Here is a 115,343-nt window from a genome sequence, read left to right as displayed (position 1 = left end):
GCAGGGCTTCCAGACGTCCTTGCGAGATTTCAGCCTGATAGGGCGTGTAGGCAGTGTACCATCCCGGGTTCTCCAGGATGTTACGCTGGATTACTGCAGGCAGAATTGTATTGTAATAGCCCGATCCGATATAAGACTGAAACAATTTATTTTTGCCCGCAGTGTTTCGCAAGTGTTTTTGATATTCATATTCTGAAAGTCCTGCCTCAATATTCAAGGGCCTTGCCAGACGGATGTCTGATGGCACTATTTTGTCAATTAATTCATCCAGCGAAGAAACACCTATGACATCCAGCATTTCTTTTAAGTCTTTTTTGTTTACGCCACTGTGGCGCGTTATAAATTGATCTGATTTCATGTTTTGAGATTTAAAATGTAGCTTCTGCTTCTTCCTGCTTTTTGTACTGTCCTGAATTTAGATTACCCCTGATTTGCTCAAATACAGCTATAGTTCTTTCAACATCCTCTAAGGTGTGCACTGCAGTGGGGATCAATCGCAGAATAATCATGCCTTTTGGCACAACAGGATATACTACTACGGAACAGAAAATCTGATGGTTTTCCCGCAGGTCCTTAACCAAAGCGGTTGCCTCACCAAGGGTCCCATTAAGGTAAACAGGAGTAACAGGAGAGTCGGTATTGCCGATATCAAAGCCTGCATCAGTTAGGCCATTTTGCAGGCTATGGGTAATTTCCCAAAGCTTTTCCCTGAGTTCAGGCCTGCTGCGCATTAATTCCAATCGTTTTAAGGCCCCAAAAACCATTGGCATTGGCAATGCTTTTGCAAATATCTGTGAGCGCATATTATATTTTAAGAATAATATTGCCTTTTTAGTACTGGCAACAAAAGCGCCAATACCGGCAAAAGATTTTGCAAATGTTCCAAAATAAAAATCAATACCTTCCTGAACACCTTGTTCCTCACCAGTTCCAGCGCCGGTTTTGCCCATAGTGCCAATCCCGTGGGCATCATCAACGAGGAGCGAAAAATTATATTTCTCCTTAAGGGCTACAATTTCTTTTAATTTGCCTTGATCACCACGCATACCAAACACACCCTCTGTTATGACCAGGATTGCACCATTTGTTTCTTTGACAATTTTTTTAGCGCGCTCGAGCTGTTTTTCACAATCTTCAATATTATTGTGCTTGAAAACAAAGCGTTTGCCTAAATGTAATCGCATTCCATCAAGGATACAGGCATGCGATTCTGCATCATAAACGATAACATCTTGTCGATCTACCAGGCTATCAATGATCGATACCATTCCCTGATAGCCATAGTTTAATAAGAAAGCATCTTCTTTTTGAACATAATCTGCAATTTTCTGCTCAAACTCTTCATGGAGTTTCGTGTTTCCGCTCATCATGCGGGCCCCCATCGGATAGGCAAGGCCATATAATATGGTTCCTTCATTATCGGCTTGTCTGACTTCGGGATGATTGGCTAGTCCCAAATAGTTGTTCAGACTCCATACTAATTTTTCCTTGCCGTTAAAAAGCATTGTATTGCTAATTTCGCCTTCTAATCTTGGATAGGCATAATATCCATGTGCATAATGAGCATGATCGCCCAGTGGACCCAGACGCGTGCTTATTTTATCCATTATATTCATATATTTTTTAGATTGAATTGTTATATTTTTATTTTTAAAAGATCTTGTTTATCTGTGATCTCCTTTTTTATAACCTAAAAAAGGATAATGGTATATTAAATAGAAATTTTTTTAAAGAGATTTAGACAGCAGTATTTCCCTGCTTTTGAAGATTGAAAGGTTTATTTCGTAATTCATTAAGATGTCTTCTGCCAAAAGAGCAATAAGCCTCCGCGGGCACCGTATTCTAATTCAAAACTATCGGGGATTTCCTGCCAATTACTCCAATAGGTAACCAATCGTGTACCGATTGGTGTTCTATCAAGCTGTTCTTTTACATAGTTGGAGTACAAATAAAATAACTCTCTTTCAGGAAGTATTGTTTTATCAATTGAACACGACAAATCAATATTTTCATAAAATGAATTATAAAAATAAAAGGCCTCATAGTCAGAAAAGTTAATTTTGTTGATGTTGGAATGGATAAATTCCACATTAGTTACATCGTATCGGTCTGCAATTTTTTTCGATAGCTTGACAAGCGATTCTCTTTGCTCCACACCGTAAAATTTTCCTTTGGTAGAGGCCGCTCCCACAAGGCAAAATTTGCCTACCCCGGAACCAATATCCAATACTTTTTTATGAGGCTTATCAACTAAATACTCAGCTGCGGCCTTGGCAACTGCAACAGGAGTCCAATGGCGGGCTGCCAGTCTTTTTATTCTGCTTGGATATAGCTCGTTAAAGGAGGTGTCCTCAACAGCTATATTTAATTTAAGGAATTTAAATATCATTGAATAAGTTCTGTATATTCTTCATTGGCTAATAATCCGTAAGTAGTTGTATTTGTCGAAACCCTTAACAGCCAATGATTGTATGGATCTCGATTGATACTTGAAGGGTTTTTATCGAAGGTGGTGTTTGTTGCCATAATTTTGCATTCAAAAGGGGCAACGAGAGAAAAAGTTTGATTAAGTCCATAGATATTGCCCCATACCCTTTCTTTTTCCATATACTCGTTGTTTAATTCCAGTTCAATTAAACTAATTTCACCGATTTCTTTTTGAATAAAGTCTGTTATACCTATAAAAAAATCGCACATTCCAATTTTTCTAAGCCACAGGTGATTTTTGGTATAATAAAGTCCTTTTGGAATAAACATATCTTTAGGAATTTGGATTTGAATAAAAAGGCGTTTTAACAATAATTGCCTTAACTGGTTTGTTTCTTATATTAATAAAAATCTCACTGCCAATAGTTGATTTTTCAAAAGTAACATATCCCATTCCAATAGCTTTTTTTAAAGTAGGGGACATGGTACCTGAGGTCACAATACCTATAAGCTGTTGGTTTTCATCCCAAATTTCGTAATCATGGCGGGGGATTCCTTTATCAGTTATTTCAAATCCGACTAATTTCCTTGTTACTCCATTCTCTTTTTGAATTTTGAGTAGATCACTCTGAACAAATTCTTTAGTAAATTTTGTAATCCAGCCCAAGCCGGCTTCTAACGGGGAGGTTGTATCATTGATGTCGTTTCCGTACAAGCAGTACCCCATTTCTAATCGCAGTGTGTCTCTGGCCGCCAGACCAACGGGTTCAATATTGTACTCTTTTCCTGCCTCGAAAATGGCATCCCATAACTGTTTGATATACTTGTTCTGCACATATATTTCAAATCCACCAGCCCCTGTGTATCCTGTAGCTGATATTATAGAATTTGGAATGCCGGCAAACTCTCCTATTTCAAAGGTATAATACTTCATATCGGCTAAATTGATGGTGGTCAATTTTTGCAGGGATTTTACAGCCAGTGGACCTTGAACAGCCAATTGGGAAATTATATCGGAAAGGTTTGTTATGGTAAGATCTAAATAATCAAGGGCTATACTATTTATCCAATCCCAGTCTTTTTGGATATTCGAAGCATTTACAACTAGTAAATAATCATTTTCACTCATCATATATATCAGCAGATCATCTACAATACCACCCGTATTGTTGGGCATACAGCTGTATTGCACTTTCCCTGGGGAAAGTGTTGAGGCATCGTTAGAACTTATTTTCTGAATTAATGGCAACGCATCTTTTCCTTGTATGAGAATCTCCCCCATATGGGAAACGTCAAAAACACCTACAGCATTTCGAACGACTTCATGTTCATGATTTACACCTGCATATTGGACAGGCATTTCATAACCGGCAAATGCTACCATTTTCCCGCCAAGGGTGTGATGCGTATCATTAAGGGCAGTTTTTTTGATATTTACTAATTCATTTTCCATATCATGAACCTATTAATAATGCATAAGCATCGGATTTTAGCAGTCCTTTAGTTTCTGCGTTATTTTCAATCTTTACTTTAATCATCCATCCGTCACCATAAGGGTCAGAGTTAACCAATTCAGGATTTGTTTCTAATTTTGGGTTTAACTCAAGAATCTCCCCATTAAGGGGCATAAAAAGATCAGATACCGTTTTTACAGCTTCCACTGTTCCAAATGTTTGGTTTTGATTTAGGTTTTCGCCAACTGTTTCTATTTCCACATATACAATATCTCCTAATTCATGCTGAGCAAAATCGGTAATTCCGATATAGGCTATAGCATTTTCAATTCTTATCCATTCGTGGTCATGGGTATACAAAAGATTTTCTGGGATTTTCATTTATTTGTTTATTTATTAAAATTTTCTTTTTGTTTTTCAGGGCACAATACGTTGCTATAAGTACAGTATATACAACACTCAGTGATGTCAGTTATTTCAAAAACCGCCTTGCAGAACACACATCTACTACTTAGGACTTTGCTTTTGAGAGCCATCCTTTCACTGTACTTGGAGGAACACTCCGGACATTGTAGTATGGCTTTAATAGTGATAATGCTATTCAATTTCTTTAGATTAATTATGGATTGTATTTAGCATAGGTGCACCATTTAGAATCTCTTGGTTGGCATAAGATTCAAAAGATTTAAAATTCTCTATAAATTGCTCCGCTAGATTTTGTGCTTTTTTATCATAATCCGATTTATCGTTCCAGGTATTTTTTGGATTTAAGATTTCAGAGGGAACACCGTCACATTTTGAAGGCATTTGCAATCCAAAAACAGGATGTTGTATATAGTCTGCGTGATCAAAACTGCCTTGAAGAACTGCTGTTATCATAGCCCGGGTATAGGAAAGTTTTATACGCTCCCCAACGCCATATGCACCACCTGACCAACCTGTGTTTATAAGCCAGACATTTACATTATTTTCTGTCAGTTTCCTTCCTAGTAATTCTGCATATTTTGTAGGATGAAGGGGTAAAAAAGGTTTGCCAAAGCAGGCAGAAAAAGTAGTTTGAGGTTCGGTTATCCCTGCTTCGGTGCCCGCCACCTTTGCCGTATATCCTGAGATAAAATGATACATTGCCTGGCCAACTGTTAGCTTGGAAATGGGAGGCAATACCCCAAAAGCATCACAAGTCAGAAAAAATATATTTTTAGGGATTTCACCAATAGATGGGTTAATTGCATTATCAATATAATGGATCGGATAAGCGGCTCTCGTATTTTCGGTTACTGAAATGTTATCGTAATCAACGATATTAGATCCTTCTAAGAATCGAACATTTTCAAGCAGGGTTCCAAATCGTACTGCGGAAAATATTTGAGGTTCTTTTTCCTCACTAAGGTTCACGCATTTAGCATAACAGCCACCTTCAAAATTAAATACATTTTCATTATCCCAACCATGCTCATCATCACCAATTAACCCGCGGGACGGATCTGCTGAAAGTGTAGTTTTCCCCGTTCCTGACAAGCCAAAAAATACGGCAGTGTCACCCTGCTTACCGATATTGGCAGAACAGTGCATGGAAAGTACATTTTTTTCATGGGGAAGTATATAATTAAGAACCGTAAAAATCCCCTTTTTTATTTCACCGGTATAAGCGCTGCCACCGATAAGGATTATTTTTTTAGTAAAGTTAATTATCGTAAAATTATGCTGGCGTGTTTTATCAATTAAAGGATCAGCTTTAAATTCGGGAGCAACAAGTATTAACCATTCATGTTCAAAAGTTTCCAGTTCTTTTTCAGATGGTCTTAAAAAAAGATTATGGGCAAATAAGCTCTGCCATGGGTTTTGAGTAATTACCCTTGCTTTTAATTGATATTCTTTTTTTGCACAGGCATATACATCCTTTACATATATTTCGTCATTTGAAAGAAAATCGGTGACACGATTGTATAGATTATCAAAATCCTGCGGAGCGAAAGGATGATTTATATCTCCCCACCAAATATAATCGGTTGTCTTTTCATCTTTTACAATATATTTATCTTTAGGTGAACGGCCTGTAAATTCGCCTGTGTCGCAGGCTAATGCTCCTGAACTTGTTAGAACTCCCTGTTCTCTATTTACGGTTTGTGTTACTAATATAAGTTCGGATAAATTCCAATGGATTTTTTTAGAGGTATTGATACCAATATTTTTCAGTTGTTCTATGTGTTTCATGATTCTCATTGAGATAAAATTTTATTTTCAATGGTACAAAAGTAGACAGATTTGAAATCGATTTAGTTGATTAAAATGGTGCATAAAACTTGATTTAAATCAAGTTTTAGAAAGACAAGGGAAAAATATCGTAACTTTGAAATTAGCTATGATTTCAAAATTCATCTTCAATAATCAGTATATTTTAAACGAGTTGCCTCAGTGTGATAAGGATTTGCTTGAAAAGGTGATGCAAAGTAAAAAATATGTTAAAAACCAGACAGTATTTACCGAAGGGACATTACCCACCGGTATTTTTTATATTGAAACTGGTAAAATAAAAAAATATAAAGTTGATAATGATGGGAGGGAACAAATCATCTATATCTACAATTCAGGAGAGTTTTTTGGTTATTCCGCTATACTGAGTGAGGAGGCATATGGGGATACTGCTGTGGTTATTGAAAATTCAGTTATTTCATTTATTTCTAAAGAGGACTTTTTCAATTTACTTAATAATTCTGTAGTATTTTCACGCTTACTTTTGAAAAGCTTAAGTCATGAGTTTAGTGTAATGGCAAATTTAATGGCTGTATTGTCGCAAAGAACTGTCAGAGAACGGGTTGCACTCAGCCTATTGATTTTACATGATAAGTATAGGGTTAGTGGTTCTGAAAAGAATGTTTCCATTATGCTTTCCCGAACAGATTTAGCGAACATGTCCGGAACTGTTACTGAAACATTAGCAAGAGTTCTTCATGATTTTAAGCACGAGGATCTTATTTGGACAGAAGGACGTAAAATCCAATTGCTGAATTTTCAGCGATTAACCCAGATTGCTAATTTTTATTAATGTAAGTATATATTTAAATCTGGATATAAATTTGTTTGTAAAAATATGGATATGCCTATTTCATAAAATTTCAAGGTATTTAAATTAAAATTATTTGGAAATAAGGGATTATGCACGTAAAAAAGGATTATCAAAAATGTTCAAACATCAAGGAAAAAAAAGAAACTTAAAACATAATTTAAAAATTGCTTCTCTTCTGTCTTTTGTTGCAGGAATGGTAAATGTGGCAGGATTTTTTTCCGTTCAAACCCTTACAACAAATGTCACGGGACATTTTGCATTTTTTGTGGATGAAATTTTCAAACTTGATTTCTTTACAGCAATTACGTATTTCTTATATATTTTTTCCTTTTTTATGGGGTCTTTTACTTCTAGTCTTCTAATGGAATTGGTAGTACGTAGAAGAGAAAATATTGTGCATGTTATTCCTGCTTCTATTGAGATTGCAATTTTATTTTTTATTGCCACCTTTGGAGATGACCTAATTGCTGGGTTTCCCCATTTAATTTCTTTTACATTGCTATTTGCAATGGGAATGCAAAATTCATTTGTTACAAGGATCTCAAATTCTATTGTCCGGACCACACATTTAACGGGACTTTTTACCGATTTGGGCATTGAGCTCTCACAACTTTTCTTTTACAGGGAACAAAAAGAGAAGGCTGAACTTTTTTCTTCAATTAAGTTACGCATTACAATCATTAGCTTTTTTTTTATTGGGGGTATTGCGGGAGGTATTTTTTATTCCAAAATAGGATTACAGGTCTTATTTCTTGGAGGTTTTGTATTACTAGGAGGACTAATTTATGATAATATAAAATTAAATTTGATCTTATTGAAACGTAAATTAAACAGTAGAAAGTAAAGGTTTCTCACCTTACTATTTTGGTAAATTTGAGCCGATTCCCTGTTTCCATTTACCAGATTATTCCGGACTAAGGTTTGCAATGCACTACTCAAGATCACATATGCTCTAAATCCAGCGAATACTTGTATAATTATTTATTCTGCAATTATTACTATTAATTATGTGATTGATTTTTGAGCGCATATAGCTTATTTCTAAGATTTACTCATATTAGAAGGATTGGAAGTTTAGCCATTTGTATTATTTAAAAAGATGACTTCTTTGACAGTCATCTTTTGATCAGTTCCTTGTTTATTAATGAGTTCTGATATTAACTTTGAAGTTTGCATGGGATGAATTAATTTTAACTTACTGAATAAAAAACTATTGTTGCCATGAAATAGGTAAAATAGGCACTTCTTTGTTGCTGGGAGTTTTCTCTACGACAGGATGCCATTCCCCAAGATTAGACAGAAGTAATATAACTAAAAAAGATTGATAATTTGGGTTTATCTCAAATTCTTTCTAGGTTTTTAATAGATTTATTTAAAACTATTAGCTATAAAATATAACTATTTTTTTTTGAAATTAAGTGCTTTATAAGCAAAATTATAGTAACACAGTATAAAAAGCCGGTTGTTCTCAACCAGCTTAATAATAAAAATTCTTTGCTTTCAAGACGTTAATACCTTAGCAGATATTCGCTGTTCAAGATTTCGCATGTCGTCGCTTAGTTTTTGCTCTACAACCTTAGCATAAATCTGTGTGGTACGGATACTGGTATGGCCGAGCATTTTTGAGACGCTTTCAATTGGTACTCCATTGCTCAATGTAACAGTAGTTGCAAAAGTATGACGTGCTATATGAAAAGTCAACCTCTTGGTTATCCCACAGATGTCAGCGACCTCTTTGAGGTAGCCATTCATTCGCTGATTTGAAATTACAGGGAAAACTGTACCGTTATTCAGAGCTCTCGGATCATCTCTATACTTCTCCATCAATTCTATTGCCTGTGGCAGCAGTGGTACACGTACTCCTGTATCTGTTTTTGCCCTGCTTGTAGATATCCACAATCCTCCGTCTATACCTGTGATAATATTGTTCGGAGTAAGTTCAGCGAGTTCGATATAGGAAAGACCTGTGTAGTAGCTATACAAAAACATATCCCGAACATGCCTTAGCCGCTCAATAGTAAACTCTTTATTTGCGAATGCTATTAGCTCTTTGCTGTTTAATGACTCCCGTTCCACTTTATCAAAATGCTTCTTGAAACTAGCGAAGGGATCTTTGAACAACCAATCCAACTTAACAGCCATATTTATCATTTTGCGCAGCCTTTCTATATGCTTCATGATTCCGTTATTGTTAAGCGGCTTTTGGTGGTCCTTAGGAACATAATTAAAAAGGTAGCGTTCAAAGTCCAGAATAAATTTATAAGTAAGTTGTGAAAGGATAATATCATTCCGGTAATATTTCTCCCTAAGAAATTTTTCTATATACCTCTGTGTTGTATAGTAGTTTTTCATGGTGGCAGGGCGACCTACCTATTCCTTAATTTGTTGATCTGATTGGTGTTTTAACGTGTTCACTCCAAAAGGGGTAGCCGAATAGGTCTCATATTTAATGAATTACCTTGTAGCGCTTTGTATACCTGATCAATTTAACGCAGTCAATCAATGTACTTTAATAAATTAAATGTATTAAAAATGATATTATAAATGCAATAATATATGTTTGATGTTCTTCCATCGGGGAATTATCATATTGATACCAACTTAAACGAAATTGTCATAGCAATTATGAGACGGACTTTAGTCCTTGTAAATTATTTCCAGGACTAATAGCAAATCCACATTGTGCATTTTGAGATAATTAGCGGTCTATATTACATAGATTTTGATATCTAAAGAATTAATGTGTCACGAAAATAATAGAATAATTATCCTGTGCCTCTTTGATAAATCTTCTTTCTAATTCTTGCAAACCATTTTCTTGAATGCCAAGAACAAGAATCTGCTCTATCGAAATAATATTGTGAACCCCATCAGAACAAATAATAAATATGTCACCTTCTAAGAATTGGATAGACTGATATCCTATACTTGATTCAGAAGGTTTTCCTGATATAGATCTAGTTACTATATGCTTATATCTCTCTAAAGATTTCTCTTCTTTTATACTTCTGGATTCTAACATACTATTCACTAATGTATGGCCTTTGCTTTGATACAATACTTTATCTTTTCTTGTTTTGTAAACCATTACGTCTCCAACCCAAAAAACATGGGAAATATCTTTATCTACAATAATTCCGCCTATAGTAGCACCAGATTTAATACTATTTTTTAAATTAAATTGTTTTATAGCCAAATTAGCTTTTTGAATAGCTTGTTGTATGCTTTGTTCATTTATACTTTCGACATAATTGAGAAATGTGAAAATATTTTCAGAAACAATCCTTGCCGCTTCATCTCCTTTTTCATAACCTCCCATACCATCGGCAATCAGAAAAAATGAAGCTCCAGATTTTAATCTGTCAATACAGACAAAATCCTGGTTTGTTTCCCTTTTTCCTTTTCCTGTTAACTGTTCTGTTTTCATTAGTTCCCTGTAGCTTTTTTGGTTGCGCCTCCGTGATTCGTAACCCTTGGTCTTGTAGTTATTTTTACTGGCTTTGTTGTTATGCTTTGTTCAGATGCTTTGGAAGCCCAGAGAAAGCCTTCACCAGGTTTTAAAACACTCATATCAGCAGCAGTTAAGCCATTCAACTGTGTTAAGGACTTTTGAATATGTTTTAGCCATTGAGGGGAGTTAAATTTATGAAGTAAAACAATACTGCTTAATTCTATAATTTCATTAGGTAAACTAGGTGGATCTTGACTGGCAATCATAATACTTACCCCTTTATGCCTCATTTCTCGTATTGCTGTAACTATATTATTTGTCAAATCTTTATTGTCCATGTATTTATGAGCTTCGTCGAAGACAATAAACTTGTTAAAGTGTTTATTATTAAATGTTTTTACTCCTGAAAAAATATTAAGCATAATAACGAACAATCCTAATGCTTCGTCTTTAACGATGAACTCATCTCGTAAATCTACAATGACTAGCCTCCCTGGTTTTAAAACTTCCTTAAGAAAGAAGCTATCGATAATGTACTCCTGGGCGAAACTAAGCTTCTGCCTAGCCAAAGATTTTTGACCGTTTGAAAGTAGCTCAGATGACTCAACACTTTCTCTTAGTCCTTCCAAAGTAATATTCCTACGCTGCTCTTTCATCATAAATTTCAACTGCTTAATATATGACGAGTCGTTTCCAACTGCCCCAAGTAGAAACATCCAGTCCTGAACATTCAGTTCTTTTGAGTTAAAGGCTATAGCTTCAACCTGTATAGATGGAAATTCTTCTCTACGTTCATCTAATTTATCTGCAGGAGTTAATATTATGACATCTTCAATAGTATCCGGTTCGGCGCCGTATAATTCTTTTAATTTCTTTAATTCTGTAATATTTGTATTAGCATCTGTCATTGATGTAAATTCCGGTTCATAGTCCATACTTTCACTATAGTGGAAAATTACTCCAGCCAAGGGAGAAGGAAGTTTATTAATATTTGAAAATTGTTTCAGGACCATTTCACTGATAGTACCAATGGTATAACTTTTTCCTCCACCCTGTACACCAAATAAACTTATAGTATTGGTTTCAGATAGGTCTATTGCAATCTTCTTATTGTGTATGGAAGTTCCAATAATTCCAAATTGGTCAGAAATACTGTTCTTTCCAACTATAATATCAAAATCAGGGACTTGATAATTTAAAGTATTACTTTCAGATTCAATCTCATAATTATTCTCATCATCCGATTCTATTTCATTATTAGTTTGTTCATTTACAATCTCATCGGAGAAATCTTTTATATCCTCTTCATATAAGTCGTGAACATCGCTCAGATTACTATCTTCTTTTTCTTCATCAGAAGATGTTTTAAGTTTTGATTTAAACTTGTGGATAAATGGTTTGAGTTTATTATTAGATTCAAAGGCTGAAATCAAGTCCTTGTCAAGCTCTGTATCTTCCAGTCGCTTGGTATTTAGATCGGACTGCTGATCTAGAATATCACCAATTAATTTATGTCCAAAGGTGAAAATGGTTGTGTTATGATCAAAATTTTGCTTTTGATGTTTTTGCTCAAAAGAAAAATCAAAAATAAATCCCAATCGGATAAACTTAATTTCAAATCCGTTATTTAGGGTTTGAATGAAATCAATATAACTATTGTAGGCATTTTCAGACATGTAGTTGTATCTGTATGCCCTCTCAATATAAAAACTGAATAATGATTTTAATTCCTTATTTTTTATTTCACGATCTAAACGATCATTGCTCTTGTAATCATTTGGATCAAAATGATGCTTAATTGCTGCAATTGTATTATCAATCTGCTCAATCATTTTTACTTTTAATTCTTCTCGTTCTGATGACCCTAAAGAACTTCTGCACTTTATTTCCAGTACAGCTATTTTTATTTCTCTTTTCTCCTTATTGATGGAAATAAACAAATTATCTGCCCGGCTTTTAGAATTTGTACTTAAACTCTCAAAAAGATTTTGGTGCAGGTCTATCGGGATGAGGAAAGCATTTTCCAACAATCCTTTTTTCTCTAAAACTCTTTTAGAAAAAGCTGTTCCTATAGCTTCAAATGCTTTATTTTTTGTAGAGTTTAGCTGTAATACCAGAGAACTGCTGATGGCTCTTAGATCTTCAAGAATAGTTTGAATTTTGTTTCTGCTCTCTGGACTATCGATATTCAATCCGAAAGATTCAAAATGAGGACTTAATAAACCTATGATTTCACTTGAAGGCTTAGTTGTCAGATATGAGGAAATACCGGAAACTTCTTCACCTGGGACATAGTCCAATAGAAATGGTATTTTTCCACTCCCAGAAGGCTGGTCAAATACTTGGGGACCCAAATTTTTATCAAAAGTAACTACCCAGTCAGAATATTCGTGTAAATAGGTTAGTAGTACCAGATCTCTGTCGGTCAAACTTAATTGTGCTGCAGGAACTGCATCTGTAGCATGAGCTGCCAAAGAACCTGAAGTGAATACCTGATAGGAAGTATATAGTTTGTTTATAAGATTTTCTTTTGGATTTTCTAGTTTAACATAATTAGTCCATGTTATTTTTTCAGACTCTTTATTGATCTCAACATCTGTTGCCGGATCAATAATTAAACTATTTAAATGAGTAGACTTGTATGTTCTGTAAGGTTTGTACAGGGTTATCTTTGATGCAAATGGATTTATTAAAAAACTAATGTGGGCATTAAAAACAATTGGATTTTTTACAAAATCTTTAATATTATTAATAGAAAATCTTAATTTTGGAAACAGTCTGTTTTTTGATGGCTGTGAAAATAATTCAGCCTCTTCACTTATATTTGTTTCTGGATTTAGTAATGCTTTTAAAGCTAATCCATGTTCAATCAATGACTCCTGACCAATAAAGATACGAACTTCAAATTTGGTGTCGTGATATTCTGATTGTTTACTTAAATCAACAAACGCATCTGCAAAAACCTCTGCATCCCCAACATTAAATAAATTTATAATTAAAGTATCAGTGTAAGGATGTTGTATTAAGAAGTTTTTTATATGTTTTACTACCAATGGTCTGCTAACGTCATTATTGATAACATTTCCTGTGTCAATATTTAGCAAATGCCTAAAATAGTACTTTAATTGGTGCGAAATAGGTACAAGCGAATCATTTGGAGTGGGTGTGGATGAATTTATATAAATTCCCCAACCAAAACTTAATTCCCCAAGATACTCATAGTTTATAAACTGATTAGGATCAACAAGTACCAGCGGGCTGCTACTTGGGTTCAATTCCGATAAAAATAAATTTTCCAGCTGCTGCCATTCGCGAATGTGGCTGTTGTATTGAAGTGTTTTATTAAACCATTCTTCAAATTGATCTAAAAGATTGATAAACCATACCAGCCTAAGCGGATGAAGCGGAGATAATAATAGAGCCGATACAGAACCTCCAGTGGGTAATTTTGTTTTGATCTTTACAGCATCAAGGAATTGAACTTCTGTGTAGAGAAGCTTAATGTTCTCTTTTTCTTCCTCTGAAACGTCGGATTTCTCAATCTTTTTGTTAAGGTTAACTAACCAGTTATTATAGTGTTCTAAATATGTTTTTAGATCCTCCTTTATTTTGTAGAGGTTAGTAGTTTCTAATACTCCATTCTGAGAATTGTTAGAGTTTTTTATCTTCTCAAAAACAGTTTTTCGTAATTCTAATAGCTTTTTTGGTGCTATATCGGTCAGGCTGCTCATTATGTATTCGATGTTTTGCAGTCCTAATGTTATATTGTTATCACTAATTAACACATTCACGAAACCAAAATGATTGCTATTGTTGAGAATTTCATTTTCAATCATCCTAAGTTTTGAGGACAAAATTATTTGGTAATTATGCTTATTAGAATAATTGATATGAAAAATAGATGATAATTTTATTTTATCATCGTTTAGCCATGTGTTTGACAAATCACTTGGTTCTGGACTGTCTAAAGCTATTTCTTGTCTTAGATTGTCAATATTATATTTAAAAAATGCCTGAAGAACATTGTTTAATTTATCTTTTCGTTTTGTTTCTTCCTTTTCAGAATTAATATCGATAAAATAATCAAAATCTTCAGAATCGCATTTTAATTTATATTTTAAATCCTTTTTACTTTCTGAAGAGCACTCATTTTGCTGCCATATCCTTTGAATATTATCTTCATCAAAATCGTCATTTATATTTAAGATGTTTCCGAGTTCATCTTCAGCTAAAACTTTAAAGAAATACGCACCCTCTTCGATATTGTTTGCATTCAATTCGATCCTAGCTTCTCTATAGGATTGTCTAGAGTTTGTGTTTTTCAACTTTCTGAGGGTTATTATTTCCTGTCCTGAAAATCCATCTACAGCCATCAGAACAACTCTAAAATATTTTAACTCTTCAATGTCCTTTGGCTCAGGTGTTGTTTTAAATCGTATTGTAACTTTTGCGTTTGATGCTCCATCTGATAAAAGTACTTTTTTACCTTCATCATTAGTAAAATCCGTTGATCGAATTTCAATAATTTCTAATTTGACTTCTTTAAAATTGAAACTTGGAATATCCCATTTGTCAAACCATAATTCAGAATATTTCTCTCCAACTATTTCTACAAGTTTATTTAGTGATGTAATACCGTCTTCATTCCTAAATAGCTGAATAAATTTTTTTTGCAGAGAATCTTTTTTTATTTGCAGTTCATCTACTCTATCGTAGATAGGTTTGTTAAATGAAGCAAGTATAGAACAACTTGTCATATTCAAGTTAAGTCGAGAACGAATCAATTTTTCATCATATACTAAGCTACAATCTGGCAACAAGCCTAAATAGGGCAGATTTCTACCAATACTTTCTTTTGTAAATGAGTCTTCTTCCAGCGCTATAAGATAACTTAATAAACTTGTTTGATTGAGGCTTTGTATATAGCTGATTATGGTGCGGACAAAAGGAGAAACCTCTGCCGGAATTTTTTCTTGTAAACTTTTGACTAAAATAGGTTCTATACGTTCTAAAGAAATTTCTTTGAAAGTAGCATTTCCGTATGAATCTTCTGCAGCAGTTCTACTATTAGAAGGTACAAGTATCAGTAAAGGTTTTTTCTGCTGATTTCGTAATTCAATAAGTTTAGTAGCTGATATATAATGTTTTCCTTGTTGAACTTCGTCAACAATAAATGTATTTAAATTTTTGAAATGTTCTGTTATAACTTCCCAAAGAGATAATAGCTGCTCGGTACCCAATCCTGTAATTTTCATACAATGACCAGGCTTTGAAGTTTCGAACTCTTCTTTATATGTCTCTACAATTAGTTCGATTATATATTGATAATAACGTGTTAAATTTTTTACGTTCATTATTTTTAAATTATGATAGTTCGTAACGAGGTCTAACTTTTTGCAGGATATAGGCATCACTTAAATCATTATAGAAACCGATCTGCCTTAATTTCATTTTAAAGGCCTCTACATTTTCTTTAAATGCAAGATGTGTGTGCAGGTCTATGCTCTGAAAACGTTCTTCATGCAGGCCATTTATAATTAATCCATATCGGTTTCGTAGATTATTCATTAGCTCTTCAACCGACAAGTTCTGAGTAATGAATTTATTTCCTTCCAGATGCAGCACCTGAATTTGAACTAGGGCTTCTAATAGTCTGGTTCCAAGGACATATCTTCTGGGATGTTTTTTACTTCTTCCTTGAGCTAAAAAACCTCTTTCGCTGTTCTTTTGTGACAAACTGTCCAGCAATTCTATATGAGATTTATGCTGGTACTTTCCTCTCACTTTTAGCAACAATTCAACATATCTATCAAAATAATTTGTTTCATATTTTACCATTTCACTTAATAGGTCTTTATATTCCTGATCCTGTTCTTGGTAAACGATATCCCAATAAGTTTCAAATTTTATTTCATATTTATTTATCTCGTTCTTGAGAATATCCATTGCTTTTTCAATACTGTCGGAATTTGATTCATCAAGTTTCAATTTCTGAATAACACTATTGATTTTAAAAGTAGCTTTAATATATTTATATAAAGAATTGTATGTCTTTTCCGCATCGGCTATTGCAATCGAAGAAATCTTACTTTCAAAATTATCTGTGGTATCTAACACAACGCTCCAATCATCAACAATTTCCTTAGTTCCAGCCTCGATCATTTTTGGCAGTAGATAAATCACTTTGTGTATGTATAAGGAAAGATGAAATGAGGTGATCGTTTTCAGGTAATCGATTAGAACATTTCGGGGAATTTTAGATTTGTACACCAGTAATCTTCGGACGTCATCACAAAATAATTCTGCTTGTTCGGTTAAAAGAGGTTTTATCTTATTAAGAGTCGTATTACTCTCTAAAAAGCCGGGACTGACATTTTTTATTAGATATAATATCCCCAAACTATCTACATCTAATTCCTTTGAATTCAGTAAATTGTTTGTTGTTTTATCCCATCCTTCAGCTAAAAAGTTTCGAAGGTCCTCTTTAACAACCGGATTCTGTCCCAACATTAGATAAATTTGGTCGGCAGTAAAATAATCTCTTGTATTTGGAACATTTCTTACTCTATAACTCTCAAGATGTATAGGTCTTAAAGATGATATTTTTTCTTTCTCAGAATTACCACGATTTACCATATTAACAAGGTTTGTGCGTAACCAAAGTTCTACCGCATCGGGGTTTTCATTAAAACCTTCCAATTCATTATTTTCTTCCAATTTCTGAAAGATACTTTTAAGCTTTTCTATTTCAATAAACACGTTATCTCCTCTACGTGTTCTTTGTTTGGGACGAATCCCCTCATGCTTTAACAGCATAAAAAGGTTAACCAGTGTATTATCAATCCTAATTGTCTTGGCATCAGCCGTAAAAAGGAGTTCATTTCTGAAAGTGCTTTCCTGTTTGTTTAGTTTGATTGCCATAGCTAATAAGTTAATTTTTTAATAGCGATTTTGTTGTTATTTTTTTTGATGGAATAAAAGAGGCGATTGTCTGGTGTCACCACAATCTCATTATAGTTGAGGTTCTCTAATAAATTTTTAAACACGATCAATTCAATAAATTTGCCTCTCAAGTCATTAAGTGACGGACTAAAACCTTTCTTTATAAAGTAAAGCATTTCATATAAATCCAATGAAATAGTTAACTCGATATGCTTAATTGTTTTATGTCTAAAAATTAAGCTGTCTGGCTCATATTCTAGATATTTGATTAAATGATCAGTCCGTTTTACTATCAACTCAAAATCTTCTAAAGGAAACATTTTAAAGGATTTACCACGCATATCCTTCACATCAGTCGATGCAAGAATTAGGTTCTCTTTGTCTAACGATTCATTATCACAACCTTCATTTAAAGAAACGGCACGTGAAATCACTTGTTTTGTTGTTTCATCGATGGTTGATTGCGATAAAATAGATACAAAATCAAAAATTGATTTATAGGGTAAACGTAATAAATAAGAGGGTTTTAGGTCCTTCTCTGATGGTTTATTTAAATTCTCTTCAATAGAATCGTTTTCATCGAACCATGCTGCCTTTCCCTCAAAATAATGATGTCGAACATATGCCTTATGTTTCTCTCGTGTATTTTGAATCAGCTCAGGAGTTTGCTCATGTGCCGGAATAAATGATTTATAATCATTAAAACTATCAAGTAAATTGTGTTCCCTTTCGGAAAATTGAAGATAATCTTTCGGATTATGTCTGCTGAAATATAATTCTCTGTCCCAATGCGGAATAGTAACTTCTCCTATATCTGTTTCTCTTAGCAGTTTTATCAACCGGTCTCTATTGCCACTGTCATCAAGATTAGGATTAGTTATATTGAAGTAATAATACTGCCAATATTTTTCAGGATTTGAATCTTTTAACAACTCTATTTGTGGTAATTCATCACAAGAAATATCACGTGTGAGCATGAAAGAAATTAACGAACGAATATCACGTATAGTAATATGCAATTCACGTTTTAAACTAACAGTTCTTATCAGCCATTCCAGCCGGTTAATTACAGATTCACCGGCTGCTGTATCATTTAAGGTATCAACATTGTACTTTATAAAGCAGTTTTTAGCCAACTCACAGCCTTCACATTTTGCCCAAAGAGATTTATGGGTCAAAGATTTTACCTGATTCTTAAACAAGCTGCCATCCCCTGAATCATCAACAGCCACTGAACGAAGATTCAAATTAACAACCATAATACCTTCAGGCAGCTCCGTATGTCCTTCCTTATAAAAATAATCTTCAATTAAGATGGCTAATTGATGGTGCTTGCTTGAAGTTGTTAAAAACTCAACTAACCGGCCTTCGTTTATAGCAATGATGCGGCCTTCTGGTACTTCTGCATAATTATCTGTATACTCAAAGGGTTGAAAAAAACTTTCTAATACATCGTTATTTATATTGTTTTCTTCATCCTGCGAACCATCATAATTACTCTCGTAAGAAATATTATTTATTTTAAATCTTGCTCCGTTATTATGCGTAAAATGTTCAACTTCCTTAACCGAGGAATGCTGTTCAATTTTCTTTATAAAAGCTGTTTTGCCATCTCCTGCATTTCCGGTAATAATTAGTAGTTTATACTGTCCGTCAACAATGGCAGGAAGAAGACTTTTGTCTAGTTTAGTAGGGGTATAAGTTAACGCATCTAGCTGATGAGCATTATTATTTACTCTTGTTCCAAAATTACCATATCTAGACTGGCTGTAAAGGGAATTGATATACTGAATAATATTAAAATCAGCAGTATTGTATTCTAATACAGGTGTTTTAATTTCAAACGATGACTTTTCTAAGATTTTATCTTCGAGGTTAACCAACGCCTCAAACATTTCCTTAGCATTTTGAAAACGTTGTGAAGTATCTGCAGCAATCGATTTTAATAAAAAAGAACTAAACTCTTCTGATATTCTAGGTTCTATTTTTTTAGGATTATTCGGCTGTCTGCTGCTCATCGGTCTTTTTGAAGGATGCCATGGATATTGTTTGCAAATTAACTCATACAAAGTTACTCCCATTGCAAAAGTGTCGGCCGATAAATTCCAATTAATTTTATAATTGTCTGCTATCAGATCCGGCGCTAAATATGGATTGGTACCAACAAAATCTTTGTTTGCTTCATTTGAAGATGCCACATTAAAATCGATTAACACGAAACGTTCACCTTTGTCCCAAATAATGTTTTGGGGTTTAATATCTCTATGTAAAACTGGTTTTTCTTTAGACTGCATCTCTACCAATGCAGAGAGGATCTCTTTGCCTACTTGAAATACTCTATGAACAGGAAGTTTAGCATCTGTCAGTGTATAAATGCTTAGATTCTCACCATCCAGGTATTCCATTACGGTAAAAAACTGGCCAGATGCAGCCTCATCATTCCATTTGAATTTTACTATGTTTGGATGATCTAATTTGATTAACGCATTGTATTCATCCTTTACAGAACTAAAGTTGACACTCTCATTGAATAGTTTTAAGGCGTAATAAATACCTTGAATGCGATGCTTTACTTTAAATACTTTGGAATAGCCTCCTTTACCTAGTATTTTATGAATGGAATATGTTCCAATAGAATCACCTTCTTTGATTTCTTCAAATGTATATGAGTGTAAAGCAGGAACAATAGCTGGAGATGCATCAGCAACGGATTTGCTTTCTATAGCATTTGAGATGAAATCTTGCAAAGTTTCTACGCTTTCTATACGTTTTTGATCATCAGTAATAATTGTTTGAATACATACATCGTCAATCCATTTAGGCAAATTAGAGTTGATGTATGTCGGTAATAAAGTGGATTTCAGTTTTCCACCCATTCTGTCTAAATCGTAAGGTGTATTAAAAGGTTCTTTATCAGTGAATAACCAGTAAACTAAAACTCCTAAAGAATATATATCAGAGGCAGCACTTGCATCGTTCACAGTCAGTTCCAAAGGATGATATGCTGTTGCATTATTTTGATTTATTGTTGGCATCACAGTGTATCCTTCTTCACTGTGGTCAATAAAATATGATTTACCAAAATTACCTAGATAAGCATACCCGCTGCTCAAATAGATGTTATCAGGATTGATATCACGATGGAAGATACTTTCTTTATGAGCCTCTTTTAAAGCCACTATTACATTATTGATAATATCAATTTTCTCCTTGAAAGTAAAAGTTTTAACCCGAGCCTCTGAACGTAACGAATTCTCTTCTAAGAAATCAGAAATTTCGTAGAAGAGGTGATTTACCTCATCTATTCGGAATTCCACGTTTAATATAAAAGGTTTCGCTTTTAACTTGTTAAGTGCGTGATATTGGTTTTTAATTTTGTCTTCACGTTTTTTAAGTTCTTCTATTGAAAGTCCGCTTACTTGTAAAGCATATTCTTTAATTCTGCGTCGTACTGACGTAACACCTTTTGGTTTTACCAAATATTCTGTAAAATTAGGCTCCTGTTGAATGATTTCTAAAACTTGATAACCCTCAATTTCCTTTTTCTGTTCAGGAGATTTTTGGGATTGCTGACCAATTAAAAACTGAACTATGGCCTGTTGGAAACTATTTATATCATTATCTAACTTACCAATGCTGTAAGGATCAATAATAAAATCTATTAGTTTTTTACTTAATCCGAAAGTAAGCTTTTGGGCTTCATGTGAAATAAGAGGCGGATAGGTATTATTAAAAGAAAGTGTAAGCATATTTTGAATCCAAGCTTTTCCCCAATCAAAATTAGCCTCCTTAAGCTTGGATGCAAGAATCGCTGTTTTTTGGCGCCCTGTTTTAAGCGGATTAGGCATTTGTCGATCATTCAGATACCAGTAATGATCATCGCCTTCAATTCGTCCTTTCCAATCCTTGTTTTCGATATTATAAATACCGTGCGGAGCTACCACAATTAAATCATACTCCCAGTATTGGGTGCGTTTGTTTTTAGGATTGGTAGATGCAATCTCTACATTAGGGATTAAATAATAATTTTCTGGAAGATGTATCTCCAGATAATCCAACAATCTTTTTTCACCGGCATTAACAACCGATTCAAAATAAGGCGGCTTTATGATACTTGCCATAGGTCAATTTCTTTTTCTATTAATTCAATGGCTTGGTTTTCTTTAATTATGGCTTGATCAAATAATATAGAAGATTTAATAACAAGATCAGTGATTAATTCTTTATTTTCATCATCAAGTTCTGGCAATAAAAGTGTTTTGACATAATCTTCATTAATAGTTAATATCGCTGAGCCAAAAATTCCAGCTCTTAAGTATTTTCTGCCAAATCTTGAAGATAGAAAAGCGTAAATATAAGGAGCTATATTTTCGTTAACTAATACTCTTAAAGCATGTTCGTTGACACCAATATTATTAAGTTGCTCGCCAATTAGATATGTTGACCCCAAAATTTCTTGGCCTGAGCGGGCAATCAAAACCCAATTTTTTTTAACCCTTAAAGTATCTACGCCCGCCATCTTTAGAGAAAGATACTTATCTATCCCTGTTGGATTAAAAGAGGATAAGTCAGAAGTAGACAAGTATTGAAGTCCTTCTTTAACATATACTCTTTTTCCTCTATTAGGAATAAAAATTTTGTTTATGTGTTCGCCTAAATTTTTGTAAGGAATACCACTTTCTCGGATTATTGCGTCAAGTTCTTGCTTATAAATGTTATATGATGCATCAAGCCGATGTTGAAACATCTTTAGATTTTTAGAATTTTGTTTAAAGCTGATTATATTACAGTGTTTTGCTTCAAATAAATCATTAAATTTCATTTGTGCAATGTTCATTAATTCATTTGCTTCTTGTCTGAACTTCGACCCCTCAACAATAAATTGATGAATCTGACTCTGCTTTTGTTGTGATAATAACGGAATTGGTAACTTTGATAATGTTTTGGGTTCAATTCGTGGAACAACTGAGCCGTAAATATATGATTGCATATAATTATAAGCCGTTTTCGAGGCTAAATAGGCGTACAGATATCCATAAGGTATCTTTGAGTTGTTTGGATTTACACGAATAATATCCTGAGAACCTATTATTCCTTCTAAGTCCTTACTTATTAGTCTTACATTACCTATTGTACCAGCACAACTAACCAGAATTTGATTTTCCTTCAGGCTCATTTCATCTTGTTTCGGCGTATATTTTTTTGATATTATTTTTGCAACATCAAGAGGATTTGTATTCATCATATGTTGTGCAGAGATATAAGGATCTCCAAATTTAGAGTCATCGACAAAAACTCTTTTAAATATACCTCCCGTAAAAACAGAAGTACAGACTTCTCCCAAAGTGCTGAAAGGAAATTTATTATAAATTGCAGTTTCTATTCTTTTCTTACCATAATTCATATGATAGCTCGGTTTAAGAATATGAGAACTACGTATAATTGTTTTAGATTTTACCTGAGTGATTTCCATTTTTACTATTTTAAAAATTCTAAGTATGCCTTTGAAATTTTTGGTAAATCATCATCTAACATACGTTGCTTTTCAATTCTTGTTCTTACAATTGGTCTGCCATCTTCCGGCCTGTAGGCTACATATTTATTCTCCACTGGAAAGAGAATTTCAGCGCCATCTTCATCTCGCAGATAGATAGGATTTCCCCTTCGGTCTTTACCTAATTTTTCAGCTATTGCCATAAATACATCATAATCTTCTTCTCCACCGTGCGCAATATTTCGCTGGTTTGGAGATTTCTTTTGAAGAAATAATAATGATGCTTGTACACCAACTTGTGGCAGGAAAGCTTCTACAGCTAAATCTACCGAAGCTAATATTTTAAATTTATCCAATATCCATTCTCTAACTGGCAACGTATTCGGATTACCTAATATTCCATCAGGTAGAACAATTGCCATTTTACCGTCTTCTTTTAAGAAATTGTAGCACGCCTCAATGAACAGTATTTCTGGAGCATTTGAGTACTTAGATAGCTCAAAATGTACCGCTATATCTTCATCAACTTTTACTTTTGCGCCAAAAGGAGGATTGGTAAATATTATATCAAATTTTCCTCTTGCGCTGTCACCGTAAGGGCCAGCATCATCAGCCATTGATTTCAAACTTCGATTGATTGCTTTTTCAATTTTTTCAATTTCAGAAGGATGTTCCCAGTTTGGATAAGCTAAAGAATTGACATGAAATATGTTGGCGTGTCCATCACCCGCCATTACCATATTCATTCGGGCAGCTTTCTTCAGGTCAGGATCGAAATCAAAGCCAAATATGCTATTTTCGGCATATTCACGAACACGTTCATTGACTTCATATGTATTGTATTTTGCACTAAGCAATACTTCATCTTTGATTTCCGGATATAGTTTTTCCGCTATTTGTTTACGAACATGATCCAATACCATTACCAAAAAACCGCCAGAACCGCAAGCAGGATCCAGTACTCGTGTACTTTCAGTTGGATTCATCATTTCCACCATCGCCTTGATAATATTTCGAGGTGTAAAAAACTGACCGGCTTCTTGTTTCAAGGTATTACTCACAATAGTTTCATAAGCAAGTCCTTTAACATCAACAGTCGCATCAAGAAAGGAATACTTTGCTAATTCTCCTGCAATAAAAGAGATTCCTTTATCTGTAAGCTCTATAGATTCATAACCATCAAAAACATCAGAAAAAGTACCTTCTTTTTTTAAATCCTCGAAGATATCTTTAATTCTTTTTGCTACGGCTTTTCTGCCATCCTCACTATTCTGTTCTTTTACTCCTACCCAGAACTTTCGTCGATAAGATATGCCATCCGGCATATCCATGAAACGTCTTTTCTCATCATACAATTTGCAAAAAATTAGATAGAGAAGCTGCCAGAATGCATCTTTTTTACGTCCTTCATTTCCATAGATATAATCGTGTGAACGCTTAAAAACTTTAATTAACGAATCATTTGCAGGCTTACGGCTGTGAGAACGATCTCCCCGGTTTAAATCATCTAAAGTCTCTCCAAAACCTGGAAAATCTGATAAATCTGCAAAGGTAAAATCAAAACCAATTTGGTCATCTTCTTTTTGCAAATACTTAATATCTGTCCCGTTTGTCCATAAGCCAAATTCACAATTGTCAGACGCAGCAAGTGCATTTTCTAGTGTAATGGTTACACCTTTTTTCTTGTCATTCTCTTTTATCTTTTCGTCCTGGACAATCGCAATTCGAACAATGTGATCTTGTTCGTGTGATTTACCTTTTTCAAAAATGACGAGTTCAATTTTTTGTTTTTTATTTTTCCCAGTGTCTGGATCAATATAAATAATATTAAAATCACGTTCCATATCGGTCAGATCAAAGACATACTCTTCGTTGAGCATACGGATAATAGACTGCAGGTTGTTTTCTTGCGATGTTGCTTTTCTAGGTTTCTCCGTAAGAATGCACATTACTTGATTATCTTCTAATATTTGCTCTTTTGTATTATTAGTTCCCATTAATTTATTTTTTGGTTGAGGATTTGAAAGCAATCCAGTATATCATCAAATTTGATGTAATTTGTTTCTAGTATTTGGTTGAATAAAATGCTGTTTTCTCTTTCATTTATTTCGTTTTCAATGATAGCTTTCAATTTTGTTTTGCTGACTGCATTATCAGATAATAATACATTTATGTCAATCCCTAAAAGAGCTGCGCCAGCCTTTGTAATAGTAAAATTTTCTATTTCGTATACATCTTCGTAATAATTCATTACTGCTCTTTCTTCGTGAATATTGAGGTAGTTTAAAAGAATAAACCCCATATCATCAGCATCTTTATTCCCTTTATGATGTCGGTCTTTCCATGCAGCTAATTTTAAAATGAAAATTCCTGCCAATGAAACGATATCAATTTCCAGTGTGTCATCTATCTTAACTTTAACCAAATCTTTTTCAGCTTCTATAAAACCTAGCACTGTCATTGCAAAAGATTGATCAGGTGGCCAAAAGATTTTATCTTCTGCATTTGTAATTCCCCCATAAGGAACTATATCTAATTGAAAGTCATTTAAATATAAAAACCTTTGTTGTTGCTTGGCGTCTTTCGTAAAATTAGGTAGTTGTGTGATCTCATTTTCAATAATTGAAAATTCGTCCCATTTGTCTATGGCTATTGCAATATCTATATCTTTAGTTCTTCTGCCAGACTTTTCGCCATGAAGTTCCATGATAATATCTCTGGCAGTTGCTCCAATCACAAAAAACTTCACATCTAATTTTTCAAATAGGGGAATCAGCTCGTCCAGCAGTTTTTTTAACAAGGGATGTTCCAGTTTTTCACTCGATATTTTATAATCCATTCTCTAAAATAATTTTAGCAGTTTCTATATTTCTATTGTTTCCAGTTCCTAGCAAATCTGCATATACAACCAGTGGAGGTGCAGTGTGTTCATTTTTTAGATAGAAATTGTTTGTCCAGAACTTAGTATATACTTCAATATTACCTGTCTCATCAGGTACAAGTTTTAGTTCTTTTGCAACTTTACTTATCTCTTCATCTGAGTATATGATGTAATCTTTTGATTTTAGATATCCAGTTAAAAGCTCGCCTCCGGGTTCTCCTCCTAAATATAGTTTTATATAACTATTATTTATAATATTTTTTATACTGAAATCATTTCCGATAGCTCGCATTTTCTTTCTGAAATTTCGCGGTTTTAATAGTTCGTTATAGGCAATTACCCAGCGTTCAATAATTTCAACCTGATTTTTCAGTACTCTTTTGTTCTTTGTCTTTAATAGATAGTGGCTTTCTTCTAGTTCTTTGAAGATATTACTTACAGATCCCAACGCAATTCCTGTTTTTTCTGCTAATTCGCGATATGAAAATTGCAATGTTTCAGGATTAGAAATAAGTAATAGTAGTAATTTTAGACCTGCTTCTTGAAAAGCACGAGTTTGATTCGTTTTTTTATTAATTTTTGCTTTTCTTCCTTCGACATATATATACAAATTTTTAGTTTTGATAAATGCATTTCCTGATGCATCTAGGTAATTGATGCCATTGTTTTTAAGCTCATCTGCTGTGTTTTTAGTCAGATAGTCCGCAATGACGATATTGTTTCTTGTATAATTGATGTCCTTTAAACCAGACATAATGATGCCGTAATTTGCATTTTTTGCATTTTTTTTTGCAACACAATAAAAAGTCTCGTTGTTAATTTGAATCACAACATCATATATTTTTCGGATGCTATCAATAACAATAGGAACTCCTATTGTTTCCTCTAAAGAAGCAATAGCTTCATAAACAAAATCATTGTCTCTATACATTTTTTGTTCAATAAAATTAAATGTTCAGCAGGAATGAACAGTCAAAAATAGTGAACAAAAATAGGATTTACAAATTTTTAAAAGAAAAATTATTGTTTTTATCTTTCTAATCCAGAAGGGCCTATCTATACTTAGCATTTTCAGCGAAATGGTTTTAAACACTTCGGCAACGTTTGGAAAATTAAAATTCATCATGGTAATTTGGGCTTGTTTTTGCGATTCCTGTTTCTGATGAAATTATGGTGCTATTCCTCTAAATAGGTTATTCCTTTTTTTCTAAGAAAGACAAATGATTTTACAGGCAATGGCAGGCTATTCTTTGATATGTATGAAAGAGGTATTTCGTCTGCAGTCAGTATTAAAGATTTAATATCATAGCTATCTATATCTGGCACAAACTTCACCAATGAAGATTTATTTTGCAGTAGCCATTTGTGGCGATCATTATGCTTTCTCATCTTGGCTTTTTTGTCATTGCCATCCCTTCCAAGATAATCGTCCATTTCAACTTTCATTTCATGAACATTTCTTCCTCCTGTTATATTCTTGCATTCTATAGGATATACGACTTTTTTTGTATGGTCAATTACCAGAAGATCTATATCTCCATAGGGTTTATCAGTTTTAAGATGAAGATCAGAAACATCTTTGTCCATTTTAATCTCATAGGAAACCACCTCAAATGTGGTCTCTTTTTCAAACCATTCCTTGACCTGCTTTCTGAAGGGACTTCCTTTTTCTCCTGAAATGCCAGCCAGCCATGATTTCATTAATGGAGTTTTCGGATTTGGAAGCTTGCTAGTATATAGCAAGTAAAGCAAATTATCTGCAAACTGTGCAAGATGGCGGTAGCCATAATAATAAAAGATTAAATTTTCTTCCCTTACTTTGACCAAGGGTCTTCGTAAATAAGAAATAGAACGGTTGTATCTCCATGGAAAAATATCCTGTCCGGTATATCCTACTGGAGGAGTACCTATATTGTCTCTTTCTAATAAAGAAAGAAGGACAAGAGCGGTGGTAATTTCGCCAGCGGTTATATTATCAATTTTTTCTAATATTTCAATGCATTGTCGTTCTTCCAGAATTATGCAAGGATCGCCTTTAGAAAAGCCTTCCTTTACCAATGCACCAATAATTTTTGATAGGCTGGTAAGCGAAATTCCAAATTCCATGCTAAACGCAAGATCTAGCGCCTTCGAATCTTCAGTTTCGATTGCAGGTCCAGACTTTCTTTCATTTACATAGTTTGTATCGAAATCTTCAATAAACCGGAATATCTCACTTTCATTCTTTGCAATTGCATAAGGAGTAAAGGCTTCTCGTTCCATTGTTTTTTCTGAACCGATGCGCCCAGAAGGTAATAAACCCATTTTCGGATTGTCGATCTTAGTGCGTATTGCTTCACTAAGCGATCCCCATTGCGTAATCTGATTTGCCAGCGCCAATAATTCATCAGTGTCGTCCAGGTTGGCCCATTTATTACCATGTGGAATTTTTAATGCCACAAATTCTATGAGTGTCCTGATTGAATGAGCTGTTGTTACTAGATTTTTTCCTTTGCTTCTCAACCTTTTTCCTTCATTTTCCTCATCGCTGAAGCAAGCAATTTTGGCAGGGAGCAAAATTTCCCGGAATTCTTTTATCTGGACACATCTTTCGTTAAAGGGTATGAGCCATCTGAGCAAGGCCTTTCCATCAAATACTGCCAGCTTTGAAGTTATTTGGGCAATCAGACCGGTAACTATATCGTCACAAAGCTTTATTTTTGACGCAATATCTGATATAGTTTCAGGAATCTCATATCCTTCAGGAAGATAACCCTTTAGGTTATCTAATATATGAGAAATATCTGCATCGTCTAGATAACGAAGTCTTGGAAGTCGTCTGTCATCCATTCTAACATTTTGCGACACATCACTGAACAGTAGCATTTTTGCCTGCGAAGGTCTCAGAGTTTCTTCAATGATTTGCTCAATTATTTCTGGGCTAAGGCGTGTACTTTTACCTGCAGCTTGTATATAAAGAACCATGCCATGTAAAACCGAGCGCATTAAAATTCTATCAGAGGTATTATCTGGCAATGTAAGGCTATACATGAATTCAAATGGTATTCCAATTTTTAAAACCGGATGTACGATCTCATGAGTAAGTTTTATGCTTTCACTGCTTACAAGTTTGATTTCGAAATCTTGACCGCTTGCTATTCTACTGTCTGCCACAATTTCAATTTCAAACTGCACAAGATTGAGATCGGATAAATACGGATCAAGCAGATTATGCATTTTATACAACCAAAAAGCCACAGCTTCGCAAGTATCAGTCGCCCAGCTTTCTTCATATGCCCTGGTTTGGGTATTGGTAATCCATATTGGCATTTTATAGCCTTCTATAACTATACGGAAATTTTTACTTATTTCCCTTTCTATGTAAATTGGCACATAGTCTCGGTATCTGGATACTTTTGCATAACCAAATTGACCGTTAACAAATATAGGAACTGCATGCACATTCTGCTGTTTCTCCACATCCATTGCAAAGTCGGCAGCCCCTCCGTTCACAATAGTCAGCATTCCTCTAAAAGGATTTATTTTATCAGAATCCAGTAAACTATTATTATTCGCTTTATATACTGCATAGATATCCAAAATTCCACCCAGCGTAAAGATTTCCAATTGCTGGCTGGTCCAATTGTAGCATTTGGCAAACTTCCACAATGATAATACATTGGTATCTTTATCAGTTAAGATGGTATTAAGTTCGCTATAGCGAGTTGCTAGCGATTGATAGTCAGATTGAGATTGACCTGATAAGAAACTGAATTCTTCTGAAGTTTCAGCCGTAACATAAAGGCAAAAGATATCAAAGTTCTGGTTAGTATTAAGTGATTTTAAATACGCAACTACCTCTTTAGATCTTTGGTCAATAGAACTTAAATTGTACGCCTCAGAACGTTCAATGTAACAGACATATGCCAGTTTTTGATTGTCAAATTGAAATACAGCCTCCCTAATAGCAAGATTTGTTTCTTGTAAAGTAATATCCGTTGCTAGCCAGCCCTTCACTGATAAAGCTCTGCAGGTGATGTTAAATTGACGTGCATATAACAAGTTTAATAGTTCTTCATAACAATCATGTTTTTTCGCAGTTGCAAATATGAATTGAACAAGTGTGTGCACAATCGCTGTTGGCATATACAAAAGAATAGAATCATCTACCTCAATCAGAGGTTTAATATTCACAACATTATTGTCAGGATTGTCATCATTAAGTTCGGAACTTCGCGGAACTAAAATAAAGGCGTCGATGGTTTTTATATCATATTGATGAAGCTCACAAATTTTAGATATATATTCTTTAGAAAAATACATGGCTTGAATTAGTTCAGAAGCTTTATCATGCTGAGGTAATTTGATGTTTTTTTGTGCACTTTTTTCGTATTGATAAGGAATATGCCCAGCATCATTAGCTACGTTTTGGCTCATTAGTAATAGTAGGCCCACCGCATCCCTGATTTCCTTGATAAATTCTTTATCTAGTTCGTTCCTCTGAAGAAAAATGCACTCTGTGAGCTCATTCAGAATTCTGGTGTAGCCATCATGTATTCCAGGATAGACAGTATAGTTTCCTTCTTCAAAGACTGCATTTTCAGTAAAAGCGCAATTTGGAGCATTTTCATTTGCTATTCCTTCTGTATAATTTGCTATTGCTACTTGCAAAGCACCCCAAGTGGCGATAGGTCTAGTGTCATTTTCTTTTACTTGAAGAAGGATTTCCCTTGCCATCTGCTCAAACCTGTAATTTTTACCATGATTTTCGGGCTCTAGTTGCAATACAGCGAGTAGTCCTAAAATTTGTAGTGGATTTTTTTTTTGCACAAGTTCAGCGAAATCCATTTGTTTTGTTTCCTTCGTTGGTTGACCGAGATCTGATTTTTTGTTTAAATGACAGTACTTATATTTTATTCCACTTCCGCAATGGCAAAAGTCATTTCGTCCTATTTTCCCCATTTGTTTTTCGAATTATAATAATTTTTCCTTTCCATTCTTTCTATGGCTTTCAACACCGACTTGATCTAAGTTCCTCGCCTTGACTTTTATGCCAACAACTTGAAATAGAAATGATTTTGATTTAATTCTTGAAATTGAACACGTTTAATTTCTTGATAAATAGGCAATCTTGAATATGTTTTTATGAAAAAAGAGGCAAAGCCTCCTTTCAACATTCATTGTGCCCTTATAGTACAAAACTCTAACCATTTGCTGCAAGATTAGAGCCTTTTGTGTGAAATTAATTAACGATTAAGCCCTCCTCATCAACTTCGGTGGCTAATTCAATAACTTTATGGATTAAGAAAGCCTCAACCAACGAAAGTGCGTAGTCCCGATCGATGGGTAACATATCTGGCTTTATAACTTCTTCAATATATTGTTCAGGGTTCCATAATTTACGAACTAGTTCAGGATGTTCATGCTCGATACTTTGCAGCGTATCCTCGAATTTCTTGTTTGCCACCTCAATGAATTCCTTAAGATCTTTTCCGGCCAATGGCAGGGTGGTAATTTTAACTGTAGATTTCTTTTCCATTTGTTTAATTTTTTGATTTTCAATTGATGGTTTCTCTCTTTTAGCCAGACGGTAGTCGTAGCCATCACTTTGGTGGCCATCTACATCAGCAAAAACTGCTTTGAAAATTTCGAGTTTGTCCTCGTCATCTAATGTTATACTGTTTTGGTTTTCAACATCCAGGATGTAATATCCCCAATCTTCAGTCCTGATTTTGTGCATATTGTCTAAAAGCAGTTTGGCTAATTCCAATGCCGGCGGAGAAGCCTTAAGCATTTCTGTCCATTTTTCAAATCCCACCAATTTCGCAATGATATGCTGGGCGTTCATTAGTGTGAAATGGTTTTCATCGATGTCGAAGTCAGTGACCAGCGCGTCAACATCGAAAAATTTTGGCGAATACTCAAAGAGGTTGTCGCCTAACGAAGAATCAAAATAAGGTTTTTGTGTTTTAAAATCTTTGTGCAGATTTTTTGCCTGGAGTTTGAAGTACTCAATAGTTTTCATAATACATTCCTTTAGTACCGACTTAATTATCCCGAATATTTGCGTTCGTAATCTTTATTTGGATAATAAGCAGGTAGGTTAGCATTATTAAACTATTGGCTGATGAAATCTTTGCACGAACGAGCAAGCTTGCCAACAAGCATATGCAATATTAAAAATAAAATTTTAATTAACCAAATTTATTGTGCTGATTTATAGCCACATGGATGCTAACTGTGTGTTTGTATTTTAAAATTATTCTTATTGAGAATGGAAAGTAAAACCGCATTATAGTATTCAATTTGAAAAAATATATTTGAACGCCTTTAACTCTCACCTTGCGATGGGAGTTCTTTTTGAGTAACACCAAAATCACAAATGGTCTTACCCGATCAGCTTCAAGACGTTTCCTAACTTTTTTTTGGAGTTAGAACCAAACCGCCAATTTCATCAAAAAAGATTTCATTTTTAAAAACTTCCGCATAGAGGCAGTTGTTCTGATCTTACATTCATTTCTTGTCTTTCATTACTTCCCCTTCATTTTTATATTCAATAACCAGTATGCTTTTGTCTCATTTCAGCAGCAAAGGTATTTCCGTGTCCTTAACGCAATAGCAAGCCCAGGCCCTTCAGGTTTTCCAAAAAATCTCCACCCATCCGGGTTGTATTTTTTGGCAAAGCCTTGCTATTGCTAAACACTAACCTTTTTATGCTCCCGAAACGAAACATAGCATACTCCGGCTCTTTAGACGAATAAAAAAAATGTCAGCAATGAAAAGTAAAATATTAAAAATGGATTTGATGAAACAAAACAGCACCTCCTCTCATTGCCGAATAAAATTTCAAAAAAAAATTAATCACTAAAAATCGCAGGAATTATGAACATCACAGGAAGAGTGACAGCGGATGCGCAGGTACGCAACGTGTCGAACAGCAAAACAGTAGTAAACTTTTCGGTAGCCATCAACGACAGCTACAAGAACAAGGCGGGCGAACGAATAGAGCAGACAACGTATTTCGACTGCGCCTATTGGCTTAGTCCAAAAGTAGCGCAGATACTCACTAAAGGTACGGTGGTAGAACTGACAGGGAAAGTGAGCGCAAGAGCGTGGACAGGCAGTGACGGACAGGCGCACGCAGGACTGAACTTCAACACCTCGCAAATCAAACTGCACGGGGGCGGTAAAAAAGCCGAAGCGCTACAGGCTCCCACAGGAAACAACAATGACGATACAAAGGACGACCTGCCATTTTAACAACGAGCACCTAAATAATTCAAACAATTTAAAATTTAAAAATCATGGCACATAATATCAATTTTAACAGCGAAACAGGACGTTATTCATTCTTTAGCGTAAAGGAAAAAGCGTGGCACGGACTAGGGCAAATTGTAGAGCAATACCCAACAAGCGAGGAAGCTATAAAATTTGCAGGGTTAGATTACGAAGTCGTTAAAAGTCCGCTATTTAGCAAAGGTACGGGTATCATTCAAACTGCCGACAGTATCGAGATTGGCAGTAACGAATTGGAAGTTCCTAACTACTTTGCTAATATCCGCACCGATAACAATGCAATATTGGGGGTGGTAGGCAAAGACTATCATATCGTGCAGAACCGTGAAGCATTTAACTTTTTTGATGCGATTGTAGGCGGTGGAGAGGGAATACTATATGAAACCGCGGGAGCGCTGGGGAATGGGGAACGCATATTTATCACAGCCAAACTACCTGACTATATCCGTGTAGGCAATGGTGATGATGTAACCGAAAAATACATTTTCCTGACCACTTCGCACGATGGTAGCGGAAGTATCACAGCCGCTTTTACGCCTATTCGTATCGTATGCCAAAACACCCTTAATGCTTCGTTGCGAAGTATGACAAATGTAGTGCGTATCAAACACACATCGGGAGCAAAACAGCGTATTGAGAACGCCCACAAAATTATGGGATTGGCGAACACCCTGAGCATCCAGTTAGAGAATATTTTCAATGAATGGGCGAAAGTAAAGGTAACAGACAAGGAAGTGAGAAAGGTAATCCAATTGGCACTTTGTCCAAATAAAGAAACTTTCGATTTACTAAAAAAAGGTGCAGAGGATGAAGTTTCCACGCTGTTCAGAAATATGGTAGACGATGCCTTTGCGTATGCTATGACAAGCGACACACAGCAGATGGATACGACTAAAGGCACATTATTCGGCGCATATAACGCTGTTACGGGCTACTATCAGAATGTCCGCAATTACAAAGACGATGAAGCCAAGTTGCAGAGCATTGTTTTAGGCGGTACTGCTCAACTCAAATCACAAAAAGCATTTGACTTGTGTACAGGCTTTGCCTTAGATGGTGCAGAAATCCTAAATTTTAATTAGATAAACAAAGGCTACCGCCTTAATCGGTGGTAGTCTACTATAAAATAACTGATATGAAAGCAAAATCAATAGACGAAGCTAAAAATATGGCTAAATCACAAAGCCTTGAAACGAAATACAAAGACGAAGCTATATATATCATTTACTGCAATAGAACCGAATATTTCTATATAGATACCAATAGCCTTTTAAGGAATTGGGAACAGCTTACAGGCTATTATGAGAACGGAGTTTATAACGCTGAAAACTGAACAGATAAAATGATGAAGATAACAGATTTGAATGGTTGCCCTATTGAGGTGAGCAACCTTAAAAAAGCCATTAAAATGGCAGGACACTATAAGGAATATCGCCACAAGGACAAAAGTTTCTCCGAGTTCGATAAAAGGCAGAAAACCTATTGGGCAGATATGCACGAGAAACTCAGAGCCACTAAAAAACAATTACACGACAATTAAAATTTTAGAACGATGAACGCAAATTTTTTCCATCAGGTAGCACAGTTGCAGATTACAGGTGATTTGCAACTCACCATAGCAAAAGGAGCAGAAAACAACCTAATCGTATCGGTTATGCTCCAAAACGAACAATGCGGAGATAACGCAAAGAACATCATACCGCCCCTTAATCTTCGGGGAACAGCCGAAGAACTTGACAACGGTTTTTTCGAAAAGATAACCACACCCATTCAAACCGCTTCGGGCTTAATGGTCGATATGGAAAGCTTTATGAAGCAGTTGGAAGAAACCAAAAAACAGTCGGCAATGGAAAAAGATAAAGCCGACAGGCAGAAGAAAGAACAGGAAGCCAAAGACAAAAAGTTCAAAGACGCAATGGCAAAAGCGGATGAACTTGAGAAAGAAGGAAAGCACCGTGAAGCGTGGGTAAAAGTACCCGAAATAACAGAGTTCCCTGAAAAGGCTGACGAGATACGAAAACGCAAAAGAGAACTATCCGACAAGTTTTCTGCGCCAAGTCTTTTTGGAGCTATCGAGGAAGAAAAACCTGAGCCCGCAAAATCGGAACAAGTAACTGCCGATTACCCAACAGAAACTGCACAGGAAAACTAAATGTAATAACTTAAAATTCATCATCATGTTATTAGCAACGCAATTGGAAAGGGTGTTTATACTTAAAGATAAAGGACACGATATTATATTGACCGATCCCGAACCACGCTGGAGCGTGGAAGCAGTACTAAATTTTTACGCCAACAGGTATCCCATTCTGACAACCGCCAAAGTATCTGCACCCGTCATCAAGGATGATGCAGTAGAATATCGATTTGAGAGCGTAATGGGCACTAAAGGTTAAATCTAAATTTAAAACAATGGACTATGCACAAACATATCATATCGGGAACAATCAAGCAACCCGAACAAAAAAGACAAAGGCAGTTGTACAAACAGCTCAGCGAGTTCGCCCAATGGATGCAAAAACCCAAAGATGCGAGCGAAGTTCAAAAAGACAAACGCAGGTCAGTACCTGTGGAAATGTTGCCAATGGTTTTCTAAAGACTTCGTTCCTGCCAAGACTGAAAGAAACTGAAACGCTACAGGCTTGTATGGAAACAGCAAAAATGCACAAGGATTTTTACAAGTCGCTGTCATTACTTGCAGAGCATTATAATATTGAACCTATGCAAACCAACCAATTTGACTATCCTTACAATATGGCGTTGGCTATAAGGGATATTGAAGAAAAGTTAAAGCAAAGTGTTCTGAATTGGCAGGAAATACGTTTGGTGCAGGACAGTAAGCAAACCTATTTCATCAGTGAGGAAAAATACAACACCGGTACAACCCTGTATTATATACCGATTGAACCGCTTTATCAGATGCTCCACGACCCCAAGCGCAAAAGAAACGCCCAACTGCTTATTTCTGTTTGCTCTTACCTATACCACATTGCTGATATTCCTTATTTCAGACAGAAAGAAAGCTACCTGTATTGGATGTATGAAATGCACAAAGAATGGGTGGAGCAGGACGATGAAACAGACGAAAATGAAGCGTCTAAGCTTGAGTTTGAAAAAGCGGAATTCATTGGAGATTGTATCGAGCAAAAGATTTTTAACCCTATGAGTTTACAGGTATTCGGTCAGCGTTTAAACACTTTTAAAAGTAGTGATGTATTCGACCACGAATGTTGGCAGATTGCGTGCAACGCCTTTGCCTTGTACACAGAATACCCCAAGGCAAGCATTTTCCGAAATGCGCCAATGCGGGAACAAGACCCTGATAATGACGACGACGACAATGAAACGATTGGTATGGAAAAGTATATCTCTTTTATATCGCACACAAAAGGATGGCTATACGAGAACCTGGCCCAGAGCATCAACAACGAGTTTAATGAATACGCAGAAATGCAGGAACCGACCATCTGCAAACGATTTGACACAAAAGCGGTAACGAAAAACACCCTTGATTTTGAGAACAGATTATTTGCCCTTTTGGACGATATATGCGATTTGTTTTATAATTATAAAACCACAAGAAAATGAAAAATACAATAGATATAACAGAAAGCTTTGGTACGTTGTACCATCCTAAATCTGCACTCGTTTTCTATGAAACCAAAGGAGCGGACAGCGATGTATATGTGGAGCATTTTGATATGGACAATAACGGCACTCCTATTAATGCCCACCCACTCACAGAGAGGGAAGCAAAAGTATTGGCAAGGGCATTGGTAACAGAAAAGGACAAGGAACAAGCTTTTTTAAAATCCAATGGGATTTTGGGGACGAACATACTGCATATCACTCCTAATAAAGAGAAAGGTGCAGTACTATGGCACTCAAAAGCACAAAAGCGACAACTGTATTTTGTGGAGAATTTGGATATACCCAACGGAGTTGCGTATGTACCACCAATGATTTGGTATGCCAACAAAAACAGCCTTGCGGTTTATGCACTTGTAAGCGATAGAAGACCAACTGAGAAAACACCTTTGTATTGCGCACCATTTTTTAACATCTATCAAGATGGGAAAGTATGTATGGGTTCGGTCAATATCAATATCAAAAACTCCGCTTCGATAGAAGAATTTACACTTGCTTGGGAAGATTACTTTTTCAACAGTTACTTCAGCCATTTACTGGGAAACAACAGTCCGATACAAGGCAATTGTGTAAACCTTTGGAAAGAGCTTATCCAAACGGGGAAACCTTTTCCTAAAGAAGTATTGAAAAAAAACAACAAAACACTTAAAAATCTATTGCCATGAATACCGAGAAAACAAAAATACATTTTACGGATAACTACCTCATAAATCCGACCAACCCTATCACCGTAAATGTAATCGGTGCAGGAGGCACGGGTTCAAAAGTACTGACCGCCTTAATGGAAATGAACCACAGCTTAATTGAACTTGGACACGCAGGGTTATCCGTTCGCCTTTGGGATGACGATGTTATCACGACTGCCAATTTGGGCAGACAGCGTTTTGCCGAGTGCGAGGTTGGCTTATTTAAATCCGTTGCCCTTATTAATCGGGCAAATCGTTTTATGGGAACTTATTGGAAATCGGAAACGGTGAAATTTGAGAAAGATAGTTTGGGAAGACTGCCTCAAAATGCAGAGGCAACTATCTATATTACTTGTGTGGACAATGTACAGGCGAGGTTTGGCGTTGCTGAAATACTTAAAGAATTATGCAACCGTAGAAATCATAGAGATACACCTAAATATTGGTTAGACTTTGGCAACAGCCAACATACAGGACAGGTCATATTATCCACTATTGGAGAAATTAAGCAACCCAACTCTGAAAAGTATGAAACGGTGGCAAGCCTGCCATTTGTTACCGAAGAATTTGGGGAATTGCTACTACAGTCCGAAGAACAGGACGACACACCAAGCTGTTCCTTAGCAGAAGCCTTGGAAAAACAAGAATTGTTTATCAATTCTGCCTTGGCACAAATGGGATGTTCGCTGTTGTGGAGTTTGTTCCGTTATGGCATGACCGAGTACAGGGGATTTTTCCTTAATCTTGGAAATTTTCAGTCACAGCCCCTAAAAGTCGCCTGATCCAAAATCGGGCGGCAAAAAGACATTCCCTCCCAAAAGGTCGGGACAGTCTTTTTGCGTTTAAGCGGTGCAGTCATTTTAATAAAAATGCACAATGCGCCATTTTATCAAACAGGCTGCGAAAATTTTATAAGGGATATGCAGTATCCCTTTTGTTATTTTAGAGGACTTCTTTTCTTTCCGTAAAAGCGGCCAAAGAAAAGCAAAAGAACGCCGCAATTCGAACAGCTTTTTATAATTGTTATCTTATTTAACTGGGACTGTTTTCCAAACAGAAAAACCCTTAAAAAGATGTTCAATGTGTTCAAACTCAATAAAAGCGATCAGTTCATTTTTACACTTCCCTTTAAATCCCCTGAAACACTGAAAATCCTTGAGGGGGATATTTGCAAGTTCTCCTATGGTAGTAATCCCTAAAGCCTCGATTATAGTGAACATTCTCTTGCTGAAAGGAAAATGGGTATCATATAGCAATTTATTCAGGTCAGTTTCAGCTTTACTTCTTCTTTTTTTAATCCGCCCTGTTTCGTATTCAAAGTCCTCTTTTAACTGCTCTAGTTTCTGTTTATAGTGGTCTATATCGTCAAGCATTTCAGTTACACACTTCACTTTTTCAAATGTCCTTTCATATAATCTACGGACACTCTCGCCGGTGACCCCGTAATTGTCACCCAACTCCTTGAGTGTCATTTTATCTATCAAAAGTTTCTGGAGTATATCATATTCCTTTTCAGAAAGTACCTTTCTGGACATTTCGATATAAAATCTATTGGTACGGTCTATCAGTGTATTAGTTAACATCATTCGTAAGATTGTAGTTAAGTGTCGTCACAAAGTATATATAGTGCCTCACATTAAATTTGTAGCGTGCACCTGAATTAAGCCAAATCGCTGTTTCCTGCTAAGTAGGTTAAGGCAGTTTTACTTATTGTCTCGCTGAAATAATACTCTCCCTGATCCAGCTTGATTACAGCTTTTTTTAGTTTTTCAGGAGCAGAACCTTTCAGTACGTAGCCCCGAACGCCAAGCCTAAGCATTTCGATTATACTTTTCTTATTGTCAAGACTGCTGAAAACCAATATCTTGATCTCTGGGTATCTTTCTGCCATCTGCTTGGCTGTCTGGTAACCATCCATAACAGGCATGCTGATATCAAGAATACAAATGTCTGGCAGTACTTCCTGCATCTGCAAACCCTCGATTGCTTCCTGACCGTTAGCAGCCTGAAGCACCACTTTAAAATTACTATATTCCAAAAAATTTTGAAGGGATATTCTAAGACCTTGATGGTCATCAATTAAGGCAATCGTAATCTGATTCTCTTTTTCCATTATTCCTTATTTAATGTTGAACAAATTATAGAAAATAAAGACCGATAATTTGTCGTCATAGGACTTTCGTCCTATATGCACTGATTAAAGATTTTATTAATACTTCAGAGTAAAAATAAAAGGTCTTTATAAATTACTTGTCGATAACTGAAAATATGTTCCTGCTTAGTTAAGTAGCCGTAATCGCCGTTCTATAAAAAATATGGCGCAGACCACTACACTTATCGGAACTGAGGCACTGGTATACCCGACCACGAATAAGCGAGCGCCCACGCCAATGGCATGAGCGTCCTTACTTATTTGTCTCGCGGTCTTTAAAAATTACCAGTTTTCAGTTACCGAGCCCTAAGCAAAAACACTAAATGAGTTTTCTATATTTTGTCCAAAGATAGTAACGTTTGTGAAGTTATCCAATGTTTCTTTAACAGAATCCGTTAATAACTGACAATAAAACAACCCGAAGATGATCTCCGGGTTGTGCTTAAAAAAATCGAAATTTTACTGTTTATATTAAACTAATATCGTACTGTTAATCGCTACTGTTAAATTCAAAACTCAATTGTTTTTCATTTCCAAAGTTATCTGAAATCCACACTTCAAAAGACTGGGAAACGGTGGAGTTTGAAGTGTAATATAGTCTGAACTGCTCCGTTGGTATCGAATATAAATCATTTGGCTGGTAGGGCGGTTCATTGTAATAACGTAATGTGCCCTGTCCGTCGAATTGAAAATAGCGAATAAAATAGTGCGTGCCCGTGTAATTACCTGTAGGCTCTATTGTTAACCTTATTTCTACGGTATCTCCATTAGCAACGTCCTTGGGTACGGGCATGACATTTACCTCAAATGGGAACTCATGCTGTATTTCCAGTTCTTCCTTATTGCAGGATAAGAGTGTGGCAGAACTTATCAGGACTGCCAGCAATACCGGCATTAATCCTATTCTCAACTTATTAAAAAATGCTGTCATCGTTTTCGTTTTAAAAATTAAATCTTAATCCCACACCTGCGGATGGGCGGAACTGCTTCAGGTCAGTACCCCACAAAACTTTTGTACGCCCTTGCAGGACTAATACAAAATGATCGGACAGGTATGTTTCAAAAGACAGCCGTCCGCCAGCACCGTAAATGAAATTGTCTTCACTTATTATTTTCGCCCCGTCAAATAAAAGCTCTTCGCCTCGATTGATACTTTCATACCCAACTACACCTGTTACGGCTGCATTGAATGTAATGTTCTTACGGGCATCACCCAGCAGGAAGAAACTGTAGCCGCCTTCTGCGGTATAGGTCTCCTGCGGAATTCGGAGGTCTTTATATTGATAATATTGGTGTGCATACTCTAAAGCCCAAAGCTGATAATTCCCGTTTTTACCATTTACGGTCATAGTCATATTAATGTAATAATCATTGCCGATTTTGTCATTGGATAATACACCTGCATTTACTTCCAGTCCCTTTTGTTTAGGCAGCATACGTTGTGCCTGTGCAATTGTGATACTCATCAAAACGAGCATTACTGTATAGATATACTTTTTCATTTTCTATTACTTAATGGATTACTAAAACTTCAGATGCATGTCGCTAATTAATCGGGCTTTTATCAAATCCGAATTTTCCACCTGAAGCGTCTGATGCCTTCCACCGTTCTTCTCAAAAATCTCAATCAGCAATACCTTATCATCGGCGATGGTAAACTGGTCCAAAAGGAATACGTTTTGTCCGACTTCTTTACCGCCAATCACACCCAGTGACTTATAACTGCGAAGCGGTACCATCGGTCTTTCCTGTATCACGGTGCGTTTGGCTATTTTCTTATCTACCACCTTGAAATTCATAAATTCAATCTGGAAAGGAACATTCGTGCGATTATCCAGTTCCGTATGGAAATAGTATTTACCGTTGTGGATGTAAATTCCTTTGAGAATAAACTGAATACCGAAACTTTTTGCCCCAATATGTTTTACAAAACGTTTGTCCTTTTTATAGATCGTTTCCAGTATCAAACCTGCCAGGGATGGCGAGTTGTTCCCCAGCTCTTCAAATAGCACATCTTGTCCGGCGGATCTATCCACCACCTTTTGCATTGCCAGAAGGTTGTAACTCAATATAGATGGGCAGGCACTATAATAGGCGTTGAAGCTGTAAAAAAGGCCGTCGTCGGTAATCACCGAAAAATTAGTTTCAGGCTCAAAGTCCTTTACCGAGGCTTTTACGCGAAGCACATTTTCTGCGTCTTCTGCTTTTCCTGCAATTATGTACTCACTTCCCAGATCCACGTAACGTATTGCGCTTGGGAAAATCAGGTGAGAAGTCTTGTCGTAGGTAACCTGCATTTCGTACGATTCTATCCTGCCCAAGGCAAGCGATGTTTTTGCAGTTTCCTGCCCAAAAGAGGTAGCGGCCAAGCCGATCATAAGGGCAGCTGCCCAAAAGGTTTTTAAATAATTTTTCATCGTTAATTTATTTTAGTTTTCTATTATTTTTTAGAGACAAGAAATACCTGATAGCCAGCTTTCAGGGTAACTTTTGGCGTTTTTACTTTTTTGGAGAAATAGCCTGAAATGCCCTGTACAACACCTCTGCTCAAATCTGCCGCAACCTGCTGTCCTGCTGATTGGGTCAGCATCAGGCTCGTTCCTGAAGTCTGGCTCATATTACCGGCCATCTCAGTAAGGGCATTCATTTCAGGAGAATACGGGACGTACAAACCCTGCTGGCCGTCAAGGTCATAAATGGTTATGTCTACAGGGATAATATTACCATCGAGTTCTATGGAAGTAACTTTCAACTGCAGGCGACCACCCTGGAATTTAGCGATTGCCGTTAAGAGCGTTCCCTGCGGGATGGTGCGGTTAGGTGTTTGGGCAGGTTCCAATAAACGCAGGCGCACGCCGCTTTCACCAATAATAGTCTGCGTTTCCTGTATGCAGGCTTTCACACTGTTTTTGGGTTGTGCAATCTGCTGTACAGATCCCGGAGTATAAAAATTCCTGTTTTTATTTGCGTTCCAATCCGCTAAAAAAGTACTATCTGAAGGCTCTCTGTACAAAGCCGAAACGGCTTTTTTTCCTGCAGGGGCGAATGCCACAAAATATTCCTTTTGCGTACTGGCAGAAGCTGTACTGCCTTTGTTGGGGGAAGCTTCACCATTATTTGTGCCTGTCGGAAGATATTTTGCAGCCATCTGATAGGACTTTTCCATGAGTGCCAGCTGGTCATCTACTGTCACGCTTTTGGGAACGTCTTTATCAGCCAGCTTTTCTTTCAGCTCATCAAGCTGTCTGCGGAGTTCTTGCGTTTCATTATTGTCATCCTTATAAAAGGAGCCTAGCGCACTTTGAGAATTGCGGTAACTGTTTAATGCCGGATTACCTGATTTTCTCGAATTATTACCGTAACCCATGCTTTGATCTTCCTGGTCAGTGAGTGTATCCTTATTGTCTTTAGATGAACTGTCCTCATTCCAGTAATCGGACAGCGTGGTCAGGGCATTACGTTTTTCCTGGTCTTTCTGTTCCAGCATTTCCTGCTCATATGCTTTTTGTTTGTCAGCCTGCATCCCGGCTTCGCTGGCCTGTGGGACGGCATCGTTAAGCCCGATATTGTCGATTTCCTTCTTGTCTGAAGACGGTTTAAATATCAGGTACATACATCCGAGAAAAACGATTCCCATAAGTATGAATATTACCGGTTTTTTAAGCTGTTCTTTGCTGCTCCTTTTATCATCGGGCAGATTGGATGCTCTGGATTGGTCAGCTTCTTCAACCAGAACGCTGACCCTTTTTTCATTTTCTTTCATAAGTCTTTTCTTTTAATTTGTTGATAATATATCCAATTGGGAGGCAGGACTTTCTTTTTTACGCACAGGGTTGTCAATATGCTCGATGACCATCCTGTTATCAGATTTTGCCGTGTCGTACCACACTTTTAAAATAACCACGGCGGTAAGCAGCAGGTACACTAAAAAAAGGCAGAGCGTATATCTTCGCTGTCTGTCTAAGGATAAGGCCCGCCAGCTTTTATCCTGCTTGTCAAACCACTTGTCAATATTTATTCTTATTGTTTTCATACTTTAAAGATTATGGGTTATCACATTCTAAACCCTCTTTTTCGCGGAGCAATCTCTTCTTTAGGTTTTTCTGACACCTGGGCAATAGCCTCCTTTATTGTCGGAACCGAACTTGCTGTAAGGTTTGTCAGTTTAGATTCCTTCATTAAATGCCCGTAACGGTCTGTTCTTTTTAAATACATTTCTGTATCCTCTAAATCGAATTTCCCGTTCTCGTATCTTACCCGCATATTGCACTCAACCTTTGGCCTGTCTTCGCCATTCCATTCGAGATAGGTAGATAAGCGGAGATAATTTGCTGATAATGGAGCATCAGTACCATTTTCCCAAGTCTCCAAAAACCCACTAAGACTATCCTTTAGTTTGCCTGGACAACTGCTCTCAGTGTGGAAATAACCGTCATATCCCTTATCTGTCAGGGTTCGTGCGAATGCATCTAAATCAAGTAAAAGTTTCATATCCCTTAATTTTTTAGCGTTCAATGACTTCTATGTCCTTATTTTCCACCACGGAAAATTTTTCGATATTGAAGCCCTGCGGGTTATTGTCCGAGCGGACGGAGTTAACCAGAAAACAGGAGGTCACAAGGTTACGTTTTGTCATATTGCTCGAACGGATGATAAACTGTTTGGCATAGGTGCGCACGGCATACGGATAATTCTCAAAATTGCAGGCTACGCTGTCAATTTCGATACGCTGCTGTACATTTCCCGATATGATACGGTTGTAATATCCTTTTTCCGAGAGGTCTTTGTAATAATCAAAAGCACTTTTATCGGCAAGATTAAATGCCCTTTTCATGTTGCTCTCAATAGCATTTTTATCCGGAGCGAGTGTAAAGAATAGTTCATGGAAGCGCCTTACGTGTTCCCTTGCTTCCACAGGACGGTTTATAGACGCGTCCTGAGCGAGTGCCAGCATGAGTGATTTGCCATTGTCCAGCACATATATTTTTTGTCTCTGCTGTTCAGCGAAACTGTAAGATCTCCATACGGCATATCCTGCAATGGCTGTGCAGAGCATGGCAAACACAATAGCATACAATCTTATCTGTCTGAAACTGTTTTCGATATTTCTTAGCGTTTTAAATTCCATTTTCTTAAATAATTAGTTGTTTTATTTGCTCATCAGCCTGCCGCCAATATTTCCTGCTGCTGAACCGGCTCCCGCTCCGGTAACATTTCCTGCTTTCATCGCTGTCTGGTTGACATTGCGTGTAAAGTTCCCAGCTCCGCCGGCCTGGATAATCCAGCCTGTTACTGTTGGAATAGTGAAGTAACCCACGATTCCGATAATCATAAATATGATATACACGGTATTTGAAGTGTCGGGAATGAATGTCGGATCAGACAGCATTTCGATGTCACGTTCCAGTATCAGTGATTGAATCCTAGCAAGCATCGAGCTAAAGAGGTCCGCTACAGGAAGCCAGAGGTAGACACTTATATATCGTGTGAACCACTGATTAAGCGTAGACTGAAAACCATCCCACACAGAAATAGCAAAGGCAATCGGGCCAAGTATGGAAAGGACGATAAGAAAAAATGTCCTGATGGTATCGATTACTAATGCCGCCGCCTGAAACAGTACTTCCAAAAGATTACGGAACCATTCTTTCATCGCTTTCTCAATCTTATACTCCTGACGATCCATGTACATACCTGCCATTGTCCCGATGTCTGAGGGCGACCAACCGAGTTCATCCAGCTTCTTGTCGAACTCTTCATCCGAAACCATATAGGCAGTTTCTGGATTTCGTACCATTGCTTCGTATTCCAATTGGTCTTTCTGCTGCTGTAGTTTGTTCAGGTCAAGCACCTGGTCTTCGAGTATAGCATACGTTCCTGTAACTATAGGACTTAGCACCGCATTAACGGTTCCAAGGACGATCGTGGGAAAAAACATGATACATAATCCCAAGGCAAAAGGCCGCAGGAGTGGAAACATATCTATAGGTTCGGCACGGCTTAAAGCCTGCCAGACCTTTAATGCTACATAGAACAGCGCGCCCAGTCCGGCCAGACCTTTAGCTACCGCTGCCATATCACCTGCAAGCGGCATCATGTCATCGTAGAGTGAACGCAGGACTTCGTGAAGATTATTCCATTCCATCCTTTACCAGTATTTTTGGTTGGAAGTCCCATAGAGCTCAAGTACACGCTTAGCGTCATTTTTCTTTTTTGCTCTCAGGTAGCTGACAGAAATATTCTTGCTGGTATAGTAGCGGACAAGACTGTGATACTCTTTGACTTCTTTATAAACGCGGTCGATAACATCCATGCGCTCTTTGTCATTTAGAGAAAGATTCGATGCGGTTACTATCTGCTTGAGTTCCTTCAGAAGTTCGGTACTCTCATTGAGCAGAGCTGAATAACCGTTTCCAATAGCCGCAAGTTCCTGCGGTGTAAAATTGGGATCGTTCATCATTTTACCGAAATTGGTAACATACATCTCCGATACGTCCCCAACGAAAAGCACGGTCTGCTGCACTTTACGGGCATCTTTCACAAGGTTGCTTACGGCTTTGAGTTTGTCGTAATACTCTTTTCCCTGATTATACACTTTCTCCACCTCCTTGAAATTTTTAACAACATTGGATACCGTAGATGAAGTCTGTACGATTTCATTAGCGCTGTTGAGGATACCTGAAGCCAGGTTCGTAGGATCTGTAACCACCCACTGGGCTTTTACTGAGGGCGCTGCGGCAAGCATAATTGCTGCATACACCATGAACATTTGTTTTTTCATTTTTCTTAAATTTAAATTGTTAATTATTATTACTGATTTGCTTTCTCGCGCCTCTGCATAGCAATATGCTTAATGGCGAGTTCCACATTGCCGTCCAATTCTGATGCGAGCTGCATCACTTCCATTTTTTCTGTTTCTTCAGTGGTATAGGCGAGGTACTCCTCAAGGCTCACTTCTGTAGCATATACTGCTGAATCCGTACCACCGAGGCCTATCCATACTTCCTTGTAAAGGCGGGAAGCATCATTATTCATATTGATAGAAAGTACCTGTGCCTTTTCCTTATCGGTTAGACCGAGCATCGCCTGAATGTCATCGAACTTGTTCATGTACTTGCGCTGGTCCAGCAGGATTTTGCAGTCGGAGTTGTTGATAATACTTTCTTTTACAATAGGAGATTGGATGATATCATCCACTTCCTGCGTAACGACTATTGCCTCGCCAAAGAATTTCCTAACCGTCTTAAAAAGATACTTTATGTATTCCGCCATTCCTTCCTTGGCAATGGCTTTCCAGGCCTCTTCAATGAGGATGAGCTTGCGGATACCTTTGAGCCTTCTCATCTTATTTATAAAGACCTCCATAATGATGATGGTCACGATGGGAAAAAGAATTTTGTGGTCTTTGATGGCATCAATCTCAAAAACGATGAATCGCTTGGAAAGCAGGTCTAACTGCTTATCGGAATTGAGCAGGTAATCATACTCTCCGCCTTTGTAATAAGGTTCCAGGACATTGAGGAAATTGGCAATATCAAAATCTTTTTCTCTAACCTGTTTTTCCTGAAGTACCTGGCGGTAATCACCCTGAACATATTCATAAAAACCATTGAAAGACGGATATACATCATCGCACTTGATACGTTCTATGTAACCGCTCACCGCATTGGACAATGCTACTTCTTCAGAACGGGTTGGCGGCTCGTCATCCCGTTTCCAAAGGGTAAGAATGAGCGTTTTGACACTTTCCCTTTTTTCAATGTCAAATACGCCATCATCTGTGTAGAAAGGGTTAAAGGCAATTGGATTGTCCTCTGTATAGGTAAAATATACCCCGTCTTCTCCTTTGGTTTTGCCTTTTATTAGCTCACATAATCCCTGATAGGAATTACCTGTATCGACCAGCAGTACGTGTGCGCCCTGCTCGTAATATTGCCTTACCATATGGTTAGTAAAAAAAGACTTGCCGCTTCCCGACGGACCCAAAATAAATTTGTTCCGGTTGGTGATAATCCCGCGCTTCATCGGCAAATCAGAAATATCCAGATGGATGGGTTTGCCAGTGAGCCTGTCTGCCATTTTGATACCGAACGGTGAAGGCGAATTGTGGTAATTCGTTTCTTCCGTGAAGAAGCACAAGGCAGGTTCAATGAAGGTATAAAAGCTTTCCTCGCTTGGAAAATCACCTGCATTTCCAGGCATTCCAGCCCAATACAGCGTAGCCACATCGGTGGTATTGTGTCGTGGCTTGCATTCCATTAGCGCCAGTGCACTCCCGCTATCATTTTTTAGCTGTTTCAGTTCTGCCGGATCATCCGACCATGCCATAATGTTGAAGTGTGCCCTAATAGAAGAAAGACCGAATGAATGTGCTTCGTTCAGGTATTTTTCTATCCACTCTTTGTTGATCTGGTTGGCACGGCTGTAACGAGCCAAAGAGTGCATATTTCTCGCTGATTTTTCAAACTTCTGAAGGCTCTCTTCGCTGTTATCCAAAAACAGGTATTGGTTGTAAATATGATTGCAGCTCAGAAGCAGTCCAATGGGTGCAGCAAATGACAGCCTGCAGTCGCTTCGGTCTGTAGAAAGTTTTTCATAACGGGTATCTGCCGAGACGGTTCCGGGCAGGTCATCAGTATCGGACAAAGTATGCAGGCACAGCCTTTTGTTTCCGATACGAACCTCTTCAGCGCCCAGTACGATATCCTGCATCGGTGTCGCGGCTTCCCTCGAAAGCGTCAGGTATTGCTCCAGCAGTCCCTGCTTTTCATCTGTACCCACAATGTCTTCTTCACTCAGGCGGTTCAGCTTGATAAGTCCGCTGTCGTTAATGATACGCTCAAACTGTGCGACGGCTTCCATAAAACGATGAATCGCTTCCTTGTCCCTGATTTCCTTTGGTATAAGCGAACCTTTGCATAGCGAAGAGAAATTGCTCTGCATGCGCATACGCTCCTTGCTCGTCTTGGTCAGGAACAGGTAGCAGTAATGGTTCAGGAATGGACGCTCATTAAAATGACGCTGGTAGGATTTAGCCAGAAAGCTCTGGTCATCCTTTGCCAAATCAGGGGAATAGTTTTCCTTGATATACCAATCCTGTTTGTGGATTACCGTAAAATCAGGCAAAGTCTTGATAGCCTTGTGCCAGGCGGAATGAATGGCTTCATATTCCGCAGATGCAACTGTAAAGAGTTCCGGCAAACGCACCTCAAAGCAGGCCGTAATATCCGCATCTTTTGACAGAATGCAGTTGTTCTCTACTGCCAAGAGTGGAAATTTATTTTCCAGCGTTGTTATCTTTGCTGTGTTTCTCATAAGGCATCGGGTTTTGTAGTGATTCTTAAGTAGCGATGTACAGGCTTGCGGCAGATGATGTACCGCGGATGTCTTTTATTCGCGCCCACTTTCATAAGTCCGTGCTCACCGTACTTTTTATTTAGGGAGAAAGTCTGCCAAACGATAAGAGAAGCACCGCCCGCTCCCAGAAACAGGCAGATGAAGGAGTTAACCCCAGCCATGTATAGTATCATGACCAGGATAAGGGTCCCGAGCAGTCCGCCTGCAAAAATGAAAAGGTATTGTGCTTTCAGCCCCTTAAACTCTACGGTTCTCCCAATGCCCTTGTTGATGTTATAATTACTCATAAGACTGTGGGATTAAAGGAAGAATGAGCGCAGGATGGTTGCAGCAACAATTAAGAAGATGCAGGCACCGAACCAGCTTGCTGCCGTCTTACTGGTGTCGGGATCTCCGCTGCTGAATTTGTTATACACCTTCACACCTCCTATAAGGCCTACCACTGCTCCGATGGCATAAATTAGCTGTGTGGCGGGATCGAAATATGAGGTTACCATCTGCGTGGCTTCATTGATACCCGCCGTACCATTGCCCTGTGCCAGCGCACCGAAACCTGTCAGCATTGCCACTGCTGCCAACAGGATTTTTTTTGTTTGTTTTTCCATGATTAAAAACTTTAATTGTTTCTGATTTCCCGCACTTTGCGGGCGTTCAGTACAAAGATGTTATGGAAATCAAGGCGCCATAACAATATGGCAGTCAGTGGAATTACTTGGCTAACTTTGGCATTATTGCAGATGTTTAAGCATAAAAAAACGCCAGACTTCTTTACTGTCTGGCGTTCTGTTCTCGGAGTTCCGACTTACATTTTTCGTCCTTTAGGTTTGCTTATATCCGGTTGTGCAAGCAGCTGTTTTTCGTTGGCTTTTTGGTGGTTCTTTTCGGTTTTGAGGTTGCTTTCAATCAAATCAGGAAGAAAGGTTTTTTTCCACGGAATAGGCTTCGCCGTAAACTTTAATTTCAAACCGTGCTTTGCAAGTCCTTGCGTAAGTTCAAATCCGTGTTGCCTGTTCCATCCAATTCTGTCAAGCAATCTTTCAGAGGGAAACTGCACAGCTATTAAATCTTTGGGAAGCTCCTTGATATTCTGATAGTCGGGCTCCTGGAATTCGTGGGTGTTAGGATTATAAGGTATGGTATAGGTTCTTTTGTCTTCATCGTAGTAGTTTTCGATATTCGAGAGCACAATACCTTTAGAAAGGAAATCATCTTTTGGTCGTAGCATATCCATTCGGATATCAACGTAGAATGTATGTCCTGCAATATCTACCGTTGGCAATATTCCTTTGTTTACACGCAGATCAAAAGTTTTTTGATCTACCATTAGCTCAAAATCAGATTTGCCCTTTACCTCTTCTGGTGCATAATTATATCGGGCAGCCATTCCTTGCGGATCAAGTGCCACAAATTCAGAAATCTTAACTGTTATATATTCACGGTCAAACATAGATGGAAGATTTTTATTTTTCAGGCTGTAGTCAAAAGTATAACCATCTCCTACATCACGCATATTTTCAAATGCAATGATATTTGTCGGGTCAGCCATTTCCCTGAGTTCAAGCTTGGATACATCTACAATAAAGTCGGTACCTTCAATATTTATAACTGGCAGCTCTCTTTCCATGATATTCTGTGTTTTTTATTAAAAAATAAAGGGGAGTATTGCCCTTTCAAACAAACTCCCCAATATCAAACTCCCCCAAATTATTTTTCCGCAAAGTGGAAGAACCGGAATCAGGTTCAGAGAGACTGCTGTCCAACAGCATGGCTATTTTTCTTGAAGCACCCTCTATAGAATTTTCCAGCAGGCTGAATAATTCAGTACCCTGTATTTTTTGAACTATTACAATTGCCGTTTCTTTTTGGGCCTGCTCCAATTTTTCTTTTTGGAGTAACACCCCTACGGAGCTCAGTTCATCATAGGTAACCCCTTGGGCAAGACTGTCATCACCTGCGGATATTCCATACCTGTTCCATTCTTCTTCTTCCTCTTCAAAATCAGGCATATTACTGAAAACTTCGTCCAGCTCTTCCTGCGGAATTTGAATACCTACGTTTTCATTTTTGTCGTATTCAATGTCTAAATTATAGGGATTTATCTCTGTTTCCTCAATTTGGCTCTCAGTGGCATTGTTTGGAATTGAAAGGCTTCTTACAGGCTTGGGCTGACCCATAATATCCGGCAGGTTTGGGTTAACTTTTTCCTGTTTCGGCTGCTGTTGCTCCGACCTTTTCTTAATGACAATCTTGTCCTGCAAAAGCAGGACAATGATTATCAGCAGGCATATCACAATTACATTTTCCATAGCTTATAAAATGGGTTTAAAACGTTCGTTGAAATAATCAGTAATATCATCCCCAAACTCCTTAAAGTGATGTTCAAGGATGTTGTCAATATATGAGTACAGTGTTGTCTTTTCTTCCCTCGTTAATTGCACAATGCGGATTAACCTTTCGTGATATTCGGGACGTATGTAAACAACCTTTCCATTACGACCTGAAGGAAACCGATTGACCATAAATATCTCCTCATAATCCACCTTCTTCGAAGAAGCAGTGCGGACTTTTTCTTTTGGTTTTGGTTCCTTTAGTATTTCTTTTTGCTGATTAGCTTCGGGTACAGTAGAAGACTTATTACCACTCATGATGTTCATGATTAACTCCTCATCAACAGCAGGTTTATCAAAGTCTTTTCTTCTTTTATCTATGGACATCCTTAAGTGTTTTAGAGATTAACAATTTTTAAAAACTCCTCGACAAACAAATCTATTCTAGTTGCTTTCATAAGCTGTGGTTCGGCAGGTAGCAAACTTGACCGAAATACACTGTTAAGTGTATCATCCGTTTCTTTCCTAAAACGTTTACTATCCATTATTTTTGAGGTCATTACAGATAAATCAAGCTCGTTAATAACACTTTGATAAGCCTCGTATATTCCTGTCTTTTCCCGACCGTCTACCTGGTTCCAAAACATCCACATTTTTTGATCCTTATTACTCTGATCTGTTTCGGGTAAACCAAGGAATGCTTTAGTAAAGCTCAATGTACTTTCCATAACTAGACGGTCAGCACTGATTGGAGAAAAAATAAAATCCATTGTTCTTAAAGTAGTAAGCACACCTTTTGTATTGGCTGTACCCGGAAGGTCAAAAAAAATTATATCAGGCTCTATTGCAGATTCATTTACATATTCCAAAGCCTTTGATAAGGCATCCTCCGCTTTACAACTGATAATAGGATATGCCTTTTTATTGATACTTTGATACAACTTCATTGCAGCTCTTTTATGGTAGTCATTCTGCATAATCGTTTTCAAATCTCTTTCTCTCATATTGGCTAAACTGTGTTGCGGAAAATCACAATCCATTACAAGTACATTAAATCCTAAACGATAATGCAATACACTTGAAAGTAGTGCAGTCATAGTAGATTTTCCAACACCGCCCTTAGGCGTTGAAAAACTGATTTTTAAGGTTTTCATTTTTGTTTCCATTTTTTGAATATTTATTGTTACACATTTTATTTGTTTGGTAGGTTTGAATATTGGTGTATTTGAATAGTACCTACTTTCCGGAAACCTGTATTCCCTTTTTGAAAATTTCCTTGATTGTTGTTTGCTTTCATTACAGTTTGGTGAGTTATAATTTTTAGCAAATGGTAAGCGTTGCAATCGGTAAACTGCTTTACCACTTTTATGCTTTTACATTTTTAAAGTTTTACGCTTTTAAAACCTTATGCTTTTATTCCAAAATATCTGTATCCAAATACTCCTTTCTTATTTACCTGTACGCATTTTTTATAACCTGCATTAAAACCATAAAGCAAATAAAGCAATTGAATTAACTCCTTATTGATGTGTGGTAGTGTTTGGCAATCAAAGGCAGAGTTTGTCTGGTGATTACATTACAATATTCTTGCAGACAGATCTTTACTTTGTAAAATGATATTTATTAACAGATTTATGCGAAGCATCTTGACAGAAAGGAAACTAAACAGAACGGCATCGAGCCGTTTTTCCCTGTTACACTTAATCCGTCCCGAAGGGCGGATTTTTGTGTTCAACGGAACACGGCAAGTTGTGTTTTGAGGCACTCGAAACCGAGTTCGTGCCTCAAAACAACTTGCCCTGCCGGGAGCTGAAAAACACCTTCCGAAGTCAGGGTTTTGTGTAAGTATTAAAATGGACAGGTTATGGACGAAAACAATAACAACAAACGCAATAAGGGTGGACGTTCGCCAAAAGACGACCCAAGCATCCACCGCCACGTATTTCGACTGACGGATGAAGAAAATTCCAAACTTTTATCGCTTTTTGAAACATCGGGAATGCCCAATAAAGCAAAATTTATCATTTCGCTGCTTTTCAGCAAGGAGATGAAATCGGTTAAAATTGACAAAGGGACAGTTGATTTTTATATGCGATTGACTTCATTTCACAGCCAGTTTCGATCGGTAGGTGTAAATTATAACCAGATTGTAAAGCTGTTGTACCGTCATTTTTCCGAGAAAAAGGCGGCAGCTTTTCTCTATAAATTGGAAAAACAGACTGCTGAGATGGCGCTATTATGCCAAAAAATCATTCAGATAACCGAAGAATTTGAAGCAAAATATGTGAAAAAAAATCCTTAGAAATGATAGCAAAAATCGGAAGAAGCGGAAATTTATACGGGGCATTGGCATACAATCAGCTAAAAGTAGAGAATGAAAACGGGCAGATTTTGTTTGGCAATAAGATGATTGAAACCACAAGCGGTCATTATTCCGTTGCGCAATTAGCTCAATCTTTTGCCCCTTATCTAATAGCCAATCGCAATACCGAGAAACATACTTTGCATATTTCGCTCAATCCTGACCCGAAAGATAAAGTAAGTGATGACAGGTACAGGGAAATGGCGGAAGAATATATGAGGGAAATGGGTTACGGCGAACAGCCTTTTGTGGTATTCAAGCATACCGATATTGACCGTAGCCATATTCATATTGTATCGGTTTGCGTGGACGAAGAGGGTAAAAAAATTTCGGACAAATTCGAGAAAATGCGGTCTATGAATGTGTGCCGTGAACTCGAAAGGAAACACGGGTTGATACCTGCAACGGATAAAGAGCACAAGCAGAACGGCAAAATTTTCCGTCCGGTAAATTACAAAGCTGGAGATGTAAAAAGCCAAATTGCTTCAGTAGTTCGTCACTTCCCGAATTATTACAAGTTTCAAACTTTGGGTGAATATAATGCCTTGCTTTCCCTGTTCAATATTACCACCGAAAAGGTAGAGGGCGAATTGCAGGGGCAGCTACGGCAGGGTTTATTATACATTCCTTTAAATGAGAAAGGCGAAAGAGCCGGGCATCCCTTTAAGGCTTCGTTGTTTGGTAAAGATGCAGGGCTTCCGGCTTTGGAGCTGCATTTTGCGAAATGCAAAACAGATTTGAAAGAACACCCAGCCCAAAAGACATTACAATCAGCCGTTACCATTGCCCTGAAATCAACAACTGATGAACTGGCTTTTAAAAAACAGTTAGTGGAACAGGGCATTAACGTAGTAGTGAGGAGGAACGATGCAGGGCGCATTTACGGAATGACGTTTATAGACCATAATTCTAAATCGGTTTGGAACGGTTCACGGTTAGCAAAGGAACTTTCTGCCAACACCTTTAATGACTATTGGAATAATAACATCAAACCGGAGATTAAAGAGCCAGTAGAATTGCAACCGAAAGTATCTACATCAAATGATGCAGATCTTCCTGCGGAAGAACCACATCATTTGTTCGACTTCCTGAATACGGAAAAACACGAAGACGGTTTGATTGAAGCATTGGGCGGCTTGCTTCCCGAAGCACAGGGCGAAGATTACGAGGAACAGGATTTTGCCAATAAAATGAAGAAGAAAAGAAAACGCCAAAGAGGTCAGCGATAACAATCAGCCAAATACTGCCACGCACCGCCAATGCCTGCCACATTTTTATAGCCAGTCTTCATAGCCCATAAATTCCCTCCCGAACATTAAAAATCAAAATAATGCAGGGAGAAGACGATTTAAGAGGTTTAGCCAAAATAATGGCTTTTATGAGGGCTGTGAGTATCCTTTTGGTACTGATGCACCTTTATTGGTTCTGCTACGGTTTCTTTAAGGAACGTGGCTGGACATTGGAAATAATCAACAAAATATTAGGCAACTTCGATAGAACAGCAGGTTTATTTTCACATACCTTATATACTAAAGCCTTTGCTTTGGTATTGCTTGCTTTAAGTTGTCTAGGAACGAAAGGCGTAAAGAATGAGAAGATAACCTGGTCTAAAATTTACGCGGCTTTGGGCGTTGGTTTTGTGCTGTTCTTTCTGAACGCACCGTTGTTAAAGCTATCTCCGGTAATAGGCACATTTCTGTATATCCTTACTATCTCGTTAGGTTATATCGCCTTGCTGATGGCAGGTGTATGGATGAGCCGTTTGCTTCGTACCAATTTAATGGAAGATGTTTTCAACAACGAGAACGAAAGTTTTCAGCAGGAAACTAAACTGATGGAAAACGAATATTCTGTCAATCTTCCTACCAAGTTTTATTATAAAAATAAATGGAATCACGGCTGGATAAATATTGTCAATCCTTTTCGTGCAACGATTGTTTTGGGGACTCCGGGTTCCGGAAAATCTTATGCGATTGTAAATAATTATATCAAACAGCAGATTGAAAAAGGCTTTTCAATGTACATCTACGATTTTAAATTTGATGACCTTTCTACCATTGCTTACAACCATTTGCTAAAACATACAGATAAGTACAAAGTTCTGCCAAAATTTTATGTTATAAATTTTGACGACCCAAGAAAGAGCCACCGTTGCAATCCATTAAATCCTGATTTTATGACGGATATTTCCGATGCCTACGAAGCTGCTTATACCATTATGCTGAACCTCAATCGAAGCTGGATACAGAAGCAAGGGGATTTTTTCGTGGAAAGCCCAATTATCCTATTGGCGGCAATTATTTGGTATCTGAAAATCTATGATGATGGTAAGTATTGTACGTTCCCGCACGCTATTGAATTGCTGAATAAAAAGTATTCAGACGTATTTACAATTCTGACATCATACCCCGATTTGGAAAATTATTTGTCGCCGTTTATGGATGCTTGGCAAGGTGGAGCGCAAGACCAATTGCAGGGACAGATAGCATCGGCAAAAATTCCTTTGTCAAGAATGATTAGCCCGCAATTGTATTGGGTAATGACCGGGGATGATTTTACGCTCGACATCAACAATCCCAAAGAACCTAAAATTTTGTGCGTAGGTAACAATCCCGACCGCCAAAATATCTACTCCGCAGCATTGGGTTTATACAATTCGAGAATTGTAAAGCTCATCAACAAAAAAGGGCAATTAAAGAGTTCGGTTATCATAGATGAGCTGCCCACAATTTATTTTAGGGGGCTGGACAATCTAATAGCAACTGCGAGAAGTAATAAGGTAGCGGTATGTTTGGGCTTTCAGGATTTTTCGCAATTAATCCGTGATTATGGTGACAAAGAAGCAAAGGTAATTCAGAATACTGTTGGTAATATATTCAGTGGACAGGTTGTGGGCGAAACGGCAAAAAGCCTTTCGGAACGTTTCGGTAAAGTATTGCAGAAACGCCAAAGTATGACCATCAACCGCAGCGATAAATCTACTTCCATATCCACGCAGTTAGACAGCCTTATCCCGGCTTCCAAAATTTCAACGCTTACACAGGGTATGTTCGTGGGTTCCGTGTCAGATAACTTTGACGAGCGTATTGAGCAAAAAATCTTTCATGCTGAAATCGTGGTGGATAATGACAAGGTAGCAGCCGAAACCAAAGCCTATCAAAACATACCGGATATTTTATCTTTTGTTGATGAACACGGAGAAGACAAAATGAAACAGCAAATTGAAAGCAACTATCGTCAGATAAAGTTGGATATTCTGAATATTGTTGAAAGCGAAATAGAGCGTATCAAAAATGACCCGAACTTACAGCATTTGGTGAAATAAGAATAGATACAGAATGTAAATAGCGTTTTTTAAAATAAATAGAGTGTTGTGTTCAGTAAGCTTTGTTTAATTTATTTTACTATACTTTTTAGGCTTCATTCCAATATGTTTTTCAAAAAGACGGCTAAAGTGGCTAAGGTTTGAAAAACCAAACTGATAGCCTACTTCCGAAACGGATAGTTTTTCTTCACGAAGTAAAAATGCCGCTTTCTGCATTCTCAATTTTTGATAATAATTGTAAATGCTATCCCCAAAAATTTGCTTGAAGATTTTTCCCAACTTACTTACACTCATGTTGGCCTTTGTCGCTAAAATATCTAATTTTGGAGGCTCATTTATATTGTCCAACATTTCTTCCCGCAATTTATAAACCGCTTTTATATCTTTTGGATGAATGGAGTATTTCGGTAATTCATCACGTTGTAGTAAGTTTTCAAAAAACAAATAAATTAATTCCTCTGCTTTTATTTTATAGTAAAAGTTTGCAAGAGGATGCGAAATCGCTATTTCGAAAATATCAGCAGCTACCGATTGTATTTTTGGTGAAACAAACTCTTCATACAAATAGGATTGCTCTTTTTGTATTACTAATTCCGTCAGTCGGGCATTATTATCTTTTTCCAACAACTGCCTTAAAAAATTGACTTCAATGCGTATAATAATATTACTTGTTTCAAATAAGTTCGGCACTTCAATGTCTAATGCCACATCAGCAGTAGATACCTGAACAGAAGGCATAAATTTAAAAGATGATTTTTTTTGCGCATTCTGTTTTCCCCCTATTACATTCCTAAAACTAAAAATCAACGTGCTTTTACTATCGTTATGCTTACTTCGTTTTATGAGAAGACTTTTTTTTAGCTCATAATGCTGAAGCATAATGCTGAGCTGAGGCAAAGGCGCTATCATTTTCAAATAGCCTGTTCCCAAACTTTCAGGAAAGTTCAAGTAACCGTTTTTATCAGTCAAACCACCCGACTTTTTGATGTATTCAGGTAGGTTGTTTATCTCAATTGCTTTTTCCATTTCAATATAAATACCATATTGGACTATTTTCATATCAAAAATAACTATTTTATTCGTATGTAACTCATGAAATTTGCAACGTAAATCATTTAAACAAAATAAAAATGGACAGTATAGAAAAGTTATACGATGTAATCGTAGCAGGTGCAGGACCTACAGGTTTGATGTTGGCTTGCGAATTAAAACTGATGGGAGTAAATGTTACAATAGTAGAACGCAGAGCTCAAGGTACTACGGGAGAATCCCGTGCTCCTGGCATTAATGCCAGATCAATGGAGAATTTTAGAATGAGAGGCATGGCAGAAGAGTTTGAAAAACATGGAAATCCTCTGAAGGCAGTTCTTTTTTCGGGCATGCTAATGATGCCCAAGGCATTAGATCCTGATTTTCCGGATGCATTAATACTACCCCAACATCAAACAGAACGAATTTTGACAAAGCGGGCAACCGAATTAGGAGTAGATATTCATTGGGCTACCGAATTAATTTATTTTACTCAAGATGAAAATCAAGCAAATGTTTTTGTTCAGCAAAATGGAGATATAAAACAGTTAAGCGCCAAATATCTTGCAGGTTGCGACGGCGGAAACAGTGTAGTTAGAAGATTATGTGGTGAAAGTTTTACAGGAGAAGACCCGATTTCTCATTGGATTGTAGCGGATGTTCTGTTGAACACTCCGCCTGCAGAAAATGAAAGATTTGGCCGTAACCTTAAAATAGGAACTTATCAGGTTTCAAATGTTGAAGAAGATTGGTTTAGAGTAAGTCTGATGAAAGTTACACCGCCGATAGACAGAAGCCAACCTGTTACTTTAGAAGAATTGCGGCAGGCTATGATAGAAGGAATTGGTACAGATTTCGGGTTGCGTTCCGCCCGTTGGATGTCAAGATTTGGCGATGGTTTTAGACAAGTAAAAAAATATCGTTACAGGCGTGTATTCCTCCTTGGCGATGCCGCACATACACATTCACCTATTGGTGGTCAGGGTTTAAATCTTGGTGTTCAGGATGCGGTGAATTTAGGCTGGAAATTGGGCATGGTTGCCACAGGCAAAGCTTCTGTTTCTTTACTCGATAGTTTTGAAGAAGAGCGACATCCGGTAGGTGCCAAAGTACTTCAAATGGCCAAAGCACAAACTGCACTTATCAAACCGGGTGCACAAATAGAAGCCCTGAGAGAGATTGTAAATACGATGGTGGAAGTACCCGAAGTAACACTTCATTTATCTAGAATATTAAGTGGTTTGGGTATTCGATATGATTGGGGAGAAGGATTTCACACAATGCTAGGACAAAGGATACCTAATATAAAATTATTAATAAATGGTGTAGAAAAAGATTTGTTTTCTCTCATGCACAAAGCAAGACCATTGTTGCTGAATTTTAATGAAGAAAACAATTTAGAAATTCCCTATGCATATCAGTCAAGCATTGATATTATTAAGGCAGTTCCAATAGTGAAAGGAAATAGTTCTGTATGGAACTTACCTGCAATCGGAGAAGTGCCTGCTATCAATAGTGTTTTCATAAGACCAGACGGATTTGTGGCCTGGGTTCAAACGGCAGAAGAACAGTTTAACAGCGAAAGACTAAATGAAGCTATAAATAAATGGTTGAAGTAAAAGATAAAACATAACAAACACCAGATGGCAGAAAGCCACTTGCCTGTACCCTGCATTTGTAACATTTCGTTTTTTACCAACAGCGAATTCGTAGACTCCAGCTCTTTAAGTGCTTAATTAAAACAGGCGAAGTTTAATGGAAAACTTCGCCTGTTTTATGTTTAACTAATTTAGAGGTCATTTCCTGAAAAATGCTCAGTAGAAAACTCAAAGAGCTTGAGTTGAATCAACTCATCACTGTAAAATATCAACTTAGCCAATACGGCGAAACGCTAAAAATATCTTACCCTCACTATTGGGGTTGAATCACCGAAAGCAGATAATTGGGTAGGTTTAGTTCTATTGTGGGTCGCAGAGTAGAATTGTCTGGATTCATACAGTTCAAGTTCTTTAATTAATCTACAACAACTACTTCATCGGACACAAGCGTTACCACGTCATTCAAATCAATGAAATTACTTTCATCAGGGTGGACTTTTTGTTTGTAGTTTTCACTTGCAAAGAAGCTGTTAAAGTCGTTCATTGAGGCAAAATAAATATCAGTTATACCGTCATACGCTGGTAGTGGAAAACCTTCAATTATTTTAGGATGAGAAACAACATACTTTTTCACATATTGCTTTGATTCGAGAATAGACATAAACAAAGGTGCGTGATGATTTCTATGATAATCAATAAAATCTTCTTTGCTCATTCCTGTGGTTTTTCGGATTAAAAACGTAAACTTTAGCATATTTGTAATTTTAATTTCTACAAAGGTAGAACGCTTCATTTTTTTAGACAATTACGCATAAATTTATGCGTATTCTATCTGGTTACAGAGACATAGAAAACTGTGTAACTTTGCAGAAGTAAAATAGTTTATATGTATCAAAAGAAAACACCTGTTCAACTTGACTGCGGTTTACATTTTTTCAAAGAACTTCTAAATGGCAAATGGAAACTGATGCTTGTTTATTATATTTCCAAAAACCTCAAACGTCCAAGTGAACTGCAGCGTAAAATTCCGAACGCTGACAGAAGAGTTATGGACCAACAATTGCAAGAATTAGTATTGCACGGATTTATCAATAAAAAGACTTTCAATACCAAAGTTCCTAAAGTTGAATATGAACTTACAGAACTTGGTGAAAAACTTTTACCATTGATTTTAACTATTGAACAATGGGGCGAAGAAAACCGATTTGTACTTAACAAAGCATTAGAAAAAGACCCTAAATTTGAAAACGTAGTCTGATTTTAATGGAAATTGCCATATATTATGCAAAGTTACTTTTCCTATACGTTACATACGATACAACAAGTATTGCCAAAATGAACAATGGATACAGAATATTGAATATAGGATCGCCAACAACCGAGTGTGCAATAAATGCAGATATGAAACTAATTGACAAACCAATATAAGCTGTTTCTTTCGCAAAACGGAAAGGCAGCCAAAGTGCAATGGCGGCAAGACCTTTTGCAATTGCTAATTCAATCCTGAAATAATCAGGAAAACCCAAATGCTGAAACGCTTCTTTTAAAGCAGGATTTGACAAATACGCAAATGTTGAAAATGCCATTGCTAACGACATCAACCCTGTCGTAATGTAATAAGTGATTTTTGTTGACTTCATTTTTCTCTTTTTAATTTTTAATGCTGTAAAATTACTTATATTTGATTACTAATAGTTAGTAGTAAACAAAAGGTTAGTGGTAACTATTAGGTTACTTGCAATAAATTATGAAACAAAAAGTAATGTATTCAGAAGTACAATGCACTAAGCACATCAACTCGGTAGAGGACGCATTGTACGTATTGGGTGGTAAATGGAAATTACGAATTATTATAGCTTTGTTTAGCGGACAGACCCGTTTCAACGAATTACAGCGGACAATTAAAGGCATTTCAGCAAGAGTACTTTCTAATGAATTAAAGCAATTAGAATTGAACGGATTGCTCACAAGAGTCGTACACGCTGAACAAACACCTATTGTTGTAGAATATATTTATACAGAATATGCAACAACACTTAAAGATGTTGTTACAGCATTAGCTGATTGGGGAGAAAAACACAAAAAAAAATTACAGCTAAGCTATAATGTTTAATTACGCAAAAACGAAACATACATTGTCAGCATCCATTTTTCCTGAGAGAAACGAGCCTCAGCTCCCATAAATAAAAAATATAAACAATGACTAGCAATTGGGATAAATTCGACCATCTTTTTAAACGACAGGAAGTTCCTGCCAAAACAATCCTTTTACAGGAAGGAGAAATTTCGAGAACAATGTTCTTTATCGAGAAAGGCTGTTTGCGGACCTGGGTAAATAATGACGGTAGAGAAATTACTACTCAATTTTTCTTTGAAGGCGACAAGGTTTCTTCTATTGAAAGTTTTAGAACAAATCAACTGAGTTTATACAGCATTGAAAGTTTAGAACCTTGTATTTTACAGACGATTTCGCAACAAGACTTTCAAAACGCATTAGAAAATTTGCCAGAAATCAAAGAAGAGATGCAGGAACATTTATTCAGACGACTTTTGCAATCTCAAAAAATTTTCTATTCCTATCTTAAAAATACGCCTCAACAACGCTACCAAGAGCTTATTGAAGAATATCCCCATATTATCCAGCGTATTCCGCAACATTATATCGCATCCTATTTAGGCATCACTTCTGTTTCATTAAGCCGAATACGAAACAGGCGATAAGTCCATTTTCCTTCAAATTTATTTGTGACGTGAAATACCATACAAATAAAATCCATTGGCTATCTCTTTGCCATTTCTTTACAATTGTTATCGTCAAAGCATTTGCTACTTCTCAACTTTGCAGAATAAAATCAAGTAAAGTAAAAAATGAGAGTAGCAATAGTACTTTGAAAATTATCACAGACACTCGACATTAAGGTTTACAGCCCAAAAAACTCATTTTGGTTACAACGTAACTCAATTTGGCAACAAATAACTTTTGGCTTCTTCTGACTTTTGCATTATCAAATTTTAAAGAATAAGAATATGCAAAAAACAATTTTCATTACAGGAGCTTCCGCAGGTTTGGGAAAAGCAACTGCCAAGCTGTTTCAGTCAAAAGGTTGGAATGTCATCGCTACTATGCGAAATCCTGAAAGAGAAACAGAGCTAACTACATTACACAATGTTTGGGTTACCCACCTCGATGTACTGGATTTGGAGTCCATCAAAAAAGCAGTAAACCTAGGTATCCAAAGTTTTGGGAAAATTGATGTGTTGCTTAACAATGCTGGTTATGGTGCTTACGGAACATTGGAATCTTTCACAAGGGAAAGAATCATTCGTCAATTTAACACTAATGTAATTGGGCTGTTGGATGTTACCAAAGCATTACTTCCGCACTTTCGCCAGAACAAAGATGGCGTTATCATTAATATTTCCTCTATCGGAGGTAAAATGGCATTTCCATTAGGCTCTTTATATCATGGAACTAAATTTGCTGTTGAAGGTATTTCGGAAGCTTTGAACTATGAGGTGGAACAATTTGGCGGAAAAGTAAAAATCATTGAACCTGGCGCCATTGCCACCGACTTTGCAAGCCGTTCATTAGATTTTTCAAATGACGAAACGATGGCAGAATATCAACCATTAGTTGGTAAAGTATTGGAAGGAATGCCCGCCTTATATAAAAATGCGTCATCAGGGACTTTGATTGCCAATGCAATTTATGAAGCAGCTACCGATAACAAAAATCAATTGAGATATATTGCGGGGGAAGACGCTAAAATGTTTATAGCAAACCGTCAACAAATAGATGATGAAATTTTTATTGGAGGAGTAAAATCACAATTCGGATTGTAAACAATTAAAAAAAATATACAGCCATTGGTAATACAATAATTCTATATTTATAACGACTTTAACCAATAATTTATGGGTGCATTTGTCCATTTAAAAACTGTTTCGGATTTATTCAAATTATTTTATTCGAATAAAAACATCCAGCACCCTTTGGTTGCTGTTGTAGATTTCAGCAAGGTAGATGAACATATACGTGATGACATAAGGATTTCAGCTGGTTTTTATTCGATGATGTTCAAAAACTATTCTAAAAACAATATCAAATATGGTCGCAAGGTTGTTGATTTTCAGGATGGAAATTTGATTTGTATGGCACCAAATCAAATCATTGAAATGGATAATGATGTTGAGGTGTCAGAGAATATGTTAGGGTGGGGTTTGTTCTTTCACCCTGACTTGATAAGAACTACTTCTTTGGGACATAAAATAAAAGGGTATAACTTCTTTTCTTATGAAATATCCGAAGGCCTTCATCTATCGGAAAAGGAAAAGCAGATTTTATACGATTGTGTGTTAAAAATCCAAACGGAATTAAAGGAAAACATAGATGAGCACAGTCAAAACATAATAGTATCAACCCTTGAATTGTTGTTAAACTATTGTTCGAGATTTTACGGACGACAATTCATTACAAGAAAAATCGTGAACCACGATTTGCTTACACGGATGGAACAGTTATTAAATACGTATTTTGAACAAGAAGAAGCCTTACAAAGGGGATTGCCAACAGTTGAGTATCTGGCAGGGGAGCTAAATCTTTCCCCTCGTTATTTAGGTGACCTACTTCGGTCACTCACAGGACATAATGCACAACAACACATTCACGAAAAATTAATTGAAAAAGCAAAAGATTATTTAACAGAAACCCATTTATCGGTATCGGAAATTGCTTATCAATTAGGATTTGAACATCCGCAATCCTTTAGCAAACTATTTAAAGCAAAAACACAGCTCTCACCTTTGGAATTTAAACAATCGTTTAATTGACGAACGACAAACAATGAAAGGCAATCTCTTTGCCATTTCTTTACAATTGTTATCGTCAGAGCATTTGCTACTTCTCAACTTTGCAGAATAAAATAAAGTAAAAAATGAGAGTAGCAATAGTATTTAATCATCCTTACGAGGGAAGTTATAACAATGCCATATTAGATGCCGTAACAAAAGGGCTAAAAAATGCAGATCACGAAGTTGACCTGATGCATCTTGACAATGACGGATTTAATCCTGTAATGTCAAAGGCCGATTTAAAAGCCTTTGTAGAACACAAACCCATTGACCCGCAGGTAATAGATTACAGCGAACGTCTAAAAAAGGCAGACCATCTGATTTTTATCTTTCCTATTTGGTGGGATTTGATGCCTGCAATGACAAAAGGATTTATTGACCGTGTTTTAAGTCCCGGAATTGTATATGACCACCATCCCAGAGGTTTTGGATTAGTACCTCTATTAAAAAACCTAAAAGGTGTAACTGTCATCACTACGATGAACAAACCCAAAATAATGTATTCCCTACTCATAGGCAACTTAATCAAGAAAGCAATGATAAAAAGTGTTTTCAAAACTATGGGTTACAAAAATCTTAAATGGATTAGCTATAATATGGTAAAGTCAGTCAGTCAGGAAAAAAGGGTAAAATGGTTAACTGATATTGAAAACAGGTTTTCAAAATTTAACTGAACAAAACTTGGTATTATGAAACTGAACAGAAATTATGTTACCCCCTTTATTTCCTTGGTTTTTCTTGTCGTTGGATTATCAGGCTTATTGATGTTTTTCCATTTATTTGATGGCTATACAGAAGTTGTACACGAGTTCCTTGGTGTTTTTTTTGTTGTTTGTGCCGTTTTCCATATCATACTTAATTGGAAAGCATTAAGGATTCATTTCAAAAAGGGTGTCTTCATTCCTACGGCATTAGCTGTTATAGTCGTATCTGTACTATTCATCGTTCAGCAACATTTCAATCCGAAAGTGGATACCATACTTTTGGATAGAATAATAAAAGCACCTATCAATGATGCTTTTAAGGCGTTGGGGGTTGATTATTCCGAAGCCGTAAAAAGATTAGATACAAAAGGAATATCAGTTGAAGGAGCTACAACAATAGAAGCTATTTGGATTAACAATAGTGCTGACCCTGAAGAAGTGATTGATTTAATTGTTGAATAATTACTTGTAATAAAAAAAATATGAACGATAAAACCTTATTATATATTCAGGATATTGTGCAGGAAACTGCGGATACCATAACGATACACTTTACCCAGCCAGAACAGCAATTGAGCTATCTATCAGGGCAATTTTTAACTCTTATTTCTGAAATTGAAGGAAAGGAAGAAAGACGTTCATACTCGCTCTGTTCTTCGCCATATATAGATAAAAACTTGTCTGTAACGGTAAAAAGAGTAAAAGGAGGGAAAATGTCAAATCATCTCAGCAATAATGTCAAGGCTGGAGATACGATAGCTGCATTGCCACCTATGGGTAATTTTAAATTTAAACCCGAAAATAACCAACGTCATATTGTGCTTGTTGGAGGTGGAAGTGGAATTACTCCTTTGTTTTCTATTATCAAGTCGGCTCTTATAAAAGAGCCTGAATCAATGGTATCTTTGATATATGTAAATTCAAACAGAGAAAATACTATCTTTTATCATCAGCTTGAACAATGGTCTTCCAAGTTTTCATCACGTTTCCGTATCGTCTATTATTGGAGCGATGTTATAAAGAATGAACAGCTGAAATCAGGTTTTTTGTCAAGACTTTTTAAAAGGGTAAATGGAAATGCCCATAGAATAAATGCTATGCGACTGAAAACAATTCTTACTGATTTACAACTTAAAAATGACACAAACACCGAGTTTTATATTTGTGGCCCGCAGGAACTGATGGAAATGGCAACAGGCACTATACAAAAAATAGGGTTTTCTAAAGAAGTTGTTCATAAAGAAAGTTTTTACACTGCCACAAAAACAACGCATAAACCAGCTGAAGCGCAACAAGAATATCAAATAAAAATACTTTTAAAAGGTAAAGAACACGAAGTAAATATACCTGCGGGTAAGTCTATTTTATTTGCAGGACTTGAATCAGGACTTGATATGCCTTATTCCTGTCAAAGTGGAAATTGCATAAGCTGTGCGGGCAAATGTCTGTCAGGAAAAGTAGAAATGTCAGTAACCGAAGGACTTACGAAAGAGCAAATTAAAGATGGATATGTGCTTACCTGTGTAGGATATCCCAATTCTGATGATGTGGTAATCGAATTTAATAGGATAATTTAAAATGAAATATTTAGTAATAGAAAATGAAGAGCAAGAAATAGGTGAATTTCTTTTCGATATTGCAGATTTCTTCTGGAATAATGGAAACGAAGTTTATATCAGCAACAATTATAATGATGAGATTGACTATCATGATTTTGTAAAAAAATGTGATTGTATAGTTTTGTTGATTAATAAGGATTGTTCGGCAGAATCATTTTTTGCAAATGAACAAGATAAGTTTCAAAAAGATTTTGACATAAAGAAAGGCAATACTAAAAAAATAATGCTGGTTTTCTCAATGAATGGTGTTTATTCTAATGCTATTCCATTTCCCCATAAAATTTTTCATTTTAATAAGTTAAATAAAAATGAATTGAAACGCTTTTTCAATTGGTCTAAGAAATTAAATCTGTTTGATAAACAAAAGTAGTCCAAGCAAAATTTAACCTAGTATAATTATGCTTTTGCAAGATAGCGAACGTTGACATTAACACAAATTCCTTTACTATAACGGATTAGGATTTAAAAGTAACAGAATGGATAAATTTTACAATGAAACGCTATATAAGCTGGAAGTAGAAATCAAGGAATTAGAGATTGAAACTGCTTGTCCAATACAACGGATTGAAAAGGTTATACCCATCATCATACTATGCCTTTCCGAAGTAAAAGAATATGTTTTAAAAAACGGATTTAAAAATATTGATAAGGAAATCCATTTTTTCAAAAACCAGAAACCGGTTATTGTTTCAAAACTCATTTACTATAATGCCATTTATAAAATTGAAACAAAGAAACCTAATGATGCAAAGGCTGTCAGGAAATACCTCAAGGAAGAATTAGGAAAACTCAAAAAGTATTTTGACAACAATCTCGAATTTTATAAATACCATCGGACAAACAATTCGTTTATTGACGAAAAGCTGTTTGTTCGAGGGAAACACGATATAAAATTGAGTTTGGATACTATTTATTTTGAAACGGACCATAGATTTTCTACCTCACACGATTATAAAGTGGCAAAGGTTATTGCCAATGACCTAATACAACTCTATCTCGAAGATCAGTTAAGCAATAATAGTAAGAAAAAAAATAACAGTTCCACTCTTAATTGGACAGGTAACAAAACAGCATTAACCGAATTAATTTACGCACTATATTCACAAGGTGTATTTGGTAATGCAGACATAAAAGTCATCGCCAAAACATTTGAAAGCACATTCAATATTAATTTAGGAGACTTCTATCATACGTTTATGGAAATTAAATCTCGGAAAATAAACCGAACTAAATTCCTTGACAGCTTGCGTGATGCCCTGATTAAGAAAATGGACGAGCAGGACGAGAAGTAACAGAACTTGTTTACAATACACCACGAGGTAAATGAATACCTTTTGTTTGTACAAAGGTTTCCGAAATACTTGGAGTTTCTTGCTGTTTTTCGGTCTGTTCAGCAGGTTCTTCTTTAGGCTCAGGCGTGATAGTGATAGATAACAGTATCTTCCGTTCTACGCCAGCCAGTTCCGTTTTGAGTTCGCTCAATCGACTTTCTTTAGACCACGTACTGTTTACCACTTCCTGAAGAATTGGCAGGTCTTTTTGTATCTCCGCAATTTTCTTTTGCTCCTGCTCGATATAGCCGGGCAATTTCTCCAGTGCATTAAGGAAGTTCATAGCCGCCAGCTTTTCATCTTTGGCGATTAGACCGTTGTTGTAGGTATATTTGATATTGCCCTCTCCTTGTACCAAAAAACGGTTTACCTTTATATCCACGCCCTCTTTTTCAGACATTTCGGTTTTGACCAATAAGGTAAAACCGTACAGGCTTCCTATTTCTTCGTACTGACCTCCGGTACGGGCTTTGTCCGCAAGCTGGTTGAGCTTTGCACCGATTTGTTTCATATCCCCATTGGGTGGTAAACCGTCCAACTGCACAGGATTTGCGATTGTACCGTCTGAATGCTTTTGTAAGCGCCCTTGAAGATTTTCCCAATCAAGGCTCATTCGGTTAAAACGGGACTGCGCACCTTCCAGCAATTCCGTAAAGTCTTGCAGTTTGTATTTGGCGCTGAATTTAGAACGGTTGAATGCCTGTTTTTCGCTTTCCAATCCGGCAACCTGTTTTTCTAATTTGGCTTTATCCAACAGGTCTGTATTCCCTGATAGGATCGCCACATATTCCGAAAAGTTCAATCCCGATTTTTCGTCCATATTGCCCTCATCAATTGTCCGTTTGCCAAGGTTGTTATTTTTTAGCTGGTCTATAAATAGCTGTTTATTGTACAACAGGTTGAACTTATAACTATCCAGTGATTTTTCTACGGCATAGATGATCACATCTACATTATTATTGGCAAAGAATTTTGCTATCTCATTACCTTTTCGCACAGCCCTGCCATCACGTTGAGCAAGGTCGCTCGGTCGCCACGGTGTATCTAGATGATGGACGGCAACGGCTCTTTTTTGTGCATTTACGCCTGTTCCGAGCATACTTGTAGAACCGAACAGCACACGGATCCTACCCTCGTTCATTCCTTTGATAAGCTCCTTACGTTGCTTATCATTCTTTGCCTCCTGTATAAAGCGGACTTCGTGTGCAGGTACGCCGTGGTCTTCTACGAGTTTGCGTTTGATTTCGGAGTACACATTCCATTCGCCCGGCTTGTATGTTCCCAAATCGGAGAAAACGAATTGCGTTCCTTTCTGTGCGTGGTATTGGCTGTAATACTTGGCAATGTTTGCGGCACAATGCGAAGCTTTGTTATCGGGATGGTCTTCATATCTGCTACTTACCATACGCATGTCCAGCGACATTTTGCGGGCGTAGTCAGTTGCGATAAGCATCTTTGCTTTTTCTTCGCTTTGTGATAAAGGTTCTCTTCCTAATAAGGTAGCATTTCCTGTTTTGGCAAACTCCATTAGCTTTTTGATAAATTCTTCCTGGTCTGGAGTAGGCGGTATGTTATACAATACCTCGTTCTTATTGGGGCGGTCAATGCCTATATCTTTTGCCGTTCGGTAATCCGTGATTTCCGAGTAGAATTGTGCCAGCTCCGGCACTTTGATAAAGTATCGGAAACGTTCTTTTGCTACAATGTTGTTAGCAACAGAAAATTCATAATCGGTCGTTTTCCTTGCATAAATAGCTGCCCACGCATCAAAAGAATGAATGCCTTGTTTTTCCAATGCTCTTGGTCGCAGGTATTTGAACAGCAGATATAGTTCCGTCAATGAGTTGCTTATGGTCGTTCCCGAAAGGAAAGTTGCTCCCATATCCGCATTGATGCGTTCCTGAATGGTGCGGATAGCAAAAAGCAGGTTCAATGCCTTTTGGCTGCCGTCCACATTGCCCAAGCCGGCAACCCTTGTATGCCTTGTGTTGAACATCAGGTTTTTGAATTGGTGGCTTTCGTCCACAAACAAATGGTCTATGCCCATCATCTTAAAATCCACCACATCATCTTTGCGGTTTTCAATATCGTGTTGCAGGGTTTTGAGTTTGCCTTCGAGGTTTTCTTTCCGCTTGATTACTCCGGCAAGCATACCTCTGGTAACTTCCTTGCCTTGCGATTGCAATGCATCGAGGTTTCGCTCTACGCTGTCCAATTCTAATTCGAGTATTTCCTTTTGTATTTCGGGCGATTGTGGTATCATTCCGAATTGGTCGTGTGTGAGGATTACACAATCCCAATCGTTATTTTTAATATCCCCGAAAATCCGTAGGCGTTTTTGAGGTGTAAAATCCTCTTTACCCGGAAATAGGATTTTAGCGTGTGGGTAAGCAGTGCGGTAGGCTTCGGCAATTTCGTGAACATTGCTTTTCAGCCCGATAATCATCGGTTTGTGTGCCAGTCCCAAACGCTTCATTTCCTGTGCAGCCGTACACATAACCAACGTTTTTCCTGCACCTACTTCGTGGTCGCAGATAGCACCGTTGTTCAGCTTTATCATCCAAACCGTGTCCTTTTGGCTGGAATACAAATCTTCAATGCCCAATGCCTTACGGTCTAAGCCCGGAAAGTCCTGATGGCTTCCGTCATAGTTCGGTCGGACGAAGCAGTTAAAAGTGTCGTTGTATTGGTCGGTCAGCCTGTTTTTAAACTCATCGTTTTGGGCGTGTAGCCACTCGGTAAAAGCGGTACGGATTTCGTCAATCTTGGTGTTCGCCATTTGTATGGCTTCCATATCCCGCACTTTGACCTCTTGGTCGTCAACCTTAATTTTCTTGGTAATATCAGGCGTGGTATTGACAAGGGCGTGTTTGAGCAGGGCAATCCCGTCAAACGTCCGGCTTTCTGCTTTGACAGCGTATTTTTCCCATATATGCAAATTCTTACGTTCGCACTTTACTGAAAAGTCATCAGAGCTTTCAGAGTAATGAACGAGTACATCCGTATCAAAAAGATGTGAAGCAAAACGGGCATAAATGCCAGTGGGTATCCAGCGTTCGCCGAGGTTAAAATCGAGTTCCTCAAATTCGATACGTCTTGGTCGGGCTTCTTCCAAAACCGTAAGGCTTGCTTTGGCTTCGATATCATCGGGATTGCGTTCGAGGTAGGTTCGTACCTCCTCGGCTTTCTCCACTACGTTGCCAGCAATCCAGCGTTCGGATATTTCATATTCCCGTTGTAGAGGATTGTAGAAAATACGACCGTGTAAAGCTGCTTTCAAAGCATCATCGGTCATACTGCTGATTTCGGACATATAGTCCAAATCCACGCTTCCGTATTTGTTCAGCGAAGCCGCTAATGCTTCATCGGGATTGTCAGTTGCAATGGTTGTGATTGAAAAACTTACAGGATGACTGAATATATCGGCTTTGTGTACAACGCCACCAACGACACGTTCCAAATAAGGGATTTCCTTGCCGGAGCTATCCGTTTTAATGAGCTTGATATTATCGGCACTATTAAGGCTGCCATACCTTTTGACAAAGGCATCGTATAATCGGTTAAGGTTTTCCCTCTCTTCTTTTTGTTCAGTCTGAAACGTTGCCTCTTTATTGTAGAGCTGTTGGTAAACATCACGTATATTGATGTACGCTTCCGCTCTGGCTTTCTGTAAGGTCGGCAACTGCAAAGGATGGAAAACTGCTGTACCGCCTGATGCATCTACATCTTGCAGGTGACCGACCCAGCCATTATCTACAGCAAGGCAGTCGTTGCGATGGAACGATTGCATTTCGCCACTATACCGAGCAGGTTTGGGAATAACTTGCGTAACAGCATGACTATTCCCAGTGGCAGTCGAAAACAGGTCGTCGATAGCTTCCTGTTTTTTATCTTCGGCTGAGGTATTTGCACTTTTAAGTGCCGGTGTATTGGGTTGCTGCATCGAAGTGAACAGGTCGGTTTGCCGACCTATCGCACGGCTATTCTTTTTAGTGGTTTGTCTTTTAGCTTTGGGCGTTCCTTTGGGCGGATCAGTTAAAATCGCAGGTTCGCCCATATTTTCAAACAGGTCAAAAATGCTTAACTGTTTTAATTCCTGCGGACTTTCCCGATTGGTTTCAGGAGTTGGAACAGAGAGCGGTTTTTGTTGAATGTTCACAGGTTCGACAATCGCAGGTGCAACGGTTATTTCGGTAGGTATTTTTCTTGTAGGTTCTTCGCTGCGTTCGCCTTTATACAACCCTAAATCCAGATGCTTTCTAAAATCTTCGGAAAGCATTTGTTTCAAGTCTTTGGCAATTCCCTCAAGGCCGTCTTTATGCGTATAGACTAATGCAGGCTGCCCATAGGCATCGGTATCTAATTTACGGTCGGTATGTACAATCCTTGTACTGTCCTGAAAGAGTGCATTTCCCGGTGTGTTGTACTCCGTTCGATTGCTTTGGCAAAACAGATCTTCTCTTTCGGTCAAACTTTGTTTTGCTTTGTTCTTTTGAAGGATAATTAAGTCACTGCCAACTGCTGTTCCGGCATAATCCGTAAACAGGTTGTTGGGCAAGCGAACAACTGACACCAGATTATTATCCTGCATGAGCGCCCTACGTATCGGCTCATTGTTCGGGCTGTTGAGAATGCCCTGCGAGGTAATGTAAGCCAGAAGACCACCCTCACGGAGCATATCAGCACCTTTCAGGAAAAAGTAGTTGTGAATGCTTCGGGCTGACTGTACTTTTGCACTGTCCTTACTTCGGGAATAGGAAAGGTCGAAAACGGAAGTATCGCCAAAAGGAATGTTGCTGGCAATTATATCATAGCTGCTGTTTTCCTTTTCGGGAATTTCCTCAAAGCCGGAAATACGAATATTACTGTGGGGATAGAGCTGTTTTAAAATCTTGCCCGTGAGCAGATCTTTTTCATAAGCAGTAACATCTGATTTTTGGTTTTCTGAAAAGGATTGTATAAATGAGCCAATGCCCGCGGAGGGTTCGAGGAATTTATCTATTTTCAGACCGCTTTCACGCAAGGTTTCGGAAATGGAATGTATAACTTGTGGAGGAGTATAAAAAGCCGTCAATACGGAGTTCTTCATACTATCCACATACCTGCGGTATTGCCTTTCGTCTTCTGAATTTTCTTTTAGTAGCTGGTGGAGTTCGCGAGTGAGTGTAAAAAGATCGTGTTCGGTTTTTCTCCAATTATTGATGTCAATTTCATTTGCTACGGGGTTCAATACGAATTTAAGACCGCCAAATCCGCTGTATTGCATCAGTAGCAGTCTTTCGCCTACGGTGGCTTGTCGTTTCTCCTTTTCCAGTTTAAAAGCAATTCGCAGGGCATCAATGTTCTGTTGGAGATGTTGCTTTTTACTGAAGCCCATTTTCCTGTATCCATATTTCTATGGCTCCTGTTATTTCTGTATAGAGCAGGTCAAACTCATAACTGTATGCGAAGTCGTCGGTTAGCTCGTAGCCGGAGAAAACTTGCAGGCAGATAGGAAATATTTTAAGGGCAAATGGTCTCAGTTCCTCGTCTGCCATAATGGTATCAAACTCATTGCAGACAACCTGAAAAACAGTGTCAAACCTGGAGAAATGCAGGTTTTCAAAGAGGATATAATTTGCTATTTCATTGCATTGCACAATAGTATTTCCCGAACTAAATGCGCCATGGTAAGCATTAACTGCCCATGACGAACGCTGTTCAATAAACTTTTGGTCGTTTGCTTTTTCGGGGAAGCTGGTATTTAATAATTCCTGTAGTCGTAATCTGAAATACGATAGATCTTTTTGCTGTGTGTCCATACTATAATTTTGTTTAGAATTGGCATGAAACCTAAAATTATAGCACTAGATAAGAGCCTTTTCTAAAGTTGAATGCTTTGGCTTTGTAAGGCAGGATTTGACGTGATGGACAATAAAAAAACCTCTGAATATTTAGAGGTTTTTAAGGACTATTTAAAATTATGGCTTTCTTTAACGTATGGTATAATCTGGTTCATGATTTCTATTGTGCTACTGGTAGGCTTACTTTCTATTACTTTTTATAGCTTTTATTTTTGGCAAACTCAAAGGAAGTTTCGACATTATTGTTCAGAACGATGTACGCATCAAACATCTTTCCTGCCTTGCTTTTCATCCCTTTGATGAGTGAAGTCTTCCCCTTCCTGACAAGGCTTTCAATATTGTCTATACCGATTTGCACGCCGCAGACATTGCGGAACTGTACCCAGCTGCAAGCTTCATCGGGACACTTCACAATTTTGTCACGTATAATGAGCCCGTGGCTTTTACATTTCGGGCAGATGAGTGTTGGCAGGTTATTTTGTGCAATGGAAGTTTGCAACAATTCACAGGTAATAGATGAAGCGTAATTTTCCATTTCCTTTTGAAATGTTCCGGCATCTGATTCGTTGTTTTCGATTTTCTGCAATGCGAGTTCCCACTGGGCGGTCATTGTCACATCTGCTATTTTTTTGTCTTTGACCAATTCGTATACCTGCAGTCCTTTTTCTGTTGGTATCAAGGATTTCTTATCCCTTTGGATATAATTACGGGTAAACAACGTTTCAATTATCGCAGCTCTTGTCGCCGGGGTACCGATACCAATATTCTGCAAGACTTTGCGTTCGTCTGCATTTTCAATTTCTTTGCCGGCATTTTCCATAGCCGACAAAAGGCCTGCTTCGGTGTAAAGCGCAGGCGGTTTGGTTTTCTTTTCCAAAACGGAAGCTTCTTTTATTTTGAGATCATCCCCCTTTATCACCAAGGGTAAATCCTGTACTGGTTCTGTATCATCATCGGAGAAACTGCCTTTAATGGAACGCCAGCCCGCTTCTACAATCTTACAGCCTTTTGCGGTAAAATCATAATGCAATACCTGTAGACCGACATCCGTTAACTCTTTGATACAAGCTTGTGAAATGGCTTCGAGTAATCGAAAGGCAATCATATCATAAACCGCATTTTCCTTTGCATTCAGGGCTGATGGGATTTTATCAGTAATCAATAATCCATGATGGTCCGTAACAAGCAAATCGTTCACGATACGTTTATTAAAACGACCCCATTTCACTTGAGATACTGCTTTTTTAATGTTTTCCCTGTTTTGCAAAGCTCTTACAAGGATGGGAATTTCTGCCCACATATCCTCAGGAATGTATTTGCTTCCGGTACGCGGGTATGTGATAAACTTTTGTTCGTAAAGGCTTTGAGAAATATTGAGTGTTTCTTCGGCAGAAAGATTCAATTTTTTGTTGGCTTCTTTCTGCAAGCCAGTAAGGTTGAACAATAAAGGAGGTTGCTCCGTAACGCTTTTGGTTTCTGCCGATGTAACTATTGCCGTTTCACTTCGCTGAATGGCTTTCAGCGCATCACCGGCAAGTTTACGGTCTTCCCATTTGATTTTTGAGATACTTTTAAAATCTATCAGCTCTTTGTTATGTGACAACTGTATCTGCCAATAATTCTTTATTGAGAAACTCCTGTTATCCAAATAGCGTTTGCATACTAAAGCCAGTGTAGGTGTCTGCACTCTTCCGAGTGAATAAACCCCATTGGCTGCTGCAATGGAGAGTGCTTGTGTAGCATTGATACCTACGAGCCAGTCGGCACGGCTTCTGCCTTGTGCAGCCTGATATAATCCTTCAAATTCTTTCCCGTCTTTGAGATTATCAAAACCTTGTTTAATGGCTTTTTCAGTAAGCGAGCTTATCCAGAGCCTTTCAAAGGGTCTGCTACATTTTAGGTATTCATAAATGTACCTGAAAATAAGTTCGCCCTCACGTCCTGCATCTGTGGCTACGATAATACTATTGCTGTTGTTAAAGAGCTGTTCAATGATTTTCAGTTGTTTTAATGCACTTGTATCGGCAGTATAGGCTTTATCTTTTTTGACTTTTCGGACGGTCAGTAAAAAAGGGTTTGGGAGTATGGGCAGTGATGCTTTATTAAATCCCGTGATCCCGTAATCTTCGGGCATTCCCAATCCTATTAGATGGCCCAGTGCCCAAGTAACAAAATAGCCGTTACCTGTCAGGTAGCCTTCCTTTTTCTCGGATGCTCCCAACAAGCCGGCTATTTCCCTGGCTACGCTTGGTTTTTCTGCAATTATTGTTTTCATACATTTTACATTTTACGTCCTTTCGATTTAGCAGGTGCGTCGGGTGCTTCCTGTTGTTCCTGTTGCTTTCTGCTGTTGGGATTTGTTTGACCAGATTCCAAGGGCTCTTTGATTTTCTTGGTTGCCTCATTGGTTTTGCCTTCTGAATTGACCGCCGTCTGCGTTTTATGTGCTTCAGTAGGTTTTGCCTGTTCCTTAATCTTGTCCGGATTTTGGAAAGAGAAATCCGTTTTATTGGTTTGCTTGTTGAAAGTGATATAACCATTATATTCCTTTCCCTTCTTATCAACCAAGCCACTTACATAAACCGTCTGCCCATCTTTGAACTTTTGGTATTGCTCTTTATCCAGCTCTTTGTCCCTGAAAGTTTTCGGAACTTCCTGCGATTGGTTTTGCTGATTGTCCTGTGTTTGTTTGTTGGTGTTGCTCCCGTCGAACTGGAACTCTACAAAACGCTTGTCGGCATTGAATTGTACGGTTGCATCGAACTGAGTTCCTTTCTTGGAAGTCATTCCTTCTAAATAAAGTGGCTTGCCCTCCATTAAGGTTTGCTTCTGCTCATCATTAAGTTTTACACCTTTGAGCTCATCAGGGATTTTTATAAACTCAGTACGTAATGCCACCAGTTCATTGGTAAGTCTGTCCACACTTATAATGGAAGGAATGGTCTCGTTTGGATTTTTTATATTGACAAGATTAACTACACGCCCCATATTTCCTGTTTCTAGCAGGTTGTTCTTGTCTGCCTGACTGAAGCTATGCCCAAAAAACTCAAAGTTCAGGTTGGGCTCTTTTCGAATTCCGTGAATGGCAACTACTACCTGTCCGTCGTCACTCGATTGCAGGGATAATCGGGCATCCATTCTTGTAACGGCGGTTCCCAGATTTAGGCTTACAGGTACAAGCTCATTTGTTTTGTAACCTTTAAGTAGCGGATCGAGCAGGTTCATTTTTTCAAGCTTCTCTTTACTTAATCCCAAGTTGTTCATGGTTTCCCAATCAATCTGTTCCGGTTTGTATTTATACTCACTTGTGTCCGGTGTGCTCTGCGTTGTTTCCATATTATTTTTATTTTCTTGTTTATGATTCTCTTGTGGTGTCTTCACTTCGTGCTGCTTCATCAACTTATCACCTTCAGGACTTGGTTGATCTACCTGTTTTTGCATTTCTTTTGCCAACTTAATACTCAGTGGTGCAGGAATTTTAAAGAAGGAAAAATTGGTGGGGTTCTTAAGCTGGCTGAAAAAATTGGAAAAGAAGTTGGAAAATAAATCCCCTTGCTTATCGACACGCATGAATTGGTTCTGGTTTTTCTTTGAAGGTTCAATGGTTTCCAGTTTTCCATTTTCATCAATGCCCTTTACAGCCATAATTTTCATTTTCTCTTTATCCAGCACCAATAATATCTCCGATATTTGTTCGGGAGACTCTGTTTTTTCTGAAATTTGTTCACTCATAGTTTAAAATTTTTAAATTTAATCCCGAAAGTAAAAGAGGTCTTTGCTATCTGGTGTTAACTGGCATCCGATGGCCTTATTTGTCACTTGCTGGCTTTCTTTTAGGCACCGGGGCCGTAAAGCTTTCCCTGACCAACTGATGTATATCTGAGAGCTTATAATAAATTTTTCCGCTGATTGTATAATATGGTAGCTTGCCTGACGAGCGGTATCTTTGCAATGATCGTGCACTTATCTTGAGCATCTGAAGGACATCCTGACTGTCCAGTAACTCTTCTCCATCAACAGCAGTACGCTGATTCTTACTTGTGTTTACCACATCCATAAGGATGTCGAATCTCTCCATGATTCGGTCCATCCACGCCGTGAATTCCATTCTATCGATATTCATAACCGCTACTTTTGGTTTAACACCACAAAATTGACACATGAAAAAATTATTTTCTGCCAAGTCTTGCCCATTGGCAAGGAAGATTTTTTTAGCAAATCGTTCTATAAAATGGTGGGATATCGAAGTCTGGGATTGAGCGTTCATTACGATAAGTAAGGGTTTTGCCTTTTGCCAATGGGCAGACATGGGCAATAAAAAAGCAGTGCTGTCGGCACTGCTTTAAGTAACAGGGGCTGATATAAAACCTACAGCTCCTTATCCATATACTGCTCAAGGGAAGATTTGAGCTGGTCCAGGAATAAGGTACGATTGGAGGCCCTATCTTTCATGCGATGAAATGAATGATGAATATCTCCAAGCGGTACACGAAAAAGTATTTGAAATACAAGAGTAATTTTGCGAATACCAATTTTTCCATGAGATATTACTCCCGAAGCGTAGAGCGCATAAATGAGTTCGATGAGTGCATTTTTAGAGTCGGTCCAAAAAATATCTTTAGTTGACTCATGATTATTCAGCACAGAACCTGAATGTTCCTCAGGATTTATCTTCGTTATCAGATAGGTATAAATTAATTCGTTGGCCATAATCCTGGCAACTTTAGAATCGTAGTATGTAGAAAACTGGTGGTCGATTTCAAAAACGTAACTGTTGAGTCCGTCCCTGTAATTAATTTTTCCTCTCAAAAAATATTCCTCATCTCGGTCTATTCTCCCTGATCTGTAATAGCGATAAAAGTGACAGCCGCAGACATCTTCTTTAAACTCCTGTTTAAGTGACTGAAGCTGGTTCATGAAAAATTTCTGGTACATCCTGCCGTTCTTTACCGGACAGATGGTTTCAATTCTGAATACTTTATTATAATACATCAGTTGTCCTAAAATATAGGGCTTAATGTCACGGAAAAATTGTATCTCGTCGGCTTCATTTGCGAAGCCCTCTTTTAAGATTTGTTCTCTGGTTGTATGCAGCATCTCATTCAAATACAGTGTCATTTGATAAGCCTCATCAATCAGATGGGAGGTTTCCCGCGAAATTTGATCTTCCTTACTATGGATTTCGGAAATAATTGTACTCAGTGGTTTCATAGCTCATATGGTTTTAATGTAATACCTTTCAAAAAAACTTATGGACTATATAAACATTACTGTGCTTACTGTACAAATCATGCTATACGATTAAGATGGGGCTATTCACAAGCAAAACCAATTATGAAAAGATATTACGGTTCAGTAGATTTACAGTTGGATTAAAAGAACGGATTAAAATTTTAGGTTTAAGCGGTATTGGGTCGGCGTTAATTTGGTATGTTTTTTAAAAAAATGGCTGAAAGATTGGGGATTTCTAAAATTTAAGTGCTCACCGATCTGGGTAATGGTAAGGTTAACATCTGCCAGTAGTGTGTACGCTTCAGATATAATTGCCATTTCAATATAATGTTTGGCAGACATTCCGATAGCATTCCGTACAGCCTTACCCAAGTGCCCCTTGCTGACAAATAAAGCGTCCGCATAAAAGCTTACATCATGGCGTAGTCTGCAATGCTGCTGCACAAGTGCCAGAAAGCGCGTACTAATTTTTTCAGTGCGGCAGTAAACATCAATTATATTTTCACCATGCTTGTAGCATATCCCGCTGAATTCATAAAGGATAAGATTGAAATAAAGCAGTACCATTTCTTCCTGAAAAATACTATCCCTGCTACTAATTTTTTTCTTAAGAAATCCAACAACCTCTATCAGATAAATTATTTCAGCCTGTGTAAGCGAAATTACAAAAGGTGAATAGCTGGTAAGAATCTCTATGTAACCGATACCGGATTTTGAGAACCTGTTGGTAATGGCAAAATCCTTTTTACAGGAGATAAAGCTGACCTTTAGCGACGGTGTCTGTCTAATGACTTCAGCCGTACTGGGAACTGCGTACATATCTCCTTGGGAAAGACGGACCGTTGATGGACCATCCATAAAATATATTGTGCCGGATACTATCACAAGGAGAGAAAACCAGTCTGGATTCATCAGGGTTTTGCGTGCCTTAAAAGATTTAAAATCTATAAGATGATAGACTTTTAATTCCTTTTGCCAGCGTCTATTTTTTAAGGTGTCCAAAATGTTAGTGTTTTATATTAATAAAATGCCGCTCAAAGCGTTTCATCGCTTAGTCAGCTTTTAGTACAACATGCGCACAGAGCAGTAAAAACAAATAGGATATTGCATAGTGCAGGAATTAGAAAAACATACACAAAGTCATGTGGATCGGAACTCTTAAGTCCCCCGTCAGCGAGATAACCCACCATTTCATCATAGCTCAGAAGATCTATGATGAAATAAAGGCTACCTACATTCAATGTTATGAGCAGAAATCCTGAAGCTATAGCAACAGTTCGCTCATAACGTTCCAGCAGAACAATAATCCAGTTCACAGAGTAGGGTCGTTGCTTTGATATATCTCGACGGTTAATGCCATTTTTAGCCCCAGAATCAGGTTTTGCTCTGCACCGCTAACCGTCGCAGCTATACTGGTAACGTTGGTCTCCCAGTCTTTGTCTTTTCTTTTCTTCTCATAGGCTGTATATCGGGCAACTGAAGTAGCAGTTAGGATTATACGTTTATCCTCATCAGAGAATCCAGTATTGGCAAGAACGCCTGCCTCATAGGAAACAATAACCGAATGGATATCATCATATGGATCATTAGCAACTAAAGGGAGGTTATTTACAAATGTTATAAAGTTTGCCTTGGCACTTACTCCCATTGTACATGCTGTCAGCACATCGGTAATAGCATTTTCGTTACTTACTATCCATGTGATTTCTGACAGTCTTCCGGACAAATTATAATCGCTGGATAATGGCATCAGCTCAGGGTGGGCATCTGAAACCGAATCAATTAAAATAGCTATCTCTTCAATAGACTGGGAGTTAAAGTCGGTATCGCCGATAATCTCTAGGATTTCATTATGCATACTTCCTGCGGTATCGAAGGGATTCGCTGGATTACCAGGTCCAATGCCTGATTTTTTTGCACTTTCATTTCGATACGCAATTTCCGTAGTCTTACCTGTAAAATCATCTGTATAATCATCTGTATAATCATCTGTATAATCATCTGAACAGGCAACAGTGAATAATGGCAGGATTGCCAACAATACTTTTAAATTTTTCATGTGTACTAGTGTTAAATGTGACTGATTACTTTTTTTTTCGTCAGTTCATTTTTCACCTCGAGGGAAAGCAGAACGGTGCTGGTTTTAAGCCAGACTTTGCTTTTGAATTCAGAGCAAAACTATTTGCTAAATGCAACATTGACAAATGGTTGTCTGGACATTTACAGTATTTTTACTATCGTTTTTCAGAAAATCGACACAGCTTTTTTGTGTCCGCTTTGTAGGTTTTTCCTGTTTTTATAGTATATTTGATATATTCATCACTATTTCGTTTGCCCCAACTCTCACTTTCATACTTATTGTATTAAATGGGGGTTCCTACCAATGAAAATAGCTTAAATCTAATCTATGATTGTAAGATATTTCCTTGCAATATCTTTATGCTTTAGTTATTGTATACACGCACAAAAGCATATGATTCAAATTCCTGATTCGTTAAAGAGTAAGGATTTCGACTATATATTTGATCGTATCGAAGATGGTAGTATAAGTGATGGTGCTAGATCAGTATACCTGATCTCATTTCTAATAAAGGCCAAGTCGGAGGAAAACTGGGAGGAACTTTCCAATGGCTATAAGAACTATATCTACTATGCCCCAGACCAGTCAAAACTTATCTACGCCGATAGTATGGTTTGGGCAGCTAAAAAATCAAACAACGATGAAATTATAGGATCAGCATACCTGTCAAAAGGCGTTGCTTACTATAGTCAAAAACGTCTCAAAGAGGCAATGGATATTTACTTAGTCGCCGACTACTACATAAAAAAAACAAATGATCCATACCTCATTCACAAAACCAAATATCAAATTGGGCAGATAAAACTTTATTTGGGATATTATAACGAAGCGATCGCACTTTTTAAAGAGTGCATCAGCTACTTTAAAGATTCCAATGTCAGGGCATACTTAAACTCTCTGCATGCATTGGGAGTCTGCTATAAAATGGTTGGCAATCATGGGCTTTGTACTGCTACAAATGAAATAGGTATAAGTGAAGGAATCAAAACCGGAAACCTCGACATGCAGTCCTACTTCATATTTTCAGAAGGAGTCAACCAATGCCTGATCCGCAATTATGCCATAGGCATTGAAAAGCTGCAAGATGCATTGCCAAACATTCTGGACAATAAGGACTTTTCCAATGAAATGGTGGGATACTTTTATATTGGAAAATGTTACTGGGGATTAAACAATAAGGAAAAGGCTCTGAGATACTTTAAAAAAGTTGACCAAATCTATATGAAACGGGATTTTATGCGTCCTGACCTGAGGGAAGCATATGAGTTTATGATTACTTATTACAAGGACAAAAATATGATCAAGTTGCAGTTACATTATGTTGAGAAATTACTTGAAATAGATAAGAAACTGCATCATACCTATACCTATCTTCAAGGAAAAATCCGTAAGGAATATGAAACTAAAGAGTTGCTGGCTGTTCAGCGTACGCTTAAGGGAAGGCTGGATCGGCAGAGCTATAAGAATCAGATATTGTTTTCTATCATTGGAGTAATGTTCATTGTCATAGTATACGGGATAGTTAATTATTTTAAAAATAAGAAGGAGGCTAGGATTAAGTATGAAGAATTGTTGCAAAAAATTGAAAACTCAGAAAAGAGTAAAGACAATAAGATAGATGAGCACGATTTTTCAATGAGCAAAGATGCCGAAGACGCAGTTTTAAACAGTTTGAAGAAATTTGAAAATAGTAAAAAGTTCCTTGAAAAGGATCTTAATCTTACTAAGCTGGCAAGCTACTTCAAGACCAACACTAAATATTTATCACTAATAATTGTTCGTCACAGAAATAAAAAATTCAATGAATATATTAATAGCCTTAAAATAGATAATATTGCCAAGAGGATTCGTAAGGAAAAAAATCTGCAGAATTATACCCATGAGGCACTCGCTGATGAAGCGGGATTCAGCAGTACCAGAAGGTTTGTAAAGGCCTTTGTAGCCGATACTGGAATAACGCCTAAATATTTTATTGAAGAATTAAAGAAGGAAGATTTTAGCGGATAATTTTTACCTTGTCGGCTTTGCAGGGATTATAATTTTTCCTTGTTAGAATTATACTCTTGATGTAATGTGTCTAACATCCGCAAAATTATTCCAAAGCACGCCTCATTATTTTCCGCGAACTGCAATTTTACTTTTTCTGTAAACTTTTTTAATGCCTGAGATCGTACATATTTTAATTTCTTGACCTCTTCAGCTGAGTTCCTTTCTATGTAACGTTCTGTTAACGTCGTATGATACAAAGTTTGCAGTCTATAAAGCTCTTTATTAGCGTAGGAATGTCTATGAACCACTGAATTTCTGTCGTTGTAATAATGGTTTAGAATTTGTTTAAGTTCCAAGTACAAAGTTTCAAGTGTTGAATCTTTTATTCTTGGATTACCAATGATTTTCTTATAATTGACTTTGCTCTCGTCAATTTTAAGATAGTATGCCATATTTATAAATTGAAGCAGCCTGTCAGTTACAGATACAACCCTGATCATATAATTTTCTACATTGTAAGTTAGATGATCGCCTCTGCTTATCGTATTTTTTTTATTATAGCCGAAATTATTTAAAAGTCCCACGGCATTATCCAGCTGGGATAGAAGTGATAAAAAGTGGACAAAATAAAATTGGGTATTATTTACGTAATATTCCAATTCGGTATAATTCTCTTTGTCGATATCCTTCAGGGTTAGGTCATCTCCAATTTCCAATGTAAAAGTATGGTTGTAAATCTTATCTAAACTGTTCATTTATCATTTATTTAGGATAGTTGCATGACGTTAGGCAAAAGTTTTGGTTTTAACTTTTGGTGAATGAAGATGAATTAATAATCTAAAATCCATCGTCAGGATATTTTATAAAGTCAACATGTTTCAGGCAGTTGCAAAGTGCATACATTATATTGGTCAGACGTTCATTGATTTTTAGAAAGACATAATCATTCTCTCCTTGCATTTCCAAAAATTCACCGTTCTTAAAAATAAAGGTAATGCGATCAAACTTGTAAACATAATCTTTCCCCTTATAATAGCCTGCTGAATGGGAAACGCAGTTTCTGAGCTTTGAACAGAACTCGATAAATTCTAAATCGCTCTTTGCATCTTCAGGATAGCAATCCTTATTAAGCTTGGATAGATATCTGAATTTTCTGGAAAGGGGAATAAAGGTGTTTTTCTTTAATTCAGATAATAGGTGCATTTTTTCTTCATCTGGCAAATTTTGACATAATCTGAGGATTTTAGAATTTAAGTCCTTTACCATACCTTCTAAATCTGCATCCGTAACAATATCTTCAAAACAAAATGAGAGTGTTGTTTCAAAATTGGTAAATGTATCTACAAACAGCTTTCTGTTTAACTCATTATGGTAAGCCCCTGAAAGCAGCTCATGATCAGCTATTTCATAAATTCTAGTTACGTGAGGCTGCAGTTCCAAAATGCTTGAATCAAATTTTATGGTTCTGTTTTTTATTTCCTGGCTGATCTTAAAGAATATTTTGCCATGATAAAACTCGTTGATAATGGAGTACAGGTTCTCAAAGTATGCCTTACGGACATCATTTTCCCTAAATTCAACGGTACGGATTATTGATTTAATTTTTAGGGTCAAATCATGAAGTTTGTTCAGATTTTCCATATTATTTTCTTGACCATGTATAAACTAAAATTTGTATATCTTGTTTTCATCTTATGAATGGAGCAATTCAGGGTACAGCTCACCTATATATTTTTTATCTGTTGCGGAAAGATCATAATTAAAAGGAAATGATTGTTTGTTTTTTGTAAATTCTGGCGGAAGATAATATCCCATTATGGAATCTCTATCCACTTCGGAATATCGGATTGTGGTTTTATCATATTCCTGAAAAACATTTTTATCAACATCTGCTTTTGACCAGCCATGTGTAAAAGCATAATAATTATACACTACATTTTTGTCCCAGTCCATTTTTATATCCGGGCTTTGGTGCTCGTGGATCAGTCCTAATGCATGTCCGAATTCATGTAGTACGACCTGCTTATATTCAGGCTCCGGCAGGCTGTCGCTGAGCCACCCAAAATTTATGGTTGCTTTATGTTTATCAACACCCAGTGCATCTGTGCCAATATAGGACCAGCTTCCCGTCGCATCGTAGCCAACCCTTATTTGAGCTTCATCTCTATTATCTGTTCTTTCAAATTTTATGCTGCAGTGCTCGCTCCAGATCGAGGCGTACTGGAGTACTCTCTGGTCTCTTGCCTTATCGCTGCCAAAAAAGAATACTTTTAATGTTTGGTTTGGACGCCAGAGTTTTCTGGTCTCAGCAGCCATTTCACTAAGATTTGTGAAATCACCAATTTGTGTTAAGAGATGCTGTTTGTGTTGGAATTTTTCCAGGACTATTTTTTTCTCATTGCTCAAAGATTCAACTTTCAGGTTGTCTGGTCTTTCTTTGAGCGCCAACTTCATTTCCGGGAAATTATTCTGGGTAAGTTTCTTTGTAAATTGTACTTTCATAATGTATTTATTGCCTGTTTTGAACTGGTTCTACTTTTTGTCTTCTAAGGATGTAGCGGCTGTAATTTCAACGATTTCTTCAAACTCTATAATTTCAGCTCCTCTGTTGACCATCCGCTTATAAAATCCAGGCACCATTTGAACTAAAAACAGCCTGTAATTATGTTTGGAGGCTATGATGAATATTTCCCTTATAATTTTTTTCCCAAAGCCCTTATGCTGCAGGCTGGGATCTATCAGGATGTTTGAGATTTCAATATTTTTTGATTCCCGATTTATTACAAGTCTGATCAACCTGCCACGGCTGTCCGTGGCTGACGTTTTCTCTTTTGTATAAAAATCGATCTCGTCTTGTGCGTTATAGTCACTGTAGGTGTAATTTTTCGACATCAGGGGGTTCAAATCAATGAATTTATAAATTGCATCTACAATATGATCATTTATAAAGTATTCATCCTTGCCGTCGATATGCTGGGTAATTTTTCCATCTTCAATGACATAAAAATTTCCATTGTCAAATTTCACGGTGGTAGAGCCGTCATCTTCTTTTCCCCTGTAGTGACCATTATATCTTAAAAGTCCATCGATTTCTTTTCCTCCGTGCAGATCCTGATCATATTTTTCTTCTATCGTCATAATTATATTTTTGTTTTTTAAGGTGGAAGTAAATAGTACTTATTTCAATTCTGCCAGGCGGTCCTTGTCCTTTTGGGAATAATTTCCCCATTCTCGGTCGTTGATTGAAAATAAGCCATCATCAATCTTATTTTGGTAATCATCTACCAGCACTTTTCTAATTGTATCAATAGTATCTATTTTAGAAAATGAATTGTCTGTTATATAGAGGTTTCCAAAATTTGTGTAAAGTTCAGCTGGCGATTCTTTATCGAAAATACCGATTACATACTCTCCTATATTCCCGCAGCTCTGGATTGAAATTTTTATCGGCAGGGATTCATCAATAATTTCAGATACAAATTCTTCCACAGACATTATCTCATCTTCCGGTGAAATTATTGACGTTGCTCCAAGCAGAAAAGGAATAGTCAGGCCATTGCTGAAATAGCCTTTGCCGTCAAAATGAGACAGCACTTTTAACCAGGGGGATTGATTTTCCATATATAGTTGTAGAGGTTTTATGACGTATGCCAGTTAGTGTATATATTATTTATTTATTATCTATAAGTTATTATCATTCAATATTGGAAAAACTGCCTTTAGTACATCAAAAATTTCTTTGGGCTCCGATAATGCGGCCACTAACATCCTTGATTCAGATAGCTGCTCACTCACTTAACATCAATTTTCTTTCTTATAAATATTTTCAATGGTAGTTTCATTCAAAAAAGGTGCGAAATTATTTATCCAGATATAATCTTCAATTACAATGTTAATATTCTTTAGTAATATCTCGCGAAGTTCCTGGCTGGTATAGATGGTTTTGAATTTTCTTGTATAATAATTCGTGAGCGCAATTTCATTGCTTTCAACGTCATTGGCAAAACTTTCGTAGTCAATTTTTTCGCTGTCGAAATTAGCAATTTCCTGAAGAGTTTGATAATTGAAGTTATTGATCTCGCTTAATTGATAATTTAGAATAAGTTCTTTTGTGATAGGCAGATTAAATTCCTGGGATAAATTGGAATCCAAATCTGGATACCCTTTAGACTTTTTATCACTAATCGTGTAAATTAGTTCTTTGTGTAGCTTAAATTTTGGGTTGAAGATCAGACCAGGCTCATAACTTATTTCGTTGTAAAGGCCATTTTCATGAGTAAAGCAATAGCCCAAATTAATTTGGTCTTTTAACTTCAAAAATAATTTTTGAGAAAAAGGATAGTACGTTGATATGAGTTTGTTAGCAAACTCAAAATTTTCAGACAGCACTTCTACATTTGGATCAATGTAATTTTTATCGGTAAAGAATTTAAAAATTCTCGTATAGAAGCCTGCAATGCGGGTATCTGTTTCAACAACGATATTTTCAAAATTTTGATTGGCCTTATTTGTATAATTGTAGGATCCTGTAATAAATGTCTCGTTGTCTATAATCGAAAACTTGTTGTGGTTAAATTTTGAAATGTGCTGACGCCTCACCTCAATCCCGCTTTCTTCAAGATTGTCCAGATGTAAATCAAAGAAGTACTTTTGGTTGACATCATTGTTATCAACCAAAATCTGAATATCCAGATTTTTGAATTTCTTTAAATCAATTAATTTTGATATTATTCTTTTATTGGTAAACCAAGCGACAACAATTGTTATTGAACTCTTTGCCTTATCAAAGTGTTCAAGAATAACCTGCTCAATGTTTTGCGTGAATACTTCCATATTTCTGTTAACGTTGCGCCTGTAAACGAAAACTGCTGGTGTAAGTATACTTTGTTTTCTCCTCCATAATAAATTTTGCAGTAAAACGGCCTTACTTTAAAACTTAAAGCTACTTTACTGGCGGATAGTTTATATTATAAATTTAAGAATAAGGATTTGAATCTGTTTCTTTCAATTTCTTTCTCTTCCTCTTCGGAATCTATATTTCCTTCAAGAAGAACCTCACTGTAAAATAACTCCATCTTTCTTAATAAATTTTCTAAAGCCATTTGCTCTGAAGGTGTAAAATACATTTTATTCTTTAAGATAAACCCACGTAATGTCTCTATTTTGCCATCTATCTCATATAGTTCAATGGGAGTGTTTTTACTCAGAACCGTTCTAATTGAATCAATAGAAACGTCCATCATGTTGTCTTTATCTACACAATCAGGATTTATATAGCTAGGGTTGACTTTTACTCTTAGTGATGTAGGCCCGACCCCATGTATTTCAGAATGTAAATCCGTATAGTTCCCGCAATGTGAGGTTTCAAATGTAATTTCATCGCCTTTGAATGCTCTGAAGAAATCCAGTGTTTTATCTAGTGTCAAATTATTAGCCATTATTTTGATGTATGTTTTTATTGGAATGAATAAAATTTAAATATGAATTCACGATTTTATATTCGCAGATACTTTCTAATTTTTGAAAGCACTAATTGTGAAAATTTCTCCCTGCTGGTCGAGTGATCCTATAGGAGAATAATTTTTTTGTGATAGGACAAAGTGCAGAAAGTTAGTTACAGTTACTCGTTCGTTATCGTCAGCAGTGCCTGCTTCTATATTACGAATTGAATTTGCTTCAGTCATGTTTTCAGGCAAAAGCTGAATCTTTACTACAAACCTTTTATTACCCAGGTTATTTTCATCAATTATTTGAAACTTCATAAGTTGTCGTTTAGTTGTTATTAGAGCATCCACTTAGCAAATGCAAGAGCTATTATTCCTAGAAAGATAAGAAGACCGCCTGCAAGGGTTAGCAGATTCTCCCAAAAAGGGGTCAGCAGGGAACTTCTATAATTTTTAAAACCTTCTCCTCCCAAAGAATTTCGACGATAGAATCTCCTTCTGCCAATAAAAAGTTTAAGGGCAATTCCTATAATTAGTGCTAAAACACCGAAAATAATGAGTACAGCATTATCTCTATTCATATAATCTCCTTTCTAAATAAACTACGTTTCAAAGCCTAGATTCTGGCAGTAATGAACACTGGGTTCTAATAACCAATAAACGAATTTACAAAAAAAATACATTGGGTTTTAATAAGTAAGAAGCGGTAAATCAGATGTTTCTATGAAAATGCTAAGTTTGTCATTTCGTTAATCATGGAGATTAATTCATCCACGGTCTGTGAATTTATTATATCAGACTTTTTTGAATTTTCCAGGATTTTAAGAACTTTGCTTTTCCCGTAGATTATAATTTGATCTCCCTGCCCTGGCGTATAATTAAAACCTCCATTGCTGAGACTTATATATTCAATTTTTGCAGGAAATTCAGTTTCTAAATCGAGTAAAACATATTCTTTCTTTCCTAACTGTAGTCGAATCTCACGGGCCATTTTCTCATCGCCCTTTAGTTCCGTTAGATACAATTTTGTGGTCTCCCTTTGAATTTTATTTTTTGATTTCCAATGCATGTCTTTTGCGTCTAGGTTTTAATTCCAGTGTTTAAGAACCAAAACTACAAAACAGCTTTTTTCTTTTTTTACGGTTTTCCGTAACCTTGATTAAAGATTGCAAAATACTTCATTTTCTGATGAAAATGTATGCGTATAAATACGTGTTTTTAGCACTATCTTTTGTGATAGAGAATGCTTATTGAGATTAAAAACGTAGCTGTTAAATATTATTCGTGCTTTTAGATTTGGATACAAAATCGTCATTGATTTTTGAACCGTGCTTTTCTTCAATAATTTTAAAGAAATCGGAAAGAGAAATCTTTTTATAAAAGCACATAATTGCTAGTGTTGACATAGGAATTCTATAGCCATCGACATCTCTTATCTTCGTGATAATATGCCTATGGACTCCTAAATCTTTACTTTGTTTATTTATTGATTTTTTCGGGTCAATCCAATTATTGGAAATAAAATTGCATACAAATTTATCAAGTAAAAATACTTTACCTGTATCGTCTAAATTTATTTTATTATTTCCGTTTTCCTTAGTCATAGTAGCAAAAAAAGAAATTATCTATAAATATTATTGTCACGATAGTGACAGGTTTGTAATATTTTAGTATGTTTGTAATTGATTATATATATTTGCGATACTTCTAATAAAAATATTTGAAGCATTCGCTTTGAACCCGCATCGGAAAACTGGTAATTTTTGTACGCGCGGGAAGATAAGTGCAAATGCTCACGCCTTAAAGGGCGTGGGCTCACTTATTCGCGCGTATGGGTATACCAGTACCTCCGATGCAGTAAGATGAGTACCCACGCTTCTTTTTTTGGTTATAACTCAACTTCTCAAAGCTACTTCACTATTGAAAGATCGCAGCGTCTTTGTTTAACCTATAATTGGTTTGCTTATGGTGTAGTCTTTACTTTTTATTTATAATGCCTGGCCCTGTACTGGTATCCTGCTGAATTAGTCGGGGGAAGGGTCGGGCTTATGCTATCAGCTTCGCCATTTACATTATCTGCAGGAGCGCAGACCTAAAATCCAATAACAGCTATTAACGTATTGAAATAATCAAAAAACCAAGTTATGCCTATGGTGAATTAATTAACAAGAAAAGCCTTCTAATACTCGTAGTGGAATATTCGTATAGAAGGCTAGAGAAAATCAAACTATTGTTCAATTTTAATCCTTTCTAAATTTATGAAAAATCTTTCATTTAACAAGGGCAGGCCTACCTGTCTTTGTATTTTTATTTTTGCCGTACTGCTTTCTAATCATAGTAATGCCACTGGACTAACGTTCAGAACCTACACGAAGCAGTTACAACATCAAATTACAGGTACAGTTACCGATGTCACTGGACCACTTCCAAGCGTGACGGTCATTGTCAAAGGAACTACAACTTCAGCCGTAACAGATGAAAAAGGCAATTTTTCAATTACGGCTAATTCAACAGACGTACTCATCTTTTCATTTTTAGGTTATGCCACACAGGAAATAATGGTTGGAAACCAAACTTCCATAATTGTGATATTAGCAGAAGACAGTACACAGCTTAAGGAGGTGACCATCAATGCAGGTTATTACAGTGTAAATGACAAAGAAAGAACCGGAAGTATTGCCCGCATTACATCCAAGGATATCGAAACTCAACCTGTAAACAATGTTTTGGCAACCATGCAGGGAAGAATGGCTGGTGTGGAGATAACACAGAACACAGGAATTGCAGGAGGTGGTTTTGAAATTCAAATCCGTGGACGTAACAGCATTAGGTCTGATGGCAATGCTCCTCTCTTTATCATAGATGGTGTGCCGTATTCATCAGAAGCCATCGGCTTTAGCGGGACTATGAGCGTGCTGAACACTTTTACAAGTCCCTTAAATAACCTGAATCCTGGCGATATACAAAGTATAGAAGTACTAAAAGATGCCGATGCCACTTCTATTTACGGATCGCGAGGCGCTAATGGTGTCGTACTGGTTACAACTAAAAAAGGTAAAGCAGGACAAACAACGGTTAACGTAAATTTTTCAAGCGGAGTGGCACAAGTAGCACATTTCATGGATCTTCTTAATACGAAGCAATACCTGACAGTTCGAGCTGAAGCATTTCAAAATGATGGCATTACTGAATATCCCGAGGGCGCTTATGATATCAACGGAACTTGGGATCCTAATCGTTATACAGACTGGCAGAAAAAATTATTAGGCAATAGTGCCCAAATTACAAACCTCAGTGCAGGTATACAAGGTGGCAGTGAATATACCCAGTTTTTACTATCTAGTAATTTTAATCATGAAACCACGGTCTTTCCGGGCGACTATGGATACAAAAAGGCTAATGTAAGAACAAGTATCTCACATCAGTCCAAGGATAAACACTTCCACTTGGATTTTTCAGGCGGTTATACAGTTCAACATAACAATCAGCCCCTTGCAGATCCAACACTCGAAGCAATAACCACTCCGCCAAATGCACCTGAAATGTATGATGCGCAGGGTAACATCAATTGGGAGAACAACACCTTTGAGAATAACCCTGCAAGAAACTTTCTGGGAAGCTCACAATCACAGACGTATGATTTGATTGCCAATATCCAGTTATCGTATAAAGTCTCGCAGGATATTACCCTTAAGACTAGTTTAGGCTATACGGACCTTAAACATCACGAGGCATCCGTTTATCCTTATACTATCTATCTGCCAAATTATGGGCTTGGCGCTGAATCTTCGGCCATTTATTATAATGATGTGGCACGTCGCTCCTGGATTATTGAACCTCAACTTAATTGGAAAAATTTATGGGGCAGGCTTCAGACTGACTTACTAGGAGGAGCCACTTTTCAAAGACAGGATAACGAGCAGATTGCCATGTCAGCATTAGGTTTCGCCCATAACAGCCTGATGAATAATCCCGCAGCAGCAACCTACCTTACAGTATCAGGCAACGATGAGTTCATATATAAATATCAGGCCCTTTTTGGACGTCTAAATTTGCAGTTGGATAATCGTTATATTGTAAATCTTACAGGAAGAAGAGACGGTTCTAGCCGCTTTGGTCCGTCAAATCGTTTTGCATGGTTTGGGGCAATAGGCGCGGCATGGATTTTCTCAAGCGAAGATTGGTTTGTTAAACAGGATGTCCTTAGTTTGGGAAAACTCAGGGCTAGCTATGGAATCACCGGCAATGACCAAATAGGTAATTACCAATATTTGGACAGTTATGGTACCTCGGGCAACAACTATCAGGGAATTCCGGGATTGCAGCCTAGCCGCCTGTACAATCCAGATTTTGGATGGGAAACCAATAAAAAATTGGAATTTGCCTTAGAAACTGGATTTTTACAGGACAAAATTCAATTCACTGCCGGCTGGTACCGTAATCATTCTTCGAATCAACTCGTAGGTGTGCCTATGCCTGGAACAACAGGCTTTCCTTCACTTCAGGCTAATCTTGATGCCACCGTAGAAAATAAAGGCATCGAATTGACACTACAGACGACTAATATACAGACCAAAGATTTTAGCTGGACCACGGATTTTAATTTCACATCAGTAAAAAATAAACTGCTATCCTTTCCGGGATTGGAAAATTCCACTTATTCTAATCAATATGTAATTGGACAACCCCTGAATATCATTAAGCTATTTCACTACACAGGGTTGGATTCACAATCAGGAATTTACACTTTTGAAGATATAAATGGCGATGGTTCTATAAATTCTCCAAGTGATAAGCATGTTTTGCTTAATCTCAATCCCAAATTTTATGGCGGCGTGCAAAATCAATTCCGGTATAAGAATTGGCAGCTTGACTTTTTGCTTCAGTTTGTAAAGCAGGACAATATTGATCCAAGAAAAATTATTGGTGTTCCGGGAGAAATGGGCAATAGATCGACACAAATTCTCGATCACTGGTCTGTTCCTGGAGATAGCGGTGCTGTGCAGCTTTATACAACAGGAGTAAATTCGGATGTAGAAAGTGCTTTCTTTAATTATGCAGCCAGTGATGCTGTAATTACAGATGCATCTTATATACGTTTGAAAAACCTTCAACTCTCCTATAACCTGCCTGCCAAATGGATAGGCAATACCAAATGCAGGCTTTATTTACAGGGACAGAACCTCTTGACCTTTACGTCTTTTAAGGGACCTGATCCTGAGTTCCGTGCTGTTGGAACATTACCTCCACTTCGAATCCTTACTATCGGCACACAAATAAGTTTTTAAAATATAGAAAAAATGAAAACAAAATTTTATAAAAACACGATGATAAAGGCTTCCTTAAGTCTTATCGCCATATTGCCCCTTATGGGAGGATGTGATAATTTTACCGAGACTGGCCTCACCCCAACGCAGCTTGACACGAATGCAGTATTTGAAAATTCAAGTACTGCTACAGCTGCCCTAACGGATGTTTATGCTCGCATAAGGGAAGCAAGCCTGCTTTCGGGAAAAAACAGCGGAACAGGATACCGCCTTGGTCTTTATGCTGACGAGCTCACCTGGTATGGCAGCACTGCTATTCAAACCGCATTTTATAATAATAGTGTACTTCCTTCTACAGCCGGTCTTGATGTTATGTGGAACAATACCTATTCACAGATTTATGCTACAAATGCTGTTATAGTAGGGGTAGCTGCTTCTCAAACACTGCAAGAATCCGACAAACAGCAATTAATAGGTGAAGCCCTTTTCATACGTGCTCTTGAACATTTTTATTTAAATCAGCTTTGGGGAGAAGTACCTTATATAACCACAACAGATTACCGTATCAATCGTATTGCAAGCCGGGTATCCCAAGCAGAATTCAACCAGAAATTAATAGATGATTTAGAGCAGGCTGCACAATTACTCCCCGATGCATATATCGACATTGATAGGGTAAGGCCCAATTCATTTGCCGCCCGTGCATTACTGGCAAGAGTATACTTGTATGCACAGCGCTGGGCAGAAGCGGCAAACGAGGCTTCAGCTGTCCTGAACCAGACTGAGCTTTATGTATGGGACACTGACCTGAGCCAAGTATTTTTAAAAGATAACGCTACCACGATCTTGCAGCTCAAACCAAGAAATGAAGGATTAAACACAGACGAAGCTTCCTCCTTTTACTTCAATTCAACACCCACTGTGGTAAGCCTGAGACTCGATTTAATTGCGGCCTTCGAAACAGGGGATCTTCGCCTAAGCAACTGGACACGTAAAGTCACCAATAATAACGGTACATGGTACCATGCCTACAAATACAAAGAGCGTACAAATACTGGGAGTTCTGTTGAATATTCAAAAATATTACGCCTCGCAGAGCAATATCTCATTAGGGCTGAAGCCAGGGCGCGTCAGGGCGAGCTTATTGGAGCACTTGAAGATTTGAATGTAATTAGAAATACAGCTGGTTTAGGAAATTGTCTGGCTGTATCTCAGGAAGAAGTTATTCAGGCTATCCTGAAGGAAAGAAGGGTCGAATTGTTTACCGAGTATGGCCATAGATTTATGGACTTAAAACGTTACAACCAGCTTGATGCTGCTTTGGAAACAGTAAAACCAGGATGGGATGCTACTAACAGGCTCTTGCCCATTGCGGAAAGTGAGTTAAGCCTGAATCCGAATCTCAAGCCCCAAAATCCGGGTTATTAATTATGAAATATTTTAATCAAAATAGCGTCATACTACTTTTTTTACTTTTCGTAATTTATGCAAGCTGTCCCGCACAGGGGCTGCCTCTTAAAAGACAGCTGACAGAACAGGATTACAACAAGTGGGGAATGATAAAACCCGGCCCAATTTCGCAGGATGGAAAATGGGTGAGTTGGTCCGTGCATTACGATGCAGGGCAAGATACTCTTTTTGTTGCGGCAAGCAGTGGCAGGAACTGTTACAAATTTGCTGCAGCCCTACAAGGCAATTTTCTTGAAAATGAAATTTTTTACTTTCAGAACAAAGGAAAAAACGGCTGTCTTATTGAGCTAACTTCCGGGAAGCATCACAATATTGGACAAACCGGCAAAACAGTTGTTTGGGAATCATATCTTGTGGCTGCTAATCCTGAATTTAATTGTATAGCAGTGTGGAATAACGAAGGCAGTAAATTAAAAGAGATCAAAGACATTAAGCAATTTTCAGTTTCCTCTTCAAGACAGGCTCTTCTTTATATAACGCACACGAATAAAAAGAGCTGGTTGCATCTATCATTATTAAACTCAAAGGAAAAAATTTCTGAAAGTGAAATCAGTTTAGGCGAATATCAAGATCTAACTATTTCGAAACCTATATGGTCTGAAGACAATAAATCTGTATCTTTTTATTGTAAAACCGAGCGCGACACGACAGTATTTTATTTTGACATTAACCGTAATGAGTTAAGGCAATTAAATAACAGCCATTTTTCAAACGGGATGAAAATCGATTTTGACGGAAATCTAAGCCTGACACCACGAGGCGAAGTACTTGCTACAATACGGGATGCTGCATTATCATCAATTGAAACCCCAATAGTGGAAGTATGGAATACTTTGGATAAGGTAATATACCCTAAAGCTATAGAAACCCATAATTGGAAATATGCCCCTAAAACTTTACTTTGGAATCCCAAGACAGGCAAAATTCAGCAACTCACTACTACGGATTATCCTCAAGCCGCACTTGTCCCCGGTGGGAAATATGCTTTGCTATGGAACACGGATCACTATGAACCTCAATTTGAATGGGTTTCTAATATTGACCTGTACTTATTGAAGGTAGAAACAGGAGAAAAAAAGATTCTTCTAAAGAATCAGCAAAACAGCTCCATGTCATGGCAGATATCTCCTGATGGTAAATACCTGACCTACTTTACACAAGGTCATTGGTACAATTATAATTTTTCGAAGGGCATTCATGCAAAGTTGTCACATAATTTTCTGGCTGGCTCAGATACACCAAGCTCTAAGGTAGCACCTAATGCACCTGTTCTCTGGACAAAGGATGGTAGATCGATACTTCTGTGTGATGATTTTGATATTTGGCTGGTATCGGCTGACGGTAGATATACCAAGCGGCTGACCAATGGAAGGGAGCATAATATTATTTTAAGGATACCCCAGCAACATGCCGTTAGTCCTTTAAAACCTATTATCAATGGCTGGGGTAGCTCCAGCGTGGATATGACAAAAGATATTGTCCTTGAGGCCAGTGCCCCGGACTATAGCAAAACAGGGTATTATCTCTTAAAGAAAAATGGTGTACTGGAAACTATAGTTTTTGACCAGTCACGTAACTACAATCTGGCGCAAGCCGGGAAGACCATTAGCTGGTATTCGGAGCGTTATGACAGTCCCACAGCAATTCGTTGCCGCAGAGGAAAAGGCCCAATTGTAGATGTAACGCAAAATCAAAAGTCAATCGCAGAATTTTACTGGGGAGAATCAAAGCGAATTTCTTATCAATGGAAAAATCATTCACTAGGAGGGATATTATATTATCCGGCAGATTTTAGAAAAGGAAAAAAATACCCGATGGTCGTTCACGTATATGAAAAACAATCCCAGCGCTTACATTATTTTATAAGGCCAAGCCTTTACGATGGTGAAGGTTTTAATGTTACAAATTTAACCAACAAAGGCTATTTCGTTTTTCTGCCAGATATTGTGTACCAACTCGGCAGCCCAGGCGATTCTGCACTGAATTGCACTCAGGCAGGTGTGATAGCTGCTATTACAGAAGAAGCTGGAATTGACGCTGCGCGGTTAGGTCTTATAGGCTATTCTTTTGGCGGATATGAAGCGAGCTTTATTGCTACCAAAAGCACTATGTTCAAAGCTATTGCCGCTGGAGCAGGGGTTACGGATTTTGCAAGCAGCTATTTTTCCTTGGCAGAAAACTACAATATTCCGGAATATTTCCGGTTTGAAACTTTCCAAATGAGAATGGGAAAACCTTTCCATGAAAACATTCAGGGGTATATCGAAAATTCTCCTGTTTATCAGGCAGCAGGTGTAAAAACGCCTATCTTAATTTATACTGGAGGAAAGGATAAACAGATTCGTCATAATCAAAGCCGTGAATTTTATTTTGCCCTTAGACGATTGGGAAAACCAAGTATTCTTCTTGTTTATCCAGAAGAAGACCATGCTTTTGAAGATCGAAAGGCAATTATGGATCTGACCCATAAAATTGAAATCTTCTTTGGACATTATCTTAAAGGACTTGAAAAGAAAGACTGGATGGAACCCAATTTTTAATAACAATGCAGCCCTGGGGCTGCATTGCTTTTTTGCTATTGTGGGCGGAAAAGCTGCACAATGCATTGGTTGTTCTGATTCTTTTTCCATAAGCGTGTAGCTCCTGGAACATCTCCCACCGTACACATTTGGCTTCCCGTAGGAGAGCACTCGTCGGATGGTTCACAATCGGTAAGATTGCTGTGGCGTATATACCCCACCTCATTAACAAGTGCATTTTTTACCGAATTCTGCGGTGCATTCATCGCCGCTGCTGCGGCAAATCCCATCACTACGACAGGCAAGATGAATTTCAATAATCTTGTTTTCATGATTTAAAAAATTATGGTTTGCAGCCTACTCTTTTTCAGGTTTTCGGCTAAATCCCTGATACCCCGGCCGGGTATATTTAAAACTAATTGCTTTTAGTTAAGTTTACGGACTTTGATTTATATTTATTGGTAAGATCTTTATTAAGAGGTACTTTCGATATCCAATTTCCGCTAAGAGCATATAACGTATTTCCCTGAACCATAAAACTGCGCATGGGTTTGTTTTCCACATGGTAGATGTAAAAACTGGAATCGTATGAATTATTGTTTATATTATAGACATCTATGATGCTGGCCTGCCTCCACATCTGTGCATCTTCATATCGCCCGATTAGCTGGGAGTTCACAAATAATATATTGTCATATGCCGCTGCGGTTCTGTTGACAATAAGAGGAGGTGCCGATAATTTTCTCTCGTGACGATCTTTTAAATAAGCAACCTTCAAATTAGCCTGATAAACGGTATCAATAGTATGTGCCCTTCCTCTCATTATTAGGCTGCTATCCAATCTGAAAAATTCATTACGATAAAAATAGATGTAGTGAAAATCGGAAGTGTATCCATTTCTAAATAATAGACCATCACTGTCAAAAATACCATCCTTTTGGGATATAATTAGGCCGGGCTTCCATATAGGATTTGTTGAGCTGTTAAAATCCAATAACGCAAGGGAGTTCTGCATTTGTGTGGGATGGATTGCGCGTATCACCATATGAAGGGAATCAATAGGCTCAGCATGAGTAAAAGGTACTTCCTGTTTATCAATTAGCTTTGCCTTCCAATCTTTCAGATTACCACGAAATACGCAAGGCACAGTACCATCGGTAAGATAAAAAAATGGAGGTGCAACCCGAATATGAACTGCCCTGAAAGGCAAATCCATATGATCAAGCTCAATTAGAATACGGTCTACTTTATTAAAGCTGGTATTAATGGCAAGCAACATTCGTGGTGCCAGTGTATTACCAAGATAGATGGTTGATCCGTCGGCACCGGCAAAATAAAAAGAGGAGGATTTAAGATCAAGCTTTTTACTCTCAGGTTCAGAAAATGCAGAATAACGCCGGACAAAATTATTGCGGTGGTGGATAATATCTTCCGACCATACGTAAAGCAGGGCCATTGTTATAATATTAAACACAAATAGTATGAGTATTCTAAATGCTGCTTGTAAAGGTCTTTTGAAAAACTTATCTTCTTTTGATGTCAAATCTAAAATTATCGCCAGAAATAATAGAAGAACGAAGAAAAGATTAAAAAGAAGATGTTCCTGCCAACTAAGCTTTTCCAATACACCGCCACAGGAACATGGAATATATGATCCGTAATTCAGTATTATATAGATATAAGCTGTGAACATTGCCATTAATGAAAAAGCCAGTACTAATCCCACGAATCGGGTACGGGGTATCGCTAACATTATTGCTATGATAAGTTCGCTCAGCGGAACCAATATAGCAACCCATCCAGCAAAAGCACTTAACATGGGTGACTGTCCAAGCTGTACACTAAAATTTTCAAAATCCACAATTTTACTGACAGATGCATAGACGAATAACAAAATACAAAGAAGACAAATAATCTCAATGATAATATTTCTTATGGATTTAGGTATTTTCATCTCATCAGTTTTAATATAGTAAAAAGCGGCTTTTCTGATACGGAAGTATTAATTTTCAATTTATGTTCGACTAAAGCTTTGATCTTCAGTTATAAAGCGAAATTAGAACAATAAAATAGAAGGATTGTTAACAAAAACAATCCAAAATTTGCAAAAAACGATCCATTTTGCATTGTATGAGAGAATTACAAACAAAAAAGCTGGCATAAGCCAGCTTCATAGTACAAGTATCCCATTTATCTCTTCCGTTCCAGTCTTCGAATGTCATTCTTTAATTCCATAAACATTTCTTCAATACTGCCGGGAGTAATGGTAGTCCTCTTTTTGTCTTTTTTGCCCAGATTACATTTGAATTCCCATATCTGTTCAATCTCTGATGCCCTGACTTTATAAGGATTATAAAACGATTCGTCAGATTCAAGTATCAATACATTTTTTTTATTTTTATTTAATCTTTTATAAACGATCCCATCATTTTTAGTCATAATGATATAAGTCCTCCCATCTACTACCTCACTTAGCCTCTCAATATATTTGGCGACAATAACATCACCATCTTCATGTGGAGGCATGGAATCCCCATCAACTGTAAACCCCCTATGAATACCCGGCCCTAAAAATGGCAGTGAAATACGCGGCAGGCTTTCGATATATTCCGGATCTGAATATCCATTCATATAGCCCGCCTTAGCTTTTTGCGTAACAATTTCTATAAAACTTTCACCATCATTATTCACTATCACTGGTAATAGAACCCTGTTATCCTCAAGTTTGACCAAATCATCAATTTTGACTTTCCTTACGTCAATGCATAGCAGGATGTCAATGCTGACCTGATAATATTTTGATATCCTTTTCAATATTTCATAGGGAGCTTCTGAAGTCCCGTCCTCATACTTTGCATACCTCCCACGTGTTATTAAAAGGCTTGTAGCGACCTTTTCCTGCGAAATTTTCTTTTTCAACCTTAAGCTTCTGATGTTGTCGGAAAATAAAGACATATCGTTTTTGTTACAATTTGTATCAGTAAATATAATTTATTTGTTACAATCTGTACTAATTTTGTTTGGTACAAAAATGAAGGTTATGGGAAGGGCAATTGTGCACATGGATCTGGATACATTTTTTGTGTCCTGTGAGAGGCTTACTGATTCAAGATTGAATGGTATTCCATTGATTATTGGCGGAGGTGAAAGGGGTGTCGTTGCGTCATGCTCTTATGAAGCTAGAACTTTCGGCGTACGCTCAGCGATGCCTATTAAAATGGCACTGCGTTTATGTCCGCAGGCAAAAGTGATGAAAGGTGACATGGAATTATACTCCCGGCTATCACATGAGGTTACTGAAGTTATAGAAGAAAAAGCTCCGGTCATGGAGAAAGCCAGTATCGATGAATTTTATCTCGATATCACAGGTATGGATAAATTCTACGGATCCTACTTATGGACTAACGAGCTGGCACAGTCCGTTACAAAAGAAACGGGCTTGCCGATTAGCTTTGCATTATCGGTCAATAAAACGGTATCCAAAATTGCAACAGGTGAAGGTAAACCTAAAGGTAATCTTGAAATACCTGAAGATATGGTAAAACCTTTTCTTAATCCATTGTCTATTAAAAAAATACCAATGGTAGGCGATGCTACTTTTCAATTGTTATCCCGTATCGGTGTCAGAAATATCCAGACACTTTCAGAGATGCCAGCGGAGGTATTACAGCAGATGATTGGTAAGAATGGTATCGAGTTATGGAAAAAAGCCAACGGTATCGATAACAATCCAGTTGAACCGTATACGGAGCGTAAATCAATTTCTACAGAGCATACTTTTTTACAGGATACCATAGATCTTGACAAACTCAAAAGAGTACTTCAAGGTATGGTGGAAAAACTTGCTTTTCAGCTTCGTTCGGAAGGCTGGCTTACTTCAACGGTGGTCATTAAAATACGCTATGCAAATTTCGATACCGAAACCAAACAATGCAGAGTTCAGTACACTTCTGCAGATCATATCCTGATGAAGAATGTAACAGACCTTTTCAATAAACTTTACCAGCGAAGGATGCGACTTCGACTAATTGGTATTCGCTTCAGCGGTTTGGTGAGAGGTACTTATCAGATCAACATGTTTGAAGACACCGAAGAAATGCTTTCGTTGTACCAGGCAATGGACAGAATGAAAACCCGATATGGTTTTGATGCTGTAATGCGTGGAGGTGGCGCAACATTCAAGCCCAACAATAAAAATGAAATATTAAAAAGAAAAAAATAAGCCATGTACCTGAATTGCCATTCATTTCATAGCCTTCGCTACGGAACTATACCGATTGACGAATTGGTGCAGCTGGGGATTCTATGCAAAGCAGAATCTATGGCACTTACTGACATCAATACGGTAACAGGCATTTACGATTTTATTAAATTATGTCAGGCTACAGCTATAAAGCCCCTTATCGGAATTGAATTTCGTTGCCAGCATACATTGCGATATATTGGTCTTGCCCTAAACCGTGAAGGTTTAGGAGAAATGAACCGATTTTTGACAAAGCATAATTTTGAAGATTCAGCGCTTCCGGTTCTTGCGCCGACTTTCGAGAATGTTATAGTTATTTATCCTATCAGCAATGCCCCGACAAACTTACAGGAAAACGAATACATCGGTATCAAGCCTGATGAGCTTCTTATATTATATAAAGAAAAATGGAAAAACAGGTTAGATAAAATGGTGATGCTGCATCCTGTTACAATTAGGAATAAAAAAGAATATAACCTTCATAAAATATTACGTGCTGTCGATCTAAACGTGCTAGGGTCAAAATTAACTATGGAGGATTATTGCAGTGATTCAGAAAGAATGTTGCCCCTTTCAGAATTATTGGAAAAATATACGCTCTATCCTACTATTATTCAGAATACCCAAAGCATAATTGAAAGGTGCAATTTTAAATATGAATTCGGTATACCGCGCAATAAAAAATATTTCACCAACAGCCGCGATGAGGATATGCAACGGTTGAGAGAACTCGCCCAGGAAGGAATGATCAAAAAATATGGCCCTGATAATATTATTGCAAAACAGCGTGTTGACAAAGAGCTAAAAGTCATTGAAGAATTGGAGTTCAGCGGTTATTTTCTCATAACATGGGATATTATTAGATATAGTATCAGTATGGGCTTTTTGCACATAGGAAGGGGCAGCGGAGCTAACAGCATTATCGCATATTGTCTCGGCATTACCGATATCTGCCCTATTGAACTGGATTTGTATTTTGAGCGCTTCCTGAATGTAAACCGAAAAAGCCCGCCAGATTTCGATATTGACTGGTCATGGAAAGAACGTGATATAATATTAGAATATATCTTTAACCGTTACGGAGTGGAGCATGTTGCTTTCTGCGGCACCAATGTTGAGTTTAAATATCGATCAATATTCAGGGAAGTTGGAAAAGTTTTTGGACTTCCAAAAGAGGAACTTGATGCCTTGGCTAAAAACCCGTTAGAACTTCACGATAATAATAAGGTGGTGAGGATGGTTCAGGAATACGGAATGATGCTTGAAAAATATCCCAATCAGAGAAGTATGCATTCATGTGGGATTTTGATTTCTGAAGAACCTATTACAAATTTTACAGTGCTGGAAATGCCACCAAAAGGATTTCCAATCGCACTGTTCGATATGCATGTGGCAGAAGATATTGGTTTTGAGAAATTTGATATTTTGAGCCAGCGCGGAATAGGCCATATTGATGATAGTGTCAAACTGATACGTAAGAACCGTGGTATAAATGTTGATATTAGGGATACATCGCTTTCTAAAGATGAGGCTTTGTGCAATCAATATTTGGGTCGTGGTCAAACTATTGGTTGTTTTTATATCGAAAGTCCCGCAATGCGCGGGCTTCTTAGAAGACTACAATGTAATAACTACAAGATACTTGTGGCCGCATCGTCCATTATTCGTCCTGGTGTTGCCCAAAGTGGAATGATGAAAGAATATATTTTCAGACACAACAACCCGACACAATTTGAATACTTCCATGAAGTATTTAAGGAGCAGCTCGGTGAGACGTATGGCATCATGGTATATCAGGAAGACGTAATAAAGATAGCCCTGCATTATGGAGGACTTCCCGCTGCAGATGGGGATATATTGCGCAGGGCTATGAGCGGAAAAGGAAGGTCGAAATCAGCCCTTCAGAAAGTAAAAGATAACTTTTTTGAATGCTGTGAGCGTCAAGATCATCCTTTTGAACTTAGCCAGGAAATTTATCGCCAGATCGAATCGTTTGCCGGATATTCTTTCTGCAAAGCGCACTCAGCTTCGTATGCAGTAGAAAGCTATCAGAGCCTATACCTTAAAGTACATTATCCAATTGAATTTATGGTTGCGGTTATTAATAACCAAGGAGGTTTTTACAGAACTGAAGTGTATGTGCATGAAGCCCGGATGTCAGGCGCCACTATACATAATCCATGTGTAAATAAAAGCGAATATGAAACTACACTTTATGGTACTGACGTTTACCTTGGGCTTATGCATCTTGAAGGATTGGAAACAAAAATAGCAGATCACATAGTTACCGAGCGTCAGTTAAATGGAGAATATAAATCACTGCAAGATTTTATAAATAGAATACCGATTGGCATCGAAGGAATCCAAATATTAATATTTATTGGAGCATTCCGTTTCACGGGAAAAACAAAGAACCAGTTATTAGTCATTGCAAGGCTAATACTGGTTAATTTTAAACCTGAAAATCGCAGTTTGATGCTTCTTCAGGAACCAGTAAAGGAATACAATCTCCCGGTTTTAGAACGATCAAGGTTTGAGGATGCTTTTGATGAAATTGAATTATTAAGCTTTCCTGTATCCTGCACGCCATTTGATCTGCTGCAGACAAAATTCCGAGGCGATGTAATGGCAAAAGACTTATTGCAACATCACAAAAAAACGGTAAAAATGCTGGCTTATTTGATCTCTCGAAAGCACGTTCCTACAAAGATGGGCGCAATGTTTTTCGGAACATGGATAGATGTAGAGGGAGAACTGTTTGATACGGCTCATTTTACTGGCAGTCTTAAAGAATATCCCTTTCAAGGAGGAGGCTGTTATCTGTTGCTAGGAAATGTTGAGGTCGATTATCACTTTCCTACCATAACAGTAACCAAGATGGCTAAAATGCCTTTTATACCAGATCCAAGGTATTCTGAAAGTAGCGAAAAACAATACGATGCGCATAGAAATATCCGCGAGGATATAAGCATGACCCAGAGAGCGCCATACCCGCAGGAGCATGAGATAGGTCTGCCACGACATAAAATGGGAAGTGCCTGAAGATGATCATTAAAGAAACCACATAAAAATACTTGTTTTTACTTTTTGAGGTTTTTCCGTAAGGATATAGAAAAAATATTTTGTATGTTCGCTTCGGAAAAGTCTTACCTACTAAAAGCTAATTAGCTGTTTCATGTCCACGCCAAGCGCGTCAGCAAGATGTGTGAGATAGATTAGGGACGGACTAATCCTGCCGTTTTCAATACGGCTGATATAGGAGATATCCAAATCGCTGTCAATAGCAAGCTGGGCTTGAGTAAAGCCTTTGTCTTCGCGAATTTTCTTAAGGTTGGCTCCAAAATTTTGTAAATATTCTTTGTCTTTATCCCTCACAGGACAAAATTCAGAGTTCTAATAATAAATACTATAGGACGTACGTCCAAGTTGGAGATAAAGTGAGAAATAATAATCTTTTCGAAATTTACAAGCTTATTAAGATAGCCTTTTGCGTTTTTCTTTATACAGCACAAGCTTCTGGTCAATCTGTACCCAAGACAGATTTGCCTGTAATTCAACCAACTCTTCCAACTCTTATTTCACCGAGTATGGATAATTTTATTATACCTACGTCAAATTATTCAACATCATCTGGTAATACGTATCAGCAACAGCAGAATAAGCGTATCATGAACGAAGTAGATCAGCATGAAAAGCTTCGTCAAGAGACTTTGTACAGTGTGAAATCTGACATAGATGAGCTACGATCTGAAATTCATTACGATTTACCATCTAAATCAAACATAGAGGGTACAGCCGCATATAAGATTCTTTTTGATAAGATGCTTACGTTGGATGTAAATAATTTTTCCGTAAAAGGCGTAAATTTTGATATTGAAAATGCCTATTTCAACAACAAAGCAGATAAGTCCCAATTTGACCAAATTATACATCATACTGGAGAATTTCTGACTGCTAAAATGAAAGAATTAAAATATGACCAAAATAGCAATTCAGCAAAAAACTATATACTGTTTCAGTTTTTTTCGGAAGAAATGAAATTAGGGAAACAAACGCATTTGCCTTTCAAATACGATTTTGAAGATTATATGGGTGTTAAAGATTTTTCAAAGATTTTTGTGTCCAAACTCATTTCCACAGGTTCTGGACAGTGTCATTCATTGCCTCTATTATATCTTATTCTTGCAGAAGAAATTGGTGCGGAAGCTTATTTGTCTCTATCACCGAATCATTCATATATCCGCTTTCCTGATGATCGTGGAAAATGGTATAACATTGAATTGACCAACGGAATGTTTTCAACAGAATCTTATATCTCTCAATCTGGTTATATCAAGTCGGAAGCCCTACAGAATAAGATTTATATGGAAAATTTATCAAAAAAGGAGCTACTATCAAAACACTTTTCAGATTTAGCTGAAGGCTATATTCATAAATTCGGGTATGATGAATTTGCTCAAAGTGTTATCGACAAGGCACTCGAATTGTATCCTAATAGCATATCAGCAAATATGATTAATGCAAATCTTGCTACTGTACGCGTGAAATATGTAGTGCAGCAATTAGGAATAAATATTTCTGATGCTAAGGAACGTGAAAGGATTCTCAATTATCCTAAAGCAGTGGAACTTCTTAAAGAAATGCAAAAGCAATATGCGGTTATTGATAATTTAGGATACGAAAACATGCCACCGGAAGAGTATCAGAAGTGGCTTCAATCCATGAAGGGTGAAAAACAAAGGGAAGAAAACAAGGCTATTGAAAAACAATTTAAGGGTGCAATAATTAAGTCAACAAAACAATTAAAGAATTAATGAAAATAAATTTACTAATAATATTTTATTTGATATTTTCTGTTTCTGTAAAAGCACAGAGTCAGGAGACGCTTTATATGGACAGTTTTATTACTCTTAATAGTATGCTGGTCGATGGTAGTAAATATAATTTTAAACAGGCAGTGCTATCAGTCGAAAATGCCTATTTGAATGGTACATTGGATATAGCTAAAGTTGACAAAGAAATCCGCACCCTTACTGTCTTGTGCAACTCTCTCGTAGAAAATAGGTTTTTAGCATACGGAGAAAATGATAAAAAAGACGTAAATAAATGGGCTGCTGCTTATCAGGTCATGTGTGATAGTATTCCAATTATTGTAAATAATAAGGAGTATAACTACATTCCATTCAAATACGATTTTAACGATGTATTTGGCAATGAAGATATATCTAACATGTTTGTTTCAAAGCTACTTAATAGCCGAAAAGGGAATTGCCATTCATTACCTTATTTATATAAGATTTTGTGCGAGGAACAAGGAACGACGGCGCAACTTGCTTTAGCTCCTAACCATGTGTATATAAAGCACCAAAATAAAAAAAATGGATGGTATAATACGGAACTGACAAGTGGGATTTTTCCAAATGATTCATGGCTCATGGCGTCGGGTTTCATACATCTAGATGCTATAAGAAATGGCGTGTATATGAAAGCGCTTAACAATAATGAGAGTATTGCTCTTCTCATTATTGATTTAGCTAACGCTTATCAAAAATCCTTTCCTGAAAATGACGGTGTGTTCCTGATGAAATGTGCCGATGCTGCCATAGCTGCTTATCCAAATTTTGCTACTGCTTTAATATTAAAGGCAGAGCTTCATAAAAAACGAGTAGAAAATGAGGTAGACGCCCAAAAGGCAAATGCAGATTTTAAGTTATTGGAAATAGAGTACGCTCACATCCATGAGATAGGCTACCGCTTTATGCCGGAAGAAATGTATTTGAACTGGCTCGGTTCATTAAAAACTGAAAGGGATAAGTACGAAAACAAAAAATTGAATACCTTTAACAAGCAATAAACCAACACAATGAGAAAACTCTATTATTTAATTTTTCTCCTTTTGGCAGTGGGAACAGTGTCTGCCCAAGAGAAGCTCTCAAAAGAAGAACAAGCCCGAAGACAAAAGAATATTGATGCAGCAAACCCATTTAAGCAATTCGGGTATAAAGCTAAAGTGGCTACATTGAGCAAAGGCAAATATCTAGAAGTCCATGACCTTGACAGTATCGTTACAATTGGTTCGATTCGTTTTCATGTAGATAAAAAAGAAATTGTAGGCAATGCTGCACCAGATACAATAAACGGGATATATGCAAGACCTACGGGCGATATGCCAAGCAGATGGCTTTCTCCTGACCCATTAAGTGAGGAGTTTACAAATTGGTCTCCATACTCCTTTGTTTTTAATAATCCACTAAGATTCAACGATCCAACAGGAATGGCTCCGGATGAAGTCATTATAACGGGTACACAAAGCCAGGCGGCCTTGCAAGAATTACAAAATTCAGTGCAAGGACAATTGACATTATCGATGAATTCCGCTGGCAAAGTTAGTTACACACAAACTGGTACCGGTCCGCTTACAGCAGGTGCAGCACAGTTAGTAAATGCTGTGGATAGTCAATCTATTACAGTAAATGTCGTAGCAGAAAACACTAAAACAACATCAACAGGAAACCTGTATATTGGCGGAGCTTTCATGGGCAATACGGTAACTGCTGGTGATCCTTTATTAGGAGGCGGAAATACAGTTAGTACGCAACAGGAAATCAATCCTGGCGTTCTATCTACCGCCGACAATTATTTTGGAACATCTGGATCACTTACACTCCACGAGGTCACTGAATCTTATCAGGGTGCATTGATTACACAAGCTTCTGGAACTTCTGTTGGCCCAGCGACGAATGCTGACGCAGCTAATCCAAGTAGTGTATATATGCGGGCACATAACGCCGCAACTCCACAAAATATGGCAGTTAATCAAAATGTTTATGATGCGCAAGGTAATCAACTTCAATCTCCATTTACAGGAGCTACTCGGGTTGATTATACTGTTCAACAAGGCACAAGAGCTCCACAAACTATAATGACTTATCCATAAACTATGAAAACATATTTTCGCTTTTTCTCACTATTAATCCTCGTGACTTTTTGTTATCTCGCATCATGCGCTCAAAAAATTAGTTCTAAGAAATCCGATCAATTCACAAGTACTGCCAAATCGGACTCCATTTTTACAGTTCGCAAGATTGATTCTATTAACAATTACTATCTTATTTATGCTAAAAGGGATAACAGATGGTTTAAGATTGTCTCAAAAAAGGAAAGTACTATGCGTAATAATAGAATTAAAATTAATACTGATTATAAATTTTCGCTTCACTCAATTTGGAACGAAAAAATTATGATAGGCGGTATAAACGTTTCACCATCGCAAACTCCTCATGTTACTTGTTTGGGCTTTGACGAGAAAACAACGATTTGTATTGAAAGAGACTCTATTAACGATTTGTTTAGCTCTAAAAATCTTAAAGGATTAAATTATATAAAAATATAATACCAATGCAAAATCTGGAAAATTTATCCTAATAAATTTATCGCTTAAACCGGACATCGACTGCCAAAGAATCACTCTGTCTACCGCTTTTATACAATTGAAATAAATGCTTCCGAGCTTCGCATCACTTAACAAGCTAAGCGAGGTGAATGATGAAGGATAATACAACAGATGAAATAAGCCCAGAAAAAGCAAAACTGGTTTTAGGTGAAGATGGGATAGATGTTACAATTGATGAAGCTAAAATTATATTAGATTTTCTTTACTTAATAAGTGAAATAGTTGTTGATCAATATTTAAATCTGAATGATTCTTTGTAATTTTGTAGCTATAATATTGTTAAACAGACGTTTAACTTACGAGTTTAGCAGACTTAAATTTTGGAATCATGAAAATAGCAGATTTATATATCAGGGTAAGTACCGATGAGCAGGCGGATAAAGGTTATTCACAACGAGACCAGGAAGAGCGTTTACGTAAATATTGTGAAATTAATAATTTACAAGTACGTAAAGTAATCTACGAAGATCATTCGGCTAAGACTTTTAAAAGGCCTTCGTGGAGTACATTGCTGTTAGAATTACGAAAACATAAGGGGAAATCTGACCTGATACTATTTACGAAATGGGACAGATTTAGCAGAAATGCGGGCGACGCTTACCAAATGATAAGTACGTTACGCAGGCTGGGTGTTGAACCACAAGCTGTCGAACAGCCTTTAGACCTTTCCATACCTGAAAACAAAATGATGCTCGCGTTTTACCTCGCTGCTCCGGAAGTGGAAAACGACCGTAGAGCATTAAATGTTTTCCATGGAATGCGCAGGGCTAAAAAGGAAGGCCGCTACATGGGATTGGCGCCATTAGGATATACTAATAAGGTTTCAGAAGATGGCAAAAAATACATTGCCATTAAAGAAGATGAAGCCAAAATTATGAAATGGGCATTTACAGAGCTTGGCCGTGGAAACTTAAATACGGAACAGATATGGAAAACTGTGAGAGAAAAAGGCTTAAAATCTAGCAAAAGTAATTTTTGGCATACGATTAGAAATCCAATGTATTGTGGTAAAATATTTATTCCAAAACATAAAGATGAAGAAAGCTATATGGCGCCTGGTCAGCATGAACCTTTAATATCTGAAGAACTATATTATGATGTTCAGGATATTTTAGACGGCCGAAAAAAAATAATGAGAACTAAAATATTTGTAGATAGCCACCTGCCTTTAAGAGGGTTCTTACTTTGTCCTGAATGTGGAAAATTATTAACAGGAAGTGCCTCAAAAGGCCGTAGCCAATATTATCGTTATTATCATTGTACATCATCGTGCGGAGTAAGGTTTAAAGCTGAATTAGTAAACGAAATTATTGTTGATGAAATTAAAAGGTATGTCAGACCCTTACCAGCATTGAGATTGTATAGAGATACAATTTCATCGGTTTTTAAAAGTAGAATGCAAGGACAAAACTCACGAGTTCTAGAATTAAAAGCACAGTTAGAAGATGCAAATAATCGATTATCCAAAGCACGTGATTTGCTTCTTTCCGGAGATATCGAAGCTGATGACTATCGGACAATAAAAGCTGATATAGATAAAAAAATACTTAGAAGTGAGGCTGAATTAACCGGTAAGTTAGTCCCAGCTGTCAATGTAGAGCCGCTTCTAGAACTTGCAAGTTCAAATATTTCTCACCTTGATAATTTATACGAAAATGGTACTGTTATACAGCAAAGAAAAATAATTGGTTCGATGTTCCCTGAAAAATTAATATATGACGGATTTAGCTTTCGAACCACGCGTGTTAATGAAGCTTTGGCTCTTATGATATTGATAAACAAGAAGTTATGTTCTAAAAAAAAAGGGACAAGTCAATCATTTGATGACTTGTCCCAAGAGGTGCGGATAATAGGACTCGAACCTACACGCCTTGCGGCACCAGATCCTAAGTCTGGCACGTCTACCAATTTCGCCATATCCGCGGTAATTGTGGGTGCAAAGATAAGCATACTTTCGAATATTCAAAGAAAAATTTCAAAAAAATTATTAATTCTCTTTTTCGTACTTTTGGGTTTCTATAAAAATAATTTAAATGGAAAATATTAAGTCCTACGTTCAACAACATAAAGATCGGTTTATCAATGAATTGATCGAATTATTAAAGATTCCGTCGGTTTCTGCCGACACTGCATATTCGCAAGATGTTATTGACACAGCAGAGGCTGTAAAAGAAAGTTTATCAAAAGCAGGATGTGATTTTGTCGAAACTTGCGACACTCCAGGTTACCCAATTATCTACGGAGAGAAAATAATAGATCCAAATCTTCCAACAGTTTTAGTTTACGGACACTACGATGTTCAACCGCCAGATCCATTAGAATTGTGGACTTCACCACCTTTTGAACCGGTTATCAAAACTACAGATATTCACCCTGACGGTGCAATTTTCGCTCGTGGAGCATGTGACGATAAAGGTCAGATGTACATGCACGTAAAAGCGCTTGAATTAATGGTACAAAGCAACACTTTGCCTTGCAACGTAAAATTCATGATCGAAGGTGAGGAAGAAGTAGGTTCCGCAAGTTTGGCTTGGTTCGTAGAACGCAATCAAGAAAAACTGAAAAACGACGTGATCTTGATTTCTGATACCGGAATGATTTCGAACCAACAACCATCTATCACTACTGGTTTAAGAGGTTTGAGTTATGTTGAGGTTGAAGTTACAGGTCCAAACCGTGATTTGCATTCAGGATTGTACGGTGGAGCAGTGGCGAACCCAATTAATATTTTGGCAAAAATGATTGCTTCGCTTCACGACGAAAACAATCATATTACGATTCCAGGATTCTACGATAAAGTTCAGGAATTATCTGCAGATGAAAGAGCCGAAATGGCAAAAGCACCTTTTAGTTTAGAAAAATATAAAAATGCTTTAAACATCGCTGATGTTTACGGTGAAAAAGGATATGTAACCAACGAAAGAAACTCCATCCGTCCAACATTAGACGTAAACGGAATCTGGGGCGGTTATACTGGAGAAGGCGCAAAAACAGTTATTGCGAGCAAGGCTTTCGCTAAAATCTCAATGCGTTTGGTTCCAAATCAGGATTGGGAAGAGATTACAGAACTTTTCACAAAGCATTTTACAAGCATTGCTCCAGCTGGAGTTACGGTAAAAGTTAATCCGCATCACGGAGGTCAAGGTTATGTAACGCCAATTGACAGCATAGGGTATCAAGCAGCAAACAAAGCGTATACAGAAACTTTTGGTGTTCCTGCCATTCCAGTTCGTTCTGGAGGAAGTATTCCAATTGTGGCTTTGTTTGAGAAGGAATTAAAAAGCAAAACGATTTTAATGGGATTTGGTTTAGACAGCGATGCAATTCACTCGCCAAACGAGCATTTCGGAATCTTTAATTACTTGAAAGGAATTGAAACTATTCCGTTGTTTTACAAGTATTTTGTGGAATTGAGTAAATAAGTTTTTTTGCCACGAAGGCACTAAGATACTAAGTTTTAAGGTTTAGATACTTTGTCAAAGTTTTGAACTTTGACAAAGTTAGCCTCAATATAAATCCGTTCAGCAATGAGCGGATTTTTTTTGTTTCTAACTATTTGGAATTTAATTATTTGAATTTCAATTTAATTGTTATTTTTATCAGGAAATATCTAAAAAATACCACGATGCTCCCAAAATCAGATTTAGTTTTTAAGACGAAAATAGTTTTGAGTTTTGCTCTTATTTTGCTTTTCACTGCTATAACTAACGCGCAGGAAGCAAAGTCAAAGCCTACTTCGGAGGAAGCACAAAAAATGCGAAATGACATCGAAGCCTATTATGCGAATACTACTTTTAAAATTAAAAATTACGAAGGAGCTTTTGTTGCAGAAAAGAAATTTACTGCTCTTAACGAAATAGAAAGAATAGCGGTTCTAAAAGTATTTTTTGAAAACAGGAAATTATCTAAAGAAGAAATTGCCGAAAAACTTAAAAAAATCGGACCAGAAACGGAAGAAATTACGCTGCCTAAGATTAATAAAAGTAATGAAATAAAGCCCCAAAACGGCTATTATCTGACATCAGATTTAACCGAAAAACCAACTTATCCCGGAGGAATGCAGGAGTTTTATAAATTTTGTGGTCATTTTTATAAAGTGCCTTCAACGCCTACGGGAATTGTGATAAAAGGAACTATACGCGTTACTTTTATAGTACAAAAAGATGGCTCACTAACCGATATGCAAGTTGTAAAAGATCTTGGCTACGGTACAGGTGAAGAGGCTTTGAGAGTACTACGATTGTCCCAAAAATGGATACCTGGAAAGCTAAACGGCCAAGTAGTAGCCGCTAAATTTCATCTTCCAATTTCTATTCAAGAGCCTGATAAAGAATAAATAATATCTTAATTGAATAAAAATTTTGCCATAAAAGTTGTATGTTTGATTTTTATTTCTACATTTGTAGAACAGCATCTATAAATGTAGAATTCAAAATATGAAAAATCTTTTTTTGTTATTTTTTTGCGGATTTATGCTTTTGAGCTGCAAGAGCAAACCAATAAATCAAAAAATTGATCATAAAAAAGAAGGTGTTTGGATTGATAATTATACACAAGACGGCACTGTTTACAAATCGTATGAATATTACAAACACGATGTTCCGGTTAAAAAATGGAAATCGTATATCAACGGGAAACTTTATAAAACGGAGAAATATAAAAACGGAATTTGCATTGTCAAAAGTTATTACGAAAACGGAAAACTAGAATCAAAAGGGAAAACAAAATTAGAAACAAATTCGGTTGAAACGCATTGGTTTTATTTTGGGGAATGGAAATTCTACTCGGATAATGGAAAATTAAAAAGCATCAAAAATTACGACAAAGGCAATTTAATCTCAGAACAAAAAATAAAATAGATTACAGTTTTTTATTTCATCTGTGAAAAAAACTTAGCATCTCAGAACCTTAGAACTTTAAAAAATATGCAATTATCAAACGCAGAAGAACAATTAATGGAGCATTTATGGAAGCTTGAAAAAGCATTCATGAAAGATTTGCTTGAAGCTTATCCAGAACCAAAACCGGCAACAACAACTGTTGCAACATTGCTAAAGCGAATGATCGACAAAAAATTTGTTGCTTACAATGAATTCGGAAATTCGAGAGAATATTATCCCTTGGTGAAGAAAACAGATTATTTTTCGAAACACGTAAAAGGATTGATCAGCAATTTCTTCAATAATTCGGCATCACAATTTGCTTCATTTTTTACAACTGAAACAAATCTATCAGCGTCAGAATTAGAAGATCTTAAGAAAATAATTGACTCGGAAATTCAAAAGAAGAAAAAATGACCGACTTTTTAATTAAATCGACAATTAGCTTAAGTGTTCTTTTGGCTGTTTATCATTTGTTCTTGCAAAAAGAAAAAATGTTTCGCTTCAATAGATACTTTTTATTAGTCAGTTTGTTGTTTTCAATAGCGGTTCCTTTTGCATCTTTTGAAATTCAACACGATATTCCTGTTGCGTTAAAGAATGCAATTCGGTTTCAGGCTATAACGCCGGGCACTTTTCCGATTGAAGAAAAAGTGACAAGTAAAAGTATAGCAGAACAAATTAATTATTGGATTGTTCTTTTATGGATCATTTATATTGCTATTGCTTTACTGTTAAGCTATCGATTTATTCAAAATATTTATACCATCACGTCTAAGATAAAAGTATCTAAAATCGTAATGTATCAAAACATACGAATGGTTTTGCTTTCAGAAAAAACGTTGCCATACTCTTTTTGGAATTCCATTTACATCAATCAAAATGATTTTGAAAATGGGCTAATTGAGCAAGAATTATTTACGCATGAGATTGCTCATGTAAA

Annotated in this window: 103 protein-coding genes, 1 tRNA gene and 1 pseudogene (2 of these 105 cut by a window edge); 42 read left to right on the top strand and 63 right to left on the bottom strand. The window is 37.2% G+C overall.

Features of this window, described 5'->3' with window-relative positions:
- From gcvP to pckA, 7 genes are all read right to left on the bottom strand, one after another.
- Window positions 1-358: the beginning of an aminomethyl-transferring glycine dehydrogenase gene (gene gcvP / locus H600_RS0100775; protein WP_026727000.1), read on the bottom strand. 2,519 nt of this gene lie to the left of the window's left edge; the window shows 358 of its 2,877 coding nt (coding positions 1-358); its start codon is at window positions 356-358; its stop codon lies off the left edge, out of view.
- Window positions 359-368: 10 nt separating this feature from the next.
- Window positions 369-1,616 (bottom strand): aminotransferase class I/II-fold pyridoxal phosphate-dependent enzyme, encoded by a 1,248-nt coding sequence (locus tag H600_RS0100770; RefSeq protein ID WP_026726999.1) that lies wholly within the window; start codon window positions 1,614-1,616, stop codon window positions 369-371.
- A 176-nt stretch (window positions 1,617-1,792) separates the two neighbouring features.
- Complete coding sequence (locus H600_RS0100765) at window positions 1,793-2,389, bottom strand: methyltransferase domain-containing protein (RefSeq protein WP_026726998.1); 597 nt, start codon at window positions 2,387-2,389, stop codon at window positions 1,793-1,795.
- Window positions 2,386-2,757 (bottom strand): glycine cleavage system protein H, encoded by a 372-nt coding sequence (locus H600_RS0100760; protein WP_026726997.1) that lies wholly within the window; start codon window positions 2,755-2,757, stop codon window positions 2,386-2,388. The genes H600_RS0100765 and H600_RS0100760 overlap by 4 nt, the downstream gene beginning before the upstream one ends.
- A 4-nt stretch (window positions 2,758-2,761) precedes the next feature.
- The gene (gene gcvT, locus H600_RS0100755) at window positions 2,762-3,859 is read right to left on the bottom strand and encodes a glycine cleavage system aminomethyltransferase GcvT (protein ID WP_026726996.1); all 1,098 of its coding nucleotides are present in this window, start codon (window positions 3,857-3,859) and stop codon (window positions 2,762-2,764) included.
- Window positions 3,860-3,881: 22 nt separating this feature from the next.
- On the bottom strand, window positions 3,882-4,262 hold the full coding sequence (gene gcvH, locus H600_RS0100750) for a glycine cleavage system protein GcvH (RefSeq protein WP_026726995.1): 381 nt from the start codon (window positions 4,260-4,262) through the stop codon (window positions 3,882-3,884).
- 234 nt (window positions 4,263-4,496) lie between these two features.
- Window positions 4,497-6,095, bottom strand: coding sequence for a phosphoenolpyruvate carboxykinase (ATP) (gene pckA, locus H600_RS0100745; RefSeq protein WP_026726994.1), 1,599 nt, complete (start codon window positions 6,093-6,095; stop codon window positions 4,497-4,499).
- A 136-nt stretch (window positions 6,096-6,231) separates the two neighbouring features.
- Between pckA and H600_RS0100740 the strand changes: the two genes are divergently transcribed.
- Together H600_RS0100740 and H600_RS0100735 are read left to right on the top strand one after the other, a co-directional pair.
- Window positions 6,232-6,927 (top strand): Crp/Fnr family transcriptional regulator, encoded by a 696-nt coding sequence (locus tag H600_RS0100740; protein WP_245176525.1) that lies wholly within the window; start codon window positions 6,232-6,234, stop codon window positions 6,925-6,927.
- A gap of 94 nt (window positions 6,928-7,021) precedes the next feature.
- Complete coding sequence (locus tag H600_RS0100735) at window positions 7,022-7,792, top strand: YoaK family protein (protein ID WP_342446967.1); 771 nt, start codon at window positions 7,022-7,024, stop codon at window positions 7,790-7,792.
- A 656-nt stretch (window positions 7,793-8,448) separates the two neighbouring features.
- On the opposite strand, the gene H600_RS21730 is transcribed toward H600_RS0100735, so the two are convergent.
- From H600_RS21730 to H600_RS23080, 11 genes are all read right to left on the bottom strand, one after another.
- Window positions 8,449-9,300, bottom strand: coding sequence for a site-specific integrase (locus H600_RS21730; RefSeq protein WP_245176524.1), 852 nt, complete (start codon window positions 9,298-9,300; stop codon window positions 8,449-8,451).
- A 385-nt stretch (window positions 9,301-9,685) separates the two neighbouring features.
- Window positions 9,686-10,375, bottom strand: a complete 690-nt coding sequence (locus tag H600_RS0100725) for a PP2C family protein-serine/threonine phosphatase (protein WP_026726991.1) — start codon at window positions 10,373-10,375, stop codon at window positions 9,686-9,688.
- Window positions 10,375-15,654, bottom strand: coding sequence for a methylation-associated defense system ATP-binding protein MAD8 (gene mads8, locus H600_RS0100720; RefSeq protein WP_245176523.1), 5,280 nt, complete (start codon window positions 15,652-15,654; stop codon window positions 10,375-10,377). Before mads8 ends, H600_RS0100725 begins: the two co-directional genes overlap by 1 nt.
- Window positions 15,655-15,763: 109 nt before the next feature.
- On the bottom strand, window positions 15,764-17,320 hold the full coding sequence (mads7, locus tag H600_RS0100715; protein WP_026726989.1) for a methylation-associated defense system protein MAD7: 1,557 nt from the start codon (window positions 17,318-17,320) through the stop codon (window positions 15,764-15,766).
- Window positions 17,321-17,322: 2 nt separating this feature from the next.
- On the bottom strand, window positions 17,323-21,462 hold the full coding sequence (gene mads6, locus H600_RS0100710) for a methylation-associated defense system protein kinase MAD6 (RefSeq protein ID WP_026726988.1): 4,140 nt from the start codon (window positions 21,460-21,462) through the stop codon (window positions 17,323-17,325).
- Window positions 21,447-22,814: a methylation-associated defense system restriction endonuclease subunit S MAD5 gene (gene mads5, locus H600_RS0100705; protein ID WP_026726987.1), complete on the bottom strand. Its 1,368-nt coding sequence runs from the start codon at window positions 22,812-22,814 to the stop codon at window positions 21,447-21,449. Before mads5 ends, mads6 begins: the two co-directional genes overlap by 16 nt.
- Before the next feature lie 5 nt (window positions 22,815-22,819).
- Window positions 22,820-24,832, bottom strand: a complete 2,013-nt coding sequence (gene mads2 / locus H600_RS0100700) for a methylation-associated defense system DNA methyltransferase MAD2 (protein WP_026726986.1) — start codon at window positions 24,830-24,832, stop codon at window positions 22,820-22,822.
- Window positions 24,832-25,674, bottom strand: a complete 843-nt coding sequence (locus H600_RS0100695; RefSeq protein WP_026726985.1) for a nucleotidyl transferase AbiEii/AbiGii toxin family protein — start codon at window positions 25,672-25,674, stop codon at window positions 24,832-24,834. Before H600_RS0100695 ends, mads2 begins: the two co-directional genes overlap by 1 nt.
- Window positions 25,664-26,647, bottom strand: coding sequence for a type IV toxin-antitoxin system AbiEi family antitoxin (locus H600_RS0100690; RefSeq protein ID WP_026726984.1), 984 nt, complete (start codon window positions 26,645-26,647; stop codon window positions 25,664-25,666). Before H600_RS0100690 ends, H600_RS0100695 begins: the two co-directional genes overlap by 11 nt.
- A 245-nt stretch (window positions 26,648-26,892) precedes the next feature.
- Entirely contained in the window at window positions 26,893-30,657 is a 3,765-nt protein-coding gene (locus H600_RS0100685; protein WP_026726983.1) for an SEC-C metal-binding domain-containing protein, read from the bottom strand.
- 280 nt (window positions 30,658-30,937) lie between these two features.
- On the bottom strand, window positions 30,938-31,720 hold the full coding sequence (locus H600_RS23080) for a hypothetical protein (RefSeq protein ID WP_026726982.1): 783 nt from the start codon (window positions 31,718-31,720) through the stop codon (window positions 30,938-30,940).
- An 857-nt stretch (window positions 31,721-32,577) separates the two neighbouring features.
- Here H600_RS23080 and H600_RS0100670 point away from each other — a divergent pair.
- Genes H600_RS0100670 through H600_RS0100630 form a run of 9 tightly spaced genes read left to right on the top strand, consistent with a single transcriptional unit; the run spans window position 32,578 to window position 38,107 of the window.
- Window positions 32,578-32,955: a single-stranded DNA-binding protein gene (locus H600_RS0100670; RefSeq protein ID WP_026726981.1), complete on the top strand. Its 378-nt coding sequence runs from the start codon at window positions 32,578-32,580 to the stop codon at window positions 32,953-32,955.
- A 44-nt stretch (window positions 32,956-32,999) separates the two neighbouring features.
- Window positions 33,000-34,073, top strand: coding sequence for a DUF932 domain-containing protein (locus H600_RS0100665; protein ID WP_026726980.1), 1,074 nt, complete (start codon window positions 33,000-33,002; stop codon window positions 34,071-34,073).
- A 53-nt stretch (window positions 34,074-34,126) separates the two neighbouring features.
- On the top strand, window positions 34,127-34,324 hold the full coding sequence (locus tag H600_RS0100660) for a hypothetical protein (RefSeq protein ID WP_026726979.1): 198 nt from the start codon (window positions 34,127-34,129) through the stop codon (window positions 34,322-34,324).
- 9 nt (window positions 34,325-34,333) lie between these two features.
- Window positions 34,334-34,531, top strand: coding sequence for a hypothetical protein (locus H600_RS0100655; RefSeq protein WP_245176521.1), 198 nt, complete (start codon window positions 34,334-34,336; stop codon window positions 34,529-34,531).
- Between the two features lie 12 nt (window positions 34,532-34,543).
- Window positions 34,544-35,143: a PRTRC system protein E gene (locus H600_RS0100650; protein WP_026726977.1), complete on the top strand. Its 600-nt coding sequence runs from the start codon at window positions 34,544-34,546 to the stop codon at window positions 35,141-35,143.
- Between the two features lie 25 nt (window positions 35,144-35,168).
- Complete coding sequence (locus H600_RS0100645; RefSeq protein WP_026726976.1) at window positions 35,169-35,387, top strand: PRTRC system protein C; 219 nt, start codon at window positions 35,169-35,171, stop codon at window positions 35,385-35,387.
- 16 nt (window positions 35,388-35,403) lie between these two features.
- The gene (locus H600_RS0100640) at window positions 35,404-36,579 is read left to right on the top strand and encodes a hypothetical protein (RefSeq protein ID WP_026726975.1); all 1,176 of its coding nucleotides are present in this window, start codon (window positions 35,404-35,406) and stop codon (window positions 36,577-36,579) included.
- Window positions 36,576-37,304 (top strand): PRTRC system protein B, encoded by a 729-nt coding sequence (locus tag H600_RS0100635; RefSeq protein WP_026726974.1) that lies wholly within the window; start codon window positions 36,576-36,578, stop codon window positions 37,302-37,304. Before H600_RS0100640 ends, H600_RS0100635 begins: the two co-directional genes overlap by 4 nt.
- On the top strand, window positions 37,301-38,107 hold the full coding sequence (locus H600_RS0100630; protein WP_026726973.1) for a PRTRC system ThiF family protein: 807 nt from the start codon (window positions 37,301-37,303) through the stop codon (window positions 38,105-38,107). Before H600_RS0100635 ends, H600_RS0100630 begins: the two co-directional genes overlap by 4 nt.
- A gap of 246 nt (window positions 38,108-38,353) precedes the next feature.
- On the opposite strand, the gene H600_RS0100625 is transcribed toward H600_RS0100630, so the two are convergent.
- The 18 genes from H600_RS0100625 to H600_RS0100545 form a co-directional block, all read right to left on the bottom strand.
- Window positions 38,354-38,860, bottom strand: coding sequence for a sigma factor-like helix-turn-helix DNA-binding protein (locus H600_RS0100625; protein WP_167330288.1), 507 nt, complete (start codon window positions 38,858-38,860; stop codon window positions 38,354-38,356).
- Between the two features lie 125 nt (window positions 38,861-38,985).
- Window positions 38,986-39,438 carry a response regulator gene (locus H600_RS21725; protein WP_051234341.1) on the bottom strand — a complete coding sequence of 151 codons (453 nt, stop codon included), beginning with the start codon at window positions 39,436-39,438 and terminating at the stop codon, window positions 38,986-38,988.
- A 529-nt stretch (window positions 39,439-39,967) separates the two neighbouring features.
- Window positions 39,968-40,408: a DUF3872 domain-containing protein gene (locus tag H600_RS0100615; RefSeq protein WP_026726971.1), complete on the bottom strand. Its 441-nt coding sequence runs from the start codon at window positions 40,406-40,408 to the stop codon at window positions 39,968-39,970.
- A gap of 10 nt (window positions 40,409-40,418) precedes the next feature.
- Window positions 40,419-40,979 carry a conjugal transfer protein TraO gene (locus tag H600_RS0100610; protein WP_026726970.1) on the bottom strand — a complete coding sequence of 187 codons (561 nt, stop codon included), beginning with the start codon at window positions 40,977-40,979 and terminating at the stop codon, window positions 40,419-40,421.
- A 21-nt stretch (window positions 40,980-41,000) separates the two neighbouring features.
- Window positions 41,001-41,894, bottom strand: a complete 894-nt coding sequence (gene traN, locus H600_RS0100605; protein ID WP_026726969.1) for a conjugative transposon protein TraN — start codon at window positions 41,892-41,894, stop codon at window positions 41,001-41,003.
- Between the two features lie 23 nt (window positions 41,895-41,917).
- A complete protein-coding gene (traM, locus tag H600_RS0100600) occupies window positions 41,918-43,240 on the bottom strand; it encodes a conjugative transposon protein TraM (protein ID WP_026726968.1) in 1,323 nt (440 codons plus the stop codon).
- A 12-nt stretch (window positions 43,241-43,252) separates the two neighbouring features.
- A complete protein-coding gene (locus H600_RS22645; protein ID WP_084157328.1) occupies window positions 43,253-43,510 on the bottom strand; it encodes a nitrogen regulatory IIA protein in 258 nt (85 codons plus the stop codon).
- 20 nt (window positions 43,511-43,530) lie between these two features.
- Window positions 43,531-43,968, bottom strand: a complete 438-nt coding sequence (locus H600_RS0100595; RefSeq protein WP_026726967.1) for a hypothetical protein — start codon at window positions 43,966-43,968, stop codon at window positions 43,531-43,533.
- A gap of 13 nt (window positions 43,969-43,981) precedes the next feature.
- Window positions 43,982-44,605: a conjugative transposon protein TraK gene (traK, locus tag H600_RS0100590; RefSeq protein ID WP_026726966.1), complete on the bottom strand. Its 624-nt coding sequence runs from the start codon at window positions 44,603-44,605 to the stop codon at window positions 43,982-43,984.
- A 21-nt stretch (window positions 44,606-44,626) separates the two neighbouring features.
- Window positions 44,627-45,622, bottom strand: a complete 996-nt coding sequence (gene traJ, locus H600_RS0100585; RefSeq protein ID WP_026726965.1) for a conjugative transposon protein TraJ — start codon at window positions 45,620-45,622, stop codon at window positions 44,627-44,629.
- Between the two features lie 3 nt (window positions 45,623-45,625).
- Window positions 45,626-46,258, bottom strand: a complete 633-nt coding sequence (locus H600_RS0100580) for a DUF4141 domain-containing protein (RefSeq protein ID WP_026726964.1) — start codon at window positions 46,256-46,258, stop codon at window positions 45,626-45,628.
- 29 nt (window positions 46,259-46,287) lie between these two features.
- Window positions 46,288-48,792: a TraG family conjugative transposon ATPase gene (locus H600_RS0100575; RefSeq protein WP_026726963.1), complete on the bottom strand. Its 2,505-nt coding sequence runs from the start codon at window positions 48,790-48,792 to the stop codon at window positions 46,288-46,290.
- Complete coding sequence (locus tag H600_RS0100570) at window positions 48,789-49,121, bottom strand: DUF4133 domain-containing protein (RefSeq protein WP_026726962.1); 333 nt, start codon at window positions 49,119-49,121, stop codon at window positions 48,789-48,791. Before H600_RS0100570 ends, H600_RS0100575 begins: the two co-directional genes overlap by 4 nt.
- Before the next feature lie 12 nt (window positions 49,122-49,133).
- Window positions 49,134-49,439, bottom strand: coding sequence for a DUF4134 domain-containing protein (locus tag H600_RS0100565; protein WP_026726961.1), 306 nt, complete (start codon window positions 49,437-49,439; stop codon window positions 49,134-49,136).
- A 197-nt stretch (window positions 49,440-49,636) separates the two neighbouring features.
- On the bottom strand, window positions 49,637-50,380 hold the full coding sequence (locus H600_RS0100560) for a hypothetical protein (RefSeq protein ID WP_157509859.1): 744 nt from the start codon (window positions 50,378-50,380) through the stop codon (window positions 49,637-49,639).
- A gap of 124 nt (window positions 50,381-50,504) precedes the next feature.
- Window positions 50,505-51,140 carry a hypothetical protein gene (locus tag H600_RS0100555; protein ID WP_026726959.1) on the bottom strand — a complete coding sequence of 212 codons (636 nt, stop codon included), beginning with the start codon at window positions 51,138-51,140 and terminating at the stop codon, window positions 50,505-50,507.
- A 3-nt stretch (window positions 51,141-51,143) separates the two neighbouring features.
- Window positions 51,144-51,548: a DUF3408 domain-containing protein gene (locus H600_RS0100550; RefSeq protein ID WP_026726958.1), complete on the bottom strand. Its 405-nt coding sequence runs from the start codon at window positions 51,546-51,548 to the stop codon at window positions 51,144-51,146.
- 11 nt (window positions 51,549-51,559) lie between these two features.
- A complete protein-coding gene (locus H600_RS0100545; protein ID WP_026726957.1) occupies window positions 51,560-52,327 on the bottom strand; it encodes a ParA family protein in 768 nt (255 codons plus the stop codon).
- A gap of 698 nt (window positions 52,328-53,025) precedes the next feature.
- On the opposite strand from H600_RS0100545, the gene mobA reads away from it, so the two are divergent.
- From mobA to mobC, 3 genes are all read left to right on the top strand, one after another.
- The gene (gene mobA, locus H600_RS0100540) at window positions 53,026-53,463 is read left to right on the top strand and encodes a conjugal transfer protein MobA (protein ID WP_026726956.1); all 438 of its coding nucleotides are present in this window, start codon (window positions 53,026-53,028) and stop codon (window positions 53,461-53,463) included.
- A gap of 2 nt (window positions 53,464-53,465) precedes the next feature.
- Window positions 53,466-54,752: a conjugal transfer protein MobB gene (gene mobB / locus H600_RS0100535; protein ID WP_026726955.1), complete on the top strand. Its 1,287-nt coding sequence runs from the start codon at window positions 53,466-53,468 to the stop codon at window positions 54,750-54,752.
- 101 nt (window positions 54,753-54,853) lie between these two features.
- Complete coding sequence (gene mobC, locus H600_RS0100530; protein ID WP_026726954.1) at window positions 54,854-56,848, top strand: conjugal transfer protein MobC; 1,995 nt, start codon at window positions 54,854-54,856, stop codon at window positions 56,846-56,848.
- Window positions 56,849-56,914: 66 nt separating this feature from the next.
- On the opposite strand, the gene H600_RS0100525 is transcribed toward mobC, so the two are convergent.
- Window positions 56,915-57,907 (bottom strand): helix-turn-helix domain-containing protein, encoded by a 993-nt coding sequence (locus tag H600_RS0100525; protein WP_026726953.1) that lies wholly within the window; start codon window positions 57,905-57,907, stop codon window positions 56,915-56,917.
- Window positions 57,908-57,978: 71 nt separating this feature from the next.
- Here H600_RS0100525 and H600_RS21720 point away from each other — a divergent pair, with 71 nt between their 5' ends.
- A complete protein-coding gene (locus tag H600_RS21720; RefSeq protein ID WP_051234340.1) occupies window positions 57,979-59,496 on the top strand; it encodes an FAD-dependent monooxygenase in 1,518 nt (505 codons plus the stop codon).
- A 394-nt stretch (window positions 59,497-59,890) separates the two neighbouring features.
- On the opposite strand, the gene H600_RS0100515 is transcribed toward H600_RS21720, so the two are convergent.
- Window positions 59,891-60,268 (bottom strand): EthD domain-containing protein, encoded by a 378-nt coding sequence (locus H600_RS0100515; RefSeq protein ID WP_051234339.1) that lies wholly within the window; start codon window positions 60,266-60,268, stop codon window positions 59,891-59,893.
- A gap of 93 nt (window positions 60,269-60,361) precedes the next feature.
- On the opposite strand from H600_RS0100515, the gene H600_RS0100510 reads away from it, so the two are divergent.
- Complete coding sequence (locus H600_RS0100510) at window positions 60,362-60,733, top strand: winged helix-turn-helix transcriptional regulator (RefSeq protein WP_026726951.1); 372 nt, start codon at window positions 60,362-60,364, stop codon at window positions 60,731-60,733.
- 22 nt (window positions 60,734-60,755) lie between these two features.
- Here H600_RS0100510 and H600_RS0100505 read toward each other — a convergent pair whose 3' ends face one another.
- Entirely contained in the window at window positions 60,756-61,115 is a 360-nt protein-coding gene (locus H600_RS0100505) for a DoxX family protein (RefSeq protein WP_026726950.1), read from the bottom strand.
- Between the two features lie 107 nt (window positions 61,116-61,222).
- Here H600_RS0100505 and H600_RS0100500 point away from each other — a divergent pair, with 107 nt between their 5' ends.
- From H600_RS0100500 to H600_RS0100460, 9 genes are all read left to right on the top strand, one after another.
- Window positions 61,223-61,588, top strand: a complete 366-nt coding sequence (locus H600_RS0100500; protein ID WP_035108215.1) for a winged helix-turn-helix transcriptional regulator — start codon at window positions 61,223-61,225, stop codon at window positions 61,586-61,588.
- A gap of 86 nt (window positions 61,589-61,674) precedes the next feature.
- Window positions 61,675-62,196, top strand: coding sequence for a Crp/Fnr family transcriptional regulator (locus H600_RS0100495; protein ID WP_026726948.1), 522 nt, complete (start codon window positions 61,675-61,677; stop codon window positions 62,194-62,196).
- Window positions 62,197-62,502: 306 nt separating this feature from the next.
- Window positions 62,503-63,318 carry an SDR family oxidoreductase gene (locus H600_RS0100490; RefSeq protein ID WP_026726947.1) on the top strand — a complete coding sequence of 272 codons (816 nt, stop codon included), beginning with the start codon at window positions 62,503-62,505 and terminating at the stop codon, window positions 63,316-63,318.
- Between the two features lie 72 nt (window positions 63,319-63,390).
- Window positions 63,391-64,305 carry a helix-turn-helix domain-containing protein gene (locus tag H600_RS0100485; RefSeq protein ID WP_026726946.1) on the top strand — a complete coding sequence of 305 codons (915 nt, stop codon included), beginning with the start codon at window positions 63,391-63,393 and terminating at the stop codon, window positions 64,303-64,305.
- Window positions 64,306-64,409: 104 nt separating this feature from the next.
- Window positions 64,410-65,000 carry an NAD(P)H-dependent oxidoreductase gene (locus tag H600_RS0100480; RefSeq protein WP_026726945.1) on the top strand — a complete coding sequence of 197 codons (591 nt, stop codon included), beginning with the start codon at window positions 64,410-64,412 and terminating at the stop codon, window positions 64,998-65,000.
- A 15-nt stretch (window positions 65,001-65,015) separates the two neighbouring features.
- Window positions 65,016-65,492 carry a DUF4405 domain-containing protein gene (locus H600_RS0100475; RefSeq protein WP_026726944.1) on the top strand — a complete coding sequence of 159 codons (477 nt, stop codon included), beginning with the start codon at window positions 65,016-65,018 and terminating at the stop codon, window positions 65,490-65,492.
- Between the two features lie 20 nt (window positions 65,493-65,512).
- Window positions 65,513-66,607, top strand: coding sequence for a ferredoxin--NADP reductase (locus tag H600_RS0100470; RefSeq protein WP_035108213.1), 1,095 nt, complete (start codon window positions 65,513-65,515; stop codon window positions 66,605-66,607).
- 1 nt (window position 66,608) lies between these two features.
- Window positions 66,609-67,019, top strand: a complete 411-nt coding sequence (locus H600_RS0100465; RefSeq protein WP_026726942.1) for a hypothetical protein — start codon at window positions 66,609-66,611, stop codon at window positions 67,017-67,019.
- Window positions 67,020-67,125: 106 nt separating this feature from the next.
- Window positions 67,126-67,941, top strand: a complete 816-nt coding sequence (locus H600_RS0100460) for an RteC domain-containing protein (protein WP_026726941.1) — start codon at window positions 67,126-67,128, stop codon at window positions 67,939-67,941.
- 10 nt (window positions 67,942-67,951) lie between these two features.
- Here H600_RS0100460 and H600_RS0100455 read toward each other — a convergent pair whose 3' ends face one another.
- From H600_RS0100455 to H600_RS0100420, 8 genes are all read right to left on the bottom strand, one after another.
- Window positions 67,952-73,357, bottom strand: coding sequence for an N-6 DNA methylase (locus tag H600_RS0100455; protein WP_026726940.1), 5,406 nt, complete (start codon window positions 73,355-73,357; stop codon window positions 67,952-67,954).
- On the bottom strand, window positions 73,344-73,781 hold the full coding sequence (locus H600_RS0100450) for a DUF1896 domain-containing protein (RefSeq protein WP_026726939.1): 438 nt from the start codon (window positions 73,779-73,781) through the stop codon (window positions 73,344-73,346). The genes H600_RS0100455 and H600_RS0100450 overlap by 14 nt, the downstream gene beginning before the upstream one ends.
- 232 nt (window positions 73,782-74,013) lie before the next feature.
- On the bottom strand, window positions 74,014-76,098 hold the full coding sequence (locus H600_RS0100445) for a type IA DNA topoisomerase (RefSeq protein WP_026726938.1): 2,085 nt from the start codon (window positions 76,096-76,098) through the stop codon (window positions 74,014-74,016).
- Between the two features lie 5 nt (window positions 76,099-76,103).
- Window positions 76,104-77,555, bottom strand: a complete 1,452-nt coding sequence (locus H600_RS0100440; RefSeq protein ID WP_026726937.1) for a DUF3945 domain-containing protein — start codon at window positions 77,553-77,555, stop codon at window positions 76,104-76,106.
- A 76-nt stretch (window positions 77,556-77,631) separates the two neighbouring features.
- Window positions 77,632-77,946 carry a helix-turn-helix domain-containing protein gene (locus H600_RS0100435; protein WP_026726936.1) on the bottom strand — a complete coding sequence of 105 codons (315 nt, stop codon included), beginning with the start codon at window positions 77,944-77,946 and terminating at the stop codon, window positions 77,632-77,634.
- A gap of 245 nt (window positions 77,947-78,191) precedes the next feature.
- Entirely contained in the window at window positions 78,192-79,034 is an 843-nt protein-coding gene (locus tag H600_RS0100430) for an RteC domain-containing protein (RefSeq protein WP_026726935.1), read from the bottom strand.
- A gap of 174 nt (window positions 79,035-79,208) precedes the next feature.
- Entirely contained in the window at window positions 79,209-80,057 is an 849-nt protein-coding gene (locus H600_RS22445) for a helix-turn-helix domain-containing protein (protein ID WP_026726934.1), read from the bottom strand.
- Between the two features lie 310 nt (window positions 80,058-80,367).
- Window positions 80,368-81,114 carry a hypothetical protein gene (locus H600_RS0100420; RefSeq protein ID WP_026726933.1) on the bottom strand — a complete coding sequence of 249 codons (747 nt, stop codon included), beginning with the start codon at window positions 81,112-81,114 and terminating at the stop codon, window positions 80,368-80,370.
- Between the two features lie 414 nt (window positions 81,115-81,528).
- Between H600_RS0100420 and H600_RS21710 the strand changes: the two genes are divergently transcribed.
- Entirely contained in the window at window positions 81,529-83,142 is a 1,614-nt protein-coding gene (locus H600_RS21710; protein WP_051234338.1) for a helix-turn-helix transcriptional regulator, read from the top strand.
- Window positions 83,143-83,168: 26 nt separating this feature from the next.
- On the opposite strand, the gene H600_RS0100405 is transcribed toward H600_RS21710, so the two are convergent.
- The 11 genes from H600_RS0100405 to H600_RS21695 all read right to left on the bottom strand — a co-directional run bounded on the left by H600_RS0100405 (window position 83,169) and on the right by H600_RS21695 (window position 90,172).
- The gene (locus H600_RS0100405) at window positions 83,169-83,879 is read right to left on the bottom strand and encodes a Cthe_2314 family HEPN domain-containing protein (protein ID WP_026726931.1); all 711 of its coding nucleotides are present in this window, start codon (window positions 83,877-83,879) and stop codon (window positions 83,169-83,171) included.
- A gap of 82 nt (window positions 83,880-83,961) precedes the next feature.
- Window positions 83,962-84,765: a hypothetical protein gene (locus H600_RS0100400; protein ID WP_026726930.1), complete on the bottom strand. Its 804-nt coding sequence runs from the start codon at window positions 84,763-84,765 to the stop codon at window positions 83,962-83,964.
- A gap of 51 nt (window positions 84,766-84,816) precedes the next feature.
- Window positions 84,817-85,626, bottom strand: coding sequence for a M12 family metallopeptidase (locus H600_RS0100395; protein ID WP_051234337.1), 810 nt, complete (start codon window positions 85,624-85,626; stop codon window positions 84,817-84,819).
- Window positions 85,627-85,656: 30 nt separating this feature from the next.
- Window positions 85,657-86,262, bottom strand: coding sequence for a GNAT family N-acetyltransferase (locus H600_RS0100390; protein ID WP_026726928.1), 606 nt, complete (start codon window positions 86,260-86,262; stop codon window positions 85,657-85,659).
- Between the two features lie 39 nt (window positions 86,263-86,301).
- Entirely contained in the window at window positions 86,302-86,745 is a 444-nt protein-coding gene (locus H600_RS0100385; protein WP_026726927.1) for a hypothetical protein, read from the bottom strand.
- A gap of 180 nt (window positions 86,746-86,925) precedes the next feature.
- Window positions 86,926-87,957 carry a phospholipase D-like domain-containing protein gene (locus H600_RS22440; protein WP_051234336.1) on the bottom strand — a complete coding sequence of 344 codons (1,032 nt, stop codon included), beginning with the start codon at window positions 87,955-87,957 and terminating at the stop codon, window positions 86,926-86,928.
- A 134-nt stretch (window positions 87,958-88,091) separates the two neighbouring features.
- The gene (locus H600_RS0100375; protein ID WP_026726926.1) at window positions 88,092-88,562 is read right to left on the bottom strand and encodes a hypothetical protein; all 471 of its coding nucleotides are present in this window, start codon (window positions 88,560-88,562) and stop codon (window positions 88,092-88,094) included.
- 75 nt (window positions 88,563-88,637) lie between these two features.
- Window positions 88,638-88,886: a hypothetical protein gene (locus H600_RS0100370; protein WP_124020479.1), complete on the bottom strand. Its 249-nt coding sequence runs from the start codon at window positions 88,884-88,886 to the stop codon at window positions 88,638-88,640.
- 20 nt (window positions 88,887-88,906) lie between these two features.
- Window positions 88,907-89,149, bottom strand: coding sequence for a hypothetical protein (locus H600_RS21700; protein ID WP_035108209.1), 243 nt, complete (start codon window positions 89,147-89,149; stop codon window positions 88,907-88,909).
- 140 nt (window positions 89,150-89,289) lie between these two features.
- Complete coding sequence (locus tag H600_RS0100360) at window positions 89,290-89,637, bottom strand: hypothetical protein (protein WP_026726924.1); 348 nt, start codon at window positions 89,635-89,637, stop codon at window positions 89,290-89,292.
- A gap of 202 nt (window positions 89,638-89,839) precedes the next feature.
- Window positions 89,840-90,172, bottom strand: a complete 333-nt coding sequence (locus H600_RS21695; RefSeq protein ID WP_051234335.1) for a hypothetical protein — start codon at window positions 90,170-90,172, stop codon at window positions 89,840-89,842.
- 654 nt (window positions 90,173-90,826) lie between these two features.
- Between H600_RS21695 and H600_RS0100350 the strand changes: the two genes are divergently transcribed.
- The 3 genes from H600_RS0100350 to H600_RS0100340 are packed head-to-tail and all read left to right on the top strand — an operon-like array spanning window position 90,827 to window position 97,845.
- The gene (locus H600_RS0100350) at window positions 90,827-93,856 is read left to right on the top strand and encodes a SusC/RagA family TonB-linked outer membrane protein (protein WP_026726923.1); all 3,030 of its coding nucleotides are present in this window, start codon (window positions 90,827-90,829) and stop codon (window positions 93,854-93,856) included.
- A 12-nt stretch (window positions 93,857-93,868) separates the two neighbouring features.
- Complete coding sequence (locus tag H600_RS0100345) at window positions 93,869-95,263, top strand: RagB/SusD family nutrient uptake outer membrane protein (protein WP_026726922.1); 1,395 nt, start codon at window positions 93,869-93,871, stop codon at window positions 95,261-95,263.
- Between the two features lie 2 nt (window positions 95,264-95,265).
- Complete coding sequence (locus H600_RS0100340; protein WP_026726921.1) at window positions 95,266-97,845, top strand: S9 family peptidase; 2,580 nt, start codon at window positions 95,266-95,268, stop codon at window positions 97,843-97,845.
- A 35-nt stretch (window positions 97,846-97,880) separates the two neighbouring features.
- On the opposite strand, the gene H600_RS0100335 is transcribed toward H600_RS0100340, so the two are convergent.
- The 3 genes from H600_RS0100335 to H600_RS0100325 all read right to left on the bottom strand — a co-directional run bounded on the left by H600_RS0100335 (window position 97,881) and on the right by H600_RS0100325 (window position 100,779).
- Window positions 97,881-98,156 (bottom strand): DUF6520 family protein, encoded by a 276-nt coding sequence (locus tag H600_RS0100335; RefSeq protein ID WP_026726920.1) that lies wholly within the window; start codon window positions 98,154-98,156, stop codon window positions 97,881-97,883.
- 83 nt (window positions 98,157-98,239) lie between these two features.
- The gene (locus H600_RS22825) at window positions 98,240-99,778 is read right to left on the bottom strand and encodes a DoxX family protein (RefSeq protein ID WP_026726919.1); all 1,539 of its coding nucleotides are present in this window, start codon (window positions 99,776-99,778) and stop codon (window positions 98,240-98,242) included.
- A 236-nt stretch (window positions 99,779-100,014) separates the two neighbouring features.
- Window positions 100,015-100,779, bottom strand: a complete 765-nt coding sequence (locus H600_RS0100325) for an XRE family transcriptional regulator (RefSeq protein ID WP_026726918.1) — start codon at window positions 100,777-100,779, stop codon at window positions 100,015-100,017.
- Between the two features lie 85 nt (window positions 100,780-100,864).
- Between H600_RS0100325 and dinB the strand changes: the two genes are divergently transcribed.
- Together dinB and H600_RS0100315 are read left to right on the top strand one after the other, a co-directional pair.
- Window positions 100,865-102,046, top strand: a complete 1,182-nt coding sequence (gene dinB, locus H600_RS0100320; RefSeq protein ID WP_026726917.1) for a DNA polymerase IV — start codon at window positions 100,865-100,867, stop codon at window positions 102,044-102,046.
- 3 nt (window positions 102,047-102,049) lie between these two features.
- Window positions 102,050-105,109, top strand: coding sequence for a DNA polymerase III subunit alpha (locus H600_RS0100315; protein ID WP_026726916.1), 3,060 nt, complete (start codon window positions 102,050-102,052; stop codon window positions 105,107-105,109).
- 111 nt (window positions 105,110-105,220) lie between these two features.
- On the opposite strand, the gene H600_RS0100310 is transcribed toward H600_RS0100315, so the two are convergent.
- Window positions 105,221-105,442 carry a helix-turn-helix domain-containing protein gene (locus tag H600_RS0100310; RefSeq protein WP_026726915.1) on the bottom strand — a complete coding sequence of 74 codons (222 nt, stop codon included), beginning with the start codon at window positions 105,440-105,442 and terminating at the stop codon, window positions 105,221-105,223.
- Between the two features lie 62 nt (window positions 105,443-105,504).
- Between H600_RS0100310 and H600_RS22435 the strand changes: the two genes are divergently transcribed.
- The 6 genes and pseudogenes from H600_RS22435 to H600_RS23145 form a co-directional block, all read left to right on the top strand.
- Window positions 105,505-106,881: a hypothetical protein gene (locus tag H600_RS22435; protein ID WP_051234333.1), complete on the top strand. Its 1,377-nt coding sequence runs from the start codon at window positions 105,505-105,507 to the stop codon at window positions 106,879-106,881.
- Window positions 106,881-107,921, top strand: coding sequence for a hypothetical protein (locus H600_RS0100300; RefSeq protein WP_026726914.1), 1,041 nt, complete (start codon window positions 106,881-106,883; stop codon window positions 107,919-107,921). Before H600_RS22435 ends, H600_RS0100300 begins: the two co-directional genes overlap by 1 nt.
- A 9-nt stretch (window positions 107,922-107,930) precedes the next feature.
- On the top strand, window positions 107,931-109,004 hold the full coding sequence (locus H600_RS21685; RefSeq protein ID WP_051234332.1) for an RHS repeat-associated core domain-containing protein: 1,074 nt from the start codon (window positions 107,931-107,933) through the stop codon (window positions 109,002-109,004).
- 231 nt (window positions 109,005-109,235) lie between these two features.
- Complete coding sequence (locus H600_RS22820) at window positions 109,236-109,460, top strand: hypothetical protein (protein WP_157509857.1); 225 nt, start codon at window positions 109,236-109,238, stop codon at window positions 109,458-109,460.
- Between the two features lie 149 nt (window positions 109,461-109,609).
- Window positions 109,610-109,780 (top strand): hypothetical protein, encoded by a 171-nt coding sequence (locus H600_RS22815; RefSeq protein WP_157509856.1) that lies wholly within the window; start codon window positions 109,610-109,612, stop codon window positions 109,778-109,780.
- Between the two features lie 68 nt (window positions 109,781-109,848).
- Window positions 109,849-110,835: pseudogene (locus tag H600_RS23145) on the top strand (recombinase family protein); the annotation flags it as partial.
- Window positions 110,836-111,361: 526 nt separating this feature from the next.
- On the opposite strand, the gene H600_RS0100280 reads toward H600_RS23145, so the two are convergent.
- Window positions 111,362-111,443, bottom strand: a tRNA-Leu gene (locus H600_RS0100280).
- 110 nt (window positions 111,444-111,553) lie between these two features.
- On the opposite strand from H600_RS0100280, the gene H600_RS0100275 reads away from it, so the two are divergent.
- From H600_RS0100275 to H600_RS22425, 5 genes are all read left to right on the top strand, one after another.
- Complete coding sequence (locus H600_RS0100275) at window positions 111,554-112,942, top strand: dipeptidase (protein WP_026726912.1); 1,389 nt, start codon at window positions 111,554-111,556, stop codon at window positions 112,940-112,942.
- Window positions 112,943-113,145: 203 nt separating this feature from the next.
- A complete protein-coding gene (locus H600_RS22430; protein ID WP_051234331.1) occupies window positions 113,146-113,856 on the top strand; it encodes an energy transducer TonB in 711 nt (236 codons plus the stop codon).
- A 100-nt stretch (window positions 113,857-113,956) separates the two neighbouring features.
- Window positions 113,957-114,379: a toxin-antitoxin system YwqK family antitoxin gene (locus tag H600_RS0100265; protein WP_035108207.1), complete on the top strand. Its 423-nt coding sequence runs from the start codon at window positions 113,957-113,959 to the stop codon at window positions 114,377-114,379.
- Window positions 114,380-114,445: 66 nt separating this feature from the next.
- Window positions 114,446-114,817, top strand: a complete 372-nt coding sequence (locus H600_RS0100260) for a BlaI/MecI/CopY family transcriptional regulator (RefSeq protein ID WP_026726910.1) — start codon at window positions 114,446-114,448, stop codon at window positions 114,815-114,817.
- Window positions 114,814-115,343, top strand: the 5' portion of a protein-coding gene (locus H600_RS22425) for an N-acetylmuramoyl-L-alanine amidase (protein ID WP_051234330.1). The gene runs 889 nt beyond the window's last position; the window shows 530 of its 1,419 coding nt (coding positions 1-530); it begins with the start codon at window positions 114,814-114,816; its stop codon lies beyond the right edge, outside the window. The genes H600_RS0100260 and H600_RS22425 overlap by 4 nt, the downstream gene beginning before the upstream one ends.

The organism is Flavobacterium denitrificans DSM 15936, assembly GCF_000425445.1.
GTDB lineage: Bacteria > Bacteroidota > Bacteroidia > Flavobacteriales > Flavobacteriaceae > Flavobacterium > Flavobacterium denitrificans.
This window is presented reverse-complemented; position numbering and strand designations above follow the sequence as displayed.

What these genes read in the sequence shown, in the direction of transcription:
- H600_RS0100770 (WP_026726999.1), bottom strand. Translation starts at nt 1,616, where the DNA reads ATGAATATAATGGATAAAATAAGCACGCGTCTGGGTCCACTGGGCGAT.
- H600_RS0100765 (WP_026726998.1), bottom strand. Translation starts at nt 2,389, where the DNA reads ATGATATTTAAATTCCTTAAATTAAATATAGCTGTTGAGGACACCTCC.
- H600_RS0100760 (WP_026726997.1), bottom strand. Translation starts at nt 2,757, where the DNA reads ATGTTTATTCCAAAAGGACTTTATTATACCAAAAATCACCTGTGGCTT.
- gcvH (WP_026726995.1), bottom strand. Translation starts at nt 4,262, where the DNA reads ATGAAAATCCCAGAAAATCTTTTGTATACCCATGACCACGAATGGATA.
- pckA (WP_026726994.1), bottom strand. Translation starts at nt 6,095, where the DNA reads ATGAAACACATAGAACAACTGAAAAATATTGGTATCAATACCTCTAAA.
- H600_RS21730 (WP_245176524.1), bottom strand. Translation starts at nt 9,300, where the DNA reads ATGAAAAACTACTATACAACACAGAGGTATATAGAAAAATTTCTTAGG.
- H600_RS0100725 (WP_026726991.1), bottom strand. Translation starts at nt 10,375, where the DNA reads ATGAAAACAGAACAGTTAACAGGAAAAGGAAAAAGGGAAACAAACCAG.
- mads8 (WP_245176523.1), bottom strand. Translation starts at nt 15,654, where the DNA reads ATGAAAATTACAGGATTGGGTACCGAGCAGCTATTATCTCTTTGGGAA.
- mads7 (WP_026726989.1), bottom strand. Translation starts at nt 17,320, where the DNA reads ATGGCAATCAAACTAAACAAACAGGAAAGCACTTTCAGAAATGAACTC.
- mads6 (WP_026726988.1), bottom strand. Translation starts at nt 21,462, where the DNA reads ATGGCAAGTATCATAAAGCCGCCTTATTTTGAATCGGTTGTTAATGCC.
- mads5 (WP_026726987.1), bottom strand. Translation starts at nt 22,814, where the DNA reads ATGGAAATCACTCAGGTAAAATCTAAAACAATTATACGTAGTTCTCAT.
- mads2 (WP_026726986.1), bottom strand. Translation starts at nt 24,832, where the DNA reads ATGGGAACTAATAATACAAAAGAGCAAATATTAGAAGATAATCAAGTA.
- H600_RS0100695 (WP_026726985.1), bottom strand. Translation starts at nt 25,674, where the DNA reads ATGGATTATAAAATATCGAGTGAAAAACTGGAACATCCCTTGTTAAAA.
- H600_RS0100690 (WP_026726984.1), bottom strand. Translation starts at nt 26,647, where the DNA reads ATGTATAGAGACAATGATTTTGTTTATGAAGCTATTGCTTCTTTAGAG.
- H600_RS0100685 (WP_026726983.1), bottom strand. Translation starts at nt 30,657, where the DNA reads ATGGGGAAAATAGGACGAAATGACTTTTGCCATTGCGGAAGTGGAATA.
- H600_RS23080 (WP_026726982.1), bottom strand. Translation starts at nt 31,720, where the DNA reads ATGAAAACTATTGAGTACTTCAAACTCCAGGCAAAAAATCTGCACAAA.
- H600_RS0100670 (WP_026726981.1), top strand. Translation starts at nt 32,578, where the DNA reads ATGAACATCACAGGAAGAGTGACAGCGGATGCGCAGGTACGCAACGTG.
- H600_RS0100665 (WP_026726980.1), top strand. Translation starts at nt 33,000, where the DNA reads ATGGCACATAATATCAATTTTAACAGCGAAACAGGACGTTATTCATTC.
- H600_RS0100660 (WP_026726979.1), top strand. Translation starts at nt 34,127, where the DNA reads ATGAAAGCAAAATCAATAGACGAAGCTAAAAATATGGCTAAATCACAA.
- H600_RS0100655 (WP_245176521.1), top strand. Translation starts at nt 34,334, where the DNA reads ATGATGAAGATAACAGATTTGAATGGTTGCCCTATTGAGGTGAGCAAC.
- H600_RS0100650 (WP_026726977.1), top strand. Translation starts at nt 34,544, where the DNA reads ATGAACGCAAATTTTTTCCATCAGGTAGCACAGTTGCAGATTACAGGT.
- H600_RS0100645 (WP_026726976.1), top strand. Translation starts at nt 35,169, where the DNA reads ATGTTATTAGCAACGCAATTGGAAAGGGTGTTTATACTTAAAGATAAA.
- H600_RS0100640 (WP_026726975.1), top strand. Translation starts at nt 35,404, where the DNA reads ATGGACTATGCACAAACATATCATATCGGGAACAATCAAGCAACCCGA.
- H600_RS0100635 (WP_026726974.1), top strand. Translation starts at nt 36,576, where the DNA reads ATGAAAAATACAATAGATATAACAGAAAGCTTTGGTACGTTGTACCAT.
- H600_RS0100630 (WP_026726973.1), top strand. Translation starts at nt 37,301, where the DNA reads ATGAATACCGAGAAAACAAAAATACATTTTACGGATAACTACCTCATA.
- H600_RS0100625 (WP_167330288.1), bottom strand. Translation starts at nt 38,860, where the DNA reads ATGTCCAGAAAGGTACTTTCTGAAAAGGAATATGATATACTCCAGAAA.
- H600_RS21725 (WP_051234341.1), bottom strand. Translation starts at nt 39,438, where the DNA reads ATGGAAAAAGAGAATCAGATTACGATTGCCTTAATTGATGACCATCAA.
- H600_RS0100615 (WP_026726971.1), bottom strand. Translation starts at nt 40,408, where the DNA reads ATGACAGCATTTTTTAATAAGTTGAGAATAGGATTAATGCCGGTATTG.
- H600_RS0100610 (WP_026726970.1), bottom strand. Translation starts at nt 40,979, where the DNA reads ATGAAAAAGTATATCTATACAGTAATGCTCGTTTTGATGAGTATCACA.
- traN (WP_026726969.1), bottom strand. Translation starts at nt 41,894, where the DNA reads ATGAAAAATTATTTAAAAACCTTTTGGGCAGCTGCCCTTATGATCGGC.
- traM (WP_026726968.1), bottom strand. Translation starts at nt 43,240, where the DNA reads ATGAAAGAAAATGAAAAAAGGGTCAGCGTTCTGGTTGAAGAAGCTGAC.
- H600_RS22645 (WP_084157328.1), bottom strand. Translation starts at nt 43,510, where the DNA reads ATGAAAACAATAAGAATAAATATTGACAAGTGGTTTGACAAGCAGGAT.
- H600_RS0100595 (WP_026726967.1), bottom strand. Translation starts at nt 43,968, where the DNA reads ATGAAACTTTTACTTGATTTAGATGCATTCGCACGAACCCTGACAGAT.
- traK (WP_026726966.1), bottom strand. Translation starts at nt 44,605, where the DNA reads ATGGAATTTAAAACGCTAAGAAATATCGAAAACAGTTTCAGACAGATA.
- traJ (WP_026726965.1), bottom strand. Translation starts at nt 45,622, where the DNA reads ATGGAATGGAATAATCTTCACGAAGTCCTGCGTTCACTCTACGATGAC.
- H600_RS0100580 (WP_026726964.1), bottom strand. Translation starts at nt 46,258, where the DNA reads ATGAAAAAACAAATGTTCATGGTGTATGCAGCAATTATGCTTGCCGCA.
- H600_RS0100575 (WP_026726963.1), bottom strand. Translation starts at nt 48,792, where the DNA reads ATGAGAAACACAGCAAAGATAACAACGCTGGAAAATAAATTTCCACTC.
- H600_RS0100570 (WP_026726962.1), bottom strand. Translation starts at nt 49,121, where the DNA reads ATGAGTAATTATAACATCAACAAGGGCATTGGGAGAACCGTAGAGTTT.
- H600_RS0100565 (WP_026726961.1), bottom strand. Translation starts at nt 49,439, where the DNA reads ATGGAAAAACAAACAAAAAAAATCCTGTTGGCAGCAGTGGCAATGCTG.
- H600_RS0100560 (WP_157509859.1), bottom strand. Translation starts at nt 50,380, where the DNA reads ATGGCTGACCCGACAAATATCATTGCATTTGAAAATATGCGTGATGTA.
- H600_RS0100555 (WP_026726959.1), bottom strand. Translation starts at nt 51,140, where the DNA reads ATGGAAAATGTAATTGTGATATGCCTGCTGATAATCATTGTCCTGCTT.
- H600_RS0100550 (WP_026726958.1), bottom strand. Translation starts at nt 51,548, where the DNA reads ATGTCCATAGATAAAAGAAGAAAAGACTTTGATAAACCTGCTGTTGAT.
- H600_RS0100545 (WP_026726957.1), bottom strand. Translation starts at nt 52,327, where the DNA reads ATGGAAACAAAAATGAAAACCTTAAAAATCAGTTTTTCAACGCCTAAG.
- mobA (WP_026726956.1), top strand. Translation starts at nt 53,026, where the DNA reads ATGGACGAAAACAATAACAACAAACGCAATAAGGGTGGACGTTCGCCA.
- mobB (WP_026726955.1), top strand. Translation starts at nt 53,466, where the DNA reads ATGATAGCAAAAATCGGAAGAAGCGGAAATTTATACGGGGCATTGGCA.
- mobC (WP_026726954.1), top strand. Translation starts at nt 54,854, where the DNA reads ATGCAGGGAGAAGACGATTTAAGAGGTTTAGCCAAAATAATGGCTTTT.
- H600_RS0100525 (WP_026726953.1), bottom strand. Translation starts at nt 57,907, where the DNA reads ATGAAAATAGTCCAATATGGTATTTATATTGAAATGGAAAAAGCAATT.
- H600_RS21720 (WP_051234340.1), top strand. Translation starts at nt 57,979, where the DNA reads ATGGACAGTATAGAAAAGTTATACGATGTAATCGTAGCAGGTGCAGGA.
- H600_RS0100515 (WP_051234339.1), bottom strand. Translation starts at nt 60,268, where the DNA reads ATGAAGCGTTCTACCTTTGTAGAAATTAAAATTACAAATATGCTAAAG.
- H600_RS0100510 (WP_026726951.1), top strand. Translation starts at nt 60,362, where the DNA reads ATGTATCAAAAGAAAACACCTGTTCAACTTGACTGCGGTTTACATTTT.
- H600_RS0100505 (WP_026726950.1), bottom strand. Translation starts at nt 61,115, where the DNA reads ATGAAGTCAACAAAAATCACTTATTACATTACGACAGGGTTGATGTCG.
- H600_RS0100500 (WP_035108215.1), top strand. Translation starts at nt 61,223, where the DNA reads ATGAAACAAAAAGTAATGTATTCAGAAGTACAATGCACTAAGCACATC.
- H600_RS0100495 (WP_026726948.1), top strand. Translation starts at nt 61,675, where the DNA reads ATGACTAGCAATTGGGATAAATTCGACCATCTTTTTAAACGACAGGAA.
- H600_RS0100490 (WP_026726947.1), top strand. Translation starts at nt 62,503, where the DNA reads ATGCAAAAAACAATTTTCATTACAGGAGCTTCCGCAGGTTTGGGAAAA.
- H600_RS0100485 (WP_026726946.1), top strand. Translation starts at nt 63,391, where the DNA reads ATGGGTGCATTTGTCCATTTAAAAACTGTTTCGGATTTATTCAAATTA.
- H600_RS0100480 (WP_026726945.1), top strand. Translation starts at nt 64,410, where the DNA reads ATGAGAGTAGCAATAGTATTTAATCATCCTTACGAGGGAAGTTATAAC.
- H600_RS0100475 (WP_026726944.1), top strand. Translation starts at nt 65,016, where the DNA reads ATGAAACTGAACAGAAATTATGTTACCCCCTTTATTTCCTTGGTTTTT.
- H600_RS0100470 (WP_035108213.1), top strand. Translation starts at nt 65,513, where the DNA reads ATGAACGATAAAACCTTATTATATATTCAGGATATTGTGCAGGAAACT.
- H600_RS0100465 (WP_026726942.1), top strand. Translation starts at nt 66,609, where the DNA reads ATGAAATATTTAGTAATAGAAAATGAAGAGCAAGAAATAGGTGAATTT.
- H600_RS0100460 (WP_026726941.1), top strand. Translation starts at nt 67,126, where the DNA reads ATGGATAAATTTTACAATGAAACGCTATATAAGCTGGAAGTAGAAATC.
- H600_RS0100455 (WP_026726940.1), bottom strand. Translation starts at nt 73,357, where the DNA reads ATGGGCTTCAGTAAAAAGCAACATCTCCAACAGAACATTGATGCCCTG.
- H600_RS0100450 (WP_026726939.1), bottom strand. Translation starts at nt 73,781, where the DNA reads ATGGACACACAGCAAAAAGATCTATCGTATTTCAGATTACGACTACAG.
- H600_RS0100445 (WP_026726938.1), bottom strand. Translation starts at nt 76,098, where the DNA reads ATGAAAACAATAATTGCAGAAAAACCAAGCGTAGCCAGGGAAATAGCC.
- H600_RS0100440 (WP_026726937.1), bottom strand. Translation starts at nt 77,555, where the DNA reads ATGAGTGAACAAATTTCAGAAAAAACAGAGTCTCCCGAACAAATATCG.
- H600_RS0100435 (WP_026726936.1), bottom strand. Translation starts at nt 77,946, where the DNA reads ATGAATATCGATAGAATGGAATTCACGGCGTGGATGGACCGAATCATG.
- H600_RS0100430 (WP_026726935.1), bottom strand. Translation starts at nt 79,034, where the DNA reads ATGAAACCACTGAGTACAATTATTTCCGAAATCCATAGTAAGGAAGAT.
- H600_RS0100420 (WP_026726933.1), bottom strand. Translation starts at nt 81,114, where the DNA reads ATGAAAAATTTAAAAGTATTGTTGGCAATCCTGCCATTATTCACTGTT.
- H600_RS21710 (WP_051234338.1), top strand. Translation starts at nt 81,529, where the DNA reads ATGATTCAAATTCCTGATTCGTTAAAGAGTAAGGATTTCGACTATATA.
- H600_RS0100405 (WP_026726931.1), bottom strand. Translation starts at nt 83,879, where the DNA reads ATGAACAGTTTAGATAAGATTTACAACCATACTTTTACATTGGAAATT.
- H600_RS0100400 (WP_026726930.1), bottom strand. Translation starts at nt 84,765, where the DNA reads ATGGAAAATCTGAACAAACTTCATGATTTGACCCTAAAAATTAAATCA.
- H600_RS0100395 (WP_051234337.1), bottom strand. Translation starts at nt 85,626, where the DNA reads ATGAAAGTACAATTTACAAAGAAACTTACCCAGAATAATTTCCCGGAA.
- H600_RS0100390 (WP_026726928.1), bottom strand. Translation starts at nt 86,262, where the DNA reads ATGACGATAGAAGAAAAATATGATCAGGATCTGCACGGAGGAAAAGAA.
- H600_RS0100385 (WP_026726927.1), bottom strand. Translation starts at nt 86,745, where the DNA reads ATGGAAAATCAATCCCCCTGGTTAAAAGTGCTGTCTCATTTTGACGGC.
- H600_RS22440 (WP_051234336.1), bottom strand. Translation starts at nt 87,957, where the DNA reads ATGGAAGTATTCACGCAAAACATTGAGCAGGTTATTCTTGAACACTTT.
- H600_RS0100375 (WP_026726926.1), bottom strand. Translation starts at nt 88,562, where the DNA reads ATGGCTAATAATTTGACACTAGATAAAACACTGGATTTCTTCAGAGCA.
- H600_RS0100370 (WP_124020479.1), bottom strand. Translation starts at nt 88,886, where the DNA reads ATGAAGTTTCAAATAATTGATGAAAATAACCTGGGTAATAAAAGGTTT.
- H600_RS21700 (WP_035108209.1), bottom strand. Translation starts at nt 89,149, where the DNA reads ATGAATAGAGATAATGCTGTACTCATTATTTTCGGTGTTTTAGCACTA.
- H600_RS0100360 (WP_026726924.1), bottom strand. Translation starts at nt 89,637, where the DNA reads ATGCATTGGAAATCAAAAAATAAAATTCAAAGGGAGACCACAAAATTG.
- H600_RS21695 (WP_051234335.1), bottom strand. Translation starts at nt 90,172, where the DNA reads ATGACTAAGGAAAACGGAAATAATAAAATAAATTTAGACGATACAGGT.
- H600_RS0100350 (WP_026726923.1), top strand. Translation starts at nt 90,827, where the DNA reads ATGAAAAATCTTTCATTTAACAAGGGCAGGCCTACCTGTCTTTGTATT.
- H600_RS0100345 (WP_026726922.1), top strand. Translation starts at nt 93,869, where the DNA reads ATGAAAACAAAATTTTATAAAAACACGATGATAAAGGCTTCCTTAAGT.
- H600_RS0100340 (WP_026726921.1), top strand. Translation starts at nt 95,266, where the DNA reads ATGAAATATTTTAATCAAAATAGCGTCATACTACTTTTTTTACTTTTC.
- H600_RS0100335 (WP_026726920.1), bottom strand. Translation starts at nt 98,156, where the DNA reads ATGAAAACAAGATTATTGAAATTCATCTTGCCTGTCGTAGTGATGGGA.
- H600_RS22825 (WP_026726919.1), bottom strand. Translation starts at nt 99,778, where the DNA reads ATGAAAATACCTAAATCCATAAGAAATATTATCATTGAGATTATTTGT.
- H600_RS0100325 (WP_026726918.1), bottom strand. Translation starts at nt 100,779, where the DNA reads ATGTCTTTATTTTCCGACAACATCAGAAGCTTAAGGTTGAAAAAGAAA.
- dinB (WP_026726917.1), top strand. Translation starts at nt 100,865, where the DNA reads ATGGGAAGGGCAATTGTGCACATGGATCTGGATACATTTTTTGTGTCC.
- H600_RS0100315 (WP_026726916.1), top strand. Translation starts at nt 102,050, where the DNA reads ATGTACCTGAATTGCCATTCATTTCATAGCCTTCGCTACGGAACTATA.
- H600_RS0100300 (WP_026726914.1), top strand. Translation starts at nt 106,881, where the DNA reads ATGAAAATAAATTTACTAATAATATTTTATTTGATATTTTCTGTTTCT.
- H600_RS21685 (WP_051234332.1), top strand. Translation starts at nt 107,931, where the DNA reads ATGAGAAAACTCTATTATTTAATTTTTCTCCTTTTGGCAGTGGGAACA.
- H600_RS22820 (WP_157509857.1), top strand. Translation starts at nt 109,236, where the DNA reads ATGCGTAATAATAGAATTAAAATTAATACTGATTATAAATTTTCGCTT.
- H600_RS22815 (WP_157509856.1), top strand. Translation starts at nt 109,610, where the DNA reads ATGATGAAGGATAATACAACAGATGAAATAAGCCCAGAAAAAGCAAAA.
- H600_RS0100275 (WP_026726912.1), top strand. Translation starts at nt 111,554, where the DNA reads ATGGAAAATATTAAGTCCTACGTTCAACAACATAAAGATCGGTTTATC.
- H600_RS22430 (WP_051234331.1), top strand. Translation starts at nt 113,146, where the DNA reads ATGCTCCCAAAATCAGATTTAGTTTTTAAGACGAAAATAGTTTTGAGT.
- H600_RS0100265 (WP_035108207.1), top strand. Translation starts at nt 113,957, where the DNA reads ATGAAAAATCTTTTTTTGTTATTTTTTTGCGGATTTATGCTTTTGAGC.
- H600_RS0100260 (WP_026726910.1), top strand. Translation starts at nt 114,446, where the DNA reads ATGCAATTATCAAACGCAGAAGAACAATTAATGGAGCATTTATGGAAG.